The sequence below is a fragment of the Pseudomonas sp. p50(2008) genome (genome assembly GCF_015351605.1).
Classification (GTDB): Bacteria; Pseudomonadota; Gammaproteobacteria; order Pseudomonadales; family Pseudomonadaceae; genus Aquipseudomonas.
Genome location: NZ_JACMYF010000001.1, coordinates 973,561 through 1,088,903, shown reverse-complemented (window position 1 = coordinate 1,088,903; position 115,343 = coordinate 973,561). Strand labels below are relative to the sequence as shown.

The following is a 115,343-nucleotide window of genomic DNA, read 5'->3' as shown; positions in this document are numbered from 1 at the left end:
GCACTGGCCTGTTCCGGTGGCGACGCCGGACTGATTGCCGACTATGCCGAACGCAACGACCTGATGTTGCCCAAGCTCGATGAAGGTCAGCGCGAAGAGCTTGCCCAGGTGCTACCGAGCTACGCCAACCTGGTCAATCCGCTGGATTTCACCACGGCGATCTGGGGTGACGGCGAAGCGCTGAACCGCATGCTCGACAGCGCCCTGCGCACCGAGGCTGATGCGGCCATGCTGGTGCTCGATTACCCGACGGAGTCCACCGGCGAACGCAAGGAATGCGACCTGCTGCTGGAGCTTTACTGCGCCGCGCTGGTCCGTCACGGCAAGACCGGTTTTGTCACCTCGGCCTTCCCTGAATTGCTGCCGGCCAGCGCGCGTGAATTGCTGCATGCCCGAGGCGTCGCTGCGCTGCAAGGTGTGGAAGACGGCTTGACCGCCTGGGGACTGATCGCCGGTTATCAGCGCAACCGTGAGGCGCTGCTCGCGCTGGGCGAATCGGCACTCGTGCCGCTGTGCCCCCAGGCACTGGAAGACGAGGGTCGCCTGCTCAACGAGTGGGATTCCAAGCAGGCGCTGCGTGCCTTCGGACTGCCGACCCCCAACGGTGTACTGAGCACACCGGCGAAGGCACTCACCGACGCCAACGCGTTGGGTTACCCGCTGGTGCTCAAAGCCGTCAGCGCGCAGTTGCCGCACAAAACCGAAGCCGGTGCCGTCGCGCTTAATTTGAAGGATGGCGCGGCCCTGACCGCCGCGCTGGAAACGATGCGCGCGAGCATCGCCGATTACGCGCCGCAGGTGCCCTTTGATCAGGTGTTGCTGGAACCCATGGCTTCAGCACCACTGGCTGAATTGATCGTCGGCATCAAACGCGAAAATGACTTCGGCCTGGCCCTCGTGTTCGGCGCTGGCGGCATTCTGGTGGAGCTGCTCAAGGACAGTCGCAGCCTGCTGCTGCCGACCACCGATGGCGCTATTCGCGCTGCGTTGCTGAGCCTGCGCAGTGCCGCATTGCTGCAGGGTTTTCGCGGTCGTGAAGCGGCTGACCTGGAGGCGCTGGTCGCGGCCATTCGCTCGGTGGCCGATTACGCCTGTGAGAACGCCGATCAATTGCTGGAACTCGATGTGAACCCATTGTTGGTCGGTGCCCATGGCACGACTGCGGTCGACGCGTTGATTCGCCTTGGCCACGAGTGAGGATATGAACATGCAAACCACGACATTGACCGGCGGCCAGGCCCTGGTCCGTCTGCTGGCCAACTACGGCGTTGACACCGTGTTCGGCATTCCCGGCGTGCACACGCTGGAACTGTATCGCGGCCTGCCGGGCAGCGGCATTCGCCACGTCCTGACCCGCCATGAACAAGGCGCCAGTTTCATGGCCGATGGGTATGCCCGCGTCAGTGGCAAACCGGGGGTGTGCTTCATCATCACCGGGCCGGGCGTGACCAACGCTGCGACCGGTATCGGCCAGGCGTACGCCGACTCGATTCCGATGCTGGTGATCTCCAGCGTCAACCACACGGCCAGCCTCGGAAAAGGCTGGGGGTGCCTGCATGAAACTCAGGATCAGCGCGCCATGACCGCGCCGATCACGGCGTTCTCGGCGGTAGCGTTAAGCGCCGAGGACCTGCCCGAACTGATCGCCCGCGCCTACGCCGTATTCGACAGCGAACGCCCGCGTCCGGTGCACATCTCGGTGCCGCTGGACGTGCTGTCGGCACAAGTGGCCCGCGACTGGAGTAACGACGTCGTACGCCGTCCGGGTCGTGGCCCGGCGTCGACCCGCGCATTGGACGAAGCCGTCGCCACGCTGCAAAACGCCAAACGGCCGATGATCATTGCCGGTGGTGGCGCACTTAATGCGGCGCAGGAACTGCAGGCACTGAGCACCCAATTGGCCGCGCCATTATTCACCAGCGTTGCAGGCAAAGGCCTGCTGCCACCGGACGCGCCGCTCAATGCCGGCTCGTCCCTGTGCGTGGAACCTGGCTGGAACCTGATCGCCGAAGCCGATGTGGTGTTGGCAGTCGGTACTGAAATGGCCGATACCGATTTCTGGCGCGAGCGCCTGCCGCTCAACGCCCAACTGCTGCGCGTGGACATCGACCCGCGCAAGTTCAACGACTTCTACCCCTGCGCGGTGGCGCTGCAAGGCGATGCGCAGCAGACCCTCGCGGGCTTGCTCGAGCGCCTGCCATCCGCCCCTCGTGATGCCACGGCGGCGATTGATGCGGTCACCCAACTGCGTGAAGCCGTCAAAAACGGCCACGGTCCTTTGCAGTCGATTCACCAGGCCATTCTCGAGCGCATCGCTGCCGAGTTGCCGGTCAATGCCTTCATCAGCACCGACATGACCCAGCTGGCCTACACCGGCAATTACGCCTTCGACAGCCTGGCACCCCGCAGCTGGTTACACCCGACCGGCTACGGCACCTTGGGTTATGGCCTGCCCGCCGGTATCGGCGCCAAGTTCGGTGCGCCAACGCGACCTGGCCTGGTACTGGTCGGCGACGGCGGTTTTCTCTACACCGCGCAGGAACTGGCGACGGCGGTCGAGGAACTGGACAGCCCATTGGTGGTGCTGCTGTGGAACAACGACGCCCTGGGGCAGATTCGCGACGACATGCTGGGCCTGGACATCGAGCCGATCGGCGTGCTGCCACGCAACCCGGACTTTGCCGCCCTGGGTCGCGCGTTCGGTTGCACCGTGACCCAGCCGCAAAGCCTGGCCGAACTGCAAACCGATTTGCGCCATGGCTTCAAGCGTAACGGCGTCACGCTGATCGAACTCAAGCATGCCTGTGCGCATTGATTCCCATTTTTCGGCGCTTTTCAAAAGGAGCAGGCCATGCGCTTTTCCGATCTGACACAACGAATCTCCGGTGACGGTGCTGCCGCGTGGGACATTCATTACCGCGCCCTGGCGCTGCAGGAGCAGGGCGAAGACATCCTGCTGCTGTCGGTGGGCGATCCGGATTTCGACACCCCGGTGCCGATCGTTCAGGCCGCCATCGACAGCTTGTTGAACGGCAACACTCACTACGCCGATGTCCGTGGCAAACGCGCCCTTCGTGAAAGCATCGCCCGGCGTCATCAGCAGCGCAGCGGTCAGGCCGTATCGGCCGATGAAGTCACGGTGTTGGCCGGTGCCCAATGTGCACTGTTTTGCGTCGCCCAGTGCGTGCTCAACCCCGGGGATGAAGTGATCGTCGCCGAGCCGATGTACGTGACTTATGAAGCGGTGTTCGGGGCGTGCGGGGCGGTGGTGATTCCGGTGCCGGTGCGTCCGGAAAATGGCTTTCGGGTGCTGCCCGAAGACGTCGCGGCGCGCATCACCCCGCGCACCCGCGCCCTGGCGCTGAACAGCCCGCACAACCCGTCGGGTGCCAGCCTCCCGCGAAGCACTTGGCAGGCCCTGGCCGAACTGTGCATCGCCCACGACCTGTGGCTGATTTCCGATGAGGTCTATAGCGAATTGTTGTTCGAGGGTGAGCACGTCAGTCCGGCCAGTTTGCCGGGCATGGCTGAACGCACCGCGACGCTCAACAGCTTGTCGAAATCCCACGCCATGACCGGTTGGCGCGTGGGTTGGGTGGTCGCGCCGCCAGCGCTTTCCACGCACCTGGAAAACCTCGCGCTGTGCATGTTGTACGGCTCACCCGACTTCATCCAGGACGCCGCTATCGTGGCGCTGGACAGCCAGCTTCCAGAACTCGACGCCATGCGTGAAGCCTATCGCCAGCGCCGCGACCTGGTCTGCGAAAGCCTCGCCGATTGCCCGGGGCTGCGGGCCTTGAAACCTGATGGCGGGATGTTCGTGATGGTCGACATTCGTGACACCGGGCTTAGCGCACAGGCCTTCGCCAATCGCCTGCTCGACCGGCATGGCGTCTCGGTGCTGGCCGGTGAAGCGTTCGGCCCCAGTGCTGCCGGGCATATTCGCTTGGGGCTGGTGGTCAACGCGCAAGCCTTGAGTGATGCCTGCCAGCGCATCGCACGTTGTGCCAGTGAACTGATGGAGACGCCGATTTATGCATGACTACACCACGCTGTTTATCGATGGCCGCTGGCAGACACCGTCGGGGCAAGGTATCGCCGAGGTCATCAACCCGGCCACCGAAGCCGTCGCAGGGTCGGTGCCGCTGGGCGATGAACGTGATGTCGACCACGCGGTTGCCGCCGCCCGTCGCGCCTTTGCTTCATGGTCGCGCACGCCTTCGAGCGTGCGTGCCGGCTACATTCGCGCCCTCGCCGAACAGCTGCGCGAGCGAGCTGACGAGATGGCCTCGGTGATCACCGCCGAGCTGGGGATGCCGGTGCAATGGTGCCGTTCGGTTCAGGTCGACGGGCCGATCGAAGGGCTTGAGCAATACATCGAACTCGCCGGCCTGATGGACGACGTTCGCGAGGTCGGCAACTCGTTGGTGATTCGCGAAGCGGTGGGCGTGTGCGCGTTCATCAACCCGTGGAATTACCCGCTGCACCAGTTGATCGGCAAACTCGCCCCGGCACTCGCCGCCGGTTGCACCGTGGTGGTCAAACCCAGTCAGGAAACCCCGTTGCACGCGTTCTTGCTGGCGCAGATGATTGAAGCGATCGGCTTGCCGGCGGGCGTGTTCAACCTGGTCAGCGGGCCCGGTTCGAAGGTCGGTGAAGCCCTGGCCAAACACCCGGACGTGGACATGGTGTCGTTCACCGGCTCCACCGGCGCGGGCGTACGGGTGGCGCAAGCCGCGGCACCTTCGGTCAAGCGCGTGTGCCTGGAACTGGGTGGCAAGTCGGCGCTGCTGATTGCCGAGGACGCCGACCTGGCCGCCGCCGTGCGCTACGGCGTGCAGGACGTGATGATCAACTCCGGGCAGACCTGCACCGCGTTGACCCGCATGTTGCTGCCGGCCAGTCGCTATGCCGAGGCCGTGGAACTGGCAATTGCCGAAGCCCAAAGCCTGCGCATGGGTGATCCGCTGGACCCGCAAAGCTTCCTCGGGCCGATGTGTTCGGCGGCCCAACGGCGCACGGTACTCGACTACATCCAGACCGGTTTGCAGGAGGGCGCGCGATTAGTGTGCGGTGGCGAAGCGTCGCAGGAATTCGAGCGCGGTTTCTATGTCAGCCCGACCGTGTTCGCGGATGTCGACAACCGCATGCGCATCGCCCAGGAAGAAATCTTCGGCCCGGTGCTGTGCCTGATTCCCTACGACGACGAAGCGCAGGCCATCCAGATCGCCAACGATTCACCGTTCGGCCTGTCCAGCGGGGTCTGGGCCGGCAGTCATGAACGGGCCTTGAGCCTGGGGCGGCAACTGCGCGCGGGACAGTGCTTTCTCAATGGCGCGGCGTTCAATTATCAAGCGCCGTTCGGTGGCTACAAACAATCGGGCAATGGCCGTGAATGGGGGGAGGAAGGGCTCAACGAATTCGTCGAAGTGAAGGCGATTCAGGTGTGAGTCCTGATGAGGTAAACGATTGACGCACCGGGCCATGGCCCGGTGCTTTGCGTGGTTTCGAACCGATATTTCATTACTTTTGGCAGCGTTTGATCAGGGGCAATGCAATGAGCGATAACAACAACAAAATTACTCAAGCGAACCAGACTTTCAGTTTTCCTCGCAGAGACTTCTTGAGGTACAGCGCCACCGCAGTAGCAGTCGCCGGGGCGTTTTCCATGGGCTTGCCAATGGGCGCCTTCGCCGCAGAAGCCACACCAAAACCGGGCGGCGTCTTGCGCCTTGGCCTGGCCGGTGGCAGCACCACCGACTCCCGGGATCCCGGCACCTGGGTCGATACCTTCACCTTCGTCGGCTTCTCCGCGATCTATAACACCCTCACCGAAATCGCCGTGGACGGCACGGCAATCCCGGAACTGGCCGAGAGCTGGACCTCGACACCGGACGCTCGCATCTGGACCTTCAAGTTGCGTCCGGGCGTGACCTTCCACAACGGCAAAACGCTGACGGCCGAGGATGTCGTTGCCTCGATCCAGCATCACCTCGGTGAAAAATCCACGTCCGCCGCCAAGACCGTGTTGGGCGACGTCGCCAAGGTCAGCGCCCAAGGCGCCGACAGCGTGGTGTTCGAACTGCATTCGGGCAACGCGGACTTCTCGTACGTGGTCGCCGATTACCATCTGGTGATCATGCCGAGCAAAGACGGTGTGCCGGATTGGCAGGCCGGCATCGGAACCGGTGGCTATCGCCTCAAGGATTTCGAACCGGGTGTGCGCATGGGCCTGGAGCGCAGCCCCGACTACTGGAAACCCGGCCGCGCGCATTTCGCCAGTGCCGAGCTGCTGGCGATTGCCGACGGCGCCGCACGCATCAATGCGCTGGTGACCGGGCAGGTCGACGTGATCAACAAGGTCGACTTGAAAACCGTGGCATTGCTCAAGCGCAATCCCAACCTGGTGATCGAAGAAACCAAAGGCGCCCAGCACTACACCTTCCCGATGTTGTGCGATGCCCAGCAGTTCAAGGACAACAATATTCGCATGGCCATGAAACACGCCGTCAACCGCGAAACGCTGCTGGCATCGGTGTTGTATGGCTATGGCCTGGTGGGTAACGATCACCCGATCCAGCCCGGCAGCCGTTTCATCAACACGGCGCTGGAGCAGCGGACTTACGACCCGGACAAGTCGCGTTTCTACTTGCGCCAGGCCGGGGTCGATTCTTTGAAAGTTCGCTTGCAGGCCTCCGACGCCGCCTACTCCGGCGCGGTGGATGCATCGGTCCTGTTCAAGGAGCAGGCGCGCCAGGCAGGGATCGATATCGATGTGGTTCGCGAACCCGTCGATGGCTACTTCTCCAACGTCTGGATGAAACAGCCCTTCACCACCTCGTTCTGGTACAGCAGCCTGACGGCCGACCGCATGTTCAGCATCGGTTACGCCAAGGGTGCCGCCTGGAACGAAACGCACTGGGACAACCCGCGTTTCAACCAATTGCTAAACGCTGCTCGGGGCGAATTGAACGACCCGCTGCGTCGCGAGATGTACAACGAAATGCAGTCGTTGTGCCGGGATGACGGCGGGGCGATCGTGCCGTTGTTCGCCAGTTCGGTGGCGGCGCGCTCCAACCGCGTCGCCCACGGCAGCCAGACCGCGCCGTACGGCGAACTGGACGGCTTGCGCGTCATCGAGCGCTGGTGGCAGGCGTAAAGCTGTCGCTATTGCGGTAATTCCGAGCGGCTACCGCAGGTGGAATTACCGCAAGTCTCATGTAGCAGCTGGCGAAGCCTGCGTTCGGCTGCTAAGCAGTCGTGAAATCAGGGCACGCGGTGTTTCAGGTCAATCGAGCAAGCAGGTATTACGCCTGCTTCGCAGCCGGACGCAGGCTTCGCCAGCTGCTACAGGTTTGCGCAAGGCGTAAATGCCTGCTTGCTCCAACGAGGAACTGTGCAGTGAACAGTATTTTCAAGTTGCTATTACAACGTCTGGCACTCGGCCTGCTATCGCTGTTCGCGGTATCGGTCATCATCTTCCTGGCCGTCGGCATGCTCCCGGGTGACATCGCCCAGGCCATGCTCGGCCAGTCCGCCACGCCGGAAACCGTCGCGGCCTATCGCACTCAACTGGGGCTGGACCTCCCGCCGCTCACCCGCTTCGGGCACTGGATCTGGAACGTGGTGCAAGGTGACCTCGGCGTCTCCCTGGCCAATCAACGGCCCATCGCCGATCTCGTCGCTTCGCGCCTGGGCAACACCTTCAGCCTGGCCCTGTTGGCCGCGCTGGTTTCAGTGCCGCTGGCTTTGTTGCTGGGCATGCTCGCAGCGCTCTATCGCAACAGCTGGTTCGACCGCGTGCTCAACACCTCGGCCCTGAGCGCGGTGTCGTTTCCCGAGTTCTTCGTTGCCTATCTGCTGATCCTGGTGTTCGCGGTGAAGCTCAACTGGTTTCCGAGCATCTCCAACCTCGCACCCGACGCCTCACTGGGCACGATACTGGAGCGCTCGGTATTGCCGGTCGCCACCCTGAGCCTGGTGGTGATTGCGCAGATGATGCGCATGACGCGCGCCTCGTTGATCAACCTGTTGGCGAGCCCCTACATCGAGATGGCGCGGCTCAAAGGCATCAGCCAGTCCCGCATCATCTTCCGTCACGCTTTACCCAACGCCCTGGCGCCCATCGTCAACGTGGTAGCGCTGAACCTCGCGTACCTGGTGGTCGGCGTGGTGGTGGTCGAAGTGGTGTTCGTCTATCCGGGCCTCGGCCAACTGCTGGTGGACTCGGTGGCCAAGCGCGACATCCCGGTGGTTCAGGCGTGCAGCCTGATTTTCGCCGCGACCTACATCCTGCTCAACACCTCTGCCGATGTGCTGTCCATCGCCAGCAACCCACGCCTGATGCATCCGAAGGGGTAGTACATGAGCCTGCTCAAACAGATATTCCGGGCGCCTGTGAGTGCCAAGTTCGGCCTGCTGGTCATCGTCCTGTACATCCTCGTCGCGCTGTTCGCGCCGGTACTGGCGCCCTATGGCGAAACCCAGGTGGTGGGCGAAGGTTTTGCGCCCTGGAGCAGCCAGTTCCTGCTGGGCACCGACAACCTCGGTCGCGACATGTTGAGCCGCCTGCTCTACGGTGCGCGCAACACCCTGGGCATCGCCTTCCTGACCACGACGCTGGCGTTCCTGCTCGGCGGCTTGAGCGGGTTGATCGCAGCGATCAAGGGCGGTTGGGTGGATCAGGGATTGTCGCGGGTGGTGGACATCCTGATGGCGATTCCGCAGTTGATCTTCGCCTTGCTGATCCTCAGCGTGGTTGGCACTACCGCCACGTCGCTGGTGCTGGTGATCGCCCTGCTGGACGCCACTCGGGTGTTCCGCCTGTCACGGGCAGTGGCGATGAATGTGGTGGTGCAGGACTTCGTCGAAGCCGCGCGCCTGCGGGGTGAAGGCCTGTGGTGGCTGGTGACGCGCGAAGTGTTGCCCAATGCCGCCGCCCCCTTGATTGCCGAATTCGGCCTGCGATTCTGCTTTGTGTTCTTGTTCATCAGTGCGCTGTCCTTTCTCGGCCTGGGTATTCAACCACCGACCGCCGATTGGGGCAGCATGGTGCGCGACAACGCGGTGCTGATCACCTTCGGCGACATCAGTCCATTGCTGCCAGCCCTGGCGGTGGCGTTGATCACGGTCAGCGTGAACTTCGTCGTTGACTGGATGCTGCATAAATCCAGCGGCCTCAAGGAGTGCTGAACATGACCACGCTCAACAATGAAAAGCCGCTGCTGGAAATACGAGATCTGCACATCGAAGGTCATTACGAAGATGCGTGGCATCCGCTGATCAAAGGCATCGACCTGACCCTGCAACGAGGTGAAGTGCTGGGGCTGATCGGCGAGTCGGGTGCCGGCAAGTCGACCCTCGGTCTGGCCTCCATGGGCTACACCCGGGACGGTTGCAGGATCACCGGCGGCTCGGTGCATTTCGATGGCATCAACCTGCTGCAAGCCAAACCTGAAGCCCTGCGCAAATTGCGTGGCTTGCGCATCGCTTACGTGGCGCAAAGCGCGGCGGCGTCGTTCAACCCGGCCCATCGACTCATCGACCAGCACGTCGAAACGGCAGTCAAGAACGGCGGCATGAGCCGGGCACAGGCCATGGCGGAAGCGGTGGAGCTGTATCGGGTACTGCGTTTGCCCAACCCCGAACAGATCGGCCAGCGGTATCCGCACCAGGTCTCCGGCGGGCAGTTGCAGCGGGTGATGACGGCTATGGCGATGGCGTGCCATCCGGACCTGATCATCTTCGACGAGCCGACCACTGCCCTCGACGTCACCACGCAGATTGAAGTGCTGGCGGCCATTCGCGATGCCGTGGCGACCTTCGGCAGCGCGGCGATCTACATCAGCCACGACCTGGCGGTAGTAGCGCAAATGGCCGACCGCATCATGGTCCTGCGTCACGGCAAGCTGGTCGAAGAAGCCGAAACGCGCACCATGCTCGCCGATCCTCAAGAGGACTACACCAAATCGCTGTGGGCAGTGCGCAGTTTCCACACCGAACCCAAGCCATGCCCGCAGCAGGAAAAACCGCTGCTGGAATTGCGCAAGAGCTGCGCCAGTTACGGCCATCAACCGGTGCTGCACGATGTCTCGTTGAGCCTGTATCGCGGCCAGACCCTGGCGGTCATCGGCGAGTCCGGCAGCGGCAAGAGTTCCACCGCACGGCTGATCACCGGCCTGCTGGCGCCGACTTCAGGCCAGGTGCTGTACGACGGCGAAGTGCTGCCGGCGGACTTTCGTCAGCGCAGCAAAGAGCAACTGCGCCGCATCCAGATGATCTACCAGATCCCCGATACGGCGTTGAATCCGCGTCAGCGCATCGTCGACATCATCGGCCGACCATTGACGTTTTACCTGGGCCTCAAAGGCAAGGCGATGCGCGCGCGGGTGGCCGAGTTGCTGGAAATGATCGAACTCGATCCGGCGACCTTCATGGAGCGCCAACCCCGGGAGTTGTCCGGCGGGCAGAAGCAACGGGTGTGCATCGCCCGCGCGTTGGCGGCCGATCCGCAGCTGATCATCTGCGACGAAGTGACGTCGGCGCTGGATCAACTGGTGGCCGAAGGCGTGCTCAAACTGCTCAACCGTATTCAACAGCAATTGGGCGTCTCCTACCTGTTCATCACCCATGACGTCGCCACCGTACGGGCGATCGCCGATGAGGTGCTGGTGATGCAGCGGGGCAGGGTGGTCGACCACGGTTCGCGCAGCGCGATTTTCACGCCGCCACACAAGGATTACACCGGGCTGCTGTTTTCTTCCGAACCGCAAATGGACCCCGACTGGCTTGACCGGTTACTGGCCTCGCGGGCGGAGCTCGCAACCCCCACACTCTCTTCCAACACCAAGCTTGAAAGCGTTTAAGGAACTGCCATGAAAGTACTGATCGTTCACGCTCATCCGGAGCCGAACTCCTTCACCGCCGCCCTGCGTGACCAGGCTGTCGCCACCCTCCAAGCCCAAGGGCATGAGGTCAAGGTCAGTGACCTGTACGCGATGAACTGGAACCCGGTAGCCAGCGCCGAGGACTTTTCCTCGCGGGAAAACCCGGACTACCTGGTCTATGCCCTGGAGCAACGTCTGGGCGTCAAGAGCCAGTCGTTGGCGCCGGACATCCAGCAGGAACTCGACAAGCTGCTGTGGGCTGACCTGCTGATCCTCAACTTCCCGATTTTCTGGTTCTCGACCCCGGCGATTCTCAAGGGCTGGATCGATCGCGTGCTGGTGTCCGGCGTTTGCTACGGCGGCAAGCGCTTCTACGATCAGGGCGGCTTGAGCGGCAAGAAAGCGCTGGTGACCGTTACCTTGGGCGGACGCGAGCATATGTTCGGCGACGACGCGATTCACGGTCCGCTGGAAGACATGCTGCGCCCGATCCTGCGCGGCACGCTGGCGTACGTCGGCTTCGACGTCCTGCAGCCGTTCGTGGCCTGGCATGTGCCGTACATCAGCGACGACGCCCGCAAAGGGTTCTTGCAGGATTACGCGCAGCGCCTGGAGCACTTGAGCGATGAACAACCGCTGACGTTCCCGCGTCTGTCGCAGTTCGATGAGGCGCTGTACCCGCTGCCTGTTTGAGTTGAGCACGCCCAGGCTGTCCAGTCCGCATGGACAGCCTGGGCGTTGATTCTGCCCGGTCAAGAGACGCTCTTCGGGTTACCGAACCCCCGGTAAATGGCCAAAACCCCTGCTGTTTCGCCCTTGCGTCACACTTTGTGCTCCTGCTTAATACGGGTCGGCTCCTGAAGGTCGAGACCCCGTCGACGGCCTTCGATTGAATAACAATCACAAAATGGGCAATCACTTGACCTATCAGCATGGAACGCACCTGGGCGAGCATCTGGAGCTGTCGCTTGTCATCCCGGTTTTCAATGAAGCCGCCACCGTCGATTTGTTCATTGCGCGAATCACTGACGTCTTCAAGGCGGAGGCGCTGGTGAGCCTGGAAATGGTGTTCGTCAATGACGGCAGCACCGACACCACCCTGGAACTGCTCTTGCAGCGCCAGAGCACGGACCCACGCATACGCATCGTCGACCTGAGCCGTAACTTCGGCAAGGAAGCGGCGTTGACGGCCGGTCTGGAGGCCGTCACCGGCCAGGTCGTGGTGCCCATCGACGTCGACCTGCAGGATCCTCCCGAAGTCATTCTCGAGATGATCGCCCGTTGGCGCGAAGGTTACGAAGTCGTGCTGGGCCATCGTGTGAGCCGTCGCAACGACTCCTGGGCCAAGCAGACGTCGGCCAACTGGTTCTACCGACTGCACAATAAAATCTCCGATCAGCCGCTTCCGGAAAACGTCGGTGACTTCCGGTTGATGGACCGTTGTGTGGTCGAGGCCTTGCAGACGTTGCCCGAATCCCGACGCTTCATGAAAGGCCTGTTTGCCTGGGTCGGGTTTCGCACCACCCATGTCGACTACGAGCGACCGGAACGAGTGGCGGGTGAGAGCAAATTCAACGGATGGCGCTTGTGGAACTTCGCCCTGGAAGGCATCACCAGTTTCAGCACTGATCCGCTCAAGGTCTGGACTTACCTCGGGATGTGCGTCTCGCTGGTGTCATTTTCGTTTGCCATTTTCATTGTGCTGCGCACGCTGTTTACCGGCGTCGATGTACCGGGCTACGCCTCGCTGATGGTGGCCGTCACCTTTCTCGGCGGCTTGCAATTGATCGGTATAGGCGTGCTGGGTGAGTACCTGGGCAGAACCTACATTGAATCTAAACGCCGCCCTGTTTATCTGGTGCGCCGCGTCTATGACGCCAAGGACTGACCATGGATCTCAAGGAAACCGACATCCTCGGTTCAAGCATCGACCAACACTGGTATTACTGTTCAAAAGCCCGAGCGACCCGCCAATGGTTGGGCAGCACGCCGGTCAGGAAAATTCTCGATGTGGGGGCCGGTTCCGGGTTTTTTACTCATCATTTGTTGACGCATACAGCGGCCATCGAAGCCTGGTGCGTGGACATCAGCTATGACACCGACTCAGACGCTATCACTGCCGGTAAACCGGTGCACTATCGCCGCTCGATTGACGCCGTCGATGCTGATCTGGTGCTGCTGATGGATGTTCTGGAGCACGTCGACGACGACGTCGGACTGCTCAAGGCCTATGTCGAGAAAGTCCCGTCGGGCAGTCGTTTTCTGATGACCGTGCCGGCGTTCCAGTTTCTATGGAGCGGGCACGATGATTTTCTCGAACATAAACGCCGCTACACCCTGACCCAGTTCGAGACGGTGGCCAGGGACGCCGGGTTGACCGTGAAGCAGGGCGCGTACTACTTCGGGTTGGTGTTTCCGCTGGCGGCGACGCTACGGTTGCTGTCCAAAGGCGCGCAACCTTCGACGCCTCGCTCTCAGCTCAGTCAGCACCATCCGCTGATCAATGGTGTGTTGAAGTCTCTGTGCTCGCTCGAACTGCCATTTATGAAGAGCAACCGTCTGGCGGGGTTGACGGTGTTCGTTCTGGCGCAAAAGCCGTGACAGCCGCCGAAAAATCCGCATTGATCCAGCGCGGTCTGCGCTTTGCCGTCACCGGATTGTTCGTGACCGCACTGCATGCACTGGTTGCCGTGCTGTTCATCAACTATGTGCTGGCTCAGCCGCCGCTGGCTAACGGCGTGGCGTTTGCCGTGGCGACCGTGGTGTCTTACCTGATCAACACCTCCTGGAGCTTTTCCGCCCGACTGCATGGCCGTTCATTGCTGCGCTTCATGACAGTCTCTGGAGCAGGATTCCTGCTGGCGATGTCGGTGGCTTGGGCCGCGCAGATGGCCGGGTTCAATTATTTGCTGGGGATCGGTGCAGTGGCGCTGACCATTCCGGCATTCACTTTTGTCATGCACAACTTCTGGACGTATCGATGAAGGATTCCGCTAAACGCTTGGCGACCACCCTATTGCCACTGTTGATAGGGGTCTTGGCCTTCTTCATTGTGATTGGCCCCAGAGCTTTGAATCCTCAAAACATTGCCTGGCTTGGAAACGGCGATCCCGCTACTCATTACCTGGGATGGTTGTTTTTCAGTCAGTCGCCCTGGTCCTTTCCCATAGGCCTCAATCCGACCTATGGGCTGGAATTGGGGAATGGCATCATTTTTTCTGATTCCAATCCGTTGCTGGCTTTTCTGTTCAAACCCTTCGCGTCGCTGTTGCCGGAGCCATTCCAGTATTTCGGCATCTGGTTCATGGCCTGTTTCGTCTTGCAGGCTTGGTTCGCATGGAAACTGGTGGGGTTGATTTCTCTGCACTCAGGCTTGCGCGCTGTCAGCACAGCGTTGTTTCTCTTTGCGCCTCCGATGATCATGCGCTTGCCGTTCCATTTGTCCCTGGGCGGGCATTTTCTGGTGCTGGCGTCGCTCTATCTGGCACTGCATCCGCAGCTGCGTCATCGACGTTTAGCCTGGAGTGCATTGCTGGCCTCGTGTGCCTTGATCCATGCGTACTTCCTGGCGATGGTCGCACTGATCTGGATTGCGGATCTGATAGCTGGATATCTCAAGAAAAAACTGACGTTACCAGCAGCAGTGACGGAGTTTTTCCTGCTGTTTGCGCTGGTCAGCCTTTGCTGCTGGCAGGCAGGCTATTTTTCGGTTGGCAGCGACGGGGCAATTTCCGAAGGTTTCGGAATGTATGCGTTGAACCTGCTTTCATTGATCGACCCAGGACAGTGGTCGTATCTGCTGAAGGACCTGCCCGGTGTTCAAGGATTCGGTGATGGAGAGGCGTTTGCTTTTCTGGGGCTCGGGATATTGACGCTGGGCATCTGTGCGCTGGTTGGTCTGCTGCAGGGGCATACCGGTTTTCTTCAGCGATTGGGGCGGTGGCCAGTTTTGCTGCTGGCTTTGGCGGGGTTGAGCCTGTTCTCGATTTCCAATCACGTTGCTCTGGGGGCGTTGGACTTTACCTTTCCATTACCGCCGGAACTCATCGCTGTCGCCAATATTTTCCGAGCCTCGGGACGAATGTTCTGGCCGGTCTACTACGCGATTATCTTCGCCATTATTTTTCTGGTGATCAGAGCCAATACACCGCGTACGGCCTTCATCTTACTGTCACTGGCGTTGCTGATTCAGGTTCTGGACACCCATGCAGGTTGGGTAAACGTTCGCAAACAGCTGATGGTCAAGCCTGCTTCGACCTGGGTATCGCCAATGGTCGATCCCTTCTGGAAAAGTGCCGCGGACCATTACCAGAAAATTCGCTGGATTGTTCCGCAGAACCTCTCCCCACACTGGATGGCAGTGACGGCATTTGCCGGCGCCCATGGTCTGGCAACGAACGCTGTTTATCTGGGCCGGATGGATACTGCCAATTGGAAGAAAACCGAGCAGGAGACGGCTCGTGCAATGGCGACGGGAAAGTATGACGCTGACTCGCTGTACCTGCTCGATGATCGCGCGCTACTCCAGGCGGCGATAAACGTTGACACCTCAAAGGACCTCTTAACCAGGATTGACGGGTTCACAGTCCTGGCTCCGGGGTGGAAGCAATGCAGTGCCTGCCTGAAAGAGACCCCTCAAATAAACCCGGTCGAGTTGCTTCCAATCCTTGAGCCTGAACAAAAAACGTCATTCGCGTGGGGCAGTGAAGGAAGAGTGTTTCTGTCCAGGGGCTGGTATGACTCCGAAACCTGGGGTGCCTGGTCCGAAGGAAGCGAATCTGAAGTGATGTTCCGGGTAACAAAGCCCGTGACGTCCTTGCGTCTGGAGACGACAGCATTCCTGCCTCCCGGGCATTCCAGTCAGCGTGTGGTCATCAGCGTGAATGGCATGCCGGCCTTGACGACCCAGCTTACGCAGTCCGATAACAACATTATCGATGTGCCCCTTCCACCCGAAGTACAAGAACGGGTGTCAAAACAGGGATTCTTGAAAATGAACATGCAGTTTGCCGATGTGGCCAGCCCTGAACAGTTCGGATTGGGGGCGGATGCGCGCGAATTGGCGATCGGGCTGAAGACCTTGACGATCTATTGATGGTGGGTCCACGTAGACGCCCTCGGCGCGCCTTTCTACACTGCCGGAATGATTTGGGGACGGGGGCAATGGATGAATCGCAATGAGCTACGCAAGGCCGACATCAATCTGATGGTGGTGTTCGAGACATTGATGCTCGAGCGCAACGTCACCCGGGTCGCCGAGAAGCTGTTTCTCGGCCAGCCGACCATCAGTTCGGCACTCAACCGTCTGCGGGCCATGTTCAACGACCCGTTGTTCATCCGCGTCGGTCACCGCATGGAGCCCACGGCGCGTGCCGAAGAGTTGATCAAGTACCTTTCGCCGGCCCTGGATTCGCTGTCGATCGCCCTGAGCCTGACCCACGATTTCGACCCGGCCATCAGCACCATGACCTTCCGCATCGGCTTGTCCGATGACGTTGAGTTCGGCCTGTTGCCACCGCTGTTGCGAGCCTTGCGCCAGGAAGCACCGAAGGTGGTGTTCGTGGTTCAGCATGTCGATTACTGGCGCATTCCCGACCTGCTGGCGTCTGGTGACATCACCGTCGGTATCAGCCAGACCCGCGGCCTCCCGGCCAATGCCAAGCGCAAATTGTTGCGGCACATCCAGCCCAGCATCTTGCGCGCCGATGCCTCCGACACACCGCTGACCCTCGATGAATATTGCTCACGCCCTCATGTGCTGGTGTCCCACACCGCCAACGTCAGTGGCTACGCCGATGAATGGCTGGCAGAGATCGGGCGTACCCGTCAGGTCGTGCTGTCCGTGCCGCAATACAGCGCGCTCCCGGCCTTGCTGGCCGGCACCGACCTGATCGCGAGTTTGCCGGACTACACCGCCGAAGCCATGGCGGCATCCGGACTCTTGTTCAAAGAGCCTTTCCCGTTCAAGACACCCACCCTGGACCTGTCGATGGTGTGGCTCAGCCACGTCGACACCGACCCCGCCGAACGCTGGCTGCGCAAGCGTCTGGAAACCTTCATGAGCGATCGGGACCTGATACCTACCCCGCCTTGAGTCGGACAACTCTGTGATATACGTAGGACCTTTCCGCCACCCTTCAGGAGCACCGTCATGCCCCACCTGCACATGGAATACACCGCCAACCTGCCAGGCCTGAACGCCGATGTGGCCCTGATCCGGCTCAACAACGCGCTGGTGGGGTCCGGTCAGTTTGCCTCTGAATTCGACATCAAAAGCCGCGCGGTGAAGGTCGAGACGTTCAAGGTGGGCACGGCAATGGGTGAGCGAGCGTTCGTGCACGTGAAGCTCGCGCTGCTCAGCGGACGTTCGCCGCAGATCAAGCTGCAATTGTCCGAGAGCCTGCTGGCGGTGGTGCAGGATCTGTGTGAATGGCCGGCGGGGGTGGAAGTGCAGGTGTGTGTGGAGATTCTGGATATTGATCGGGAGTCGTATACCAAGACGGCTATCACCCTCTAAGCCTGTTGTTCAGCGCATGCCCGGACGATTTGCTCGCGTAGCCAGCGATTGGCGTTGTCCTGATCAACACGCTGACACCACTGCATATCAAGGCTGAACCCCGGTAACCCTGACGGGGTTTCGCAGACAGCAAATCCCGACTCACTCGCCAGCAATTGCTGTATGCGCCGGGGCAACGTCACGACGAAGTCAGTCCCGGTGATCATCTTCAACGCCGCGCCATAGCTGTTTGCGCGCGCAACAATCTGCCGTTTCTGCCCTTGTTGCGCCAACCAGCCATCGATCATGTTGGTGGTGGACGTCCACGGCGTAGGAAACACATGCCGGCGTTCGACGAACTCGTCCAGGCTCAAGCGCGATTGGTTGCGTGCAGAGCGACTATCAACGACACACACCAGATCATCTTCCAGCAAGGTCTCGGATCTGAAGTCGCCGTGGCTGCGATGAAAGTCCGGGCCGAAGCACGTCACCAGGTCGAGGCTGCCGTTACGCAGGGCTTCAACCGGAATGTCGCTGTCGAACTTGTGCATGTTGACCATCACCGGCCAATCCGCGGAAGCAAAACGCTTCAACAGCCGAGGCAGGATCAACTGCTCGAAGTATTCCGGTGCGCAAAGGTTGAACGTGACGGGTTGCGATGTCGGGTCGAAGGTGGCGTCGCCGGCGTGGCACAGGTTGATGTGTTCCAGGATCTTCAGCACGTGCGGGTACATGCGGTCGGCTTTGTAGGTGGGGTGCATGCCCGTGCGGGTGTTGACGAACAACTCGTCATCGAAACTGACCCGCAGTTTTTTCAGGCAGTAACTCACTGTCGACTGGCTGACGCAGAGGGTTTCGGACACGCCGGTGACGTGGTTCTGCTCATACAGGGCGACGAACACCATGAAGTCCTGCGTGTCGAGCTTTCTAAGCGCGTTACTGTTGAGCATCCATTGCCTCTCGCTGCGTGTCCTGCACTGGCGGGCGCATGACTGTGCGAAAGATCCTAACGGAACGATGGAGTCAGGTGAACGCTTTGTCCGAATTCAGCTGTGAGCGGCGGCTGGACAGCAACAACGCCAACATGCCAGCGGCTACCAGCACTGCACCGACGATTTCCTGGGGCAGCGGCGACTGACGCAGCCACAACCAATGGAAGAGCGTGATGAACAGTGTGCTCAGGTAAATGTAGGAAATGACCGAGGAGGGCGCGATGACGCCGATGGCCCGGTGCAACAGCCAGAAGGTGGCGAGGGTGGCGAACAGCGCCAGGTAAATGAGCCAGTAAAGGTCGTTGAAGGTCAGCAATGTCGCCGTACGCCAGCCACCGCTGAAACCGCAAAATGCCAATAAAAATACGGCGCCGAACAGCATGTTCCAGAAGGTCATGGCCACCGGCCCGCGCCCCTTCAGATTGTTGGCCTTGAGCCGTTGACTCAGGGGTGAGTAGAGCGCCATCGCCAGGCACCCCACGCCATACACCAGCATCGCGTAGAGCGACGGCCATTCGCCGGGACCGGACCCCTTGAGCACCAGCAACACCGCGCCGCCGGCCGCTATCAGCATCGGCAGTACTTGGCGTTTCTGGCGCTCGTCGGGCATCAATACGGCTTCAAACAGCAGGGTCAGCAAAGGCACCAGGGTGTACATCGTTCCGGTATTCACCGCCGAGGTGTAGCGCAGCGCTTCGAACAGCGAACCGAAATACACCGCCAGCAACAAGCCGAGCGCGGCATGGCTGATCAGTCCTCGGACGGTCATGGCGGTGTCGCCCTTGAACAGCAACAGCGGCAGGAACACCACGGCGCAGAGCAGCAGGCGCAGGGCGGTGAGCAGGATCGGGTCGATGGCCTGACTGACCTGCGCCGCCGCGGAAAACGAGCCTGCGATCAGCAGCGCCCAGAGCAGCATGCCGAGGTGGGCGCTGGCGAAAGGATGTTTCATGCAGGTGCTCCCCGGTCAGTGAATGTGGCGGGCGTAATGCCGCGGATCGAAACGTAGGACCATCAGAATCATCAACGCCATGACCCCCGTCAGCGACCACCAGGCCCATTCGAAACTGCCGAGCTGATCGCGGATCAGTCCGGCGATCAGCGGTGACAGGCCGGCGATCAGGTAGCCGATGCCTTGTACGAACGCGGTCAGGCCACCAGCGCGCTGGGGGCTGTCCAGGTGATCCATCGACACGATCAGGCTCATCGGGAACAGCCCGCCGATACCCAGCCCCAGTAGGCAGGGCCACAGCAGGCTCAGGTGTTGCGGGCTGAGGATCAGTCCACAGAAACCGGCCATGATCAGCACCAGCAACACCACCAGCACCAGGCGTCGGTCACGACTGCGGTTGGCAATGGCGGGCGTCACCAGGCCGGATATCACTTCCATGGCGGTGAGGAATCCCAGCAGCAATCCGGCGTTTTGTTCGCTCCAGCCTTTTTCCACGTAATACGGCGCCAGCCAGGCCAGCACACAGGTGTAGGAAGCCGTGCCGAGGCCGAAAAAGATGGCGAGTAACCAGGCGCGGGAATTGCCGAAAAAGGGGGCATTGCTGGAGGGTTTCGATTCCAGCGGAGGACTCTGCGCGGGCTGTGCAATCCAGAACAGCAATGCCACCAGCGCCAGTACGGCCCAGATCGCCAGGCCCATGCGCCAGCTGCCAGTGCGCGCCATCACCAAGGGTGCAAAGGAGGCGGCGATGGCGGCGCCGCCCATGATCGAGGTGACGTAGAGGCCCATGCACAGGGCAACGTTATCGCGGAAACGGGATTTGATCAGCGCCGGCATCAGCGCCTGGATCAAGGCGATACCGACGCCTGCAATCACGGCACTGAGGATCAGTTGCGCCGCAGAATCGAGGAACAGGCGTGACGCGGTGGCCAGGCCGATGATCAATAACGACAGCACCACCGTGCGCTGCTCGCCCAGTCGCTGGCTGACTTTGATGCCGAAGAACATGGCCAGCCCCATCGCCATCACCGGCAGCATGGTGAGTAATGACGCCAGGCTGAAACTCAAGTCGATGTCGCCGCGAATGGCTGACAGCAGAGGACCGATGGCGGCCATGGAAGGGCGCAGATTAAGGGCGACGAGGACAATGCCCAACATCAGCAAGACAGCGGGGCGGGTGATTGCGCGAACGTGTTCCATCAATCGGACCTTGAGTGAAAGGAAACGATTAGGCGCGCGAGGGCCGAAACGCCGCAAATCAGAAAGTCCGCACCACTATTTAAAAACTAAATACCCCGTGTGAAAACACCACCGCCCATGAAAAAAACACCGTCTATCAAAACACCACCGCCCATGAAAACAACACCGTACCTGTAGCAGCTGCCGAGCCTGCGAGGCTGCGTCCGGCTGCGAAGCAGTCGCAACCCAGGTGACGCGATCCACCTGAATGACGCATCGTCTGATTTCACGACTGCTTCGCAGCCGGACGCAGCCTCGCAGGCTCGGCAGCTGCTACACAAAGCCACGACGCCCCAAAGCCAAAACGTCATAACGCCAAAACGCCATAACGCAGGCTCGGCAGCGGCTACAGGGCGCAGTGGCTTTTGATTGTTTAGCCAATCCGCACCCGAAGTTCTTCAAATGCCGATTGAACGACGCAACCACCCGTGTGACGCTGCGGGTTATCTGTTCTCTGCGGTCTCTTCTATGGACGGTTGCGCCGTCACACTTCCATCCGATCTAGCCTTCTGGGCGCTGTGGCACTGCCGTCACGCGCGCCCACCGGATTCCTGCGTTTGCCGTTGATTTTTCCTACAGGTCTTGAGCTTTTCCTCGAGATCTACCGGGCCTAGCCTGCGCGCTCGCCTGAAACGCAAACAAAGAGAATGTCCATGAGCAGTGCCACGACTCCCTTCGCCACGAAACAAGAAGCCCTGACCTTTCTGGAGCAGAACCCGGATATCGAGATGTTCGAGCTGTTCATCCTCGACAACAACGGCGTCCCGCGGGGCAAGTTGCTCCATCGCGATGAACTGCTGGCGGTGTACGACAGCGGGCGGCCGTTGCCGAGCACCATTCTGGGACTGACCATTAATGGCGATGACGTTGAAAACTCTGGCCTGGTGTGGGACGTGGGCGACATCGATTGTCGGGCATACCCGGTCAGTGGCAGTTTGACGCGCATGCCGTGGCGGTTAATCCCGACGGCGGCGGTGCAGGTCAGCATGCACCCGACAGAGGGGATGCCGGCGACCATTGCCGATCCACGTCATTTACTGGCGAAGGTCATCGAAGGCCTGCAGGCCGACGGTTACTACCCGGTCATGGCCGCGGAACTCGAGTTCTATTTGCTGGATCAGCAGCGCGACAGCAACGGTCGTCCGCAACCTGCGCGAGATGTCGATGGTGGTCGCCCGCGCAGCACTCAGGTGTATGGCCTGCGTGAACTGGAGCAGATCGAGCCGTTCCTGGCCGACCTCTACAGTGCCTGCAAACTCCAGGGCATTCCCGCCCGCACGGCAATCTCCGAGTACGCGCCGGGGCAAGTGGAAATTACCCTCGAACACCGCACCGACGCGTTACAGGCGATGGACGAAGCGGTGCGTTACAAACGACTGGTCAAGGGTGTCGCGCACAAGCACGGGATGACAGCGTGCTTCATGGCCAAACCCTTCGATGACCTTGCTGGCACTGGCATGCACATGCACGTCAGTCTAGCGGACAAGGACGGGAACAACCTGTTCGCCAGCGAAGCCCCCGACGGCACACCGCTGCTTAAACACGCGGTTGGCGGGATGCTCAGTACCTTGCTCGACTCGCTGCTGTTGTTTTGCCCGAACGCCAACTCTTATCGCCGTTTCCAGACCAACAGCTATGCGCCGCTGGCGGCCACCTGGGGCGTGGACAACCGCACCGTCAGTTTGCGCGTGCCCGGCGGACCGGCGTTCTCACGCCACATCGAGCACCGCATCTGTGGCGCCGACGCCAACCCTTACCTGGCCGCTGCAGCGATTCTGGCCGGTATTCATCGTGGCATTCGTGAACAACTCGACCCTGGTGCGCCGGTGGAGGGCAACGGTTACGCCCAGGCGACGGAACTGCTGCCGACCGATTGGCTGACCACCTTGCGGGCACTCGAAGGTTCGACGTGGGCCCGTGAAGCCTTCGGCGGCGAGTTCCTCGGTGTTTACCTGGCGGTGAAACGTGCCGAGTATCGGCAGTTCATGGGCGAGGTAGGGGAGCAGGATTGGCGTTGGTACTTGCACCAGGCCTGAACAGAAGCTGAACAATTCTCAAATAAGTTAAAAGTTTTGGCCTAGTGCCATCAGCCAACTAATTGTTGGCTTCTTTTTCACAAAAAATTGATGGTTGGCTGCCTAAAGTTGGTGCTGTCGCGATAAATGAAATTTTCACATTTACCGCAGGCACTTCTTTCAGGAACAGCCAACCATCATGTTGAAGTTAAAAGCCGTTCGCCCCGAGTGGGTGACTCTGATTGCCAGCGCGTTTTTGTTAACGGCTTGCAATGTCGTGCTCTGGCAGCACCTGCTCGATATCACCACCTCAGACGGTAAGGGCATCGTCATGCGCGTGGCGTTCGGGGTGATGATCCTGGCGGCTTTCAACATCGTATTGACCCTGCTGGCCTTTAGGCCGGTATTGAAGCCCGTGTTGACGCTGATTTTTATGTGCAGTGCCGGCGTGGCTTATTTCATGAACCAATATGGCGTACTGATGGACATCGGTATGCTGCGTAACTTTGCACAAACCAACGCCACGGAAGTGCGAGACTTACTGTCAATAAAGTTGCTGGTTTATATATTCTTACTCGGTGTTTTACCGTCCTGGTTGTTATGGAAAGTTCCGGTTGATTACCGTCGTTGGCACCGTGAGTTAGTCAGCAAAGTGCTGGTCAGCGTTGCGTCGATTGCCGTCATCGGCGGTATCGCTCTGATTAACTACCAAGGCCTGTCCTCACTGTTTCGCAATCACCATGAACTGCGCCTGATGGTCGTCCCGAGTAACTACATCGGTGCGTCAGTAGGCTTTCTGCGCGAGCAAGTCGTGTCGGCACGCCAGCCCTTCGTCAAGATCGGCGAAGACGCCCAGCGCAACCCGGCCTGGGAAACCCACGGGCGCAAATCCCTGACCGTGCTGGTGGTGGGTGAAAGTGCTCGTGCGGAAAACTTCGGCATCCTGGGTTACGACCGCGATACCACACCAAAACTGGATAAAGAGCCAGGTCTGATTGCTTTCACCGATGTGCATTCCTGCGGTACGGAAACAGCCGTTTCGGTGCCCTGCATGTTTTCCAATATGGGTCGCAAGGGCTACAACGCCGGCAAGGCGAAAAACGAGGAAGGCCTGCTGGACGTGCTCAAACGGGCGGGCCTTGACGTGATCTGGCGTGACAATCAATCCGGCTGCAAGGGTACGTGCGACCGCGTCACCCTTGACGATGTGAGCAAACTGAAAGACCCGGTGCTGTGCGCCAATAGCGAGTGTCGCGACGAGATTCTGCTGCAGGGTCTGCAGCATTTCATCGACAACCTGGACAAGGACACCGTGCTGGTCCTTCACCAGATGGGCAGTCACGGTCCGGAATACTTCAAGCGCTATCCGAAAGAGTACGAACGCTTCACACCGGTTTGTGAAAGCAATGCGCTGAACAATTGCAGTCGCGAAAGTATCGTGAACGGGTACGACAACACGCTGGTCTATACCGACCATGTGCTGTCGTCACTGATTGATGTGCTGCGTAGCAACCAGGACAAAGTGGACACCGCCATGCTCTACCTGTCGGACCACGGAGAATCCCTGGGCGAGTACAACCTGTTCCTTCACGGCACGCCTTACATGCTGGCGCCGGAACAACAGAAGCGCGTGGCCATGCTGGCCTGGTTCTCCGACAGTTATCAAAAGTCGTTCTCGGTAGATACCCATTGCCTGCAACTGAGTCGGGAAAAACCCTTGAGCCAGGACAACCTGTTTCATTCGATGCTCGGGTTACTGGAGGTCAGCAGCAAGGTCTACAACCAGGACCTGGATATGTTCGCCGGTTGCCGCGGCGCCGTGATCGATGGCGTGCTGGCCAAAGAGTAAGTGCTCGACCTTTTTTCACGCGACGGCCGCTAATCGGCGGCCGGTACTTATTTCCCGAAGAGTCATGCACATGTCCGCGTTGCCACCCTCTGCTGTCGAGCTTGAGTTCGCCCGGCGCTACGACCAGGAACATGCCCGCGTCTGCCGCCAGGCGCAACCGCGTGGTCTGGCGGAGCGTTTGACGTTCTGGCGCTCGAAGCAACTGGTGCGTCACGCGTTGAAAGTGGCGGGCGAACCGGGGTTGATCCTGGATGTGGCCTGCGGTGCGGGGCGGTTCTGGCCAGTGTTGGCCGAACATGCCAACCGGGTGATTCTTGCCTGCGATCCGTCCCAGGACATGCTCAATCACGCCCAGACCCACCATCCGCACGACGTGCTCAAACGGATCAAGACGTTTCAGAGTTCTGCGTTTTCGATCGGCTTGTCAGCGAACGCGGTCGACAGCATTTTTTGCATGCAACTGTTTCAGCACATCGACGGTGCCGAGTATCGGCTGGCCATGCTCAAGGAGTTTCATCGGGTCGGTCGCGATACGGTCATTGTCGCGGTGCGGGTCGAAGCCCTATTCAAGGGGCTGCGGTCCCGCTCGCAAGTCTCACCCGCACAAGGATCGGTCAGTCGGGCCGAGGTAGAAGCCCAGTTCAAGGAAGCCGGTTTGCGCATCCTCAGTCATCAGGACTATCTGCCCGGTTGCATGGGGATGCGGGTCTACGTCCTTCGTAAGGCTAGTTAACGCCCGCCTGTCAGACATTTCTTGCTGCCAGGTGCGTCTTTTCGCTAAAGCTCTTGTTCAGTGGATGCGCGGAAATCGCCGGTCGCGATATATACTGCGCGCCATTCTTCAAGGGAGAGCCGTGTGGCCATCGATATTCACTGGATTCGCGACAACGATAGCCTCGGTCAGTTTTGCGCCGAGTGGCAGAAACTGCCATTCGTTGCCCTCGACACCGAATTCATGCGGGTCGACACCTTTTATCCGATTGCAGGCCTGCTGCAGATCGGTGATGGCGTACGCGCTTACCTGATTGACCCGCTGACCATCGACAACTGGCAGCCGCTGGCCGCGTTGCTGGAAAACCCGGCCGTGGTCAAAGTCGTTCACGCGTGCAGTGAAGACCTCGAAGTGTTACTGCGCCTGACCGGCAGTCTGCCGGCTCCGCTGTTCGACACCCAGCTGGCCGCCGCCTACCTGAACCTCGGGTTCTCCATGGGCTATTCGCGGTTGGTGCAGGAAGTGCTCGGCATCGACCTGCCCAAGGGCGAAACCCGTTCCGACTGGCTGCAACGCCCGCTTTCCGACACGCAGATCAGCTACGCCGCCGAAGATGCCCTGCACTTGGCGGAAGTTTTCGTACGCATGCGTCCGAAGCTGTCTGACGACAAGTACAACTGGGTGCTGGAAGACGGCGCTGAACTGGTCGCCAACCTGCGCCGCGAGGTGGACCCGTACGAGCTCTATCGCGAAGCGAAGCTGGCCTGGAAGCTGTCCCGCGCCCAACTCGCGGTATTGCGTGAACTGTGCGCCTGGCGTGAGCGCGAAGCCCGCGCCCGCGATCTGCCGCGCAACCGTATCGTCCGCGAGCATTCCCTGTGGCCATTGGCGCGTACCCAGCCGGATAGCCTCGGTGCCCTGGGGAAAATCGAAGACATGCACCCGCGTACCGTGCGTCAGGATGGCGAGTTTCTGCTTGATCTGATCAAGCGCTCTGGCAGTGTGTCGCCTGATCAATGGCCGCCCGCCGTGCCTGAGCCGTTGCCGGTGGATGCTGCTGCGCTGATCAAGCAGCTGCGCGCGATCGGTCAGGCTGAAGCCGAGCGGCTGAACATCGCGCCGGAATTGATGCTGCGCAAGAAAACCCTGGAAGCGCTGCTCAAGAGCGGCTACCCCAATGGTCCTTACCAATTGCCTGATTCGCTGCGTGGCTGGCGCCGCGAATTGATGGGCCAAGCGCTGCTCGACAGCCTGGCCACCCCCGGAGAACAGCCTTGAAACGTATTTGCTCCATCTACCGAAGCCTGAAGAAAAACGAGATGTACCTCTATGTGCTCAAAAGCGATGCACTGGAGCGTGTCCCGGAATCGCTGATGGCCGCCTTCGGCAAACCCCATCATGCGTTCGACCTGGTGCTGACCCCCGAGCGCAAATTGTCGCGCGAGGACATCACCGTGGTCCTGGAGAATCTCGAGAAGCAGGGTTACCACCTGCAGATGCCGCCGGCCGAAGACGAGTACATCGAACACCTGCCGGAAGAGTTGCTGCGACGCAACGATCCGATGTGATCGGCTGGGGCGCTTCACATCACCTGTGACGCGCCCTCTCTTGAAAGACTGGAACTGAATTCTTGCCGATGGCCGCGATGACGGAGCACGACTCCGCCGACGGTCGTCTGCGCTGCTTTTGAAAGGTTTGAACCATGCGCGTTCTGATTGCTGAACACGACCACCCCGTGTATGCCCAACTGTTGCGTCAGGCTGCGCCTGAGCTGGAAGTATTGACCAGCGGCGATTCTGCCGAACTGGCCAGCCTGGCGGCGGATTGCCCGATCTGGCTCGGACAGCCGGATCTGCTGGCCACCCTGTTGCGTCAGGGGCATGAGCCTCAATGGCTGCAATCGACCTGGGCGGGCATCACGCCGTTGCTGGCCGACGGTTTGCCACGCCACTATCGCCTGACTCGCGCGGTAGGGATTTTTGGTCAGGTCATGGCCGAATACGTCCTCACCTACATGCTCGGCCACGAGCGTGAAGTGCTGCCGCGGCTGGTCAGCCAGGTCGAGCGCAAGTGGGATAACCGCCAGGGCCAGAGCCTGGCAGGTCGCAAGGTATTGATCGTCGGTACGGGCGACATCGGCCAGACGGTGGCGCAATTTCTGCAGCCGTTTGGTGTGGAGCTCTACGGCATCGCCAGCGAAGCTCGCGAGCAGGCCCCGTTCAAGCACGTGGGCGTGCTGGCGGACTTGCCGCGCCTGGTCGGTGAAGTGGATTACGTGATCAACCTGCTGCCAAACACCCCCAATACCCACGACCTGTACGACGCTGCGCTGTTCAAGCTGTTCAAGCCGACCGGTTTGTTCATCAACGTTGGACGCGGCGTGGCGGTGGTCGATGCAGACCTGGTGGAAGCGTTGAAAGAAGGGCATCTGGCCGGCGCCGTGATCGATGTCTGCCGTCAGGAACCGCTGCCGCAACGTCATCCGTTCTGGACGGCGTGGGGGTTGTTGCTGACCGGGCACAGCTCGGCACCGACTTCGCCTTCGATGATGGTGAATCTGTTTGTCGAAAACCTGCGGGCGTACCAGGCGGGCGAAGCGTTGCGCGGGGAAGTGGATTTCGATCGAGGATATTGAATCCTCACGGAACCCTGTGGGAGCGAGCCTGCTCGCGATTGCGGTCGAACAGGCAACTTAAATGTTGAATGTGCTGGCCTCATCGCGAGCAGGCTCACTCCCACCTTTCATTTTGCGGTGTGCTTACAGGCTGAAATCACCCTCGGCAACCAGCTCGCTCAACGGACGACGCGGGCTCGGTACTTCACGCGCTTGCAGGTAGTCCGCCAGGGTCGACTTGTCCCCCAGTTTGCCCACCGCCACCGCCGCATGCAGCGCATATCCCTCGGGAATGTTCAGCTCCTTGCGGGTCAGCTCCTGATCAAACCCGGCCATGCCGTGGGTGTGCCAGCCGCTGATGCTCGCCTGCAGCGCCAGATGGCCCCAGGCCGAACCGGTGTCGAAGGTGTGCCACAAGGCTGGCGTTTCTTCGGTAGCGCCGGGGGCGGTAAAGGTGGTTTTCGAGATGACAATCACCAGTGCCGACGCATGTTGCGCCCAACCCCGGTTGAATTCGTTCAGCAGACCCAGGTAACGCCCCCAGTTTGGCGTGTCGCGACGGGCGTACAGAAACCGCCACGGCTGAGAGTTGTAAGCCGACGGCGCCCAGCGAGCGGCTTCGAAGAAGCTCAGCAGGGTTTCTTCAGGAATGGCTTCGCCGGTAAAGGCACGGGGCGACCAGCGATCAGTGAACTGTGGGTGGATGACGTAATCGGCAACGCGAGGGTTGTTACTCATGCAGAGATTCCTTGCTACGTGTGAGTCAGAAAATCGAATGAAAACCGGCGGGCGCAGTTGGGCTGGGCGATGAGGTTTTTCGTGAGCCTGGCACTTCATCTGAATGCAACGCGGTCGGGCGTTGATGGCACGCAGATCTGGCTCGATGCGATTGGCAAAACTACTGGGCGGCGCCCTGGCTGACAAGTCCCGATCTACCGGCAGTCGCCAATGCTTGGCCCGAGGGGCTGCGCGCACTAGACTGGCGGCCTTTTCACCACCTGATGTCGATGCTCGAACCCATGGCCACCCCCGTCGAACCGTTCTGGAAACACAAAACCCTCGATCAACTCGATCAGCAGGAATGGGAATCGCTGTGCGACGGTTGTGGCCTGTGCTGCCTGCAAAAGCTCGAAGACGAAGACGACAACAGCGTTTATTACACCCGAATCGCCTGCAAACTGCTGGATCTGAAAACCTGCCAGTGCAGCGATTACCCCAATCGCCGTGAGTCGGTGCCGGACTGCATCCAGCTCACACCGGGCAAGGCCGACGAGTTCAAATGGCTACCGCCCACTTGCGGTTATCGCCTGGTCAGTGAAGGCAAGGACTTGCCATTCTGGCATCACCTGGTGAGCGGTGATCGCGATGCGGTGCACCACGAACGAATTTCACAATCGGGACGCATGCTCGCCGAAGGCAGCGTGGCCGAGGATGATTGGGAAGACCATCTGATTTTTCGCGCAGGGTAAGGTCAAGCGCCGGACGTTTTAACCTTTCACGACGGAGTGTGTATGGCTGTGGGATTGCGGCTGGCGTTGGCGGTTGGGCTACTGGCCCTGAGTTCGTCCGTGTGGGCGGCGAAGAAGGTCGATCTGGATTATCACGTACGCCTGTTGTCGCAAAGTGATCAGGCGGAGGTGCGGTTGACCCTGGCCCAAGGCTCGGCGGTTCGCAGTCTGGATTTCGATCTCGGTGATGGCAGCCATTACAGCGATTTCAAGGCCGACGGCCAGTGGCAGCTCAGCCCAGGCAAGCACACGCGTGGCGTCTGGCGCCCCATTGCGGAAAAGGCCAGCCTGACCTACCGCGTGCGCATCAGCCACGGGCGCAAGAGTGGCAGCTTCGACACACGCATGACGCCGACCTGGGCACTGATGCGCGGCGATGATCTGGTACCCGCCGCGAAGCTCGATCAGCAGGACGGTATCGAACTGGTTTCACGCCTTGAATTCGAATTACCCAACGGCTGGAAAAGTGTAGAAACCTCCTGGCCGAGGATTGGCAAAAACAAATTCCGCATCGATAACGTCTCCCGGCTGTTTGACCGACCCACGGGCTGGATGCTCGCCGGCCACCTCGGCACGCGCCGCACACGACTGGGGGAAACCGAAGTGACGGTTGCTTCGCCTCAGGGGCAGGGCATGCGGCGTATGGATGTGCTGACGTTGCTGACGTTTGTCTGGCCGCAGGTACAGGCTGTATTTCCCCGTCATCCCACCAAACTGCTGATCGTCGGCGCGAACGACCCGATGTGGCGCGGCAGCCTTGCCGCGCGGGAGTCGATCTACCTGAACACGCGTTTGCCGCTGGTCAGCGAAAATGGCTCGAGTGTGCTGGTGCGCGAGTTGGCTCAGGTGTTCGGACGCATCAACGACAAGCAGCGCAGCGACTGGATCAGCGAAGGGTTTGCCGAGTATTACGCCATCGAACTGGTGCGGCGTGCCGGGGGCATGAGTGATGAACGGTATGCGAGCTTGCAGCAGAAATTGGCCAGGGATGGCCAGAAAGTCTCGACCTTGCGGGGTGAACAGATTAATTCGGCTCAGGTTGGCAAAGCGGTGTTGTTGCTGAGTGAGCTGGATCAGGAGATCCGAATCAAGACGCGTAACAAGCGGTCGCTGGATGACGTGCTGCGCGGGGCGATGCGTCTGGAGAGTGTCGACACCAGGGAATTTGTGCAACTTGCTGAAAGCGTCATCGGCGAACCTTCCAAAGTCCTCGATAGCGAGTTGCTTGAGTAAAAACCAAAAGATCGCAGCCTGCGGCAGCGCCTACAGGGTGTACTCGAGACCTCTGTAGGCGCTGCCGCAGGCTGCGATCTTTTGATCTTAAAAAATCAAACCCCGGTTTTAGGGGATTTCAACGAATCATTCCCGGTCACCGTCGCGGTGTTGGTCGCTGCCTCGGCATTCGCCTTCAATCGGCTCAACTCTTCCCCGGCCCGCTCAATCTTCGCCCGCACGTTGTTCATGTCCTGACGGCTTTTTTCCAGCAGGCTCTTGGCCGAACTGTGCCCGGTAATGCCACGTGCCAGCGCCACACCGCCAATCGCCACTTGAATCAAACCGAAAATACCGCCACGGCGCAGGCCTTTGCCCATCATCACGACACCACCGGCGAGGGAACCGATGCGCTCCCAGCCATGGACGTTCTGGTCCGGGTAGGTCTGGAACGGGGTGGATTCGATGCGTTCTACGCGTTTGAGTTCGCTCATGATCTGTCTCCTGGCGGAAATGGCTGCTTCAAGAATAGATAATTAAGCTGACTGCCGAAGCGGCCGGCTTGTTCCATTGGATGTGCGGCGATTCAGCGGAATTTCGGCCCCGAGCGGGTATTCAGGCCCTTGGCCATGCGGTCGTAGAGCACGACGTTGACCGTGGCGGCGAGGTTCATGCAGCCGGTAGTCGGGATGTACACCACGTCTTCGCACCAGTCGCGAATCTCTTTATCCAGCGAGCCGTCTTCCGGGCCGAAGATGTACAGCGCACGGTCCGGGTGCGTGTACTCGGGCAGCGGACGGGCGCCTTCAACCAGTTCCACGGCGACCGGTACGCAATTGAGCGGCAGGATTTTCTTCAGGTCATCGATGCCGATCAGGGGGATGTCGTAGTGCACGCGCTTGGTGTCGGTCACGAAGTCGGCGGCGCGTTCATAACGTTTGCCGGTGTAGAACACTGAGGCCACGCCATAGCAGCCGGCGGCGCGCATGACCGAACCGACGTTTTCCGGTGATTTGGGGTTATACAAACCAATGCAGCTGTACCGTTTGTCTGCCACGAGCGGGGTGCCTTCGGGGAAAAAACGGCGATTATACGGGGATTGGGGGAGGGGTGTTTGGTTTGAGATTGGCGGTGTATGGAAGACCGTTATCGTCGGAACGCCTCCCGGAGCAGGCTCACTCCCACAGGTTCAACTATCGAGCACAGAGTTTGTGTACGACATCAATACATGTAGGAGCGAGCCTGCTCGCGATAGTGCCCGCCGAGGCACTGGAGATATTAATCTTCCTTCTTCATCAACCCGGCCAAAGCAGCAAACGGGTTATGCGTCGCTTTGGCAATCTTCGGCGAACCCAACGACCCCTCGCTGAAATACTGCTGGTCGGTGTAGCGCGAGTGCTCGTTATCGTGGCAATACAGGCACAGCAACTCCCAGTTCGAACCATCCTGCGGGTTGTTGTCATGGTTATGGTCGCGGTGATGCACGGTCAGTTCGCTCAGGCGCTTGCCGGAAAACTCACGGGCGCAGCGGCCGCACACGTGCGGGTACATCTTCAGAGCCTTGTCGCGGTAACCCATTTCCTTGTCGCGCTGGTTATCGGCAAGGATGCGGTCCAACTTCGACGTGTTGGTTGGAGGCGTTGACGAACTCATGGGTTCACCTTTGTAAAAGACTAATGACGGTTATAGAGGGAGTTTAGCTCAGCCCTTGAGCTTCTCGGCAATCCAGATGGTATGGCGGGTACCTTTGTTTCCGTGGGCAAAGACCTGCACTTCCTCGGCCTTGAAACCGGCTTTTTTCAGTTTGTCGGAAAACTGCCGATCGGCGCTCGCCGACCAGACGGCCAGTACGCCTTTAGGGCGCAGTGCTTTGGCGCACGCGCTCAGTCCACCCGCGGAATACAGCCAGCTGTTGGCTTTTTGAGTCAGGCCTTCAGGGCCGTTGTCGACGTCGAGCATGATCGCGTCGAAGCTCTGGGGTTCGGCTTGCAGGACCTTGGCCACGTCTTCCATGCGGATGACGGTACGCGGGTCGAGCAGCGGGTTGCCGGCCTTTTCGCCGAGCGGTCCGCGGTTCCATTCAACGACGCCGGGCACCAGTTCGGCCACGACCACTTGCGCGGTTTTGCCCAGGTGCTTGAGGGCCGAGGCGAGGGTGAAGCCCATGCCCAGGCCACCGATCAATACCCGCGAGTCCGGCCGGCCGGCAACCTTGCGGCAAGGAATCTCCGCCAGGGCATCTTCAGAACCATGCATGCGGGTATTCATCAGCTGCCCGCCATCGCCGCCCTGGATCTTGATGACGAAATCCTCACCGTATTCGAACAGGCACAGGGCACCGCCATTTTCAGGAATCGGAGTGGTGTCGAGCAGTACGAAACGTTTCATGAGGCTCTCTTGAGAAGATTGGGTATTGGGGAGGGCAAACACGCGCAGTTGGGAGTAGCCTGCAAATAGACAACAAGGCTAACGGAGCCATTGATGAAGCGCACCATTCTAACGGTCATTGCCTTGGCCGCGCTCTCGATTCCTGCAGTGCAGGCCCAGGAACTGCAAGTCATTCCCACCAGTCCCGCGCCGATGTCCGGTTCACCCGGCACCGCGACACCGACACCGTACCCGCAGATTACCCCGACCAGTGTGCCGAGGGCCGGTCCTGGCAGTGGCAGCGCGCCCTTGTTGCCGCGGATTGAAATGCCCAATCCGCCCAAGGACCAGACCTTGCCGGGCCTTGAGCAGAACAACACCAGGATTAAATCCCCTGGCGGTTAAATTTGCTGGGACAGCAGTTGTCCATCCGCCATGCGCAGGCGTTTGGAAAGCGAAACGGCAAGGGCGCGGATGATCTTGGCGGCGATTTTTGGCGAATCGTTGAGCATCTTCTCCAGCGAATCCTTGCCCAGGTTGAGCAACTGGCAGTTGCTCGCCGCCACGCAACTGGCCGAGCGGCGTTCGCCATCCAGCACGGCCATTTCGCCGAACGCCCGGCCGCTGCGCAGGGTGGCCATGGTCACGGCTTGCCCGTCACTGTTGGTCTTCTGCACGGCCACCTGGCCGCTGTGGATGATGCACATGAAGCTGCCGGCATCGCCCTCGTGGAAAATCACTTCGCCCTCGGAGACGGTGCTAATGCTGAAGTAGCCGGACGCCGCCGCGAAGTCCGCTGGCAGCAAGTGATCGAAGAGGCCGCAATCCATCAGCCAATAGCGGATTTCGTTGTTCAACTGAGTGTTTTCTGACATGTCGTTGCGTCTTTATCGGGTTTTATTGCGGGTTCAGGCCTGGCCGACACCGATGATGCTGAATACCACAACCCTGTAGCAGCTGGCGAAGCCTGCGAACCTGTGGCGAGGGGATTTATCCCCGCTGGGTCGCGCAGCGGCCCCAAAATCTATACGACTGCTGCGCAGCCGAACGGGGATAAATCCCCTCGCCACAGGGACGCAGGCTGCGCCAGCTGCTACAGGGGTACGTCCGGCAGGGCCTGCTACTCAGGCAATCCCCAACACCTTGAAGACAAATGCGTATTCCAGCGCGACGTCACGCAGTCCCTGATAACGACCGCTCATCCCGCCATGCCCGGCGCCCAGTTCGGTCTTGAGCAACAGCGGATTCGTGTCGGTTTTGATCGCTCGCAGCTTGGCTACCCATTTGGCCGCTTCCCAATACTGCACGCGGCTGTCGTTGTAGCCGGCGATCACCAGTGTCGCCGGGTAGGCTTGGGCGGTGACGTTTTCATACGGAGCGTAAGCCTTGATTCGCTCGTACACCTCCGGCTCTTCGGGATTGCCCCACTCGTCGTATTCGGTGACGGTCAGCGGCAGGTCCGGGTCGAGCATGGTGTTCAGCACGTCGACGAACGGCACTTCAGCAATCGCCGCGCCGAACAGATCCGGACGCTGATTGAGCACCGCACCGATCAACAAACCACCCGCGCTGCCGCCACTGATCGCCAGTTGCGGGGCGGTGGTGTAGCCGTTGGCGATCAAGTGTTCGGCACACGCGATGAAGTCGCTGAAGGTGTTGTGCTTGTGTTCCTGCTTGCCTGCGCGATACCAGGCTTCACCCAGTTCGCCGCCGCCGCGCACATGCGCAATCGCAAACGCCACGCCGCGATCCAGCAGGCTCAGGCGTGCGTGGGAGAACCAAGGGTCGAGACTTTCGCCGTAAGCACCATAGCCATAGAGATAGAGCGGTGTCGGTTTGCCCAGCGCGTCGCGTTTGACCACCAGGCTGATGGGCACTTGCGTCCCGTCCGGCGCGGTCGCCCATAGGCGCTGACTGACGTAGGCATCGGCATCGAACGGACCCAGTACCGGGGTTTGCTTGAGGACTTTCTGCTCGCCATTTGCCAATTCCAGCTGGCGGATTTGCGCCGGCCGGTTCAACGCTTCATAGCGCAGGCGGATGCGCTCGCTGACGAACTCCAGGCTGTTCTGTACATGCAGGCTGTAGGCCGCATCCGGCAGATTGACGCGGTAGCTTGGCAGGTCTTGCGGGTGCACCTCGATGATGGGCAAACCGCCTTCGCGCAGGCTCAGGGTCAAGGCTCCCGCGTTGAGGCTCATGCCGTCGATCATCGTGGTATCGCTGTGCGGGATCAGTTTCTGCCAATCGGCCTCGGTCGGCGCAACGCCGGTATCGACGGCGCGATACAGCGCGAAGTTGATCCCGTCGCGGTTGGTGCGAATGAACCAGGTCCATTCACCGTCGAGCGCGCCGTGATCGACATCGTATTCATGATCTTCCACGCGCGGTGCAACACAGGTGAACGCTTGCTGGGGCTGCGCGGCGTCGAGGACCCACACTTCACTGGTGGTCTTGCTGCCCAATGCCAGCAGCAATTGCAGCTCGGAACTCGAGCGGTAGCAATGGAGGAAGAATCGACCGTCCGTCTCATGGAACACTTCTTCGGCCGCAGTGCCATCCAGTCGATAGCGGAACAGCTTGTGCGGGCGATGGGTGTCGTCCAGTTCGCCGAAAAACAGCGTCAGGCTGTCGTTGGCCCAGGTCATGCTGCCATCGCAGTCCTGGAACTCCAGTTCACTGACCCGGCCGCTGGACAGTTCCTTCACGAACAGCGTGTACACCTCATCACCCGTGGAATCGATGCTGTAGGCCAGGCGCTGGTGGTCCGGGCTGATGCTGAACGCCCCAAGAGAGAAGAAACCGCCGTTGGCCAGTTCGTTCGGGTCCAGCAGCAGCTGTTCCTGGCTTTCATCCAGCTGCAGGCCTTCATCGGCCGGGCGCGGGCAGCGGTAATGGCGCGCGTACTCGTCGCCGGCAGTGGTGCGGGTGTAATACAGATACGGGCCCCACGGGGAGGGCAGGGACAGGTCGGTCTCGAGGATCCGGCCCTTGATTTCTTCGAACAGGGTTTCACGCAGCCCGGCCTGATCGGCGGTCTGCGCTTCCTGATAGCGGTTCTCGGCCTTCAAGTAGTCGAGCACCGCGTCGGTGTCCCGCTCCTGCAACCAGGCATACGGGTCGGAACCTTCAGCCCTGTGGGCTAGGGGTGCATCGGAAATGTTGGCGGATAGGGGCATGAAGGGCTCTCGAACGAAGTACGGAATAGGTTTCTGCAGGAAGGTCTGCTGCCCTGCAGCGCTGGCATCCACAGTCGATGTCGACTGGACCGGCGCCATCGCGAGCAAGCTGTGCTCCTACATGGACAAGCCTGATGGGTGAAAAGTCGTTACTATAAGCGCCTCTTTGCCTCCCTTGCCATGGACACCATGACCGAGAACGACTATCTGATCGCTTGGGGCCTCTACGCCTTCGCCGCTATAGGCTGCCTGTTGGTGTGGTTGCGCCTGACCCGCTGGATGTGGCGCTGGCTACGCGAGCCGCTGCGGCTGCTGGTGGCCGTGTTGCTGTTCAGCCCGACCATTATTGATCCCGTGAAGGAAAAAGTTGCACCGGCGATCGCCATTACCGCCCTCGACCTGATGTTCAAAGTCGGTAATAACGCCTGGCGGGCGATTTCCGACCTGTTCATGTACGGGATGATCGCCTTCGCCCTCTACCTCATCTTCGTGGCTATCCGCTTCCCTATTGAGCGCGCCGCCAACGCTCGCAAGGAACAGGCCGCCGCTGCCCGGGAAGCTGCCCGGGCGGAAGAACCTGAAGACGAGCATCTGTTCGGCGGTGCCGGGGATGATCGATACGGCCGTCCACCGGTACCGAGCAACCCTCAGCGTATGCGGGTCGAACCGCGTTTGTAACACTGGCCCCAGCTTTTCATCGAGAGACCGAGCATGTGTGAGTTATTGGGCATGAGCGCCAATGTCCCGACCGATATCGTGTTCAGCTTCACCGGGCTGATGCAGCGCGGCGGGCGTACCGGTCCGCACCGTGACGGTTGGGGTATCGCATTCTATGAAGGTCGCGGATTGCGCTTGTTTCAGGATCCGGCAGCGAGCTGCGAGTCTGAAGTGGCGAATCTGGTGCAACGCTATCCGATCAAGAGCGAAGTGGTCATCGGGCACATCCGCCAGGCCAACGTCGGCAAGGTCTGCCTGTCCAATACTCACCCGTTCGTCCGCGAGCTGTGGGGACGCAACTGGTGTTTCGCCCACAACGGCCAACTGGCGGATTTTCAACCGATCACCAGCTTTTACCGTCCCGTGGGCGATACCGACAGCGAAGCGGCGTTCTGTGACTTGCTTAACCGCGTGCGCGCCGCCTTTCCTGAACCGGTCGACGTCGAAGCACTGTTGCCCGACCTGGTCGCCGCCTGCGCCGAGTACCGCAATAAAGGCGTCTTCAACTGCCTGCTCAGTGATGGCGACTGGCTGTTTTGTTACTGCTCGACCAAACTTGCCCAGATTACCCGCCGCGCACCGTTTGGCCCGGCGCGCTTGAAAGATGTCGATGTGATCGTCGACTTCCAGGCCGAAACCACGCCCAACGACGTGGTGACCGTGATTGCCACCGAACCCTTGACCGAAAACGAAACCTGGACCCGTTACGAACCGGGCCAATGGAGCCTGTGGCGACGCGGTGAATGCGTCAGCCAGGGCAAGACCGAATAAGGACCGTCCCGATGTTGCTCAGTTATGTACGACTGGTGTTGTTCGCGGCGGGCCTGTTGATCGGCGTGCAAGTGCCGGGTTTTATCAGCGATTACGCCAAGCGGGTCGAAGCCCATCTGATTGAGGCGCAGACCGGCTTGAGCGGTTTTCAAGGCACCGCCAATCAGTTCTTCAAAGGCGACATGCAGGCACTGGTCGCGCATTACCGCGCTAGCGAAGACCCGATTTTTCGCAGCGACGCCGACAGCCTGAGCACCTTGCTCACCCGCCAGATCGCCCTCGATAAACAGTTTCAGGCCATGCAGGGCCCGTGGTACATCCGCGTCCTGCAAGTGGCCCTGGCCGCCGACCCGGATATCCGCAAGGAAACCTGGAATGGCTACAGCTACCAGATTCTGCTGACCCCGGAAGCGATGATCTGGGGCATGAGCGGCGCCTTGCTGCTGTCGTTCGGAATCGAATGCCTGTTCCGCCTGATCGACTGGGTGGTGTTGGGCGGCAAGCGTCTGCGCCAGAGCCGGCCGATTGAAGATCGGGATGTGCGGGGGTTGTAACTAGACTGCACCAGATACACCCAAATCCCTGTAGCAGCTGGCGCAGCCTGCGTCCGCTCCGGGGTCGCGCTCGACCGAAGCAGTCGCTGTCCAGGCACCGTGATACCGGTTTGAAAATCAGGTCCGCTTCGCGCCCCAACGCAGGCTTCGCCAGCTGCTACAGGTTGTCGTGAGGCTTGACTGATCGGCATGCCTGCTTAACTTTCACCAATCTACCGAATAACTCACGCTCAGCGTCCGGCCTTGAGCGTTCGCGTAAGGCGCTCGCGCGTTGGCTTGAGCAAACAGATTTTTGTACGTGCGGTCAGTCAGGTTGTACACCCCGCCTTCAAGACGCCCGACCGGCAAGTGCACCGAACCGAGTAGATCCACCAGCGTATAGCCATTGATATCTCGCCCGTTGTTGTCCTTGGCGGCGGCATCGTAGTTGGCCAGGCGCATGCCTTGCAGACGCAGGGCGTAATCATCCCTGGCGTAGCCGGCAAACAACGTAGTTTTAGCGGGTGAAATACGGGTGGCCGGCAGGTCGATCCATTTGCCGTTCTGTTCGGTTTCCCCTTTGGCCCAGGCGTAGGTGCCGCCGAGCGACCAGTCATCGGTGACACGATACGTCAGGCTGCTTTCGATACCTCGAACCCGCTCTTTCTGATTGATCAGACGCAACACGCGATCATTGGCATCGTAGAACTGGGTCACATCCGACGTGTTTTCATACGCCGTGACATCGGCTTGCCACTGGCTCCAGTTGCCACGCCAGCCCAGCTCGTAACTGTCGACCTTGATAGCCTGCGCATTGAGGCTCTGGATGTTGAAAGTGCTCCTGACATCACGCATGAAACGCTGGATGTCCGGCAGCGAAAAACCCTGGCTGTAGTTGACGAAAATGTCCTGGTTTTCGCTCAGGTGGTAGACCGCACCCAGGTTATACAGCGTGGCGCTGTACTGGAGGGTGTCGCCCGGCAACGTCGCGCGTACACCGGTTTGAACGATTTCACCGTAAGCAATACTGTCGGCGACCTCGCTTTTGATCCATTCACGGCGAATACCGCCACGCAACGTCCAATCACCGATTTCCCATGACATCTGCCCGAAAAGCGCTTTGGTGGTGGTTTCGATGTCAGGTCCCATTTCGTAGGTCGTGCCGGTTTTTGTGTAGGTCAAACCATTAAGGGTGTATTGGTCGCCACGCTGTCGGGAGCGTTCGTGATCGTAGTCGGCGCCCCACACCAGATTACCCGTGGCATTGCCAATGGCTGGAAGCGCCGAATCAATGGCTGCACGCAGGCCGTAGACATCCTGCACGCTGTTGTTGTCGGCGATGCCGGCCTTGCCCCGCGACAGGTCCGGAAAAAACAGCGCGTCGGCCTTGCGCCAGTAGCTTTCCAGTTGCAGACCCTGGCTGTAGAAGTCCTTGTCGGTGTAATTGAGGTTGACTGCCTGATTATGGGTGTAAGGCTGGTCGCCCAGTTTCAACCCTTTGACCGCCACGGCTTGCTGCCGGTTTTTCGGATCCTTGGTGTAGTCGGTGTCTTGTTGGTCCTTGTAGTTCTGCAGCGACAGGCTGAGTTTCTTGTCAGCATCCAGCTCATACCCGAATCGACCTTGCAGGTCATAGGTTTCGGTGTCCATGTTGCTGCCCTGGGACGTGTCCTGAGGGATACGCTTGCCGCTGCCGTCGTATTGGTCGTTGCGCTGGGTCAGGTCGGCGGACACGTACCAGTCCAGCGCATCCCTGCGCCCGGTCGCGCTCTGGAAAACTTCATAGGCCAAGCCTTTTGCATTGAAGTGGTTGCCGCTGGTCAGGCCCAACTTGCTGCTATAGGCGATGTCCTGACCCTGATTACGCTTGGTGATGATGTTGATGATGCCGCCTGAGGCACCGGCACCGTAGACGCTGCTGGCGCCGGAGATCACTTCGATGCGTTCGATGCTCGCCGGCGCAATGCTGTTGAGCTGACGAAAATTATCGCGCGTGGCGTTCTGTGAAACGCCATCGATCAACACCAGCATGTTGCGCCCGCGCAGGGTCTGCCCAAAGTTACTCATTCCGCCGCTGGAAGGTGCAAGGCCGGGAACCAGTTGCCCGAGAATGTCGGAGACCCGACGACCTGCGCCGCTCTGCTCGCGGACCTGCTGTTCATCGATGACCTGAACGGAGCCAGGAATCGAGGCGATGCTCACTTCGTTGCGTGTAGCAGAGACGACGGTGGCCTGGAGGTCCAGGGTGCCGGGCGGCGGCTCGATCTCCTCGGCGAGGCTGGAGGGGCTGAAAGCGCCGAGCAGGGGAATGAGGTACGACAGTCTGGATTGGGTCATGTTGTGGTCTTTTTTTATGATTGAAGTGGTAGAAAGCGTTTTGATACCGGGTGCTGAGGCGAGCTAACGAATCCAGCGAATCCCGAAAGCAGCCAGTGCGTAAGCCACCGCCACCAGCCAGAAACTGTGAGCCAGACCGATCACACCCATGCCGACGCCGCCGACAACAACGCCTAGCAAGGCACCGGCTTTTGCCGCGCTGTTGCCAAGGCCCAAGGCGAAACCGAGTTGATTTGGGGTGACGGTGCAGGCGATCAATGCATAAGCGACGGGAAGCAGGGCGCCTTGCCAGATGCCCCAGATGAGCCGACTGACGAGAAAACCCATCCATTCGTTAGCCAGTGCTGTCGCGGCGAGCGTCAGGGCGCACAGCCAAGCCACACCTTCGATAACGCGCAAGGTTTGAGCCGGCGCCCAACGATCGAACAAGCGCCCCCACATCGGTGCGGACAGTGCAAGGGTCGCGGCGCTTGCCGCGTAAGTGGCCCCGATCAGCCAATTGGGTGCTTGTAAAATGTCGGCGACATACAGGGCGTAAAACGGCTGAGGAATCGTCTTCGCGGCCTGGATCAGTACGATCACCAGCAGCATTGAGACGAGCCAGCCTTTGGGCAGAGGCATTGGGGCAACGGGTTTTTCACGCGCCCTGCGAGTCGTGTCGGCAGGCAGGAGAAGGCTGCCCGCGACGCAAACGAGGCATACCACTGTCGCGCCATAACAGAGAAGGGCAAACCCCGAGACGTCCATCAACCATCCGCCTGCAACGGGGCCCATTAACGAACCGACAGCCGTTGCTGACTGCAAGCGGGCAAGGGTGTGGCCGCGTCTGCACCCGTCGCAGAATGCCAGCGCGTAGGCTTGCGCGGCGGCGAGAAAACCGGCCAGCGCGCCTTGCACCACGCGTAGGCCTACAAGCCACCATGGATCGACGATAACGGCCGCCAGGCCTTGGCATAGCGCGAGTGCCAGCAGTGCGCGGATGATCATCGCCTTGTGCCCGGTACGATCTCCCAATCGGCCCCACACGGGCGTCATCACCATGGCTGCGAGCATCGGGCCGGCGTAGACCAGTGTTGATAACAACGAGGTGTAGCCGACATCCTATGGCCCGAGTAGGTGCTGGATCTGCAAGGGCCAGAACGGGCCGCTCATTTCCATGGCGCCCATGGAAAAGAACTGGATGCTGATCAGCAGTGGCAGCGCCCGCCCGTCAGCGCGCATGTGCGCTTGATCGCAATGGATTGTTCAAGCGCCCGACGATATCGGTGTGACAGTCGAGCAAACGCATGCGCATAAACGATTTGGCTGGCCAATCCTGTTCCAGCAAGGCGAGGCGCTCGGTTTCCCAACGCTGAGGTTCAATGTGCTCGCGCAAGGTATCGAAGCAATGGGTAACGTGAGTGGCCATCCGCTCCCAAAGCAGCCGTTCAGGCACGTTCCAGTGTCGGGCGCACAGCAACGCCAGCTCGCCCAGGTGGCACATGAAGGTGGTGTGCAGAAGTTTGTCGCGGACAAAACCGGGGTCGTCGTAGAGGGTCATTTTCGGGTCATGCAACAGCAGGTCGAGACCCTTTGCGTGCAGCGTCTGGCGATGGATACGAACATCGCCAAAGTCGCGCAGCAGCAGTCGATTCAACTGCCCGTCAGCGCCCATCAGCATGAAGCTGTTTTGCTGGTGCGCTTCGAACGCTATGCCGTACAGGAGGTACATACCCAGCAAACCCGGTACGGCAATCGACACGTAGTCATTGAAGAACGCAAGCATTGCCTCGCTGTCGTCACTGCCCTGAGCCAGTTGGACCCAGTCACGCAACAGCGGTCGTTCGAACTCATCGATGGCGAACAGACTACCGACCGGTACCGCCAATTCACCGTTTTGAATCAAGGTATGCGGGTTGTCGCGGTACACCACGGCCAGATGCCGGGAACGTTCGTCATCGGCTGGCTGAGGTGAGTAATGAACACCGATTCGCTCCGGGACGATGTTCAGCTTGCGGCGTATATCTGGCTCCAGATCCAGAATGTGCAGAAGCAATTGACTGATGCGTGGGCCCATCCTGGCCGAACGCGCAGAGACGGTGCGCTGCACGCTGGTCAGGCGTAATGACACCGGTAATTTGACCATCGGCGCTGTTTGGCTCGCCTCCGGTAATACCGTGCGAAAGGACATGGTCGGGTGGGCAATGAACGCAACGATGTCGGTGATTACCAACAGGTTATCGGCGAGTGCCTCCGCGAAGGTGTGGGGCAGTTCCTCTTGCGCCTGCCAGGGATGAGCGGGCAAGGGGAGGTAGTCCTCGGACTTGAGCCCCATTTGCTCCAGATGTTGATGGAGTTGCTCGCAGGCCTGGTGGAAGTGAGCGTGCCACCACTCCCGATAATCGGGAGTACCGTCCAGTGCTTCGACATGGGCGGAGCCCCGGTGTAACGCGCAAAGGACAATCGCAACACTCGCGTCGAATTCCGGGGACAGTGCAATGACTTGCGTGGCGCTCAAGCCCAGCTTGGTTTTGTAGTTCGGATGCCAGGGATGACCAAGCGTGCCCCATTGCTCGAGCAGTAACGTCGGAATCTCTGAAGCTAGGCCGGCTTTAAGCCAGCCCAAAAGATTGCCGTCGTGTTCGGTGTCAATTTCCTCTCTTAAACGCTCAGTCCATTTGTGGTGAAACGCCAGGCAAAGGGTGTCATTGCGCAGGCTGTCCTCCAGTGCCGTGGACAGACGTTCGAGTACGTTGGCGCAGGGGGCGGGGGAGAAGTGAATACTGAGCTGAGCGAGCAGTTCGCCGGGCGTCAGAATTTTGTGGGGCAAATGACCGGCAGGGAAAAGGGTGACACTGCCGCGCAGGTCCCAGCTGTCCATTCCTGCACCGGTCAAATGATCAAAGCAAAGGTGCGCGTCATCTCCAATGGGCAACCAGCAACGACCGACATCGTCGTAAGTGCAAATATCAGGGTTGATCAGTTTCTCTCGAAACAGCGCCTGCATCAGGCGCTGAAAGCTCCGTTGAGTGGCGGGTTCCAGCGCTTTGATCAGATGATCGAGCGTAATGCGATGGCCCTGAAACGCTTCTGTTTCGAGGGCCTCGCTCCAGTGCGTGAGCAATTGCTGCTGTAGTTGCGTGTAGGCGCGCATTGAGTTCGACTCCTTGTCGACAGTCGTTAGCTGAAAGCGCGCAAAGAGTATTATTTTCGAAAACAATGGTAATGAAGACGATTCCTATTATCGTGTAGGAGGCTTCCTGTTCATACGTTTGGTAACGGTTTGCTCAAGCTGACATACCCTTCACCCACTTTCTGCGCGTACTCCACCAGCACCTGCTGACACAACGCCACAATCTCCTCGACCCATTCCACGCCCACCCGCCACGACACCACCACCTGCAAGTTCGGTGGCCGTTGATCAATGTTCAACAGCGTCAGTTCACCCCGCGCCAATTCCTCGGCGACCAGCACCGGCGGCAATGCACCGATACCAAATCCATCCCGCAGCAAGCGGGTGATGGCGGACACCGAATTCACGCAATTCAGCCGCGGTGCCATCACTCCATTCGCTTGCATCAGGCTCAAAATGTCTTGATGTGGATGGGAGTTTTTCGAGTAGGTGATGATCCGTTCTCGCGCGAGGTCGGTGATGCCCGAGTACTCCCGGTTGTAGAGGGAGTTGCTGGCCGCGATCCAGCCAATGGGATGACTGGCCAGCTCCAGGCTGCGCACGCTTTCCTGGCGCAGCAGGTCGGTTTGCAGGATCACGTCGAGAAAGCCTTTTTGCAGCTGATCGCAGAGGTTGAGCGAGGTATCGGCCACCAACTCGATTTCCACCAGCGGATAGTGGTCAGTCATCTGCGCCACCAACGGGCTGAGCCAGGTGTGAATCACCGTGTCCATCACGCCGATGCGGATCCGTCCGACTTTGCAGGAGCGGGTCTCGATCGAGTGCTTGAGCGCCTGCATGGTGTCCATCATCTGCTCGGCGTATTCGAGCACTTTCAGGCCTTCGGGCGTCAGGCTGACGCCGCGGGAATCGCGCAGGAACAGTTTCACGCCAAGCTCGGTTTCGAGCACCGCGATCCGGCTGGAAATCGATGCTTGAGTGGTGAACAGCTTGTCTGCCGTCAGGCGGAAACTCTTGAGTCGGGCAACCCAGACAAAGGTCTCAAGAAACTTCAAGTTCATGGAATCAACTCGCAGGCTTAAACCGGGGGGATAAATTTTTCTTATGCCTAAGGCGGGTTTTTATTAGTTGGACGCAGTAGGGGCGGGCGTCCAAAAATCGACGCATCCGGTTCCCACGATAGGCGTCGTCGGGGCTCAGAACAATACCAATAAAATTTGCGCGGAGATTCGCCATGAGTGCGCCCGACACGCTCGATACCCCCAAGGCCACGGCTCGCCCGGGACCCTTCGACTGGTATCACAACATCAATCAGCAGGAACGTCGCACCTTCTGGAGTTGCAAGATCGGCTATGGCCTGGACGGCATGGACACCCAGATGCTCAGCTTCGTGGTGCCCACCCTGATTGCCATGTGGGGCATTACCACCGGTGAAGCCGGGCTGATTCACACCAGTACCTTGATCGCTTCGGCCATTGGCGGCTGGGTGGCGGGGATCCTGTCCGATCGCATCGGTCGCGTTCGCACCTTGCAGCTGACGGTGCTGTGGTTCGCCTTCTTCACCTTCCTCTGCGGCTTCGCGCAAAACTACGAACAACTGCTGATCAGCCGCACGTTGATGGGCTTCGGTTTCGGCGGCGAATGGACCGCTGGCGCGGTGTTGATGGGCGAAGTGATTCGCGCCAAGGACCGCGGCAAAGCGGTGGGCATGGTGCAATCGGGATGGGCGCTGGGTTGGGGGCTGACGGCGATTCTGTATGCGCTGCTGTTCTCGGTGTTGCCGCCGGAAGATGCCTGGCGCGCGTTGTTTATCCTGGGGATTGTGCCGGCGATCTTCGTGATTTTCGTCCGGCGGCTGGTCAAGGACCCGGAAATCTACCGCGAAGCCAAGGCTAAACAGGTGCCGGGCAATCAGGCGAAGTTCTACGAGATCTTCGCTCCGGGCATCCTGTTCACCACGATTCGCGCTTCGGTGCTGACCACGGGCGCACTCGGCGGTTACTACGCCATCACCTCCTGGCTGCCGACTTTTCTGAAGAATGAGCGAGGGTTGAGCGTGCTGGGTACGGGCGGTTATCTGGCGATGGTGATCGTCGGCTCCTACGTCGGCTATGTCATCAGCGCGTATTTGACTGACATCCTCGGCCGCAAGAAAAACTTCATTCTGTTTGCCGTCGGCTCTTTCACCATTGTGCTGCTCTACACCCAGTTGCCCGTCAGTAATGGCGTGATGCTCTGGCTGGGCTTCCCGCTGGGCTTTTTTGCCTCGGGGATTTTCAGCGGCATGGGGGCGTTTCTCACGGAGCTGTTTCCGACACGGATTCGCGGTTCAGGCCAGGGCTTTTGCTACAACATCGGCCGGGCGCTGGCGGCATTGTTTCCGCTGTTGATCGGCTTGCTTAGCCAGAAGGTGCCGTTGAGCGTAGGCATCGGGGCATTTGCGGCGGTGTCCTACGGGGTGGTCATACTCGCGGCATTGAGTCTGCCGGAAACACGTGGCAAGCAATTGGATGCGCAGTAATCTGCCTGCATCTGAAAAGAATAAAGCCTACAGGAGTGTTCACCGTGAGCCGCCTGCTATTGAACTGCGACATCGGCGAGAGCTTCGGCAACTGGACCATGGGTCTGGACGCCGAGGTCATGCCCTTCATTGATTGCGCCAACATTGCCTGCGGCTTTCACGCCGGCGACCCGAGCATCATGCGCAAGACCGTCAGCCTCGCCGTGAGCAATGGCGTGCTGATCGGTGCGCATCCGGCTTATCAGGACCTGGTGGGATTTGGTCGGCGTTCCATGGCTTACACCGCCGAGGAACTGCAAGACATTTTGCTTTACCAGATCGGTGCACTGGATGGCATTTGTCGTGCTCAGGGCGGGCGGGTGAGCTACGTCAAACCCCACGGCGCGATGTACAACGACATGATGGCCAACCCCGCGCAATTGCGAGCGGTGCTGCAGGCGGTAGCGGCGTATGACCGGACGTTGCCGCTGATGCTGATGGCGACACGTGACAACAGCGTCGCGCAGCAGCTTGGCAATGAATACGGCATCACGCTGTGGTTCGAAGCGTTCGCCGATCGCGCCTACGACAGCGCCGGCAGGCTTGTTTCGCGTCAACAGCCAGGCGCCGTGCACCATGATCCGGAAAAAATCATCGAACAGGCGCTGACCATTGCCCGGGGCGGCGACCTCACTGCCAGCGATGGCAGTGCCTTGCATTTGCAGGCCAACACCCTTTGCGTTCATGGCGACAACAGCAGTTCAGTCGCTGCCGTGCGACGTATCCGCGAAGCCCTCGATCAGCAGCGTGCGTCATGAAGCTGCGGGTGGAAGTGGTGGCGCTGGATTGCCTGATGGTCCGCCTGTTCGATGAGATCGCAGAGGCCAACATGCCCTGGATGCTCGCGGCCAGTGAAAGCCTGCGGACGGCGTTCGCCGGGCATCTGATCGACCTGGTGCCGTCCTACACAACCTTGATGGTGCATTACGACCTCAGCGCATTGAATCCGTCCCAGGCTCGGGAGTTGATCAGTGCCGCGTTGATCGATCTGTCGCCCAACGCGCGCACCCGCGGCACCTGTCATGTATTGCCGGTCTGGTACGACCTGAGCGTCGGCCCGGAGTTGAACCTGTTATCGCAACGCAGCGGGTTGGCGGTGGCTGACGTAATCCGATGTCACAGCGAGCATGAATATCAAGTGTTCGCCCTGGGCTTCGCGCCGGGATTTGCCTTCATGGGGCTGGTCGAGGAAGTGCTGGCGGCGCCGCGTCTGGATACGCCACGCAAAAAAGTCGCGGCCGGCAGCGTGGGTATCGCCGAGCGGCAGACCGCGGCTTACCCGGTCGTATCGCCCGGTGGCTGGAACCTGATCGGCCGAACCCCGGCCAAATTGTTCGACCGTGAACGCGATGGCTACAGCCTGATGCAACCAGGCGATACGGTACGCTTCGAGGCGGTCAGTCACGCCGAGTTCCTCAACCTGGGTGGCGATGACACGCCACTGGAGGCACAGGCATGAGCCGTCTAACGATAGAAGCGAGCACACCGTTGTGCCTGTTGCAGGATGCGGGTCGGTTCGGCGTGCGGCATCTGGGTGTGACACAGGGCGGGGCGCTGGATTGGCGTTCAATGTCGTGGGCGAACTGGCTGCTGGGCAATGAGCTGGATGCCCCGGTGATTGAAATCACCCTCGGCGGGTTTACCGTGGTCGCGCAAGAGGATTGCGTGCTGGCGCTGGCTGGCGCGGACCTCGGCGCCCACGTGGATGGCGAGGCGCTGGCACCATGGCGCAGTTTCAGGCTGAACAAAGGTCAGCGCTTGCAACTGACTCAGCCGCTGCTTGGGGCTCGGGCTTACTTGGCGGCACCGGGTGGGTTTGATGCGCCGAAGGTATTGGGCAGCAGTTCAACTGTGGTTCGAGAGGCGCTGGGTGGGCCGGACGCAATGGGTCGGGCGCTGGCCAAGGACGCGCAGTTGAGTTATCGGGGGAGCTCGCTGTTACTGCTGCGGGAATTGCCTTTGACACATCGACCGGACTTCCACGACAACAGGCCGTTGGACCTGGTGCTGGGTGCACAGATCGGCGCATTCAGTGGGCAGAGTTCGTTCGACGCGTTCAACAATGTCTGGACCCTGGACAGCCGTGCGGACCGGATGGGCATTCGCTTGCTGGGAACGGCGCTGGAGTATCAGGGCAAGCCAATGATCTCCGAAGGCATCCCGCTCGGTGCCGTTCAGGTGCCGCCGGATGGTCAGCCGATTGTGCTGCTCAATGATCGGCAGACCATTGGCGGGTATCCACGACTGGGCGCGTTGACGCCGTTGGCGTTGGCGCATTTGGCGCAGTGTTTGCCGGGGGCGAAGGTGCGGCTGCGGCCGGTGGTGCAGGACGTGGCGCATCGAGAACAGATCCAATACCTGCATCGATTTCTGAATAGCTAACAGCATCGCGGGCAAGCCCGGCTCCCACAGGTTTCAAGGTGGTTCACCTATTTTGTGAACGACATCAATTCCTTTGGGAGCCGGGCTTGCCCGCGATGGGGGCCGAACGGACGGCAAAGATTATTTGGACAGGTACCGCATCCCTTCCTCCAACCCCCGCAACGTCAGCGGGTACATCTGATCATCAATCAAGTCCCTCACGATGTTGGTCGATGAGGTATAGCCCCACGTATCTTTCGGGTAAGGATTGATCCAGATGACTTTCTTGTACTTCTCCATGAACCGCTGCATCCACACGTAACCGGCTTCTTCGTTCCAGTGTTCGACGCTGCCGCCGGCCTGAGTGATTTCATACGGCGCCATGGCGGCATCACCGATGAAGATCACTTTGTAGTCGGCGCCGTACTTGTGCAGCAAGTCCTGGGTCGACGTGCGCTCGGAAGTGCGGCGCATGTTGTTCTTCCACACCGACTCATAAATGAAGTTGTGGAAGTAGAAGTACTCCAGGTGTTTGAACTCGGTCTTGCAAGCCGAGAACAACTCCTCGCAGATTTTCACATGGGCGTCCATCGAGCCGCCGATGTCGAACAGCAACAACAGCTTCACGGTGTTGCGCCGCTCCGGACGCATCTGGATGTTCAGCAGGCCCGCATCACGCGCGGTGTGGTCGATGGTGCCATCGATGTCCAGTTCCTCCGCCGCACCCTGGCGGGCGAATTTGCGCAGGCGCCGCAGCGCGACCTTGATGTTGCGCGTGCCCAGTTCGACCGAGTCATCAAGGTTTTTGTACTCGCGCTGATCCCAGACCTTGACCGCCTTGCCCTGACGTTTACCGGCATCGCCTACCCGAATGCCTTCCGGGTTGAAGCCACCGGAACCGAACGGGCTGGTACCGCCAGTGCCGATCCACTTGTTGCCACCGGCATGGCGTTCCTTCTGTTCTTCCAGGCGCTTCTTGAATTCTTCGATGAGTTTGTCCAGACCGCCCAGGGACTGGATCGCGGCCCGCTCTTCGTCGGTCAGGGAGCGCTCGAATTCCTTGCGCAACCAGTCTTCAGGAATTAACGCCTGAAGGTGGTCATCGAGCTTTTCCAGGCCATTGAAATAAGCACCGAACGCTCGGTCAAACTTGTCGAAATGCTTTTCGTCCTTCACCAGAATCGCCCGGGACAGGTAATAGAACTCGTCCATATCGGCGAAGGTCACGCGCTGTTTCAGCGCGTTGATCAGGTCCAGCAGCTCACGCACCGAGACCGGAACCTTGGCAGCACGCATTTCATTGAACAGGTTGAGCAGCATGGCGTGGGCCCTTATCGAGTGCCGCGACGGCTCATGAACGCCAGGCGCTCAAGCAATTGCACGTCCTGTTCGTTCTTCACCAAAGCGCCGGCCAGGGGCGGAATGGCCTTGGTCGGATCTCGTTCACGCAGCACCGCTTCGCCAATGTTGTCGGCCATCAGCAGTTTCAGCCAATCCACCAGTTCGGAGGTCGATGGCTTCTTTTTCAGACCCGGCACTTTGCGCACGTCGAAGAACACGTCCAGCGCTTCGCTGACCAGGTCTTTCTTGATGTCCGGGTAGTGCACGTCGACGATTTTCTGCAGCGTAGTGCGGTCCGGGAAGGCGATGTAATGGAAGAAGCAACGGCGCAGGAAAGCGTCCGGCAGCTCTTTCTCGTTGTTGGAAGTAATGATGATGATCGGGCGTTTCTTGGCCTTGATGGTCTCGTCGATTTCGTAAACGTAGAACTCCATCTTGTCGAGTTCTTGCAGCAGGTCGTTCGGGAACTCGATATCGGCCTTGTCGATTTCATCGATCAGCAGGATCACCCGCTCGTCGGACTCGAACGCCTCCCACAGCTTGCCCTTTTTCAGGTAATTGCGAACGTCGTGGACCTTGTCCGTGCCCAGTTGCGAGTCGCGCAAGCGGCTGACCGCGTCATACTCGTACAGGCCCTGATGGGCCTTGGTGGTGGACTTGATGTGCCAGGTGATCAGCTTGGCGCCAAAGGATTCGGCCAGTTGCTCGGCGAGCATGGTCTTGCCGGTGCCTGGCTCGCCCTTGACCAGCAGTGGCCGCTCCAGGGTGATGGCAGCGTTGACCGCCAGCTTCAGGTCATCGGTGGCGACATAGGCCTGGGTGCCTTCGAACTTCATCGGGTAATCCTCGAACGGTGACGCCGACCTGGACGATGCAGGGCGGGGCGGGCTAATTCATTGTGATGCCCGACTATAACTCGCAGGCCAGTCGACTGTGAACGCAGACGGCTTATTCAGTCTCTGAATGGCGCGTCACTTCTTGACTTGTTGCGAGGCGGGGCAACAACTACCGTCACGCGTAAACCTCAACCCGCCTCAGGCTTCGGCCGCTCGTACCGGGCATTGAACGCCTGAACGAATCCGTTGCGCAAAATCTGCAAAAACGCCTGAAACGCGCTGATGTCCTGGCGATGCACGTTGCCGCTGAGCTCCACGCGTGTGGCGAACTGGTTCTTGACCTGGTTCTTCAGCACCGTTTCGGAGCCGCCGACGATGGCTTCCCAGATTGAGCGGAAGATCCCTTTGTCCTTGTTCTCCACATCCTGCTGCCAGTTGAAAACGTCGACGTCCTTTAACAACGGCTTGATATAGCCCTTGAGTTGCCCCTTATTGGCCTCGGCTTCAATCACCACATCGCCATGGCCGGCATTGAAGTCGAACTTGCCATAAGCCGATGCGAAATCATTCATGCGCTTGAGTTCGATGTCCCTGGCCCGCAGGCGAAATTCGAAATCCTCGAAATTGCTTAACGGGTCGAACGTGGCGGTGGTTTCCAGCGGTGCATGCCCGAGCAACAGTGCTTTGCCTTCAAAGCGGGCATCACGTTTGCCTTCTTTATCAACCACGTTGGTCAGGTTGTAGATGCTGGCATTCACCTGGGTCGCGTTCATGTTCACCGGCGGCTTGGAGTTGAAGTTGCGAAAACTGATCTTGCCGTCGTGGATCCGGACTTCGTCCAGGGTAATGGGCAACAGTTTGCTCAACTGAGCGCGCCAGTCAGTGCCCTGACCGGTCTGGGAGTTCTGTTTGTTGGCACCGCCGTCGACGAAGTTCACTTCGGGATTGAAGAACTGCGCCTGGGCCACCACCGCATGGTCGTACCAGAGCGAGTGCCAGCTGACGGATAAGTCGATCAGCGGCGCATTGACGAACGGTACCGGGACTTTGCCGTCAACCTTGACGATCTTAAGCCCGTTGATTTTGTAGGCGCCGCGCCACCACGCCAGGTCAACGTCGGTGATCTGGCCGCGGTAGTCGCCCATGTCCGCCAGCTTGTCGTTCAGGTAGTCGCGCACCAGATAGGGCAGGGCGATATGCAGCGCTATCAGCAGTACGACGAGGCCTGCAAAGGACCACAAGGGCCAACTGTAACGACGTTTCATGATGACAAATCTCCGGCGATGTAAAGCCATTGACTGTTCTTGTTACAGGACGTTCGACCTGACTGGACGACCACGAGCAACAGGCTTACCTTTGAGCGCTATTTCAATGCTGTACAAGGACCCAGCCATGAGCCGTATCTACGCTGACAACGCCCATTCCATTGGCAATACACCGCTGGTGCAGATCAACCGGATCGCTCCGCGCGGCGTGACCATCCTGGCCAAGATCGAAGGGCGCAACCCGGGTTATTCGGTTAAATGCCGGATCGGTGCCAACATGATCTGGGACGCGGAAAGCTCCGGGAAACTCAAGCCCGGCATGACCATCGTCGAACCCACCTCCGGCAATACCGGCATCGGCCTGGCCTTCGTGGCGGCCGCACGGGGTTACAAGCTGATGCTGACCATGCCGGCGTCCATGAGTATCGAGCGCCGCAAGGTGCTCAAGGCTTTGGGTGCCGAGCTGGTGTTGACCGAACCGGCCAAGGGCATGAAAGGCGCCATTGAAAAGGCCGCCGAAATCGTGGCGAGCAATCCCTCCACTTACTTCATGCCGGCGCAGTTCGAGAACCCGGCCAACCCGGCCATCCATGAAAAAACCACCGGGCCAGAGATCTGGAACGACACTGACGGTGCCGTCGATGTGCTGGTGGCTGGCGTTGGAACCGGTGGAACTATTACCGGCGTTTCGCGGTATATCAAGAATACCCAGGGTAAACCCATTATCTCGGTAGCCGTGGAGCCGGTCGTGTCCCCGGTGATCACGCAAGCGCTGGCTGGTGAGGAAATCAAGCCGAGCCCGCACAAGATTCAGGGTATCGGTGCTGGTTTTGTGCCAAAAAACCTGGATTTGTCGATTGTCGACAGGGTGGAGCTGGTGACGGATGACGAGTCCAAAGCCATGGCGCTGCGCCTGATGCAGGAAGAAGGGATCTTGTGCGGTATCTCCTGCGGTGCTGCCATGGCGGTGGCAGTGAGACTGGCTGAGACGCCGGAAATGCAGGGCAAGACGATCGTGGTGATTTTGCCGGACTCTGGCGAGCGCTACCTGTCGAGCATGTTGTTCAGTGATCTGTTTACCGATCAGGAAAATCAGGCATAGGAGCAAATGCCTTCGCTGGTGTAACGCGTTCTCTGTAGCAGCTGGCGCAGCCTGCGTTCGACTGCGAAGCACTCGTAAAATCAGGCAACGCGGTGTTTCAGTAAGTCCGCGCGCTCGGATTTTACGACGGCTTCGCAGTCGAACGCAGGCTGCGCCAGCTGCTACAGATCGTCTGCCGGCATTGAGGGTAGCAAGGTGCTGACTCAGGTCAGCCCCCGTTCAGTAATCCCGTGTTATGAAGTGCTTTGTTACGCAATCTTCAATACTGAATGTTGAATAAAGTGGGTTTTTCCCGAGGCCGGTAGTGATTATCATGGCCGGCTGCCACGTCGGGTAAATGGCGTAGCGCAGAGTTGCCTATTCTCAAGGAGTTGTTGATGACCTTTTCCTTTGCCGCGAAGGCGTCGCTGTTATTGTTGTTTTTGGGCAGCACCCTCTATGTGCATTTGCGCGGCAAGGCGCGATTGCCTGTCCTGCGACAGTTCGTCAACCACTCAGCGCTTTTCGCGCCCTACAACGCCTTGATGTATGTGTTCTCCGCCGTGCCGTCCAGGCCTTACCTGGACCGCAGTAAATTCCCGGAGCTGGACGTACTCAAGGACAATTGGGAAGACATCCGTGACGAAGCGATGCACCTGTTTGACGAGGGTTATATTCGCGCCGCGGAAAAGAATAACGACGCCGGTTTCGGCTCTTTCTTCAAGAAGGGCTGGAAGCGTTTCTACCTCAAGTGGTACGACAAACCGCTGCCTTCTGCCGAAGCCCTGTGCCCGAAAACCGTGGCACTGGTCAGCAGCATCCCCAACGTCAAGGGCGCGATGTTCGCGTTGCTCCCTGGGGGCAGTCACCTGAACCCGCACCGTGATCCGTTCGCGGGCTCCCTGCGGTATCACCTGGGACTGTCGACGCCTAATTCCAACAGCTGCCGGATCTTCGTCGATGGTCAGGAATACGCCTGGCGCGATGGCGAAGACGTGATGTTCGATGAGACCTATGTTCACTGGGTCAAGAATGAAACCGAAAAGACTCGAGTGATCCTGTTCTGTGACATCGAGCGACCGCTCAGCAATCGGTTCATGACCCGTATCAACCGCTACATCAGTGGCTGGCTCGGCCGCGCCACGGCGCCGCAGAACCTGGATGATGAACGTGTTGGCGGGATTAATCAGGTGTACGCCTGGAGCAAGAACTCCAGCGACCGGTTCAGTGGCGTGATCAAACAGTGGAAGCGTCGTCATCCCAAGGCTTACCGAGTGCTGCGGCCAGTATTGGCGGTGGTGGTGCTGGTGGCGTTGGGGTATTGGCTGTTTGGATAAAAACACGCTTTTTGTAGCAGCTGGCGCAGCCTGCGTCCGGCTGCGAAACAGTCGCAAGAGTTTAAAGTGAGGTTTTTCTGAAGCACCGTGTCGCCTGATGCACGACTGCTTCGCAGTCGGACGCAGGCTGCGCCAGCTGCTACAGGTTGTATTACGTTCGATACTCGTCCATTGCAATCCATATCACCCACTGGTTATAGTCGCCGCTCGGTGTTCTCCAACCCGCCGTCCACTCATCAAAAAAGATCAGCCCATGCCAGCTTCCTTCCTCAACGCGGTAGTCGATTCAGCGGTCAACGCTGGCGTCGTGCCGTGCGGGAATCAGCAGCCTGTGCAGATCAGTCATTACCCCCCACCTGTTCGTAGCACGCCGGTGTACGCAGTCGTATCACCGCCGGGCGTCGGCGTTTCGGGCTGATCAGCTTCGTCTTGCTGTTCCCCGCGCCCGCCTGAAAAAACCTACTGAACTTCAGCTCCGGCTGGATTGGCTTTTTGCCTGACTACAGGTGGTATTCATGTTTGTCCTTTCGAAAAAAACCGCGCTCGCGGCGGCGTCCACGAGCCTGTTCGTTCTGCTGTGGAGCAGCGGAGCGATCTTCTCCAAATGGGGGCTGGCCCACGCGTCACCCTTTGCCTTTCTGCTCATTCGCTTCGCCATTGCCTTCTGTGGATTGGCGCTGCTGACGCCGTTGCTCAAGCTGAAACTGCCCAAGGGCGGCAAGCCGATGTTGTATGCGATGGCCGCGGGCGTGGTGCTGTTGGGGGCCTATCAGATTTTTTATCTGCTGGCCCTGGACCTCAAAGTCACGCCTGGCGTCATGGCGACGATCATGGGCGTGCAGCCGATCCTGACCGTGGTGATCATGGAGCGGCAGCGATCGATCAGCCGGATGTTCGGGCTGGCGCTGGGGCTGGCCGGATTGATCATGGTGGTTTACCAAGGCATCGGTCTGGCCGGGATGTCGCTGGCCGGGATGGTCTTCGGTCTGTTGGCGCTGGCGAGCATGACGTTCGGTTCGATCATGCAAAAGCGCATCACTGAAAATCCCCTCGGCACGCTGCCTGTGCAATACCTCGCCGGCCTGTTGCTGTGCGGGATTTTCGTGCCGTTCCAGCCATTTCACTTCGAGCACAGCAGCGGTTTCATCGTGCCGGTGTTATGGATGGGCTTGGTAGTTTCGGTGCTGGCGACGCTGCTGCTGTACCGGTTGATCGCTCGGGGCAATCTGGTGAATGTCACCAGTCTGTTTTACCTGGTGCCCGCGGTGACGGCGGTGATGGATTACCTGTTTTTCGGTAATCGGTTGGCGACGCTGAGCATGCTCGGCATGTTGCTCATCATCGTCGGGCTGGTGTTTGTGTTCCGCAAACCGGCATAAGAGAGCGCGAAGAAACCAGAAGGCCCGGAGTACTGCTCCGGGCCTTTTTTATTTGGTCAACGCGTGCTCCGCCCGCACCGAATTCATGAACGCCTGCATGGCCGATGATTGAATGCGATGCCGCCGGGTGATCAGCCCAAAAGGCGGCAGCCGTGCTTCGAACTTGATCGGCAACACCGCCAGCAAGTCTCGACCGGCATAATCCTCGACCACCGACACCGGCGTGACACCGAGCATGTCGGTCTGCTGAATCAACGACAGCAAGGTCATGATCGATGTGGTTTCGACAATGCTGCTGGGGATATCGACCCGCGCATTGTGGAACACCTGATTGATGATCGCGCGCATCGGGCTTGGCTGCTGCTGCAGCACCCAGGTCATGTTCTGCAATTCGGCCCAGCTCAGTTGTGTCGCTTTTGCCAACGGATTATGCGCGCCAGCGATGACGCACAACGCCTCTTCGCCGAGGCTGTCGAACAGCAATTCTTCGGCCCGGGCACCCGCCGGAATCCGCCCCAGTACGATGTCCAGTTGATCCTGCAGTAACGCCTGCACCAGCACGTCGCTGGTGTCGACCTGGATGCTCATGGACAACCGGGGATGGCTTTGTTTCAAGGTCGCGATGGTTCGGGTTAACAGCCCCGAGGCCAGCGCGGGGATCGCGCCGACGGCAACCCGACCCAGGTTGCCGGACTGCAGCGCCACCAGTTCTTCGCGCATGCCGCTGAGTTCGGCGAACACCATACGGGCGTAATAGGTGACGGTTTCCCCGAACGGGGTAGCGCGCATGCCCCGAGGCAGACGTTCGAAGAGCTCGACGCCCAGCAGGTCCTCGGCTTCATGGAGCATCTTGGTTGCGGCGGGTTGGGTCATGCCGATGTGGTCAGCGGCCCGGCGCAACGAACCGAATTCCTCCAACGCGAGCATCAGCCGCAATTGGCGCAGACGCAGTCGACTGTGGATCACATTGGCTTCTGGAATTCGGGTCATGGGCTCGACTCGCAAAAAAGACTGCGGCAAGCCTGACAACAAATGTCAGGCGTTGCCAGCATTGCTGTGTCACAGCACCGATTTTGGTTTGGCGACAGCGGGTTTGCGCAAGCCCATCAGGGTTTGCAACGCCTTGGAAATCAGTGGCCAGAACAGCATCAGCAGCGCCGCCGTCGTCAGGCAACCCACCAACGGGTTGGACCAGAAAATCCCAAGTTGTCCGTCTGAGAACAGCATCGACTGACGGAACGCATCTTCAGCCTTGTCCCCCAGAACAGCGGCCAGTACCAGTGGCGCAATCGGGTAACCGAGCTTCTTGAACAGGTACCCCAGCGCACCAAAGCCCAGCATCAGCACCACGTCGAAGAACGAGTTGTGCACCGAGTACGCGCCAATGGTGCAGACCATGATGATGATCGGCGCAATGATGGAAAACGGGATACGCAGGATCGAAGCGAACAATGGCACCGTGGCCAACACCACGATCAGGCTCACGACGTTACCCAGGTACATGCTGGCAATCAGTCCCCAGACGAAATCATGCTGCTCGACGAACAGCGTCGGCCCAGGGTGCAGGCCCCAGATCATCAACCCGCCAAGCATCACTGCCGCCGTGGCAGAACCGGGAATGCCCAGGGTCAGCATCGGCAGCAGGGCACTGGTGCCCGCCGCATGGTCAGCGGTCTCCGGAGCAATCACCCCTTCAAGTTCACCCTTGCCGAAGTTGTCGCGGTTCTTCGAGAAACGTCGCGCCAGGCTGTAGCTCATGAACGATGCCGCCGTCGGACCGCCAGGCGTAATGCCCATCCAGCAACCCACCAGCGTGCTGCGCAAAATGGTCCACCAGTAACGCGGCAACTTGGCCCAGGTGCGCAAGATCACCATCGGTGTAATGCGTGCGTGCTCGCCGCGAAACACCAGGCCTTCCTCGACGGTGCAGAGAATTTCACCGATACCGAACAGGCCGATTACCGCCACTTCGAAACTGATGCCGGTCATGAGGGCCGGTTGATCGAAAGTCAGGCGCAGGTTGCCTGACACCGTGTCCATGCCAACTGCGGCCATGGCGAAACCGATCATCATGGCGACCACGGTTTTCAGCGGCGGATTTTTGCTCATGCCAATGAATGTGCAGAACGCCAACAGGTACACCGCGAAGAACTCCGGCGAACTGAAGGACATGGCGAATTCGGCAATGCGCGTCGACAAAAAGGTCAGCAGCAACACGCCAGCCAGCGCGCCAATCAGTGCCGAGCTGAACGCTGCGGTGAGGGCTTCGGCGGCGCGACCTTCACGGGCCATCGGGTAGCCGTCGAAGGTGGTCGCCACCGATGAGGGCTCACCGGGAATGTTGAACAGGATCGAGGTAATCGAGCCGCCAAACAGCGCGCCCCAATACATGCACGACAACAGGATGATCGCCGAGACCGGCGACATGGTGAACGTCAGCGGCAACAGCAGCGCCACGCCATTAGGGGCACCGAGACCGGGCAACACACCGACCAGAATGCCCAGCAGCACGCCGATCACCATCAGGCCGATATGGCCCGGGGTCAGGATCAGGTTCATGCCTTGCAGCAGGGAATCGAACTCGCTCATTTGAAAGATCTCCCGACCTGGGCAATCCAGTCGCCCATCGGGCCGGCATCCAGCGGGACCTTGAACCACAGTGCGAAAATCAGATAGCTGGCAAGCACGGCACCGAGGGACACGGTGGCGATCATCAACTTGCTGTAGGGCTGGGTACGGACCTTGTCACGCCACATGAACCAGGCGATGAAACAGGCTGAGGCGACATAAATGCCCGTCAACGGCATGGCCGCCACGAACAGCGCAATCGGGATAAACACCGATATCACTTGCTTGAACGCGCTACGGCTGACGAATGAAATGCTCAGGGCTTGCCAGCGCACCAGGGTCAATACGCCGTTGCCCACACTGGCCGCGCTCAACATCAGGCCGATGTAGAAGGGAAAATAACCCGGCTCGGGGCCGGAATCGCCCCAGCCGATACCTTGTTCGATACTGCCAAACATCACCACCGCGCCGATCAGCGTGGTGAACAATGTCAGGCCGAGTTCGACCCAGCGGGTGCCGACCAGCGCGGGTGAATCCGAAGAATGAGACATGAAAGCACCTCCAGAAGGTGACGGCCGTGCGCAGGCGGACGGCCGTGGGCAACTCAGTTTTTCAGCCAGCCGGCTTCCTTGAACACCGGGGTCACGCGAGCGGTGTCTTTTTCAATGTAGGCGGTCAGCGGCTCGCCCTCGAGGAAGGTCGGCACCAGAGCGTTCTGTTTGACGTAGGCCTTGAACTCAGGCGTCTCGGTGACTTTGCGCATCAACTCGACATAGAACGCGCGCTGTTCGGCGGTGACTTCGCCAGGCATGAACACGGTGCGCGGGAAGCGGTACTGATCGACCCCCAGGCCTTCTTCATGGCACGTCGGGACATCGGCCCACGACTTGTCGCCAGCGACTTTCTCGGTGTAGGCCATGCGCTCTTTACTGAACACGCAGAGCGGCTCGACCTGATCACCACGCCATTGACTGATGCTTTCGCTGGGATTGTTGACGTTGGCGGCGATGTGTTTGCCGGCCAGTTGAGTGGCTGCTTCACTGCCGCTTTTGAACGGGATGTACACCAGTTTGCTGTTGGTGGTCTGGTTCAGCAGGAGGGTGAGGGTCTGGTCGACATCCTTGGACTGACTGCCGCCCATGCGCAGGTTCGACGGGTCAGCCTTGACGGCTTCATAGAATCCTTTGGCGTTCTTCCAGGGCGCGCCTTTGTAACTCCAGAGGATGAAGTCGTCCTCAGCCACTGCGGCCACGGGTGTCAGTTCCTGCCATTGATAACCGAGCTTGGACACCAGGGGCAGCAGGTAGATGTTGTTGGTACCGATCACCAGTTTGTCGGGATCGCCTTTGTTCATTTTCAGGTCGAGAAAGGCTTCGGCGCCATTGCCGCCACCCTTGTTGAGGACGATGGTATTAACGTCGAGCAGTTTGTGAGTGGTGATGATCGACTGGATCAGACGGCCGAGCTGGTCGGTGCCGCCACCAGGACCGCCGGCGACGACGATTTCGACGTTCTTGTCCGGTTGCCAGGCCGCATGAGCGAGTGCAGGAAGGGCGCCGGCGGCGACCAGTGTGCAGCCAAGAAACAGACGGGACGTACGACGGACGAATGCATTTCGCATGGAAGGGCCTCGTTTTTGTAGTTGTTATGAGTGACTTGTCTGCGCTCGAAAGCCGCAAGCCTGGTCCGAGTGTGGGAAGGTGTTTGCCTCGCGTCTAGTCAAAACAATACATACACCGATAGCCTGGGGTTATAGGTACCAACATCAAAAATGACAGTTTTCCCCTAGCGCTTTGTGCCAGAGCGTTTCGCGATGAAAAGCTCTTCAGACGCGAGGCAGTGAAAGCCCGGTGAAAGCAGGGTATGCAATAACCCAAGGCTATCGCCTGATTTCAAGTATTGATTAGACGGTTATCACCGAGCCTTCGATAGTGCTCACCAGACGCCGTATAAACGGTGTCGTTGCATCCACAAAAATAATAAACAGAGGTACGCACCATGGCTCGTCCCAGTGCTTCCCTGCATCTGCCTGGTGCAGATGTTCAGTCAGCGGCAGTGACTGCGGCAACACCGCAGGCGACCACTCGCACCGCCAGCAATGTGCGCTGGAAAATCTTCGCGATTGTTTTCGCCTTGACCATGGTCAACCTGATCGACCGGGTGTCGTTGTCCATCGCGATGCCGACCATCGCCCATGAATTTTCCCTGTCACCGAGTATGCAAGGGCTGATTCTCAGCAGTTTCTTCTGGGCGTATGCCTTGCTGCAGATTCCTGGCGGCTGGCTGATCGATCGCTTCGGTCCGCACCGGGTCATCAGCTGGTCCACCGGGTTATGGGGCACCTTTCAGGTGATCGCGGCATTCGCTACGGGAGGGCTGTCATTGTTGTTCGCCCGGGTTGCCCTGGGCGCCGCAGAAGCACCGTTGTTTCCCTCCGGCGGCAAGCTCATCTCCTTGTGGCTGGCCCCGAGCGAGCGCAGCCGTGGCGCGGTGCTGATGGACAGTGGCAGCCCATTGGGTGTGGCGGTTGGCGGGTTGATCATTGCCTACCTGATCGCTTCGCTGGACTCCTGGCGCCTGGCCTTTGTGATTGCCGGCATCGCGACACTGGTGCTGGCCTGGGTGGCGCAACGTTACCTGCGCGATGACCCGGCCACGCACCCGCAGGTGAACGCCGAAGAGCTTGAGAAGATCAACGCCGGCCGCGCCACCCCAGCCGCTGAAGCCGCGCGCATTCCGGTCAAAGGCCTGGGCATTGCCGCGCGTTCCCTGAGCGGATTGCTGATCGGTCGCGCCAGCTGGGCGATGGTGTATTTCGGGCTGCTGACCTGGGGGCCAAGCTACCTGGCACAGGCCCGCGGGTTCGATATCAAAGGCATCGGCGCCGCCACTTTCGTGATCTTTGTGTGCGGCGCTCTGGGGTCGTTGACCGGCGGTTTTCTCTGCGACGGCCTGATCCGCAAGGGCGTCAGCCGAGGGGTTGCGGTCAAGAGCCTGCTGGCGTTTTCCGGTCTGGTGGCCCTGGGTGCGTTCCTGTTGCTGCCGACCCTGAGTGATCCTTTTGCGGCCGTGGCGTTGTTGGCCATGACCGCCTTTTTTCTTATGTGGGGCAGCCTCTACTGGAGCTTTCCGGCGTTGTTGGCCGCGCCGGCACGGGTCGGTTTGATTGGCGGCGTGATGAACATGGCGGGCAGCACCGGCGGCATCGCGGTGCCGATTCTGGTGGGCGTGATCCTGCAGATGTCGGGTGGTTTTGCGCCGGTCCTGGGTTTCTTTGCGGTGTGCTCGGCGATCTTCGTGCTGGCTACGCTGTTCATCAGTCTTGATGAGGTGCGTCATGGGTGAGTTGTGGAATGGCCCGATCATCGATGCCCATCATCATTTCTGGGACCCTGCGATCAACGACCATCCCTGGCTCGCCCCGGAGGCCAATATTGCGTTTCGCTACGGCGACTACAGTGCGATCAAGCGTCGTTATTTTCCCGACGATTACTTCGCTGATGCCGGTCCTCATCACGTCGTGCAAACGGTGTACATCGAGACCGAGTGGAACCCGCAGGACCCGATTGGCGAAACCCGTTTCATCGAGGGCCTGGCCGCTCGTTATGGCGTACCCAATGCGATCGTGGCGCAAGCCTGGCTCGATCATCCGGACGCCATCGCGGTCCTGACCGAACAGGCCGCATTCAAGTGCGTACGCAGCGTGCGTCACAAGCCTGGCGGACCGACGACGCCAGAGCAGGTGGGGCATGTGCGCAGCTTGATGAGTGATGAGCGCTGGCGTCGCGGTTATGCCGCGCTGGAAGGTCTGGGACTGCATTTTGATTTGCAGTCACCCTGGTGGAACCTGCACGAGGCCGAACGCCTGGCCCGGGATTTTCCTCGCACCACGCTGATTCTCAACCACGCCGGGTTGCCCAATGACCGTAGCGCCGAAGGCTTGGCGGGGTGGCGTCTGGCGATGTCGCGACTGGCCCAGTGGCCCAACGTGCAGGTGAAGGTTTCCGGCCTCGGCCAGGCCGGCCAGCCTTGGCGCGCCAAGGACAACGCCTGGATCGTGCGCGAAGTCATTGCCATGTTCGGTACCGATCGAGTGATGTTCGCCAGCAACTTTCCGGTGGACAGCCTGTGCGGTTCGTTCGATGACATTTACAGCGGATTCAAATCCATCGTGGCTGATCTGCCGAGCGCCGATCAGCAACGACTTTTCTACAGTAACGCGCAGCGGGTTTATCGCTGCGAGCCTTGCGCCATTGAGCGGACATGGCCAGAACCCTTGAGGAGTGAAGCATGAACAAGACAACCATCGCCATGGTCCTGGGTGACCCGGCGGGCATCGGCCCGGAACTGATCGCACGCCTGCTCGCGGAGCCTGCCGTACGCAGCCAGGCGAATGTGATTTTGATTGCTGACGAGGCGGAAATGCAGCGCGGCATGCGCATTGCCGGCGTGGAGTTTCCCTACCGTCGTGTGGCGTCGCTGGAGCAGTTGTCGTTCACCGATGACACGCCGTTGTTCTACGATTTCCGCGGCGACACCTTGGGAGCGTTTCCCCGCAGTGAAGCCAGCGTCATTGGTGGTCGCTACAGCCTCGATACCCTGGAAAAAGCGCTGCGCCTGACCGAGGCCGGGACCACCGATGCCGTGCTGTTCGGGCCACTGAACAAGACCTCGCTGCACATGGCTGGCATGGCGCATAACGACGAGTTGCACTGGTTCGCCGAGCTGCTGGATTTCCACGGGCCGTTCTGCGAATTCAATGTGCTCGATAACCTCTGGACGTCGCGGGTCACGTCCCATGTGGCCTTGTCCGAAGTCCCGGGCATGTTGACTCAAGCGCGCGTAGTGGAGGCGATCCAGCTGATTGACACCGCGCTCAAACGCAACGGCCTGGAAAAACCACGCATCGGCGTCTGCGGCTTGAACCCGCACAACGGAGACAACGGTTCGTTCGGTCGCGAGGAACTGGACATCATCGGCCCGGCGGTGCGTTCGGCGCAGGCACTTGGAATAGCGGCAGAAGGACCTTATCCGGGCGATACGATTTTCCTCAAGGTGCAGGGCGATGCCAGTGCCTTCGACGCGGTCGTGACCATGTACCACGACCAGGGCCAGATCGCGATCAAGTTGATGGGATTCTCCCGCGGCGTGACCGTGCAGGGCGGCCTGCCGATCCCGATTACCACCCCGGCCCACGGCACCGCGTTCGACATCGCCGGCCAGGGCAAGGCCAACGTCGGTGCAATCCGCCAGGCGTTCGAGATTGCCTGCCGGATGGGGACCAACAGCTACTGATTTTGCGATAACCGAACAACGCATCACTCTGTGGGAGCGGGCTTGCCCGCGATGACGGCAGTGCAGACACCTTGTTGGTGTCTGTCAGACCGCTATCGCGGGCAAGCCCGCTCCCACAGTGGTTTGTGTATGCCCGATAACCTCATCTAACTGATAACCCGTTGTTGCGATCACCCCAGGTTATCGTCGGATACGCATAAGTGATTATCCGCCACCCCCTGGCGCTGGCTACAGTCGGTCCATCGAATGCCTGGAGCCTGCGATCCAAGCGGCTTTGCGCACACGACCCAACAATGACAAGAATCCGGCAGCGCAAGGAAACTGTATTCATGAAAATCAAAGCGATCCGTACCCGCGTTTTCGAGTGGAAAGGCAAAGTCGTTCCCCCTCAAGCGCACTTCTGCACCAACGCCAGCGACATCCTGTTCGAGCGTGGCGATGCCATGGGCTCGTTCCGTTTTCATGGTTGGCTGGTGGTGGAAGTCGAGACCGATACCGGTCTTGTCGGCATCGGTAACTGCGCCCTGGCCCCGCGTGTCGCCAAGGAAATCATCGACACTTACCTGGCCCCGATCGCCATTGGCGAGGACCCGTTCGACAACGAATACATCTGGCAGAAAATGTACCGCCAGAGCCACGCCTGGGGCCGCAAAGGCATCGGCATGGCGGCCATCTCGGCGATCGACATCGCCATCTGGGACATCATGGGCAAAGCCGTGAACAAGCCGGTGTTCAAGCTGCTCGGTGGACGCACCAAAGAAAAGATCTGGACCTACGCTTCCAAGCTCTACGCCAACGACAACCTTGACCTGTTCCTCGAAGAAGCCCAGGGCTATCTGAACCAGGGTTTCACCGCGCTGAAAATGCGTTTCGGGTACGGCCCGAAAGACGGCCCGGCGGGCATGCGCAAGAACATCGAGCAAGTCCGCGCGCTGCGTGAACTGGCCGGTCCTGACGTCGATATCATGCTCGAATGCTACATGGGCTGGACCCTGGAATATGCCCGCCGGATGTTGCCAAAGCTGGCCGAATTTGAGCCGCGCTGGCTCGAAGAACCGGTGATCGCCGATGACATCGAAGGCTACATTGAACTGAAAAAAATGGGGATCATGCCGATCTCGGGCGGTGAGCATGAATTCACCTCCTACGGCTTCAAGGATCTGCTGGAACGCCGCGCCATCGACGTGATCCAGTACGACACCAACCGCGTCGGCGGCATCACCGCTGCGCGCAAGATCAACGCCATGGCTGAAGCCTGGTCGGTGCCGGTGATTCCTCACGCCGGGCAGATGCACAACTACCACCTGACCATGTCCACCACCGCGTCGCCGATGGCCGAGTTCTTCCCGGTATTCGACGTCGAAGTCGGCAACGAACTTTTCTACTACGTGTTCAAAGGCGAGCCGCAGCCGGTCAACGGTTACATCCAGCTCGACGACAACACGCCGGGCCTGGGCCTGGAAATTTCCGATGAATATTTGAGCGACTTCAACATCATCGAATGACCGTGTAGTGGGGAACTCCTGTGGTGAGGGGATTCATCCCCGTTGGGCTGCGAAGCGGCCCCAGCGCCCGCTCAAAGGGCTGGGTTGAGCCGACTCACGACTGCTTCGCAGCCGAACGGGGCGGTGCGACGTTCGCTAAATCCCCTCGCCACAATTATGACTTTTTGGAGGGCCGACATGCGCCTGATTCAATTTGAAAACTCAGCCGGCGAACGCCAGGTCGGCCTCGTCGATGGGGCACAGGTCCAGGTGCTGCTGAACACGCGCAGCACCCGTGAACTGGCACTCGCGGCGATCCGCGCCAATCGCAGCCTGCAAGAAGAAGCCGCAACCCGTGGCACCGTGCCGGGCCCGGATTACGCGCAACTGCTGCAGCAGGGCAACGTCCTGCCGCCGCTGGATCACGAAGACCCGGCCCATTGCCTGATCAGTGGCACCGGCCTGACCCATCTGGGCAGTGCATCGGCGCGGGACAAGATGCACCAGCAAGAAGGTGCGGTTGAAGCCGGCATGACCGACACCATGCGCATTTTCAAATGGGGTCTGGAAGGTGGGAAGCCTGAAGCCGGCCAGGTCGGGGCGCAACCGGAATGGTTCTACAAGGGCGACGGCAGCATCGTCGTGCGACCCGGTGCGGACTTCCCGGTGCCGCCGTTCGCCGAAGACGCCGGCGAGGAGCCGGAACTGACCGGCCTCTATGTCATCGGCGACGATGGCCTGCCGTACCGTGTCGGTTATGCCTTGGGTAACGAGTTCTCCGACCATGTGATGGAGCGGCGCAATTACCTGTACCTCGCGCACTCGAAGCTGCGCTTTTGCGCCTACGGCCCGGAACTGCGCGTCGGTGAGTTGCCCCGGCATCTGGCCGGCACCAGCCGCATCAAACGCAACGGTGAAGTGATCTGGGAAAAGGAATTTCTCAGCGGCGAAGACAACATGTGCCACAGCCTCGCCAACCTTGAATTCCATCACTTCAAATACGCCCAGTTTCTGCGTCCGGGGGATGTCCACGTGCATTACTTCGGCACCGCCACGCTGTCGTTCGCCGACGGGGTCAAAACCCAGCCGGGTGACCGGTTCCAGATCAGCCTCGACGCGTTCGGTGCGCCCCTGGAAAACGGCATTGGCGAGAGCTCCCAACCGTTAGACATCGGCCAGGTGCGTGCGCTTTAAGTCTTCAATTGCCGGTGTTTTGGCCCGGTCAAGGAACCTCCCATGAACACGTTATCAGGACACAACTACATCGCTGGCCGTCGCAGCGCCAACGGGACTGTACAGCTGCAAAGCCTCGATGCAACCACTGGCGAGCCGCTGCCCGGTACCTTCTATCAAGCCAGCGAAGCGGAAGTGGACGCCGCCGCCAAGGCTGCAGCCGCTGCTTATCCGATCTATCGCAACGTCAGCGCTGAAAAGCGTGCGTTGTTCCTGGAGGCGGTCGCCGATGAAATCGATGCCTTGGGTGATGACTTCGTCGCGACTGTTTGCCGTGAAACGGCATTGCCGGCGGGGCGCATTCAGGGTGAGCGCGGCCGTACCAGTGGCCAGATGCGCCTGTTCGCCAAGGTCCTGCGACGCGGCGATTTCTATGGCGCGCGCATCGACCAGGCATTGCCCGAGCGCCAGCCATTGCCGCGTCCGGATCTGCGCCAGTACCGCATCGCGTTAGGTCCGGTGGCCGTGTTCGGTGCCAGTAACTTCCCGCTGGCTTTTTCCACGGCCGGTGGCGATACCGCTTCGGCGCTCGCCGCCGGCTGCCCGGTGGTGTTCAAGGCGCACAGCGGGCACATGGCAACCGCCGAATGGGTGGCGGATGCGATCATCCGCGCGGCCGAACGTACCGAGATGCCTGCGGGCGTGTTCAACATGATCTTTGGCGGTGGCGTCGGTGAGTGGCTGGTCAAGCATCCGGCGATCCAGGCGGTGGGCTTCACCGGCTCGCTCAAGGGCGGTAATGCATTGAGCCACATGGCGGCGACCCGACCACAGCCGATCCCGGTGTTTGCCGAGATGTCGAGCATCAACCCGGTGTTCCTGCTACCTGAAGCACTCAAGGTGCGTGGCGAACAGATTGCTGCGCAGCTCGCCGGTTCGGTGACCTTGGGCTGTGGTCAGTTCTGCACCAATCCTGGCCTGGTCATCGGCCTGCGTTCGCCGCAGTTCAGCCTGTTTCTGGAATCGTTTTGCGCGAGCATGAACCAGCAGCCGGCACAAACCATGCTCAATGCCGGCGCGTTGGGCAGCTACAGCCAAGGCCTTGCCGAATTGCACGAGCATCCGGGCGTGACGCATCTTGCAGGCAAACCGCAACAGGGAAATCAGGCGCAACCGCAAGTGTTCCAGGCGGATGTCGGCCTGCTGCTCAGGGGCGATGAGTTGCTTCAGGAAGAAGTGTTCGGACCCACCACCATCGTTATTGAAGTAGAGGATCAGGCGCAGATGGCCGCGGCCTTGCAGGGCTTGCGCGGGCAGCTGACGGCGACGCTGATCGGCGAGTCTGACGAGTTGCTGGAGTACCGTTGGCTGGCCGAATCGCTGCAGGAAAAAGTGGGGCGGATCCTGCTTAACGGCTATCCGACCGGGGTCGAGGTGTGCGAGGCCATGGTGCACGGCGGGCCGTACCCGGCAACGTCCGATTCGCGCGGGACGTCGGTCGGCTCGCTGGCCATTGACCGATTCTTGCGGCCGGTGTGCTTCCAGAATTACCCGGACGCCTTGCTCCCCAAGGCGCTGCAGAATGCCAACCCGCTAGGGATTCGGCGGTTGGTGGATGGTGAGGTGAGTCAGTCGGCTTTGTAGTGCCTGCACTGACGCCATCGTCGGAACACCGCCCGGGGCAAGCCCGGCTCCCACATTGATTGGTGTCGCACACATATTCTGTGCTCCACCTCAAAACCCTGTGGGAGCCGGGCTTGCCCCGGGCGGTGTTCCGACGATGGCGTCATCAGCAGCACTGCATATTTACTTGGCAGCCACCTCGATAGGCTTCACCGCCGGCTTCAACACCAGCCACAACGCCACCGCAATCAACACCCCGCCATAAATGTGTGCCATCGACAAAGGCTCATCCAGCAACATCGCCCCCCACAACACCCCGAACGGCGGAATCATGAAGGTCACGGTCATCGATTTCACCGGACCGATGGACGTGAGCAGGCGGAAGTAAACAATGTACGCGAACGCCGTGCATCCCAAGCCTAGCCCCAGCAACGACAACCAGACATTCCAGCCACCCCAGCTCGCCGGCGGCTCGCTGATCACGCTGTAGCCGAACAGCGGCAGCAGGAACAACGTCGCCCCCAGCATGCTGCCCAGCGCCGAAAGACGGCTGTCGAGGCCGCCGGCCTGATCCAGCCAGCGACGGGCGAGGAACCCGGCGAAGCCGTAGCAGGTGGTAGCCAGCAGGCAGGCGAGGGCGCCCATCAGCAGTTGCAGGTCAAACGCCACCGGACCGGCACGGGTCAGAATGCCGACGCCAAACAGGCCCAGGAATACGCCACCCAGCTTGGCGCCGGTGAGTTTTTCACTGAAGAACAGCCCGCCAATCAACACCCCCATCAAGGGTGTCGTGGCATTGAAAATCGCCGAGTACCCGGCAGGCAGCACTTGCGCCGCCACGGAGTACAGCGTCGCCGGAATCCCGGAATTGATCACCCCGAGCAACATCACGGTCTTGAGTTTGCCTTTGAAATCCCAGCTGATACGCATCAGTCCCAGGATCACCAGCAGGCCGACGGCCGCGATCGATACACGGAAAAATGCGGTCGGAACCGTGCCAATCACCGGGGCGATGATGCGCATGAACAGAAAGCTCGCGCCCCAGATGGCGGCCAGCGACAGCAAACGGAAAATATCGACGGGGTTCACGGGGCATTCCTTCCTTGATGGGGACGGGAGTGTTGCTGAGTGAGTGGTCTGTCGCAACCGAAAAACGGGCAATTAATTAAGCGGGGGGTGTGAGCCGATCACTGATCGCCAGGACCCACCTCGGAGTCGCGTCGCAAGACGAAGCGGCCTTAAACTGTATCACCGCAAAATTGCGCTTCTCCTGCACCCGGTTAACTGGCTAAGCTCAGGGTTCCGAATTCCCGCAGAGGTCTCACCATGGCGCAGCAATGGCCAGCCGCCGACATTGCCCGAATGATCCTCGAGGGCTTTGACGATTACCGCGAGCATTTCCGCCAGATCACCGACGGCGCCCGGGCTCGATTCGAGCAGGCCCAGTGGCAGGAGACGCAATCGGCCTCGGCCGCGCGGATCAATCTGTACGAAGAAAAAGTCAGCGAAACCGTAGAGCGCCTGCGTATCGCCTTCGACAGCGACACGCTGGACGTCAGCTGCTGGCCGCTGGTCAAGAGTGCCTACATCAAGCTGATCGACCTGCGCTTCGACGATGAACTGTCCGAGACCTGGTACAACTCGATCTTCTGCGGGCTGTTCAGCCATGACCTGATCAGTGATGGCTGCATGTTCATCCACACCACCCGGCCGAGCCTGCGTAGGGCCCGGGCAGCACAAACCCGCACCTACAAACCTCAAGGGCAGCTCTCCGGCATGCTGGAGAGCATTTTTGCCGACTACCGTTTCAGCGAGGATTACGCCGATCTGGCCAGCGACCTGCGCCGCCTCGAAGCGCAATTGCGTGAGAACCTGCCGGACTGGGTGTGCAAGGACCCGGACCTGAGCGTCGAATTGTTTTCCTCGGTGCTTTATCGCAACAAAGGCGCCTACCTGGTGGGGCGCATCTACACCCAGGACGAGCAATGGCCGTTGGTGATTCCATTGCTGCACCGCGAAGGTCGCGGCATCCAGATCGATGCGCTGATCACCGATGAAGCCGATGTGTCGATCATCTTCTCGTTCACCCGGTCGTATTTCATGGTGGATGTACCGGTGCCAGCGGAGTTTATCGGGTTCCTCAAGCGCATCCTGCCGGGCAAGCACATCGCCGAGCTGTACACCTCGATCGGTTTCTACAAGCACGGCAAGTCCGAGTTCTATCGAGCGCTGATCAACCACCTGGCGAGCACCGACGATCAATTCATCATGGCCCCCGGCGTGCGCGGCATGGTGATGAGCGTGTTCACCCTGCCGGGTTTCAATACCGTATTCAAAATCATCAAGGACCGTTTCTCGCCGTCGAAAAACGTCGACCGTGCGACGGTGATCGAGAAGTATCGCCTGGTGAAAAGTGTCGACCGGGTCGGGCGCATGGCCGATACCCAGGAATTCGCCGATTTCCGTTTTCCCTTGAGCAAGTTCGATCCGGCGTGCCTGGAAGAATTGCTGGAAGTGGCCGCGTCCACGGTGTCGGTGGAAGACGACACGGTGCTGATTCGCCACTGCTGGACCGAACGACGGATGACGCCGCTCAACCTGTACCTGGAAAACGCCAACGACGATCAGGTACGCGAGGCGCTGGAAGATTACGGCCTGGCGATCAAGCAACTGGCGGCGGCGAATATTTTTCCCGGCGACATGCTGCTGAAGAACTTCGGCGTTACGCGTCACGGCCGGGTGGTGTTTTATGACTACGACGAAATCTGCTTCCTGACGGAAGCCAACTTTCGCCACATTCCGCAGCCGCGCACGCCGGAGGATGAGATGGCGTCCGAGCCGTGGTACTCGATCGGTCCGCTGGATGTGTTTCCCGAAGAGTTTCCACCGTTCCTGTTTGCCGATTCCGGCCAGCGCAGGCTGTTCGATCAGTTGCATGGCGAGCTGTATAACGCCGATTACTGGAAAAGCCTTCAGGAAGCCATTCGCGCCGGCAAGGTGATCGATGTGTTCCCGTATCGACGTAAGGGCTTCGACAGCGAGTAGCGCGCCAGAGTGAATCCTGTGGGTTGGGGGTTATCTGTGGTGCAAGGCTTTATCTGTGCGGAGAGGATTAATCTGTGCTGAGAGGATTAATCTGTGGGAAGGGATTTATCTGTGGCGAGGGGATTTATCCCCGTTCGGCTGCGAAGCAGACGCAAAACCATTCGATGCGGTCTATCTTAAGATTCCCGCTGTTTGTATTTGGGACCGCTTCGCGGTCCAACGGGGATAAATCCCCTCGCCACAGATAAGTCCTCTTAGCACAGATAAATCCCTTCACCACAGATAAATCCCCCTCTACAAAAGCGCATCACAGTCGTGTTAAGTGGCGCAAATCTGCGACAATCCGCCCACTGCGCCACTAGCCGACTGAATTGCGTACCTGATGACCGACGAATCGCCCTCCATCGACAAACTGCTGAAAAATCTCGATCACGCCATGCTCGCCGACCGCCATCGGCTGCGGCGGCAGTTGCTTGAGCTGCGCAAGAAACCTGATGAAGCCAAGCTGGCTCAGTGGGTGGCGCGCATGCAGGCGTCCTGTGATCAGGTGCTGGCGCGGCGTGCCAGCCTGCCGGTGGTGCGTTATGACGACAGCCTGCCGATTGCCGCCAAGCGCGACGAAATCAAAGAGGCGCTGCTCAAGCATCAGGTGCTGATCATTGCCGGCGAAACCGGTTCGGGTAAAACCACGCAGTTGCCGAAAATCTGCCTGGAAATCGGTCGCGGCCAGTACGGCCTCATTGGTCACACACAGCCCCGTCGAATCGCTGCACGCAGTGTGGCGAGCCGCGTCGCGGAAGAACTCGGTACACCGTTGGGGGCGCTGGTCGGCTACCAGGTGCGGTTCGAGGATCAGAGCGATTCCAACACCCTGATCAAACTGATGACCGACGGCATCCTGCTGGCGGAAACCCAGAACGACCGCTACCTCGAACGCTACGACACGATCATCGTCGACGAAGCCCACGAACGCAGCCTGAACATCGACTTCCTGCTCGGCTACCTGAAAACCCTGCTGCCCCGTCGCCCGGACCTGAAAGTCATCATCACGTCGGCGACCATCGATCTGGAGCGTTTCTCCAGGCATTTCGATGATGCGCCAATTGTCGAAGTCTCTGGCCGCACCTTCCCGGTAGAGACCTGGTATCGCCCGCTGACCCTGGAACAGGACGAGGAGGGCAACCGCGTCGAGGACGACCTGACCGTGGATCAGGCAATCCTCGCGACGCTGGACGAAATCGCTGCGTTCGAACGCAGCGAACGAAAGAGCCCAGGTGATGTGCTGGTGTTTTTGCCCGGCGAGCGCGAGATTCGCGACGCCGCTGACATGTTGCGCAAGGCGCAGCTCAAGCACACCGAAATCCTGCCCTTGTACGCGCGGTTGTCCCCGGCGGAACAGCAGCGGATTTTCCAGTCGCACCCCGGTCGTCGCGTGGTCCTGGCGACCAACGTCGCGGAAACGTCGTTGACCGTGCCGGGCATTCGTTACGTGATCGACAGCGGTACGGCGCGCATCAGCCGTTACAGCTACCGCGCCAAGGTCCAGCGCCTGCCCATCGAAGCCATTTCCCAGGCCAGCGCCAACCAGCGTAAAGGCCGTTGCGGACGGGTCGAACCGGGCATTTGCATCCGCCTGTATGGCGAAGAAGATTTCCTGGGCCGCCCGGAATTTACCGACCCGGAAATCCTGCGGACCAACCTCGCCGCCGTGATCCTGCAGATGCTGCATCTGCGCCTTGGCGAGATCACTGATTTCCCGTTTATCGAACCACCGGATGGCAAGGCCATCAGCGACGGTTTCAACCTGCTGCAAGAACTCTCGGCGGTGGACCGCAACAGCCAGCTGACCCCGCTCGGTCGTCAATTGGCGCGGCTGCCGGTGGACCCGCGCATGGGCCGCATGTTGTTGGAAGCGGCCAAGCTCGGCAGCTTGCAGGAAGTGCTGATCGTTGCCAGCGCCATGTCGATCCAGGACCCGCGCGAGCGTCCGCCGGAGCGTCAACAGGCCGCGGATCAGGCCCACGCGCAATGGAAAGACGTCGATTCGGACTTCGCCGGGCTGGTCAATTTGTGGCGTGGTTTCGAGGAACAGCGCCAGGCGCTGACGGCGAGTCCGCTGCGTAACTGGTGTCGCAAGAACTTCCTCAACTACCTGCGTCTGCGCGAGTGGCGCGACTCCCATCGCCAGTTGAGCCTGATCTGCCGCGACATGCAGCTAAGCCTCAACAAGGAGCCGGCGGATTATCCGAAGCTGCACAAAGCCGTGCTTTCGGGTTTGCTCAGTCAGATCGGCCAGAAAACCGAAGACGGTGATTACCTCGGAGCCCGTCAGCGGCGCTTCTGGATTCACCCCTCGTCGGGCCTCGGCAAGAAGCGTCCGCAATGGTTGATGGCCGCCGAGCTGGTGGAAACGACCAAGCTGTATGCGCGCATGGTCGCCAAGATCGACGCCGACTGGATCGAACCGCTGGCCGGGCACCTGATCAAGAAAAACCACTTCGAACCCCATTGGGAGAAGAAGCGCGGACAAGTCGTGGCGTTCGAGCAGATCACATTGTTCGGGCTGATCGTGGTCGGTCGCCGGCCGGTGCATTACGGCCCGATTGACCCGGTGGTGTCCCGTGAGTTTTTCATTCGCGAAGGCCTGGTGCGGGGCGAGATTCAATCGAAGGCCAAATGCCTGAGCGCCAACCAGAAACTCCTTGAACAGCTCGACGAACTGGAAGCCAAGGCCCGTCGTCGCGACATTCTGGCCGACGAAGAAACCCTGTTCGCGTTCTACGATGCGCGGCTGCCGGCGGAGATTTACCAGACCGCGACTTTTGACAGCTGGTATCGCGTCAACAGCCAGAAAGACCCGCAGCTGCTGATCATGCGCGAGGAAGACGTACTGGCTCGCGAAGCCAGCGAAGTCACCGCGCAGCATTACCCGGACACCTTGCACATTGGCGATCTGGAACTGGCACTGAGTTACCACTTCGAACCCAACCATCCCCGCGACGGGGTGACCCTGCGGGTGCCGGCGCCTTTGTTGCCGATGCTGCCTCCTGAACGGCTGGAGTGGCTGGTGCCGGGTGTGATCGAGGCCAAATGCATCGCGCTGGTACGCAACCTGCCCAAGGCCCTGCGCAAAAACTTCGTTCCGGTACCGGATTTCGTCAAAGCGGCGTTGCAGCGCATGACTTTTGCGGAAGGCTCATTGCCCCAGGCGCTGGGACGTGAACTGCTGCGCATGACCGGTGCGCGGGTCAGTGATGAAGCCTGGGCCGAAGCGGCGCAACAGGTCGACAGTCATTTGCGCATGAACCTGGAAATCGTCGATGGCCAGGGCAAGTTCCTCGGCGAAGGGCGTGATCTGGCGGAGCTGACGGCACGTTTCGCCGAAGCCAGTCAGGCCGCACTGGCGGTGCCGCAAACCGCGAAAAGCCAGCAGCCGGTGGAGGCGAAAGTCTTCGCCGCGGTGGCGGAGAAAACCCAGCAGAAGATCGCCGGGCTGTCGATGACGGTCTATCCCGCGCTGGTGGAAGAGAACGGAACGGTCAAGGAAGGGCGGTTCTCCACGCCGGCCGAAGCCGAGTTCCAGCATCGCCGCGCGTTGCAGCGGTTGCTGATGCAGCAGTTGGCGGAACCGGCGAAGTTCCTGCGTGGCAAGTTGCCGGGACTGACCGAGCTGGGCCTGATGTACCGCGACATGGGGCGCATCGACAGCCTGGTGGAAGACATTCTGTTGGCCAGCCTCGACAGCTGCATTCTTGAGGGTGAAGACCCGTTGCCCCGTGACGGCGCTGGATTGGCCGCGTTGGCCGAGCGTAAGCGTGGCGGCTGGACCGAGCATGCCGAACGCCTGGCGAAGTTGACGCTGGAGATTCTCAAGCTCTGGCATGGCCTGCAGAAACGCTTCAAGGGCAAGATTGATCTGGCGCAAGCTGTGGCGCTCAACGATATCAAGCAGCAACTGAGTCATCTGGTGTATCCGGGGTTCGTCCGCGAAACGCCGATGCAATGGCTCAAGGAGTTGCCGCGTTACCTGAAAGCGGTCGAGCAACGTTTCGAGAAAATTGGCGCGCAAGTGCAGCGGGATCGAGTCTGGAGCGGTGAGTTGTCGGGGCTGTGGGCTCAATACCAGGCCCGCGCCAGCAAACACGCCCAGGAGGGCAAGCGCGATCCACAGCTTGAGCTGTATCGCTGGTGGCTGGAGGAGTACCGGGTTTCCCTGTTTGCCCAGCAACTGGGGACCAAGGTGCCGATCTCGGACAAGCGCCTGAACAAGCAGTGGAGCCAAGTCGAACCCTGACCCCTGTGGGCGCCGGCTTTGTGGCGAGGGGATTTATCCCCGTTGGGTGGCGAAGCCGCCCCAAAAACATTGCGATCAAATGCCTAAGGTGCACCGAGGGTGACGGTTTTGCGCCTGCTTTGCAGCCGAACGGGGATAAATCCCCTCGCCACAAAGGTGCAACACAGGTGGCCCCAAGGATTGCTGTTGCTTTTGCAAATGGCGCCAAAACCCCACGTTTATGGCAAACTTCGCGCCTATAAACGCCGGCCCCGCAGTTTTGAGCCTTCACGGCTGCGGGCGGGTCGGAATAAAGCGATGCCAGGTTTGCGTCCCCCGGATGGGAATAGACCCTTTGTGCGTTGGTACGTCGGTACCAATGCTTTCTGCCTGAACAGATTAGAGAAACGACCATGCATAACGTCGTCATCAGCGGCACCGGCCTGTATACCCCGGCCAACAGCATTTCCAATGAAGAGCTGGTGCAGTCTTTCAACGCTTACGTTGCGCAGTTCAACGCCGACAACGCCGAAGCGATCGCCCGCGGTGAAGTCGAAGCCTTGACCGAATCCAGTGCCGCGTTTATCGAAAAAGCCTCTGGCATCAAAAGCCGTTTTGTCATGGACAAGGACGGCATCCTCGATCCGCAACGCATGGCGCCACGCCTGCCGGAACGCTCGAATGACGAGTGGTCGGTGTTGTGCCAGATGGCCATCGGTGCCGCCGAGCAAGCCTTGCAGCGCGCGGGCAAAACCGCGGCGGACATCGACGGCGTGATCGTCGCCTGTTCCAACCTGCAGCGCGCCTATCCGGCCATCGCCATCGAAGTCCAGGAAGCGCTGGGCATCCAGGGTTTCGGTTTTGACATGAACGTGGCGTGCTCCTCGGCGACCTTTGGGATCCAGGCCGCCGCCAACAGCGTGCAACTGGGCCAGGCCCGGGCGATCCTGATGGTCAACCCGGAAGTCTGCACCGGTCACCTGAACTTCCGTGACCGCGACAGCCATTTCATATTTGGCGATGCGGCGACTGCCGTGATCATCGAGCGCGCCGATCTGGCAACGTCCGAATATCAGTTCGATGTGGTCAGCACCAAACTGCTCACCAAGTTCTCCAATAACATCCGCAATAACTTTGGCTTCCTCAACCGCGCGGCGGAAGAGGGCATTGGCGCCAAGGACAAGCTGTTCGTGCAGGAAGGCCGCAAGGTATTCCGCGATGTATGCCCGATGGTGGCGGAGCTGATCGCTACGCACCTGGAAGAGAATTCGCTGAACATTGCTGACGTGAAACGCTTCTGGCTGCACCAGGCCAACCTCAGCATGAACCACCTGATCGTGAAGAAACTGCTGGGCCGCGAAGCCACCGAAGAAGAAGCGCCGGTGATTCTCGACACCTACGCCAACACCAGCTCCGCCGGCTCGGTGATCGCGTTTCACAAAAACCAGGATGACCTGGCGGCAGGTTCGCTGGCCGTGCTCAGTTCGTTCGGGGCGGGTTATTCGATTGGTAGTGTGATTCTGCGTAAGCGCTGAGTTCGGCTTAAAAGATCGCAGCCTGCGGCAGCTCCTACACGGGATCGGGTTTCAACGCGATATCGCGGTTGGAATGCGGTCGGTGTAGGAGCTGCCGCAGGCTGCGATCTTTTTTTGGGCCAAAAAAACTCGCGCTGCCGTATCGGACGGATGATGGGGACCGATACCACAACGCGAGTTTGGAAAAACACCTCGGGCTTCCTTGCCCGAGTGATGTAGCGGGATTATCAGAACTTGGCTTCAGCATCCAGCTGCAGGGTGTTGATGTCCGAATCTCTCAGGCCGGCGCTGGCGTTGGTGTAGTCGGAGTTAGCCATGAAGTACGTCGCACCCAGGGCGAAGTTCTTGTCGATTTCGTAGCTCACTTTCAACTTGCTGCCGCGGGAACCGGTGAAGCCGTTGGCGAAGTCGGAGTCGGTGAAGGCGCCAACCACGGCGTTGCGCTGCACATCGCGGTAGTTGTAGTCCACTGCGAAGCCGTAGAGCTTGGTCTTCACACCCGCCAGCCAGCCCATGTCCTGATCGTTGCTGGCGTCGTCGTTGTTGACGATCTGACCATACAGCGACAGCGGCATTGGCAGCCCGCCGATATCCAGCTGACCAAAGCCTTCGTACAGTTTGAATTGCTCGCCCGGACTGTTGCCGTTGACGGCCAGTGCGCACGGAGCGGTGACGGCGCCAGTCGTCGGGCAAGCACTGCTGTCATCGTTGTCGTAGGCGTACAGGCTGCCGCCCAAGGTCATTTTGAGGTTGTCGGTGATCGCGAAACGCGCGCCCAATTGGCCAGCGTACAGTCGCAGGTCGTGTTTGAACTGCACGCCTTCGCCGTCGACGTTGTCCTTGAGGGTGTAGTGACCGGCGCTACCGAACAGTTCGGTGCTGCCGCCCAGTGGGTACTTGTAGGTCACTGCCAGACCTTCCGGGCTGATGTCGCTATCCCAGATGATGTCGCCCATGCTCACCCACTGTTGCGGCATCTTGCCGGCAACGAGGTGCAGGTTTTTGATCGCGTCGGGGTGGTAGTCGACGTAACCCTGGTCCAGCCAGATCGACTTCTTGTCGAAATAGTTGTTCAGGTCCTGGTTGGTGGAACGCGCGTCGTCGCTGCTGCCGGTGGCGATGCGGATACCGGTGTCGACCTGCGGGTTAATCTCGGTGTACGCACCCAGACGGGCACGAATGCGCTGGCGGTCCGAGTCTCTGTTGTTGGAAACGCCATCGTTCTTGATGGTTTCCTGGCGGAAACGCACGTCGCCCTTGAACTGGGTCTTGGCGGCCCACGCCAGTTTCTGGTCGAAGGCGCTCAGTGTGTCGGTTTTCTTCGCGGTGGCTGCGATCTGCTCGTTGGTCTCTTGCTGAGCCTGACGGGCGATCTGCTGGTCTTTCTGATCCCTGGCCAACTCGGCTTGCAGCTCGCCGTACTGCGCGTTGGTAATCGAGCCGTTTGCCTTGAGCATGTCGAGCAGTTTGGCGTCGACTGCGGCGCTGGCCGGAACACTCATGGCCAGCAGCAGTCCGCCACACAGGGCTGCCGCAGTTTTCGTGGAAGCAAGACGCATATCAATCTCCGAAGATGAGAGTGGATGACTGAGCCATCCAGGGCACAACCGACCATTGATGGACGGAAAACAGTGGCCGGGTTAGAACCCGACGCTCTAAAAACAGGCGCCAGTATCGCGATGGTTTATGACAGTGCAGTGGCGAAGTGATGGCATTGCGATGACGATACGAAGTCGTCTGAAAACCCTTTTCCAGAGCACTGCGGTCGGATAGGTCGTGTAGGTTGCTGCGCGATAAGCGATACTCGCCAAGCTTTCACGCATTAGGTGAAGAGGAATTTATGCCGCTGCAACGACTGGAAAACCTGTCCGACATTTCACCGCGCAACTGGGATGCCCTGGTGCCGGACGCTCAGCCGTTTCTGCGTCACGCCTTCCTCAGTGCCCTGGAGGACAGCGGCAGCGTTGGCCCTCATACCGGCTGGCAACCCGAGCATTTGTTGCACATCGAGGGCGATCGGCTGATCGCTGCGTTGCCCGCTTATCGCAAGTGGCACTCCTACGGCGAGTACGTCTTCGATCACGCCTGGGCGGATGCCTGCGAGCGTGCCGGCATCGACTATTACCCCAAGTTGTTGACTGCGGTGCCGTTCAGCCCGGTCAGTGGTCCGCGGCTGTTGGCGGCCAAGGTGGAAGACGGCTTCGAACTGCTCAAGAGCCTGCCGGGATACCTTGAGATCGAAGGGCTTTCCAGCGCCCACATCAACTTCACCGATCCGTTCACCGACGCCGCATTGGCCGAGCAACCGGGCTGGCTGCAGCGGATTGGCTGTCAGTATCACTGGCAGAATCGCGGGTACCGGGATTTTCAGGATTTCCTCGACGTCCTCAGTTCGCGCAAGCGCAAGCAGATGCGCAAGGAGCGCGAGCAGGTGGCGGGGCAGGGGATTGATTTCGAATGGCTCGAGGGGCCGCAATTGACTGAGGTGCAGTGGGATTTTGTCTATGCCTGCTACGCCAATACCTACGCGGTGCGTCGGCAAGCGCCGTACCTGACGCGGGAGTTTTTCAGTCTGCTGGCCGAGCGCATGCCGCAAGCCATACGTGTGGTGTTGGCCAAACAAGGCTCACGGCCGGTGGCAATGGCCTTCAGCCTGGTGGGCGGTGGCAGTTTTTACGGACGTTACTGGGGCTGTCTGGCGGAGTTCGACCGCTTGCACTTCGAGACGTGTTTCTACCAGGGCATGGATTACGCGATTGCCAATGGCTTTCAGCGCTTCGACGCAGGGGCGCAAGGCGAGCACAAATTGATACGTGGCTTTGAACCGGTGATCACCCATTCCTGGCACTACTTGCGGCATCCAGGCCTGAAGGCGGCGGTCAAAGACTTCCTGCACCAGGAGCGTTTGGGGGTGTTGGCCTATGCCGAAGAAGCGAGGACCGCGCTGCCTTATCGGCAAGCGTGATCCTCGCTCCGGGGGCTAAGTGCCTTCCTTGCCCAGCCAGCGGTATGTCACGCCGCCAACCACGGCGCCGAGCAGCGGCGCCACCCAGAACATCCACAACTGCGCCAAGGCCCAGCCGCCAACGATCAGTGCCGGGCCGGTACTGCGGGCCGGGTTGACCGAGGTGTTGGTCACGGGGATCGAGATCAAGTGGATTAGCGTCAGCGCCAGGCCGATGGCGATGGGCGCCAGCCCTGGCGGTGCTCGCTTGTCGGTGGCACCGAGGATGATCAGCACGAACATTGCCGTCATCACCAGTTCGCAGACAAAACCTGCGGCCATCGAGTACTTGCCGGGTGAGTGTTCGCCGTAGCCGTTGGAGGCCAGGCCCGCTGACAGATCGAACCCTTCTTTGCCGCTGGCGATGTAGTAGAGCAGCGCGGCGGCAATGACCCCGCCGATCACCTGGGCAATGATGTAGGCCGGCAATTCCTTGGCGGGGAATCGACCGCCGACGAACAAACCAACGGAAACGGCGGGGTTGAGGTGGCATCCGGAAATATGGCCAATGGCGAACGCCATGGTCAGCACCGTGAGGCCAAACGCCAGGGCCACACCCAGCACCCCGATTCCAAGCGGAGAAGACGCGGCCAGAACCGCACTGCCGCAACCCCCCAACACCAGCCAGAACGTACCTAACAACTCAGTGACTGAACGTTTGAACAGAGACATGAGAGCGTCCTTGATAGGCTTCCTATCGAGACTGCATCGAGTTATGCATCCTGCAAACTTACGACAGGCTCATCTCCAGAACCTTGGCTGAGTACAGCAGGGTTTTTACGGAATGCCAGTCGTAGAAAAACCGCCAGAGCCCGTGATGAAAGGCGTGTGGCGGTTTTCATGATCGGCCGGGCTCTATGTAGCAGCTGGCGAAGCCTGCGTTCGAGTGCGCAGCAGTCGTCAGTTCAGACCTCGCGGTATTGCAGGACGAACCTCGCGACTGCTGCGCACTCGAACGCAGGCTGCGCCAGCTGCTACAAGGGATCGCGTCGGCCATTGCGATATCGCAAGGGATCGCGTCGTTAAGGGTCATCGCGTTATTTCAAGGGATTGCGGCTAATCAATCCCTACAAACCCACCCGTCTGATGCAGCCACAACCGCGCATACAGACCGCCATGGGCCAGCAGTTCCGCGTGGCTGCCGGTTTCGGCGATCTTGCCGTTCTCCAGCACCACCAGCCGGTCCATCCGGGCGATGGTCGAGAGCCGGTGGGCGATGGCGATCACGGTTTTACCCTGCATCAAGGTTTCCAGGCTCTCCTGAATGGCGGCTTCGACTTCCGAGTCCAGTGCCGAGGTCGCTTCGTCCATGATCAGGATCGGCGCGTCCTTGAGCAGCACACGGGCAATGGCGATCCGTTGCCGTTGTCCGCCCGAGAGTTTCACCCCGCGCTCACCGACATGCGCGTCAAAACCGGTTCGACCCTCGGCGTCCGACAGCAGCGGAATGAACTCGTCGGCACGGGCTTTGTGCACCGCTTCCCAGAGTTCGGCGTCAGTGGCGTCGGGCTTGCCGTACAGCAAGTTGTCGCGGATCGAGCGGTGCAGCAGCGAGGTGTCCTGGGTGATCATGCCGATGCGCTCGCGCAGGCTTTCCTGGCCAACGTCGGCGATGTTCTGACCGTCGATGAGTATCCGCCCGCCCTCGACGTCGTAGAGACGCAGCAGCAGGTTCACCAAGGTGGATTTACCGGCACCAGACGGACCGATCAGGCCAATTTTCTCGCCGGGTTTTATCGTCAGATCGAGATCGCCGATGATTCCGCGTTTCTTGCCGTAATGGAAATCGACGTGTTCGAACCGCACTTCACCACGGGGCACGGTCAGCGGTTTGGCCTGATCGCGGTCGGTGACGCTGACCGGTTGCGCGATGGTCTGCAAACCGTCTTGAACCATGCCGATGTTTTCGAAGATGCCGTTGACCACCCACATGATCCAGCCGGACATGTTGACGATGCGAATCACCAGGCCCGTCGCCAGGGCAATCGCCCCGACCGAGATCAGTGATTGCGTCCACAACCACAGCGCCAGGCCGGTGGTGCCGACGATCAGCAAGCCGTTCATGCTCGTGATCACCACGTCCATGCTGGTGACGACGCGGCCGGCGAGCTGGGCTTTGACGGTCTGTTCTTCGATGGCTTCCTTGGCGTATTGCTGCTCGAAGTTGGTGTGGGCGAACAGCTTCAGCGTGGTGATGTTGGTATAGCCATCAACAATGCGACCCATGAGTTTGGAGCGCGCATCGGAGGACACCACCGAGCGCTCCTTGACCCGAGGGACGAAGTAGCAGAGCGCGCCAATGTAGGCGGCGATCCAGGTCAGCAACGGGATCATCAGGCGCCAGTCCGCCTCGGCGAACAGCACCAGTGAACTGACCGCATAGATCAGCACATGCCAGAGCGCGTCCACCGCTTGCACGGCCGAATCGCGCAGCGAGTTACCCGTCTGCATGATGCGTTGGGCGATGCGGCCGGCGAAGTCGTTCTGGAAGAAATTGAGGCTCTGTTTGAGCACGTAACTGTGGTTCTGCCAGCGAATCAGGCTGGTCATGCCGGGGCTCAGCGTTTGATGAACCAGCAGGTCATGGAGGCCGACGAATATCGGCCGAAAAACCAGGGCAACCACCGCCATCCAGGCCAGCTCGATGCCGTGTTCCTGGAAGAAATTGACGTTGGGCGTGCCTTGGGTCAGGTCGATGATGCGGCTCAGGTAGCTGAACAGTGCCACTTCGATCAGTGCACCGATCAAGCCGACGACCAACAGGGCGGCGAAACTCGGCCAGACCTGCTTGAGGTAATAGGTATAGAAGGGGAGAACCCGGTCCGGCGGAGCCGCCGTCGGTGCGTCGCGGAAAATGTCGATCAGTTGTTCGAAACGGCGATAAAGCATCGGATCTCCGCCCGCGCTCGGGCTTTTCCTTGAACAGTGTGAGCGACGCCGCCATACGGTCGCCGCTCATACATCAGGTGAAGCTTAGTCGATGACCTTGGCCGACTTGATGAACACCGGATCGGCTGGCACGTCTTTCATACCGCCGCGGCTGGTGGTCGGCGAATTGACGATGATGTCCACAATGTCCATGCCTTTGACGACCTTGCCGAAGACTGCGTAGCCATCACCCTGGTCGAGGAAATCGTTGTCCTTGACGTTGATGAAGAACTGGCTCGTGGCCGAATCCGGCGCCGAGGTACGGGCCATGGACAAGGTGCCACGAACGTTGACCAGGCCATTCTTGTGCTCGTTCTTGATCGGCGCCTTGGTTTCTTTCTGTTGCATCTGTTGAGTGAAACCGCCGCCCTGGACCATGAAGCCCGGGATCACGCGGTGGAAAATCGTGTTGTTGTAGAAGCCGCTGTTCACGTAATCAACGAAGTTCTTGGTACTGATCGGTGCCTTGACCGGGTCCAGTTCGATTTCGATCTGGCCATTGGTGGTTTCCAGCAGCACATGGGGAGCCTTGGCAGGCGTCGCGGCCATCAGGTTGGCGGCGAACAGAACGGTGCCAGCGGCGAGGGCGATTTTTTTCAGCATGGGTCAGTGATCCTGAGTGGGGTGGTGTCGACTTCGGTGAGAAACTCGAGCAGGGTTTGATTGAAGTGTTCCGGCTGATCAAGCGGCGTGGCGTGGCGTGAATCGGCGATCACCACCAGTCGCGCATTGGGCAGCAGTTTTACGTAATTCTCTTTTAGCGCGACCGGTGTGTAGTCACGGTCGGCGCTGACGATGAGGGTTGGACAGGACACCTTCGAAAGTCGTTCCTGAACACCCCAACCGACAATGGCATCGAAGCTGGCGAGATAAGCATGTTTGTCGTTTTTTGCCCAGCGCTCGGCCATTTTTTGACGAAGAGCGGCCTGTTCCGGCTTGGGAAACAGCTTGCCACCCAGCGCCTTGCCGATGGTCTCCAGGCTGAGGACTCGCATCAGGCTCCAGCGTTTGAACCACTGCCAGTAATCGTCGCGGCTGCGTAATTTGACCTGGGGCCCGCTATTGACGATGCACAGGCTTTTTAACAGTCGCGGCTGATCAACTGCCAGCTGGAAGCCGATCATCCCGCCCATGGACAGTCCCACGTAATGTACGGGGCCCAGGTTCAAGTGCTCGATGAGTGCCACCAGATCCGCGCTGAACCCGGCGATGCTGTAGCGCTCGCGCGGCTTGTCGGAGCGTCCGTGGCCGCGCACATCGGGAACGATCACCCGGTAGCGGGCTGACAGCGTCGGGATCTGCATCTCCCAGTCCAGGGTGCTGGAGCCGAGACCATGGACCAGCAGCAAAGGGGTGCCGTGGCCGTATTCCTCGTAGTGCAGGTTGCAACCTTCGTGTTCGAAATAGGCCATGCAGTCACTCCATGTCAGGCTTGTTCAGGGGCGGCAAACGGCGCATCCAGTGGCGCGGTGTCAAAGGTACGCAGCAGGTCGATGAGAATTTGCGTTGCCGGGCCCAGGGGTTTGTCCTTGTTCGAATACAGATAGAAGCTTGGATTACGACTTCCACCCTGATCCAACGGTAGCAGCTTGAGCGAACCTTCCTTGAGTTCCCGTTCGATCATATGCCGAGGCAGCCAGGCGAAACCCAACCCGCTGCTGACAAATGTAGCCGCCGTGGCCAGGCTGCCCACGGTCCAGCGCTGTTCGGCACCGAGCCAGCCGACGTCCCGTGGCTGTTGGCGACCGGAGTCGCGGATCACCACTTGCATCTGGCTTTCCAGGTCCTGGAAGTTCAGTTCGCGGTTAAGCCGATGCAAGGGATGATCGGGATGAGCGACGGCGACAAATTCGACGTCGCTCAACTCCGCGCCCAGATATCCGGGAATACTGAAACCGGTGATGGCCAGGTCGGCCACGCCTTCGAGCAACACTTCTTCCACACCCGACAAAACTTCTTCGCGCAGCCGCACCCGGCAGCCACGGCTTTGCGGCATGAACGCGGTCAGGGCGCGCACGAGGCGGGCGCTTGGGTAAGCGGCGTCGACCACCAGCCGCACCTCCGCTTCCCAGCCTTGCTCCATGTGGTGGGCCAGGTCTTCCAGCTGACTGGCCTGCTTGACCAGCTGCCGGGAGCGGCGCAGCAATACGCCGCCCGCTTCGGTCAACACGGCCTTGCGGCCATCGATACGCAACAGCGGTACGCCGAGCTGGTCCTGCATGCGCGCCACGGTATAGCTGACCGACGATTGCGAACGGTGCAGCGCTTCGGCGGCCTGGGCGAAACCTCCGTGATCGACCACGGCCTGTAGCGTTCGCCATTGATCAAGGGTCACGCGGGGCGCTTTCATGTTGAGCTCCTCTTGTCCTAAGCTGGCGGTCCTTACTGGAGACTGCCGAATGAAAAAACTTTGTTGTGTCGTGTCAGGTTGCGTACTGCTGGCGATGCTGCCGCTGACGGCTTTTGCTTATCCGATCGATGTGCAGAAACAGTTGAATGGTTTGAGCATCGACTACAACGCCTACGACACGGATAACGACATCGCGTCCATTCAGGTCAACAACTACGGCACCACCGATGCGACCTGCAAGGTGGTTTTCAGCAATGGCCCCGAAGCGCCCCGCACCCGCAAGATCGATGTGCCGGCTGGCAAACACAAAAATGCGACTGCCAAGTTCACCCGCACCATCATCAAAATGCGCATCGACCTGACCTGCACGCCGAAATAGCACCGAATCCGGAGGCCGAGGAAGATTTTGTGGGAGTGAGCCTGCTCGCGATAACGGTGTGTCAGGTGCAGAGATGTTCATGACACACCGCTATCGCGAGCAGGCTCACTCCTACAGGATCTATGCCCAACCTCATCGGTGTGCTCTGCTTATAAACGAATTTATTGATGGGTTATAGCAGTTATTTGCGCTTTTTCATCGATATGGTTCTGTTTAACCTTCACTCCATCGCCTTACAGCATTCTCAGATGGAGCCTACATCCCATGTCACGCGTTCTGATCATCGAAAGCAGCGCCCGTCAGCAAGACTCGGTTTCCCGTCAACTGACCCAGACCTTCATCAGCCAATGGAAAGCCGCGCACCCGGCTGACCAGATCACCGTACGTGACCTGGCCGTCAACCCGGTGCCGCACCTGGACATCAACCTGTTGGGTGGCTGGATGAAGCCTGCCGAGCAACGCAACGACATCGAACAGGCGTCGCTGGAACGCTCCAACCAGCTGACTGACGAACTGCTCGCCGCCGACGTGTTGGTCATGGCCGCGCCGATGTACAACTTCGCGATTCCGAGCACCCTCAAAGCCTGGCTCGACCATGTGCTGCGTGCCGGCGTGACCTTCAAGTACACCGACACCGGCCCTCAGGGTTTGCTCTCTGGCAAGCGTGCTTATGTCCTGACTGCACGCGGCGGTATCTACGCTGGCGGCCCGGCGGATCATCAGGAACCGTACCTGCGTCAGGTTATGGCGTTCATCGGGATTCACGACGTGACCTTTATTCACGCTGAAGGCATGAACCTGGGTGGCGACTTCCAGGAGAAGGGCCTCAACCAGGCCAACGCCAAGCTTTCGCAAGTCGCCTGACCGTTTAATCGCCAGATAATCGCTGGATGTTCTAGTGACCTGGCGCAACCCTTCAAGCCTGTACGCGCATCGACCTCCCTTTGCACTTGTTGCTCCTGAGTGCTGCAGCCCGATTGAACGCTTTAGCGAGATCGGGCTTTTTTTTGCCTGCAATTTAGTGAAACGGCACAGATCCCACAGGGTTTAGGGGTTCTCGCGATAACGGGCAAAACCCGCTATCGTCGCCGCCATTCAAAATGAGGCGCACATGGGCTATCTACTTTTTGTCACGCTGATTCAGGCGTTTTCCTTCAGCCTGATCGGCGAATACCTGGCCGGGCATGTCGACAGTTACTTCGCAGTGCTGGTGCGTGTGGTGCTGGCGGGACTGGTGTTCATTCCCCTGACCCGCTGGCGGTCGGTGGAACCTGCGTTCATGCGCGGCATGTTGCTGATCGGTGCGCTGCAGTTCGGCGTGACGTACGTCTGCCTGTACCTGAGCTTCCGCGTGTTGACGGTGCCGGAAGTGTTGCTGTTCACCATCCTCACGCCGTTGCACGTGACTTTGATCGAGGACGCGCTGAACCGGCGCTTCAATCCGTGGGCGCTGGTGGCGGCGTTGGTGGCGGTGCTCGGCGCCGCGGTGATTCGCTACGACCAGATCAATCCGGACTTCCTCATGGGCTTTGTGCTGCTGCAACTGGCCAACTTCACCTACGCCGCCGGGCAGGTGCTATATAAACATCTGGTGGCGCGTCACCCGAGCGATCTGCCCCATTACCGGCGTTTTGGTTACTTCTACCTGGGTGCACTGGCGGTGGCGTTGCCGGCATTTCTGCTGTTCGGCAAACAAAATTTCCTGCCCGAAGCGCCTCTGCAGTGGAGCGTGCTGGTGTTCCTGGGCCTGGTCTCCACCGCGCTCGGGTTGTACTGGTGGAACAAGGGCGCCTGTATGGTCAACGGCGGCACGCTGGCCGTGATGAACAACCTGCATGTGCCGGTGGGGTTGCTGATCAACTTGCTGATCTGGAATCAGCATGAGGAATTGGGGCGGTTATTCTTCGGCGGGATGGTGATTCTGGCGGCGGTGTGGATCAGCCGGCTGGGTATCAAACCACACGTTCAACCCGTGTAGGAGCTGGCGTAGCCTGCGATCTTTTGATCTTGAAAATCAAAAGATCGCAGGCTACGCCAGCTCCTACAGGGTTTTTCAGCGGTCACATGATGTGTTTTTCTTGTTCGGGGATGTGGCTTGCGCCGAGCATTGCCGGAAGTAAACCGGCCCTGAGGTCTCCACCGCTGGGCTGCTGATAAAGGCTCAAGCCGAACTCCGGAAGCACCGCCAGCAGGTAATCGAAAATATCCCCCTGGATCCGCTCGTAATCAGCCCACGCCGTGGTGCCAGTGAAGCAGTAAATCTCCAGCGGTATGCCCTGCGCCGTGGTCTGCATCTGGCGGACCATGCAGGTCATGTTCGGCTGAATCTCCGGGTGGCTCTTCAAATACGCCAGCGCGTACGCGCGGAAAGTGCCGAGGTTGGTCATCCGCCGGCGGTTGGCCGACATTGCCGCGACATTGCCCTGTGCTGCGTTCCAGGCCTTCAGTTCGGCCTGCTTGCGGCCGATGTAGTCCGTCAGCAGGTGCACCTGAGACAGGCGCTGCTCCTCGTCATCACGCAGAAAGCGCACGCCGCTGGCGTCGATGAACAGACTGCGCTTGATCCGGCGGCCACCGGACTGCTGCATGCCGCGCCAGTTCTTGAACGACTCGGACATCAGGCGCCAGGTCGGGATCGACACGATCGTCTTATCGAAATTCTGTACTTTCACCGTGTGCAAGGTGATGTCCACCACATCGCCGTCGGCGCCGACTTGCGGCATCTCGATCCAGTCGCCGACCCGCAGCATGTCGTTGCTGGTCAGCTGCACGCTGGCGACGAACGACAGCAGGGTGTCCTTGTAGACCAACAGAATCACCGCCGACATGGCGCCCAGACCGGACAGCAGCAACAACGGTGAACGATCGATCAGCGTGGCAACGATGATGATCGCGCCAAACACATACAAGACCATTTTTGTCAGTTGTATGTAGCCTTTGATCGAACGCGTGCGGGCGTGTTCGGTGCGTGCGTAGATGTCCAGCAGCGCGCTGAGCAGGGCGCTGAAGGCCAGCAGCAGGAACAGAATGGTGAATGCCAGCGCGACGTTGCCGAGGAAGATCAGGCTGGTCTTGCTCAGCTCCGGCACCAGATGCAGGCCGAACTGAATCACCAGCGACGGCGTCATTTGCGCCAGTCGATGGAAAACCTTGTTGTGGCGCAGGTCGTTCAGCCAATGCAGGGCCGGTTGGCGGCCGAGCAACTTGGCTGCGTGTAAAATCAGGTAACGCGCCACTCGTCCGAGGACCAGCGCAATCACCAGCAAAACTATCAGTGCCAGGCTTGAATGCAGGAGCGGGTGCTGATCAAGCGCCCCCCAAAGGTCTTGGACGTTGAGCCAGAGCTGTTTGATATCCATAAGCAAAAACGGTTCTTCTGTAGGACGCGACAGGGCGATTAGAGCATCTAAGACGCTTTGTATTACGTTTGGAGACAAATCAGGCAACAAAAAAACCACTGATTAGCGCCGTTTGTATAAAGAAACTCGGCCTCGGCGCTCGAAACCGTTACCCTATGCAGCTGTTTTTTTGTATTTCTTCGAGGTAGCACCCGTGTTTTCCCAATTCGCCCTGCACGAACGCCTGCTCAAAGCCGTGGCCGAGCTTAAATTTGTCGAGCCAACGCCTGTGCAAGCAGCGGCTATTCCGCTGGCGCTCCAAGGGCGTGACCTGCGGGTGACAGCGCAAACCGGTAGCGGCAAAACCGCTGCTTTCGTTTTGCCGATCCTCAACCGTCTGATCGGTCCGGCCAAGGTTCGCGTCAGCATCAAGACCCTGATCCTTCTGCCGACCCGCGAGCTGGCCCAGCAGACCATCAAGGAAGTCGAGCGTTTTGCGCAGTTCACGTTCATCAAGTCCGGCCTGATCACCGGCGGTGAAGACTTCAAGGTCCAGGCCGCCATGCTGCGCAAGGTGCCGGACATCCTGATCGGTACGCCGGGCCGGATGATCGAGCAACTGAACGCCGGCAACCTCGACCTGAAAGAAGTCGAAGTACTGGTGCTCGATGAAGCCGACCGCATGCTCGACATGGGCTTTGCCGAAGACGTCCAGCGTCTGGTCGAAGAGTGCACCAACCGCCAGCAGACCATGCTGTTCTCGGCCACTACCGGTGGCTCGGGCCTGCGCGAAATGGTTGCCAAGGTGCTGAACAATCCAGAGCACCTGCAACTCAATAACGTCAGTGACCTGAATGCGACGACCCGTCAGCAGATCATCACGGCTGACCACAACCAGCATAAAGAACAAATCGTGAACTGGCTGCTGGCCAACGAGACCTATAAGAAGGCCATCGTGTTCACCAACACCCGTGCCATGGCAGACCGCATCTACGGTCGCCTGGTGGCTCAGGACTACAAAGCGTTTGTCCTGCACGGCGACAAGGACCAGAAAGACCGCAAACTGGCGATTGACCGTCTGAAACAGGGCGGCGTGAAGATCCTGGTTGCCACCGACGTTGCTGCTCGCGGCCTCGACGTGGAAGGTCTGGACCTGGTCATCAACTTCGACATGCCACGCAGCGGCGACGAATACGTTCACCGTATCGGTCGTACTGGCCGTGCCGGCAACGATGGCCTGGCCATTTCGTTGATCTGCCATGGCGACTGGAACCTGATGTCGAGTGTCGAGCGCTACCTCAAGCAGAGCTTCGAGCGCCGCACCATCAAGGAAGTCAAAGGCACCTACGGCGGGCCGAAGAAGGTCAAGGCTTCGGGCAAGGCTGTTGGCGTGAAGAAGAAAAAGGTCGACGCCAAGGGCGACAAGAAGAAAACCGGCGCCAAGGCGCCCACCAAGCGCAAGATCGCCAATCGGCCGAAGACCGACGCCTTGTCGCTGGTCAGCAAGGACGGCATGGCGCCGCTCAAGCGCCGCAAGCCAGAAGCGCCGGCGGCTGAATAAGCACGTGTAGCGCCCCATAAAAAAACCCGGACCGATGTCCGGGTTTTTTTACGTCAAAAGATCGCAGGCTGCGCCAGCTACTGCAGGGAATTGCAATCTCATGTAGGAGCTGGCGCAGCCTGCGATCTTTTGATTTTGCCTTTAGCCTTCAGCCTTCTTCTCAGCTGAACCCAATTCCTTCAGCCGCTGATCAATCAACTGACATTTGTCCGGCAAATCTGCGCTGGCCGTTCCCAGGTCCATCTTCTGCAATTCGGCATTGATCTCCTTGGCTTTGGCGGGATTCTGCTCGGTCAGCTTGGTGACTTCCTTGGCCAGCTGTTCGCGTTTGGCGGTAGCTTCCTCGGGCGTGCAAGCCCAAGCGGGTAGGGCGCAGGCGAGGGTGGCGGCGAGGGTGAGTTTCAGCAGGGTTTTCATGGGCAGGCCTCAGTTCCGGTTAAGGCGGGATATCTGGTTGAGGGTCCGAACGCGCAAAAAGTTCATCAGCACACGCACCGCTCGCTCCTTACTGCTAACTGTGACAGCAGCTTGAAGATGCCTTTTCGTCATAGCGGTCGTGATGACGCACCCATTCCATGATTTCCTCCTCATTGCGCCCCTTCGGCGTCAGATCCAGGTAGTTGTAGGCGCCGACCAGCATGTCCAGGCCGCGGGCATAGGTGGAATACGTGTGGAAGATCTCGCCCGCATCGTTGCGATAAAAGACGCTGAGGCCGGGAAGTTCTTCTTCCGCGCCGTCGGATTTTTCGTAGTTGTAGGTGGACGTGCCAGCGGCGACTTCGTCTGCGCGGGCGGAGACGCCAAAGTCATAGTTGAAATCGCAACCGGCTGACGATACCCAGTCGAATCTCCAGCCCATACGCCGTTTAAAGTCCTGAAATTCGGCAAACGGCGCATGAGAAACCGCGACCACGGCAACGTCATGATGCGCCAGGTGCTGATTGGCGCCATCAATGTGGTCGGACAGGAAAGAGCAGCCGGAGCAACCCTCTTTCCAGCCCTCACCAAACATGAAGTGATAGATGACCAATTGACTGCGCCCACCGAACAGGTCGGCGAGTTTCAATTCGCCATTGGGCCCCTGAAAGCGGTAATCCTTGTCGATCTTCACCCAGGGCAGGGCGCGGCGTTCAGCGCTGAGTTTGTCCCGTTCCCTGGTAAAGGCTTTTTCGTGAGCCAGGTGTTGTCGGCGGGCGGCGAGCCATTCTTCTCGGGACACGACCGGATGATTCTGAAGGTTCATGAGAGATTCTCCTGCGAGCAGCGGGGAGGTGACTTACACAGACTAGTCGTTGCTCCCTGGCGTGATTCGACATGCCGCCGGTCGGTGTGGTTGAAAACCTCGGCTGAACGGCTGCCCAACGCGCAGGTCACACGTTATGAAGGCCATCTCACTCTCTGGCTTGGAGGTTGAATCAGGATGACGACTTATAACTGGGATCTAATCGAGCGCCTGCTGCACGAAGTGCAAAACGGCGCGAGCAGCTTTACGCCGCGACCCTACGCCGAGCAATACGCCGCGGAAAAAGCCTCGGAAGGCGAACAAACTGAAAACCTCGATCACCTGAAAGCGGTGGCAGGCGAGTATGAAAAGTTACTGCTGGAGCGCGGATATATTGAGCCTCGGCCTGAAGAACAGGGCGGTACAGGCTCTAATTACATTTTGACACCCCGTGGCTCAAGCCTGTTGAGCCTGATCGACAGCAGCATTCCGGGCAATGATCATCCACGGCAGGTGCTGGATGAGCAGGAAGATGCGCTGGATGAGCTGACATTTGATGAAGTAGCGTCCAAGGCACAGATCGCCTGAACGCATCTCTCAATGTAGGAGTGAGCCTGCTCGCGATAGCGGTCGGTCAGTCAACGTCGTTGTCGGCTGTGAAACCGCTATCGCGAGCAGGCTCACTCCTACATGGGGTTGCCGAGCATTTAACTTTTTTGTGCTGCTTTCAGACACTTCAGATCGTTGAAATCCTTCCTCACCCCCTCAATCTTTTTCAGCAAACGCTGACGTTGCATCGGCGTGCTCTCTGCCATCAAATCAACGAACAATCCCCGCGCCTGGGCTTCTGTCTTGGCATAGGCTTCGCGGTAGGCCGGCGTCCACAAACTCTCGCGATTCACCAGAAGCGTCTCGATTCTTTGTGGGAATTCGGGACTTTGCCGTTGCGCAACGGCGGCGCTGAATTGCTTCTGCCAATGAACGCGGTTGGCGATCCATTGAGTGTTCTGGTCACCCAGGGCTGTTGACCAGGCGATGACACGTTGCCGTTGGGTTTCACTCAAGGGGCCGAGCCAGTCGTCCAGACGCTTTTCCATCCGCTGCGCACGTTCTTTGATCTGCTGATCGAGAGACGGCTTGAGGTATTCCTCCTGGCGTTTGCGCTGATCCTTGGCGAACGCGTCGTTCATCTCCGCGACTTGTTTGTCGTCCAGTCCTTTCAATAACTCAATGGCCGACGGGGTGATTTCACGAGCGGTCTGGGCGATGGCCGCTTTGGCTTCCTGGGTGCGGGCTTGCAGGGCGGCATCGGTCACCTGATTGGTTTCCACCATCCCCTGTAACCGGTCCAGCCAATCCAGGTAGCCGGGCAACTGCGTGGTGCAATGCCAGCTCAGGTGCTCCTTGAGGCGTTCGTTGAACCAGCCTTTCTGCTCGCCGTTCATGTCCAGGTAGTCGCTGAGCGTCCACGGAATGATCACATCGAGGTTGCGATAGGCCAGCCCCACGCGACTGCAGGCGCCGAGAGCAAGGCTGAGGGTGATAACGACGGCGAGATATTTTAACCAGCGCGACATGGGCGAGTCCTTGCGAAAGCCTGGCTTCTTGAGGGGATGCTCATGTGAACGCAGGATGAGCCTCGCAGTTCAGCCTATCAATAAAAGGCGCGTTCAGCCTTGAGGGTCACCAGGCCGTCGCACTGGCTGTTGTGCCCGGAATAGGCGGAGCAGTCGTTGCCGCTGAGGTTGGAATCGCTGTAGATCAGGTCCAGGTCAATGCCCATGAACGGGCGGGACAGTTGCACCGACCAATCGGTGAAGCTCCCTATGTAGCCGCCATCGACGGAGACGGGCGCGTTGAGCTGATGGGTGGTGTATTTCATGCTGATCCCGATGCCAAAGGGCTGGTTGCCGCCGAGATCGGCGAAGACGGTGCTGTTCTGTTTGTCCGGGTCGTTACTGAAGGCCGCGCCGAAACGACTGCCCAGAAACGTCAGGCCGCCGAAAAGCTCCTGGCTGTCGAGCGTGTCCACTTTCGGATAGCTGTAATGGATCATGCCGACTTCGTAGCCGAGGGTTTGGTCGAAGGGTTGTTTAAAACCTACGTAGGAATCGACCTCGAGGTTCTTTCCCGGACTCAGTCCCATGCTCGGCGCCCATTGGCCTACATAGAATCCGCTGTCGTGACTCAGGTCCAGGCCTCCGTGGAAGGAGCCGGTGCTGGCGGGTTTGACCAGCCCTTGAGCCATGCTGCGGCTTGGGGTCGTACCCAGTTTCAGTTCGAAGTCGCCCATTTCACGCTGAAAAATTTGCGCATTGGCGACCGAGCACGACAGCAAGGTGCCGAGCAATATGAGGGGGGGCTTGAGCATGCGTCACTCCATGAACAGCGAGGAGCAGGAACCAAAAACCTACGCAAACGCTTGATCTAGACGTGTGCAAGCATACCGGCGAATGCTCGGCTTCGAAGGCCGTTCGTCGATTTTTGAAATATTGGTTTATTGAGGAGGGTGTTGCGGGGAGGTTCCAGTCCAGGCGCTTTGAAGCTCAAAGCACCCAGGGACCAGTTGCAGCGGATGTTACTTTTTGCCCAGCGTGATCTGCTTGGACGGGCCGAACGTCTGGCCGCTGACGCCTTTGGCAATTTGCTGGATTTCGCCGCCAGACTTGAGGAACGCAGCGATCTGGTTGTTGATCGATTCGCTGGTTTCAACGGCTGGAGCAGGCTTTGCTTTGCTGTTGGATGCTTTTACACGCATGGCGGCCATTAACCTGTAGAAAATTAACTTGGCCATGCATCGTACAGGAAATACTTGACAATTGCTTGGCAAATATCCCCCTGAAACTCCAGTGCCGGGCTGAAGTGTCGTCGGGAAACTGTCTTCGTATTATCACCCTAAGCTGCTGTTTTAACTAAAAACGTGCCTCTGAAAAAAGCAATTTATAGCGGCGATGCCAGAACATTATTCATCGGCATAGTCAGACGAGTGGCCGCTCTGTGCCTGAAATCCGAAAAAACCAGTCCTTTGACCAGATTTTCTGTCGCCGCTGGACCGGCCGGTGAGCGCGGCCAGCAAAACCGGGTAGAATGCAGCCCACGCAATGAGGGTATTGGACATGGCTTTAGTCGGGCGTTACAACAGTTTGCAAGTGGTTAAACACACTAACTTCGGTTTATATCTGGACGGTGGCGCGGACGGCGAAATCCTTCTGCCTAATCGTTATATTCCCAAAGATATTCCCAGCGAAGATGAAGACTGGCTCAACGTTTTTATTTACCTGGACAGCGATGACAAACTCATCGCAACGACTGAAAAGCCGAAAGTTCAAGTCGGTGACTTCGCCAGTTTGAAAGTAGTTGAAGTCAACAGCATTGGCGTCTTCCTGGATTGGGGTTTGCCCAAGGATCTGCTGCTGCCGTATTCGGAAGAAAAACGTCAGATGACGGCCGGCGAGTATGTCGTGGTGCACGTTTATCTCGATAAACACACCCGCCGCATCACCGCGACGGCACGTCTGGATCGTTACCTGGACAAGACCCCGGCCAACTACACGCCGGGCCAGGAAGTGAATTTGCTGGTAGCCGAAGCGACCGATATGGGCTTCAAGGCGATCATCAACAACAAGCACTGGGGCTTGATTCACAAGAACGAAATCTTCAAGTTCATGCGTGCCGGTAAAGAAGAGAAGGGTTTCATCAAGGAAGTCCGTCCCGACGGCAAGATCAGCTTGAGCCTGCAACCGGTTGGCGAAGAAGCCGCCACCAGCCTCAACTCGAAGATCCTCGCCAAGTTGCGTGAAAACAACGGCAGCCTGCCGGTCAGCGACAAAAGCGATCCGACCGTGATCAGCAGCCTGTTTGGCGTCAGCAAAGGCAACTTCAAGAAAGCCATCGGTGCGTTGTACAAGAACGGCCAGATCGTGATTCATGCGGATCGCATTGAACTAAGCTGACCTCGACACGGCCTCTTGTAGGCGCTGTCCGTAGCAGTGCCTACATTGGCTTTGGGGTCGCAAATCATGAAAAGAATGTTGTTTGCCTACGCAGGCACCTTGCTGGCGTTTCTCGTGCTCGACGGCCTCTGGCTGGGCGTGCTGATGGCGCGCACGTACCGGTCTTTGCTCGGTTCGCTGATGCTCGACCGGCCGCTGCTGGCCCCGGCTGCGGTTTTCTACCTTCTCTATGTGCTCGGTTGCGTGGTGTTCGTCGTGCTACCGGCGACGAGCTGGCAACGTGCGGCGGGTATGGGCGCGTTGTTGGGGTTGGTCGCGTACGGCACCTATGACCTGACCAACTGGGCGACCCTGAAGGGATGGTCTGCGCAACTGGCCTTGATGGACATGGCGTGGGGCGCGCTGCTGACCTGTGTTGCGTGCACCGTTGGCTATTGGGCAATGCGCAAAGCCGGCTGATGACGCAACCAGAGATTCAAATGTCTCTTGCAGACGCTATTTCCTGCCCGATTGGTTAATAATCGAACGTATAATTTTTCGCCCCGACGCCATTGCTCAATGGATGGTCGGGGCTTTGCGTTGACTGACGAGTTTCTGCCATGGATTGTGTTGTCGAGGTGTTCCGGTGAGCGCCACCCGGCGTAGCGCCGATGGGTTTGCCCTGCAAGTCATGCTCGGTTTGTGCCTGATCTGGGGTGTCCAGCAGGTCATGATCAAATGGGCGGCGCCGGATATTGCCCCGGTCATGCAGGCAGCAGGGCGGTCAGGCATTTCCGCCGTGCTCGTAGGCTTGTTGATCTGCTGGAAAGGCGGCTGGGATCAGGTAAGTGCCACCTGGCGCGGCGGTTTGCTGGCCGGTGCGCTGTTCGGGCTGGAGTTTTTCTTCATCTCCGAAGGCCTGCAACTGACGACAGCGGCCCACATGTCCGTCTTTCTGTACACCGCCCCCATTTTTACGGCGCTGGGCGTGAACTGGCTATTGCCCAGCGAACGTCTGAGGCCGGTGCAATGGCTGGGCATTTTTCTGTCCTTCATTGGCATCGCCGTCGCGTTCGCCGGTGGCGTTTCCTGGGACAACCTCGATCGACGCATGTTGATGGGGGATGCCTTGGGCGTACTGGCTGGCGCTGCGTGGGGCGCGACAACCGTGGTCGTGCGCGCTTCGCGTCTGTCTGAAGCACCGGTAACCCTGACGTTGTTTTATCAATTGATGGTGGGCTTCGTCGGTCTGTTGCTGATCGCGATCATCAGCGGCCAGGTGACCCATGTCAGCCTGACCACCGTTGCGGTGGCCAGCGTGCTGTTTCAGGGGCTGATCGTCTCGTTCTTCAGTTACCTGACATGGTTCTGGCTGCTGCGCCGCTACATGGCGGCAAACCTGGCTGTGTTTTCGTTCATGACGCCGTTATTCGGTGTCACCTTCGGCGTTGTGCTGTTGGGCGAAGAATTGAGTCTGAACTTCGTCATTGGCGCGGTGCTGGTATTGCTTGGCATCACGTTTGTCAGCGCTGAACAGTGGGTACGCCGTCGTTTGCGCAAAGCCCTCGGGCAGTCGTGACCCCACTGATCGACAGTACGCCCGCGATCAGCAGGCCACTGCCGGCGAAGATCAATGCGGCTTGCAGGCCGCCACTGAAATGGCTGCTTAGCGCGGCCAGCAACGGGCCGGCGAGCTGACCCACGGCAAAGCAGGCGGTCAGCAATCCGGCGTTGCGCTGCGTGGCGTGTGGCGCCAGCTCCCGGGAGCGTTGCATCACCAATTGCATGCAGGCCAGGAACGGTGTGCCACACAAGATGACGCCCAGCGCCAGGCCCAGGCCGCTGCCCAGTAAGCAAGCGAAAACCCCGGCCGCTTGCAGCCACAATGTCGCCATCAACCAATGCCGCGTTGCGTCCGGATTGTGTCGGCGCAAACTCACCACGACCACGCCCGTCGCTGCCGCCAGTCCAAAGCAGGGCCAGAACAGGTCGGCCTGCCATTGCCCATGAAATTGCGCGTTGGCCATTTGCGACAGGAATGTGGCCGGGATGATGTAGCCCAAGCCATACAAGCCATAGATCACGCCCAAGCGGCCGATGCCCGGGTTGCCTGTGCCGGCATCATTCATAGGTGCGGCGACGTTCGCGACCTGTTGCGGTAAGAAGGGCAGGATCGCCAACAACATCACCAGCCCGACCGCGGCATACACCAGCCACAGCGTGGCGGACGTCTGGCCCAGCAGGTTCGAGCCCAGCGCCAACAGTCCTGTCAGAAAAATACCCAGGCCGGGTCCGGCAAATACCAGCGCACCCAGTCGTGGGCGACCGGCTGCCGCAGCCAATGGCTGGCTCAATGCGGTGATCATGACCAAGACCCAGGCGCTGGCGACGCCCGTGCCAAAGCGCAATAGCAGATGGGACCAGAAACCACTGGCCCAGAAAGACGCCAGGGTCAGCAGCACACACAGCCACAATCCGCCCAAAAGGCGCCGGCGAACCTGATCAGGGCGTCGGGAAAACATGGCGTCCACGGCACCGACGAAATAGCCCAGGTAGTTCGCGGCAGCAATCAGGCCCGCGGCGGTCAGGTCTATCTGACCTTCGCTGATCAAATGTGGCAGTTGCGGGGTGAGGGCGAAACGGCCGATACCCATCGCCATCATGAGCGCGATGAAACAGGCGAGTAAGCGAATCAGAGGAGACATGGTCTGAGTTCCGGCAGAGGATCAATGACCGTCAGGCTAGGACTGATTGACTTTCTTTAAAAATGAATAATAGTGAGTAACTTGTTCTTATTTGGAGAATGGTGTGGAATTCAGTCAATTGCGGATCTTTCAGGCCGTCGCCGAAGAAGGCTCGATCACCCGAGCGGCTGAGCGCCTGCACCGCGTACCGTCTAACCTGTCGACCCGGCTCAAGCAGCTGGAAGAGCAGCTCGGTGTCGAACTTTTCGTTCGCGAGCGACAGCGTTTGCAACTGTCCCCTGCAGGAAAAGTCCTGTTGGACTACACCGCCAGGCTGTTCAGCCTGCACGACGAAGCACAGGCCGCCGTGCAGGGCGGGGAGCCGGCTGGCGACTTCGTGCTGGGCACGATGTACAGCACCGCCGCCATCCACCTTCCAGCGTTGCTGGCGCGCTATCACCGCAGCTACCCGGCGGTAAACCTGCAGGTGCAGTCGGGACCCAGCGGAGAATTACTTGAAGGCTTGCTGACCGGTCGGCTCGATGCGGCTCTGGTGGACGGTCCGCTGGAACTGGCCGGGCTCGACGGCGTGCCATTATGCGACGAGCGGTTGGTGCTGATCAGCGAGGCTGATCATCCACCCGTGCGCAGTGCCCTGGATGTGGAGGGGCGCTCGGTGTTCACGTTCCGCCAGGGTTGCTCATACCGCATGCGACTGGAAGCCTGGTTCGCCCATGACCGCGCGGCCATGGGACGGGCGATGGAGATTGAGTCTTACCCGGGGATGCTGGCGTGTGTGATCTCAGGCTCTGGAGTGGCGCTCATGTCAGAGTCAATACTGGCCAGCTTGCCGGGGCGCGAAAGCGTGGCGGTGCACCCATTGGCCGAGCCGTTCGCGAGCGCGACCACCTGGTTGATGTGGCGCAAAGGCATGGTGGGTGCCAATCTGAATGCGTGGATCGAACAGCAACAAACGGTCTATCCGTCGGCCACACATCCGGTTCAGGCGATTGCTTGAACTATCACTGAATGATTTGGATCAATTCAGTAACAGATCATTGCGACTTTTGCCGAGCATTGCGTAGGACTTCGGACTATTATCAGTGCGAAGCGGCTACAGAATTCCGGCCGCTCGGCACTACCCTGAAGGGGGCACCATGAAAGAGAAAATCCAAAACTGGCTGCACGACCTGGGTATCGCACTCGGTTTGATCGAACCGCCTCTGCAACCTGTGCCAATCCGTACCGACGACGAGCAGCGTCGACGCCAGCCACGCCGCCGGTAAAGCTGAGTCAGGTTCGGTAGTACTGCAGACCTGGTTTCGTCAGAGGGATAGATGACCTATCCCTCAATGCCTACCTACCTCTATTAAAAAACGGCTCAAGTCATTGGCCGTTTTTGCGTTTCTGAGCATTTGATCTTCCTCGCCCGTAAACGCGGTCAATCCCAGCTCATCCTCCAAATGGAAGATCAGCTCTTCAATTTCCTGTTTATCCAGTCCCAACGCTTCCAGGCTCGCGTTGTCGTCGAAGTCATCCTGAGATTCCAGTAAGCGGCTGATAAAGCGATGCACGGCGGCACGAATGGCGGCTCTTTTCATGGTCGTTCTTCGAGGGCGTTATTATTGTTTTCCCGTTCTTGAGTACAGCAGGCTTGCGCAACGCCAGCCCTGCCACTCGTCTGTGCAGCACCTTTCTGCAGGCGAAAAAAACGGGTGTGGCAACCGACGCCACACCCGTCGAAGAAAACGTTAAGGCATTCTTTTCAGATCAGAGTGCGCTCGCCACCATCGTCGGGCGACGGGACATCAGGCTGACCAGCACGAAACTCACCAAGCCGACGCCCAGGCTGTAGTAGATCGGGGTGTTGGCGTCCAGACCATCCTTGAACATGAACACCAGCGCAGTGGCAAAGCCCATGCCCATACTGGCGATGGCCCCCGCGGTGGTTGCACGTTTCCAGAAGATCGCACCCATCAGCGGAATCAGCATGCCGCCCACCAACAGGTTGTAGGCCAGCGTCAGTGCGCTGATCACGTCGTTGACGACCAGTGCGATGCCGAGCACCACGAGGCCGGTCAGCAGGGTGAATATACGGTTGATGCCCAGGCTCGACTGTTTACCGCCACGCAGTTTCGGCAGCAGGTCTTCGGTCAGGGTGGTGGAGGCGGCCAGCAGGCCGGCGCTGGCGGTGGACATCATGGCTGCCAGGGCCGCAGCGATCACCAGGCCACGGATGCCGTCCGGCAAGGACAGTTTGACGATGGCGGCGAAGGCGTTGTTGACGTTGTCCAGGTCCGGAATCAACACGTGAGCGGCCATACCGATCAGGGCGCACACCAGACCGTAGATGATGCAGTAGATGCCCGCAGTGGTGCCGGCGTACCTGGCGACTTTTTCACTGCGTGCAGTGAACACCCGTTGCCAGATGTCCTGGCCGATCAGGATCCCGAAAAAGTAGATCATGAAGTAGGTGATGATGGTATCCCAGCCAATGGCCGTGAAGCTGAAGCTGGTAGCCGGCAATTGCGCTACCAGTTGATCCCAGCCACCCACGCGGTACAGGCAGATCGGCAATAGCAGGAACATCAGGCCGACGGTCTGGATCCCGAACTGGACAATGTCGGTCAGGGTCAGCGACCACATGCCGCCGATGGTCGAGTAGATCACAACGACACCGCCGCCCAGCAGCAAGGATATCCAGAATGGCAGACCGAACAGCACTTGTAGCACGGTGCCGATTGCCAGGATCGAGGTCACGCCGATCATCAGGGCATAGGCCAGCATGATGGTGGCGCTGGCGGTACGGGCCATTGGGTTGTAGCGTTTTTCCAGCACCTGGGTGACGGTGAACACTTTAAGTTTGAGCAGGGGTTTGGCGAGAAACAGGTTCAGCGCGACGATCCCGCAACCCAGTGCGGCGCAGAGCCAGAAACCGGAGATGCCATGGACGTAGCCCAGGCGCACAGTGCCGACGGTGGACGCGCCACCCAGCACAGTCGCGGCCATCGTGCCCATGTAGAGGCTCGGGCCGAGGTTACGACCGGCGACCAGGTAGTCTTCGTGGGTCTTGGCCTTGCGCATGCCGAAGTAGCCGAGAACCAGCATCGCGGCGGCGTAGATGAGTACGACGAATAAATCCAAAGCCATGATGGCGTGTCTCCGATTGTCTTTTTTATGGTGAGGCTGAAATCAGTTCCCGGGGAAACATCAATCCCTGTGGGAGCGTGGCTTGCCCGCGATTGATGCACCGCGTTCTGCCAGGCAAACCGCGTCATCTTTCTTCGCGGGCAAGCCACGCTCCCACAGGTCATGCGTTGGCCACAGGTAAAGCGTTTAATCAGGCGACTGGCCGCATCGCCGGTTTAACGAGCGAATCCGTGCCCTTGCTACGTGAATCATTTGGCCCGAACACAGCAGTCGATTCCGGGAACAGGCTCAGCAGTGCCAAATACACCACTGACGCCAGGCCCAGCGTGACCGGCAGGCTGATGTCGATGCCGTCGGCGAGATTGCCCAAAGGTCCGACAAACTGGCCCGGCAGGTTCACAAAGCACAAACCCACCAGCGCACTCGGGATCCAGGCACCCAGGCCACGCCAGTTCCAGCCGTGGGTGAACCAGTAGCGGCCACCTTTCTCGCCGCGAGTAAACACCTGCAGGTCATCCGGGCAGTAGAAGCCGCGACGCACCAGCAGACCGATGATCATGATCACCATCCAAGGGGTGGTGCAGGTGATGATCAGCACGGCGAAGGTCGACACGCTCTGGACCAGGTTGGCCGCAAAGCGTCCGATGAAGATGAAGGCGATCGACATCACACCGATCAGCAAGGTCGCCTTGACCCGCGACAACACGCGCGGAAACACGCTGGACATGTCCAGCCCGGTGCCATAGAGGGAAGTGGTGCCCGTGGACATGCCGCCGATCACGGCGATCAGGCATACCGGCAGGAAGAACCAGCTCGGGGAAACCGCCAGCAGCCCGCCCACATAGTTGTTGGCCGCGATGTAGTCCGGCGCCTTGATTGCAACGATCGTGGCGGTGGCGAGGCCAAACAGGAAGGGGATAAGGGTGGCGATCTGTGCGCCGACCACGGCAAGCATGATTCGACCTTTCGGGGTCTCCCGCGGAATGTACCGCGACCAGTCACCGAGGAACGCCCCAAAGGAAATCGGGTTGCTCATGGCGACCAGTGCCGCGCCGATGAAGGCGGCCCAGAAACCGGCCTGACCCATAGCGACAGTGCCGGCGAAATGGCTGTCGAACGTCGGGGCGAACGCGAAGATGCCGAGCAGGAACAGCGCGCTGGCAGCCCACACTGCAATGCGGTTGACCCACAACATGAAGCGGAAACCGTAGATGCACACGGTCAACACCAGGATCGCGAACAGACCGTAGGCCAGGCCCAATGTCAGGTCGGTTTCCGGGAGGCCGATCAAGCGTTTGGCGCCACCAATCAACGCATCGCCCGAACTCCAGACCGACAGTGAGAAGAAGGCGATGGCGGTCAACAGCGACAAGAACGAACCGACGATCCGCCCGTGCACGCCAAAATGCGCACCGGAAGACACGGCGTTGTTGGTGCCATTGATCGGGCCGAACAAGCCCATCGGTGCAAGGATCAGCGCGCCCAGCAATACGCCCAGCACAATCGCCCAGACACCGGCCTGAAACGACAGTCCGAACAACACCGGGAAACTGCCAAGCACTGCGGTAGCAAAGGTATTGGCGCCGCCGAAGATCAAGCGAAACAGGTCGCTGGGTCGGGCGTCACGCTCATGATCCGGAATCTGTTCGACCCCGTTTGTTTCAATGCTGCTAAGGCTTTTTTCTTTGTTGTTGTTATTCATGATCTGCTCCGATCATAAAGGCGCGCTCATCGTGCGTGAGCGTCACCTGTTTGGCTAAGGGGGTGGCAGCCCTTCCGGCATGGCGGACAAATGTTCGTGACAGGCCAGCCATAGGCCTTGTTGTTCTCGGCCAGACGCTTTTTTCTTGAAAACAATCGTCTCGCGCTCCTGGCTGAAGTGTTGCTCCCCTTGCATGCGCAGCTCGGTGGCCACGTCATGGATGAAAATCGCCACATCACCTTGCAGGCTGATAAAGGCGTTGCTTGAAGTGCACGACAGCACTTCGAAGCCATCCTCCGAGCGCCAGGTGTCCCACAATGCCTGGTAGGCATCGCGCGACAGCAGGGGTTGCTCGAGGGTGTAGAACACGAAGCTGGCATCGGCGCTGAAGGCGCCGAAGTAGGCTTCGCGATCGTTACGGGCAAAGGCCGACACCAGATCGGCGGCGGCTTTCAGTACCTGATCGCGTTCGTTCATGACCGATTCTCAGCGGTGGACCACGCCTGGCAGTACGCAGAGCATTTCGTACAGCAGGTTGGCGGCCAGCAGTGAGGTGTTGCCGGTTGTGTCGTAAGCGGGCGAGACTTCTACCAGATCGCAACCCACCAGGTCGAGGCCTTGGCAACCCCGCACGATCTCGATTGCCTGAATGGTCGTCAGACCACCGATTTCCGGAGTGCCGGTACCCGGTGCCCAGGCCGGGTCGATGCCGTCGATATCGAAACTCAGATACACCGGACCACCGCCAACTTTCTCGCGAACTTCAGCCATCAGGGGGGCCAGGGATTTGTGCCAGCATTCTTCGGCCTGCACCACGCGGAAACCCTGTTTACGGCTCCAGTTGAAATCGTCAGCGGTGTAGCCCTGGGCGCGCAGACCAATCTGGACCACGCGATCCGGGTCCAGCAGGCCTTCTTCAACGGCGCGACGGAAGGTGGTGCCGTGGGCGATTTTCTCGCCGAACATGTGATCGTTCACATCGGCGTGGGCGTCGATGTGCACCAGGCCGACCTTGCCGTGCTTCTTGTGAATGGCACGCAGGATCGGCAGGGTGATGGTGTGGTCGCCGCCCAGAGTCAACGGGATCACATCGTGTTCGAGGATGTTGTCGTAGGATTCTTCGATGATCCGCACGGCATCCAGCAAGTTGAAGGTGTTGATCGCGACGTCACCGATGTCGGCCACCGACAGGGAGTCGAACGGCGCAGCACCGGTCGCCATGTTGTAAGGACGGATCATCACCGATTCAGCGCGTATTTCGCGAGGCCCGAAACGGGTGCCAGGGCGCAGCGAGGTGCCGATGTCCAGCGGGACGCCAACAAAGGCAGCATCCAGGCCAGCAGCGGTAGGCAAATGGGGGAGTCGCATCATGGTGGCGATGCCGCCGAAGCGCGGCATTTCGTTGCCGCCCAGTGGTTGGTGAAGAATCTTGTCCACGGGTAGGGCCTCATCGTCGTTGTTTTATTTATGTCGGTTACGCCGTTCATGGAAGCACGGGTACCGCTGTGGGCCGATTCTGCGAAATGTAGTGCCCGGGAAGAATCGCTACGGGCAAATACTTAGTTCATATTTTTCTAAACTAATGGAGGTGGCGGAGATAGACTTGTAGCAGCTGCCGAGCCTGCGAGGCTGCGTTCGGCGGCGAAGCCGTCGTGAATTCAGGCGACGCGGTGTTTCTGGAAAACCTCACGTTCAGGTTTTACGACGGCTTCGCCGCCGAACGCAGCCTCGCAGCCTCGCAGCCTCGCAGCCTCGCAGCCTCGCAGGCTCGGCAGCTGCTACATGCCTAATCGTCTACCTGTGTGTTTGCTGGAGCCCCCCATGGCCAACGCTTTACCCGACCTGAAACTATTGCGCATCTTCGTCAGCGTGGTCCGTCATCAGGGGTTCGCCACTGCCCAGCATGAGCTCAACCTTTCCACGTCGGCGATCAGCACCTACATGAGCCAGCTCGAAGCTGCGCTTGGCCTGGTGCTCTGCCATCGCGGTCGAGGTGGTTTCAGCCTGACCAGCAAGGGCGAACTGTTTCATCAGGAAACCTTGCGCCTGTTGGCCGAGCTCGAAGGTTTCGAGCAATACGCCGCGGCCCTCAAAGGCGAGCTGCGTGGCACGCTGAACCTGGGGGTGATCGACTCTACCGTCAGCGACAAGGCCTTGCCCTTTGCGGAAGCCATCGGTGCTTACAGCCAGGAACACCCGGCGGTGCATTTGCACCTGTCGGTCATGAGCCCTTATGAGCTGCAACTCGGCGTGCAGGACAATCGCCTCGACCTGGCCATCGGTGCTTTCTCGACGCGCATGAGCGGTCTGGTCTACATGCCGCTGTACCGTGAACAGCACTGGTTGTATTGCAGCAGCCGCCATCCGCTGTTCACCGAACGACGTATCCCCGAGCAAGTCATCACTCAGCAGCGCATGGTGGGGCGCGGCTACTGGAGCCAGGCGGAACTGGCGCGTCATGGCTTCAAACACAGCGCGGCGACGGTGGAGAGTATGGAGGCGCAGCTGATTCTGGTGCTGTCGGGCGCCTACATCGGTTATTTGCCGGAGCATTACGCCCAGGCCTGGGCCGACAAAGGAGATTTGCGCGTGCTGTTGCCGGCGACGTTCGGCTATCAGGCGCCATTTTCGATGATCGTGCGCCGTGGCCGCAGCCGTGAACCGCTGATCCAGACCTTCCGCGATTTGCTCAAAGCACAGCTCAATCAGGCTGCTTAAAGGAAAAGCAAGCATGTCCAGACTCCAATGCCCACGCTGCCTGCGCCCGCAAACCCACTGCCTGTGCCCGCTGATCCCGCACCTCGATAGCCGCACCCGGGTGTTGCTGTTACAGCATCCCAGTGAGGTGAACCATGCGCTGAACACCGCGCGGTTGGCGGCATTGGGGCTGAAAAATGCCGAGCTGATCGTCGGCGAAGTGTTCGAGGATTTACCGGCGCTGTTGAATAGACCGGGCTATCAGGCGCGATTGCTGTTTCCTGCCGATGATGCGCAGACGTTGCAGGCGTACACCGAACACGAGGAACCGCTGTTGCTGGTCGTGCCGGACGGTACCTGGCGCAAGGCGCGCAAAATGCTGCACCTCAATCCGCTGCTGGCAGCGTTGCCCCGGGTGACCCTGGCTGAGGGCGGGGTGTCGCGATATCGATTGCGCAAGGCGCCGGGACCGGGTGCGTTGTCGACGGTTGAAGCGATCGTCCAGGCCTTGCAAACGCTGGAAGCGCCGAGCTCTTTCGAGCCGTTGCTGAAGCCGTTCGAGGCATTGATCGAGGGGCAGATTGCGGCGATGGGGGAGGATACCTTCCAGCGCAATCATGGGCCGAGATAGGTAGTGCTGGTTCTGGCCTCTTCGCGGGCAAGCCCGCTCTCACAGGATTCGAGTCGCACACAAATACTGTGAGTGCCATCAAACACTGTGGGAGCGGGCTTGCCCGCGAAGGCAATGGACCGATCACCACAACTCTCCGCACAATCTACCTCTCGCGCATCGCCTCGGTCCTGGCCTTGAGCACCGGTTTAAGCAGGTAATCCAACACACTTTTCTCCCCGGTAATGATATCCACCGTCGCCACCATCCCGGGAATGATCAGCAAAGGCTTCACGTCCCCACCCAGGTGATTCTTGTCGGTCCTTACCTGGATCAGATAAAAGCTGTTGCCCTTGTCGTCGGTAATGGTGTCCGCCCCGATCAACTCCAGCTTCGCACTCAGCCCGCCATAGATCGTGTAGTCGTAGGCGCTGAACTTGACCATGGCTTTCTGGCCGGGGTGCAGGAATGCCACGTCTTGCGGCCGGACCTTGGCTTCGATCAGCAGGTTGTCTTCCAGGGGCACGATTTCCACCATGTCACTGCCCGGCTGCACCACGCCGCCAATGGTGTTGACCTTCAGCACCTTGATAATCCCGTGCACCGGCGAGACCACCGTGGTGCGGGTGACGCGGTCGTCGATGGCAATGCTTGATGCCGTGATTTTCGACAGATCGGTGCGTTTCTCATTCAGCTCTTTGGCGGCGTCCGAGCGGAAAGACTGTTCCGACTCGTCAATCTTGCTTTTGATTTCGTTGATCGCCGATTCGGCGCGGGGAATCGCCAGCGTCGTGGCATTCAGCGAGCCGCGTATCTCCACGGCGCTGCGTTTGAGGCGCAGGATTTCCACCGGGGACACCGCCCCGGTTCCCACCAGGGGCGCGGACATGTTCATCTCTTGTTGCAGCAAAGCCAGGCTCGAACTGAACTGGCCCTGTTTGGAGCGAAATTCTGCCAGTTCCTGGGTTTTTTGCCGAAGTTGCTCACTCAACGTGCGCTGTTCGCTGGCCAGTCGACGCTGCCGTTGTTCGTACAGGGAGCGTTCGTCCTCGGCCACTTGCGGTGCCTTGGCAATCACTTCTGCCGACAGCTTGAAAGGTCGTCCTTCAGCCTCGGCAGATAACCGTTCGACCTGCGCCGTCAACGCATAACGGTCCGCCTCGCTTTCACCCTTGTTCGACAGAAACCGCGTGTCATCCAGGCGCAGCAATTTGTCGCCCTTGTTCACCATTTGCCCTTCGCGCACGAATATTTCAGTGACGATGCCGCCTTCCAGGTTCTGGATCACCTGCACCTTGCTCGACGGGATCGCCTTGCCTTCACCCGTGGTGACTTCCTGCAACACGGCAAACTTGGCCCAGACCACCGCGCTGATAAGCAGTCCGGCCGCCAGCCACACGGTGATCCGCGACCAGCGCGGCGAGTCCTGCAACGCGGCGCCGGCGGTTTCCGGCATGAATTCGCTTTCGGCACTTTTGCTGAAGCTGCCGAAGTAGCCGCGATCCTTTGAAGCGTCGGACGATGTACCAGACATGGGCTACTCCTAGACCGCCGCAGAGCCGACACGGCCCTTGCGCAGTGCATCGATGACCGCTTCTTTCGGACCGTCGGCGACGATCCGTCCGTTGTCGAGGACTACCAGACGATCCACGAGGCTGAGCATGGAGGTACGGTGGGTCACCAGCAGCAAGGTTTTGCCCTGGACCCAGCTGTGCAGTTTTTGTCGCAGGACGTCTTCGCTGCTGTTGTCCATGGCGCTGGTGGGTTCGTCGAGCAGCATGATCGGCGGGTCGAGCAGCAGGGCTCGGGCCAGCAACACAGCCTGACGCTGGCCACCGGAAAGCAGTTGACCGCGTTCACCCACGGGCCGGTCAAAACCCTGTGGATGCGAACGGGCGAGTTCGGTCACGCCGGTGAGCTCCGCCACTTCGAGCATTCTGGAGTCGCTGATGTAGCGGGCACCGAGGGTCAGGTTGTCGCGCAGGCTGCCGGCCAGCAGTGGCAGGTCATGGGCGACGTAGCCAATCTGCTGGCGCAAGTCGGCGACGTCGAGTTGCCGCAGGTCCAGACCGTCGAGCAGCAATTGGCCTTCTTCGGGTTCGTAGAAACCCATGACTAACCTAGCCAACGTGCTTTTGCCCGAGCCGCTGCGGCCGATGATGCCGATGCGCTCACCGGGTTTCATGCTGAAACTGACGTTGTGCAGCGCCGGGGCATTCTGCCCGTTGTAGTGGAAGGTCACGTTGCTGACGTCCAAAGCGCCTTGGAGTTGCGTGCGTTCCAGTGGCCGCTGTTTGCCGTCGCGTTCCTGCGGCAGCCCCATCAGCGCATCGGTGCTTTTCATCGTCAGTTGCGCTTGCTGGTAGCGCGTGATCAACCCGGCGATCTGCCCCAGTGGCGCGAGTACCCGACTGCCCAGCATGTAGGTCGCCACCAGTGCGCCGACGCTGAGGTTGCCGGCAATGATGCTGTAGACCCCGGCGACGATGGTTGCCATGCCCGAAAATTGTTGGATGAATAACGTGCCGTTGGTGGCCATCGCCGAGAGGTTGCGCGCATGGCTGTCGAGGCGGGTGAGGGCGCCGTGGGTGCTTTCCCATTTGTGCTGTCGCTCGCTTTCGGCGCTGCAGGCCTTGAGGGTTTCCAGCCCGCCGAGGGTTTCGATCAACAAGGCCTGGCGTTCGGCGCCCAGGCTGAGGCTTTTTTGCACGGTATCGCGCAGGCGGACCTGAATCACCATGGCGAAGATGATGGTGATCGGGAACGCCAGCATTGGAATCACCACCAGCCAGCCACCGAGCAAGCCGATCACCACCAGCATCAGTACGGCGAAGGGCAGGTCGATCAGGCTGGTAAGCGTGACCGCCGTGAGGAATTCGCGCAGGCCCTGGAAATCATGAATGCTTTGGGCAAACCCACCGATCGTGGCGGGTCGCGATTTCATCGACATGCCGGTAATGCGTTCGAACAGAGTGGCCGACAAAATCACGTCGGTTTTCTTGCCCGCCGTGTCCAGCAAATGCGCGCGGACCACGCGCAAGACCAGCTCGAAACCTGTGCCGATCAACAAACCGATGGACAGCACCCACAGCGTGGAGGTGGCCTGGTTTGGCACCACCCGGTCGTAGGTCTGCATCACGAACAGCGGCACCATCAAACCCAGCAGGTTGATCAGGAAGCTCGCCAGGATCGCATCGCTGTACAGCCATTTCGACAGTTTCAGCGTGTCGCGAAACCAGGCCTCGACGCGCGGCACCAGCGGTGAGCGCAAGTCTTCGAGTTCATGGCGCGGCCGGGCGAACAACGCCTGGCCACTGTAATTTTCAGCCAGCTCTTCACGGCTGACCCATTGTTCCCCGCCGTCGGCTTCACTGGGCAGGATCAGCAAGCGGCCGTCATCGCCGAAGCGCCGCAGAATCGCGGTACGACCGTTATTGAGGATCAGCATCACAGGGAGGTTGAGGGGGGAAATGTCGGCCAGCTCACGACGCAGCATGCGCGCCTGCAAACTTGCCCGGGCCGCTGCGCGAGGCAGCAGGTCCAGGCTCAGGCGCTGCTTGTTCAACGGCAGGCCGGCACTGAGACTGGCGCGACTGACCGTCGCACCGTGGAGTTTGCAGAGGATCAAGAGACCATCAAGAAGGGGGTCATCGAAGCTAAGACGCGGATCGACACCGATGTTGCCGGGTTCCATGCTGGTCACATTGATCGCTCCAGTTGAACTGTCACATCAATACAAATCCCTGAAGCAACTACCGTAGCCGGCGATCTTTTGATTTAGTTTTTTTCAGAATCACATCAAAAGATCGTCCGAACACGGCCCGAGCCTGTGGGTTATCTCAGTTCAGGCAAACGAGCTTCGCTTTTCACTTCAGACTGGGCGACCGCATCGGCAGGCAACACCACACGCTGCTTGCTCAACAACTGACCCATGTTCGCCAGCACGCGGTACATCGAGTATTCCTCGGTGTAGCGCACTTCGGTGTAGCGGCGGTTGGCGTTGTAGAGTTCGTTTTCACTGTCGAGCAGGTCGAGCAGGGTCCGCTGGCCGAGGCCGAACTGATCCTGGTAGGCCATACGTACACGCTTGGTCGTCTCGGCGTATTCGCGGGCAGTCGGCGTTTGCTTCTTCGCGTTGAGCATGGCGTTCCACGCCAGGTGGATGTTTTCGTTGAGCTGGCGCAGGGCGTTGTTGCGGATGTCCATGGCCTGGTTGATCTGGTGCGCATTGGACTGCAGGCGGGCCTTGTCGCTGCCGCCGCGGAACAGGTTGTAGTTCATCACCACACCGACGCGCCACTCGTTATCGTGACCTTCGTCGCCTTGCACGTTGTTGTTCGCGCCCACCGCTGCTTCGGCGTCGAAGCGTGGAAAGAACGGCGACTTGGAAACTTCGTACTGGCTTTCGGCGGATTGCACGTCGGCTTGGGCAGATTTCAGGTAAGGGTTGTTATCCACCATGCTCTGCTGGGCTTCAGTCAAGGTGGCAGGCAATTCGCCGCGCGTCGATGGCAGAGTTTCCAGCTCATCCGGCAGGCGCCCTACAACGCTGAAGAAATTCGATTCGGCATCGGCCAGATCCACTTCAGCGGTGTCGAGGTTGTTTTGCGCCAGTGCCCGACGAGCGGTGGACTGGTCGGAGTCGGCGGTGCTGCCAATACCGCGCTCGGTCCGCAGACCGATCTGGTCGTTGACCCGAAGGTGAGCTTGCAGGTTGTTTTTGGCCAGGGTCACCAGTTCGCGACGCTTGAGCACTTCGAGGTAGACCTCGATGGTGCGCAGTGCCAGGTCCTGGGCGGTGCCTTGCGCGTAATAGGCACGGGAGTTGACCACGCCTTTGGTGCGCTCGACTTCGTTGGCCGTGTTGAAACCATCGAACAGCATCTGCCGCAGACGCAGCTCGGATTGGGTGTAGGTCAGGATCTTGGTGTTGTGATTGCCCAGCGAACGTGTGTTGGTGTTATCGCTGTACCCGCGCCCGTATGCGGCGTTCAGGTCAACAGATGGATAAAAGCCCCCTTTGGCGACTTTGACTTCTTCGTCCGCGGACAGGCGCGAGTCCACGCGTGAAGCCAGTTCCGGGTGTGTGGCAATAGTGCTCTGAATCGCCTCGGTTAACGACATGGCGTTAGCCTGAGATGTGCAGGCCATTGCCAGCAGGATCGCGCTGCAGAGGGGGGTTAAAACGCGCATGGATGAATCTCCCTGAGTCCTAATGATGCTTATCAGTCGCCAAATATTTGACGGCATTTATAGTGAAAACCGTTTCAAGCTTGTAACAACACAGCTAAGAACATTCTAGCGCATAGCTAAGAAATATTTCTCATAAGCCTTATGCCAAAAAAAACTTATGCGCTCCGAAAAATCCAGCACATTGTTCTCTCGTGGAACCCTTGTATTACGAGCCCTAGGGAGCTTGCAAGGGCAAAATTTAAGTTCCATCCATTTATCGATAAGGGACGAAGAGGTGCTGGAGGGGAGGGAGGCGGGGCAGTTGAGGGGGTGACATTTTTTTGTCACTTTGCTGGTTCAGGACTGTTACGCATCGCTCGGAGGTGATCATTTCTGCCAAACGGGATCCCAAAGTCGTTGATTACATTGGGTTTGTCCGATTCCGGCGCAGGTCATCGATGAGCGACAGGTTTGGCGAGAGTGTCGCCAGGGCAGCGGCTTACGTAACGTAAATCAAACTGTCCGGCAGGTGTTTTCGCAAAGCGGCTCGCTTCAGACATGGGCACTTTCTTCGCAAAAAAATTTGGTTGCCGGCACTGGTTGGCAGCAGAGGAGATGCACATGGCTACGCTCATCGGTACCGTCTCGAAGGTCATTGGTCAGGTGTTCGCGGTCGCGGGTGATGGCACCCGACGCGCACTGGTTGAAGGTGATCGGCTGTTTGCCGGCGATCAACTGGTCACCGGCGCGGAAGGGGCGGTGGCGGTGCATTTGAAAAACGGCCAGGAATTGACTCTGGGGCGTGACAGCAGCCTGCAGATGACCTCCCAGCTGCTCGCTAATCAGGTGCCCCATGTGGATTCGCCTGAGATCGTTACGCCAAGCGAAGCGCAGCTGACCGATGTTGAACAACTGCAAAAAGCCATTGCGGCCGGCGAAGACCCGACCCAGACCGGTGAAGCCACTGCGGCTGGACCGTCTGGTGCTAATGGGTCCGGTGCACTGGGCGGTGGTCACAGTTTTGTGCTGCTGGAAGAAGTGGCCGGTCGAGTCGATCCGACCATCGGTTTCCCGACAGCGGGTTTCAATGGCATTCCGGAGTTTCCGCTGGAGCGTCATTTCGCCGATCTCAATGACAACGTCAGCGACGACACACCTCCCGTCATCGTCCCGCCGCCACCGGTGAACAATCCGGTCACCCTCGGCGGTCTCAATTCGGCCGGTGGCGAACTGACCCTCAATGAAGCCAATCTGCCTGACGGCTCGGCCAGCAACCCGGCGGCGCTGATCCAGAATGGCACCTTCACCGTGAACGCTGCCGACGGCCTGCTGAACCTCAGCATTGGCGGCATCAGCGTGTTAAGCGGCGGCGTGGCTTCAGGCTTTCCGCAATCGATCACGACCCAGTTGGGCAACACCCTGACCATCAACGGTTACAACCCGGCAACGGGCGTGGTCAGTTACAGCTACACCCTCAATGGCAACGACACCCATTCGGCCGGCGATGGCGCCAACACTCTCAGCGAACAATTCACCGTGGTCGCCAGCGACACCAATGGCGATACCGCCACCGGCACCCTGGACATCAACATCACCGACGATGCGCCCAAGGCGGTCGATGACAATAACGCCAACACAGCGTCGGAAACCCTGGTGACCCTGACCGGCAGCGTGCTGCCCAACGACACCCAGGGCGCCGACCGTATTCCAACCGGACCCAACAGCGGGCCAGTGATCGGTGGCACCTTCACCGGCACGTACGGCACCCTCGTGCTCAATCCCAACGGCACCTACACCTACACGCTGAACACCGATGACGCAGACTTCAAGGCGCTGCACGGCGGTGGCAGCGGGACGGAAAATTTCGTCTACACCCTGACCGACTCGGACGGCGACACCAGCACGGCGACGCTGGTGCTGAACATTCACAACAACGACGACCCCGTGACGATTGGCGGGCTAGGCGTGTTCGGTGGCGAGGTCACCGTCTACGAGAAAAACCTCGGCGACGGCAGTGCACCGGACTCCACCGCGCTGACTCAAAGCGGCACCTTCACCATCACCGCGCTGGATGGCGTGCAAACCCTCACCGTCGGCGGCATCAATGTGGTGGTCGGTGGCGTGAGCGCAGGCTTTCCGCAATCGGTTGTCACGCCATTGGGCAGCACGCTGACCGTGACCGGTTTCGATCCCGCCACCGGCGTGGTCAGTTACAGCTACACCCTGGCCGATAACGAAACCCATCCGAACGCCAATGGCACCAACAATCTGCCTGAGCAATTTGCCGTCACCGTGGTTGACGACAACGGCACCACGGCCAATGGCACGCTCGACGTCAACATCGTCGATGATGTGCCCAAAGCGGTGGACGACAGCAACGCCGGCACCGCATCGGAAACCTTGCTGAGCCTCAACGGCAACGTGCTGACCAATGACGTGCAAGGCGCCGACCGTGTCGTCACCGGCGAGAATGCCGGCCCGATCACCCCCGGCACCTTCACCGGTGTTTACGGCACCCTGGTGCTCAACGCCAACGGCACTTACACCTACACCCTGAACATCAGCGATGCCGATTTCAAAGCCCTGCACGGCGGTGGCGACGGGACGGAAACCTTCGCCTATACCATCACCGATTCGGACGGCGATACCAGCACCGCGAACCTCGTTCTGCAGATCCATAACAACGACGATCCGGTGACCATCGACGGCCTCAGCGTCAACGGCGGCGAGTTGACCGTCTACGAGAAAAACCTCGGCGACGGCAGTGCACCGGACTCCACGGCGCTGACTCAAAGCGGCACCTTCACCATCACCGCCCTTGATGGCGTACAGACCCTGAGCATTGGCGGCATCAATGTGGTGGTCGGCGGCGTGAGCGCTGGCTTCCCGCAATCGGTGGTCACGCCGTTGGGCAGCACGCTGACCGTGACCGGTTTCGATCCCGCCACTGGCGTGGTCAGCTACAGCTACACCCTGGCCGATAACGAATCCCATCCGAATGCCAACGGCACCAACAATCTGCCTGAGCAATTTGCCGTCACCGTGGTTGACGACAACGGCACCACGGCCAATGGCACGCTCGACGTCAACATCGTCGATGATGTGCCCAAAGGCGTGGACGACAGCAACGCCGGCACCGCCTCGGAAACCTTGCTGAGCCTCAACGGCAACGTGCTGACCAACGACGTGCAAGGCGCCGACCGTGTCGTCACTGGCGAGAATGCCGGCCCGATCACCCCAGGCACTTTCACCGGTGTTTACGGCACCCTGGTGCTCAACGCCAACGGCACTTACACCTACACCCTGAACATCAGCGATGCCGATTTCAAAGCCCTGCACGGCGGTGGCGACGGGACGGAAACCTTCGCCTACACGATCACTGACTCGGACGGCGATACCAGCACCGCGAACCTCGTTCTGCAGATCCATAACAACGACGATCCGGTGACCATCGACGGCCTCAGCGTCAACGGCGGCGAGTTGACCGTCTACGAAAAAAACCTCGGCGACGGCAGTGCACCGGACTCCACCGCGCTGACTCAAAGCGGCACCTTCACCATCACCGCCCTTGATGGCGTACAGACCCTAAGCATTGGCGGCATCAACGTGGTGGTCGGCGGCGTGAGCGCAGGCTTCCCGCAATCAGTTGTCACGCCGTTGGGCAGCACGCTGACCGTGACCGGTTTCGATCCCGCCACCGGCGTGGTCAGCTACAGCTACACCCTGGCCGATAACGAAACCCATCCGAACGCCAATGGCACCAACAATCTGCCTGAGCAATTTGCCGTCACCGTGGTCGACGACAACGGCACCACGGCCAATGGCACGCTCGACGTCAACATCGTCGATGACGTGCCCAAAGCGGTGGATGACAGCAACGCCGGCACCGCCTCGGAAACACTGCTGAGCCTCAACGGCAACGTGCTGACCAACGACGTGCAAGGCGCCGACCGTGTCGTCACCGGCG

Annotated in this window: 99 protein-coding genes and 2 pseudogenes (2 of these 101 only partly in view); 58 read left to right on the top strand and 43 right to left on the bottom strand. The window is 59.6% G+C overall.

All coding sequences use genetic code 11. The features are described 5' to 3' along the window. The 15 genes from H7698_RS04880 to H7698_RS04810 form a co-directional block, all read left to right on the top strand. Positions 1-1,197, top strand: the 3' portion of a protein-coding gene (locus tag H7698_RS04880; RefSeq protein ID WP_194690745.1) for an acetate--CoA ligase family protein. It extends 903 nt beyond the left edge of the window; only the last 1,197 of its 2,100 coding nucleotides appear in the window; the start codon falls outside the window, past its left edge; the stop codon is at positions 1,195-1,197. Positions 1,198-1,207: 10 nt separating this feature from the next. Next, positions 1,208-2,815 (top strand): 5-guanidino-2-oxopentanoate decarboxylase, encoded by a 1,608-nt coding sequence (locus tag H7698_RS04875; RefSeq protein ID WP_194690783.1) that lies wholly within the window; start codon positions 1,208-1,210, stop codon positions 2,813-2,815. A gap of 36 nt (positions 2,816-2,851) precedes the next feature. Then, the gene (locus tag H7698_RS04870) at positions 2,852-4,042 is read left to right on the top strand and encodes a pyridoxal phosphate-dependent aminotransferase (protein ID WP_162441120.1); all 1,191 of its coding nucleotides are present in this window, start codon (positions 2,852-2,854) and stop codon (positions 4,040-4,042) included. Continuing rightward, the gene (locus tag H7698_RS04865; protein WP_194690744.1) at positions 4,035-5,450 is read left to right on the top strand and encodes an aldehyde dehydrogenase family protein; all 1,416 of its coding nucleotides are present in this window, start codon (positions 4,035-4,037) and stop codon (positions 5,448-5,450) included. The genes H7698_RS04870 and H7698_RS04865 overlap by 8 nt, the downstream gene beginning before the upstream one ends. 107 nt (positions 5,451-5,557) lie before the next feature. After that, on the top strand, positions 5,558-7,159 hold the full coding sequence (locus H7698_RS04860) for an ABC transporter substrate-binding protein (protein WP_194690743.1): 1,602 nt from the start codon (positions 5,558-5,560) through the stop codon (positions 7,157-7,159). Positions 7,160-7,401: 242 nt separating this feature from the next. Continuing rightward, entirely contained in the window at positions 7,402-8,361 is a 960-nt protein-coding gene (locus tag H7698_RS04855; RefSeq protein WP_194690742.1) for an ABC transporter permease, read from the top strand. 3 nt (positions 8,362-8,364) lie between these two features. After that, on the top strand, positions 8,365-9,192 hold the full coding sequence (locus H7698_RS04850; protein WP_162436948.1) for an ABC transporter permease: 828 nt from the start codon (positions 8,365-8,367) through the stop codon (positions 9,190-9,192). 2 nt (positions 9,193-9,194) lie between these two features. Further along, a complete protein-coding gene (locus tag H7698_RS04845; protein ID WP_194690741.1) occupies positions 9,195-10,865 on the top strand; it encodes an ABC transporter ATP-binding protein in 1,671 nt (556 codons plus the stop codon). 9 nt (positions 10,866-10,874) lie between these two features. Then, the gene (locus tag H7698_RS04840; RefSeq protein WP_194690740.1) at positions 10,875-11,579 is read left to right on the top strand and encodes an NAD(P)H-dependent oxidoreductase; all 705 of its coding nucleotides are present in this window, start codon (positions 10,875-10,877) and stop codon (positions 11,577-11,579) included. 214 nt (positions 11,580-11,793) lie between these two features. Next, positions 11,794-12,774 (top strand): glycosyltransferase family 2 protein, encoded by a 981-nt coding sequence (locus H7698_RS04835; protein WP_194690739.1) that lies wholly within the window; start codon positions 11,794-11,796, stop codon positions 12,772-12,774. Positions 12,775-12,776: 2 nt separating this feature from the next. Then, on the top strand, positions 12,777-13,487 hold the full coding sequence (locus H7698_RS04830; RefSeq protein ID WP_194690738.1) for a class I SAM-dependent methyltransferase: 711 nt from the start codon (positions 12,777-12,779) through the stop codon (positions 13,485-13,487). Continuing rightward, the gene (locus tag H7698_RS04825) at positions 13,484-13,870 is read left to right on the top strand and encodes a GtrA family protein (protein WP_162436944.1); all 387 of its coding nucleotides are present in this window, start codon (positions 13,484-13,486) and stop codon (positions 13,868-13,870) included. Before H7698_RS04830 ends, H7698_RS04825 begins: the two co-directional genes overlap by 4 nt. Next, positions 13,867-15,981, top strand: a complete 2,115-nt coding sequence (locus H7698_RS04820) for a DUF6311 domain-containing protein (protein ID WP_194690737.1) — start codon at positions 13,867-13,869, stop codon at positions 15,979-15,981. Before H7698_RS04825 ends, H7698_RS04820 begins: the two co-directional genes overlap by 4 nt. 72 nt (positions 15,982-16,053) lie before the next feature. After that, positions 16,054-16,980, top strand: a complete 927-nt coding sequence (locus H7698_RS04815) for a LysR substrate-binding domain-containing protein (RefSeq protein ID WP_194690736.1) — start codon at positions 16,054-16,056, stop codon at positions 16,978-16,980. 57 nt (positions 16,981-17,037) lie between these two features. Beyond that, complete coding sequence (locus tag H7698_RS04810; protein WP_194690735.1) at positions 17,038-17,403, top strand: 5-carboxymethyl-2-hydroxymuconate Delta-isomerase; 366 nt, start codon at positions 17,038-17,040, stop codon at positions 17,401-17,403. On the opposite strand, the gene H7698_RS04805 is transcribed toward H7698_RS04810, so the two are convergent. The 3 genes from H7698_RS04805 to H7698_RS04795 all read right to left on the bottom strand — a co-directional run bounded on the left by H7698_RS04805 (position 17,400) and on the right by H7698_RS04795 (position 20,526). Next, a complete protein-coding gene (locus H7698_RS04805) occupies positions 17,400-18,332 on the bottom strand; it encodes a LysR family transcriptional regulator (RefSeq protein WP_194690734.1) in 933 nt (310 codons plus the stop codon). The genes H7698_RS04810 and H7698_RS04805 overlap by 4 nt on opposite strands. Positions 18,333-18,405: 73 nt before the next feature. Beyond that, complete coding sequence (locus H7698_RS04800) at positions 18,406-19,326, bottom strand: DMT family transporter (RefSeq protein WP_194690733.1); 921 nt, start codon at positions 19,324-19,326, stop codon at positions 18,406-18,408. A gap of 15 nt (positions 19,327-19,341) precedes the next feature. Continuing rightward, entirely contained in the window at positions 19,342-20,526 is a 1,185-nt protein-coding gene (locus tag H7698_RS04795; protein WP_194690732.1) for a cyanate transporter, read from the bottom strand. A gap of 692 nt (positions 20,527-21,218) precedes the next feature. Between H7698_RS04795 and H7698_RS04790 the strand changes: the two genes are divergently transcribed. From H7698_RS04790 to H7698_RS04765, 6 genes are all read left to right on the top strand, one after another. Then, entirely contained in the window at positions 21,219-22,601 is a 1,383-nt protein-coding gene (locus tag H7698_RS04790; protein WP_194690731.1) for a glutamine synthetase family protein, read from the top strand. Between the two features lie 178 nt (positions 22,602-22,779). After that, positions 22,780-24,429 (top strand): phosphoethanolamine transferase, encoded by a 1,650-nt coding sequence (locus H7698_RS04785; RefSeq protein WP_194690730.1) that lies wholly within the window; start codon positions 22,780-22,782, stop codon positions 24,427-24,429. Positions 24,430-24,499: 70 nt separating this feature from the next. Next, positions 24,500-25,162: a class I SAM-dependent methyltransferase gene (locus tag H7698_RS04780; RefSeq protein WP_194690729.1), complete on the top strand. Its 663-nt coding sequence runs from the start codon at positions 24,500-24,502 to the stop codon at positions 25,160-25,162. 123 nt (positions 25,163-25,285) lie between these two features. Continuing rightward, a complete protein-coding gene (rnd, locus tag H7698_RS04775; RefSeq protein WP_162436934.1) occupies positions 25,286-26,419 on the top strand; it encodes a ribonuclease D in 1,134 nt (377 codons plus the stop codon). Next, the gene (locus H7698_RS04770; RefSeq protein ID WP_007898694.1) at positions 26,416-26,709 is read left to right on the top strand and encodes a YcgL domain-containing protein; all 294 of its coding nucleotides are present in this window, start codon (positions 26,416-26,418) and stop codon (positions 26,707-26,709) included. Before rnd ends, H7698_RS04770 begins: the two co-directional genes overlap by 4 nt. 134 nt (positions 26,710-26,843) lie before the next feature. Beyond that, entirely contained in the window at positions 26,844-27,776 is a 933-nt protein-coding gene (locus H7698_RS04765) for a D-2-hydroxyacid dehydrogenase (protein WP_194690728.1), read from the top strand. A 123-nt stretch (positions 27,777-27,899) separates the two neighbouring features. On the opposite strand, the gene H7698_RS04760 is transcribed toward H7698_RS04765, so the two are convergent. Beyond that, positions 27,900-28,493, bottom strand: a complete 594-nt coding sequence (locus tag H7698_RS04760; RefSeq protein WP_194690727.1) for a nitroreductase family protein — start codon at positions 28,491-28,493, stop codon at positions 27,900-27,902. 281 nt (positions 28,494-28,774) lie between these two features. Here H7698_RS04760 and H7698_RS04755 point away from each other — a divergent pair, with 281 nt between their 5' ends. Together H7698_RS04755 and H7698_RS04750 are read left to right on the top strand one after the other, a co-directional pair. After that, the gene (locus H7698_RS04755; RefSeq protein WP_162436931.1) at positions 28,775-29,224 is read left to right on the top strand and encodes a YcgN family cysteine cluster protein; all 450 of its coding nucleotides are present in this window, start codon (positions 28,775-28,777) and stop codon (positions 29,222-29,224) included. A 42-nt stretch (positions 29,225-29,266) separates the two neighbouring features. Then, positions 29,267-30,496: a hypothetical protein gene (locus H7698_RS04750; protein WP_194690726.1), complete on the top strand. Its 1,230-nt coding sequence runs from the start codon at positions 29,267-29,269 to the stop codon at positions 30,494-30,496. Positions 30,497-30,591: 95 nt separating this feature from the next. Here the strand turns inward: H7698_RS04750 and H7698_RS04745 are convergent, their stop codons facing one another. From H7698_RS04745 to H7698_RS04730, 4 genes are all read right to left on the bottom strand, one after another. Beyond that, the gene (locus H7698_RS04745) at positions 30,592-30,969 is read right to left on the bottom strand and encodes a YgaP family membrane protein (RefSeq protein WP_162436929.1); all 378 of its coding nucleotides are present in this window, start codon (positions 30,967-30,969) and stop codon (positions 30,592-30,594) included. Positions 30,970-31,061: 92 nt separating this feature from the next. Beyond that, positions 31,062-31,532 carry an RNA methyltransferase gene (locus H7698_RS04740; RefSeq protein ID WP_007911337.1) on the bottom strand — a complete coding sequence of 157 codons (471 nt, stop codon included), beginning with the start codon at positions 31,530-31,532 and terminating at the stop codon, positions 31,062-31,064. 221 nt (positions 31,533-31,753) lie between these two features. After that, positions 31,754-32,128: a YajD family HNH nuclease gene (locus H7698_RS04735; protein WP_162436928.1), complete on the bottom strand. Its 375-nt coding sequence runs from the start codon at positions 32,126-32,128 to the stop codon at positions 31,754-31,756. 48 nt (positions 32,129-32,176) lie between these two features. Further along, a complete protein-coding gene (locus H7698_RS04730) occupies positions 32,177-32,863 on the bottom strand; it encodes a spermidine synthase (RefSeq protein WP_194690725.1) in 687 nt (228 codons plus the stop codon). A 93-nt stretch (positions 32,864-32,956) separates the two neighbouring features. Here H7698_RS04730 and H7698_RS04725 point away from each other — a divergent pair, with 93 nt between their 5' ends. Beyond that, positions 32,957-33,247, top strand: coding sequence for a hypothetical protein (locus H7698_RS04725; RefSeq protein ID WP_162436926.1), 291 nt, complete (start codon positions 32,957-32,959; stop codon positions 33,245-33,247). Here the strand turns inward: H7698_RS04725 and H7698_RS04720 are convergent. Then, positions 33,244-33,717: a Crp/Fnr family transcriptional regulator gene (locus H7698_RS04720; protein WP_194690724.1), complete on the bottom strand. Its 474-nt coding sequence runs from the start codon at positions 33,715-33,717 to the stop codon at positions 33,244-33,246. The two genes, H7698_RS04725 and H7698_RS04720, sit on opposite strands and share 4 nt — an antisense overlap. Before the next feature lie 249 nt (positions 33,718-33,966). Further along, entirely contained in the window at positions 33,967-36,021 is a 2,055-nt protein-coding gene (locus H7698_RS04715; protein ID WP_194690782.1) for a S9 family peptidase, read from the bottom strand. Positions 36,022-36,201: 180 nt separating this feature from the next. Here H7698_RS04715 and H7698_RS04710 point away from each other — a divergent pair, with 180 nt between their 5' ends. Genes H7698_RS04710 through H7698_RS04700 form a run of 3 tightly spaced genes read left to right on the top strand, consistent with a single transcriptional unit; the run spans position 36,202 to position 38,063 of the window. Then, positions 36,202-36,699 (top strand): MFS transporter, encoded by a 498-nt coding sequence (locus H7698_RS04710; protein ID WP_162436953.1) that lies wholly within the window; start codon positions 36,202-36,204, stop codon positions 36,697-36,699. 33 nt (positions 36,700-36,732) lie between these two features. Further along, positions 36,733-37,509 carry a class II glutamine amidotransferase gene (locus H7698_RS04705; RefSeq protein ID WP_162436923.1) on the top strand — a complete coding sequence of 259 codons (777 nt, stop codon included), beginning with the start codon at positions 36,733-36,735 and terminating at the stop codon, positions 37,507-37,509. Positions 37,510-37,520: 11 nt separating this feature from the next. Beyond that, positions 37,521-38,063 (top strand): DUF2937 family protein, encoded by a 543-nt coding sequence (locus tag H7698_RS04700; RefSeq protein WP_162436922.1) that lies wholly within the window; start codon positions 37,521-37,523, stop codon positions 38,061-38,063. Between the two features lie 204 nt (positions 38,064-38,267). Here the strand turns inward: H7698_RS04700 and H7698_RS04695 are convergent, their stop codons facing one another. The 4 genes and pseudogenes from H7698_RS04695 to H7698_RS04680 all read right to left on the bottom strand — a co-directional run bounded on the left by H7698_RS04695 (position 38,268) and on the right by H7698_RS04680 (position 44,552). Continuing rightward, on the bottom strand, positions 38,268-40,379 hold the full coding sequence (locus tag H7698_RS04695) for a TonB-dependent receptor (protein WP_194690723.1): 2,112 nt from the start codon (positions 40,377-40,379) through the stop codon (positions 38,268-38,270). Between the two features lie 63 nt (positions 40,380-40,442). Beyond that, a pseudogene (locus tag H7698_RS04690) lies at positions 40,443-41,600 on the bottom strand (MFS transporter). Continuing rightward, positions 41,590-43,512, bottom strand: coding sequence for an IucA/IucC family protein (locus H7698_RS04685; protein WP_194690722.1), 1,923 nt, complete (start codon positions 43,510-43,512; stop codon positions 41,590-41,592). The pseudogene H7698_RS04690 and the gene H7698_RS04685 overlap by 11 nt, the downstream one beginning before the upstream one ends. Positions 43,513-43,622: 110 nt before the next feature. After that, positions 43,623-44,552: a LysR family transcriptional regulator gene (locus H7698_RS04680; protein ID WP_162436918.1), complete on the bottom strand. Its 930-nt coding sequence runs from the start codon at positions 44,550-44,552 to the stop codon at positions 43,623-43,625. 173 nt (positions 44,553-44,725) lie between these two features. Between H7698_RS04680 and H7698_RS04675 the strand changes: the two genes are divergently transcribed. Genes H7698_RS04675 through H7698_RS04660 form a run of 4 tightly spaced genes read left to right on the top strand, consistent with a single transcriptional unit; the run spans position 44,726 to position 48,433 of the window. Further along, positions 44,726-46,012, top strand: coding sequence for an MFS transporter (locus H7698_RS04675; RefSeq protein ID WP_162436917.1), 1,287 nt, complete (start codon positions 44,726-44,728; stop codon positions 46,010-46,012). 44 nt (positions 46,013-46,056) lie between these two features. After that, positions 46,057-46,809 (top strand): 5-oxoprolinase subunit PxpA, encoded by a 753-nt coding sequence (locus tag H7698_RS04670; RefSeq protein WP_194690721.1) that lies wholly within the window; start codon positions 46,057-46,059, stop codon positions 46,807-46,809. Then, positions 46,806-47,510, top strand: coding sequence for a 5-oxoprolinase subunit B family protein (locus tag H7698_RS04665; RefSeq protein WP_194690720.1), 705 nt, complete (start codon positions 46,806-46,808; stop codon positions 47,508-47,510). Before H7698_RS04670 ends, H7698_RS04665 begins: the two co-directional genes overlap by 4 nt. Next, positions 47,507-48,433 carry a biotin-dependent carboxyltransferase family protein gene (locus tag H7698_RS04660; protein ID WP_194690719.1) on the top strand — a complete coding sequence of 309 codons (927 nt, stop codon included), beginning with the start codon at positions 47,507-47,509 and terminating at the stop codon, positions 48,431-48,433. The genes H7698_RS04665 and H7698_RS04660 overlap by 4 nt, the downstream gene beginning before the upstream one ends. Before the next feature lie 120 nt (positions 48,434-48,553). Here the strand turns inward: H7698_RS04660 and H7698_RS04655 are convergent, their stop codons facing one another. From H7698_RS04655 to H7698_RS04645, 3 genes are all read right to left on the bottom strand, one after another. Beyond that, on the bottom strand, positions 48,554-49,732 hold the full coding sequence (locus H7698_RS04655; protein WP_122837858.1) for a vWA domain-containing protein: 1,179 nt from the start codon (positions 49,730-49,732) through the stop codon (positions 48,554-48,556). 11 nt (positions 49,733-49,743) lie between these two features. Further along, positions 49,744-50,589: an AAA family ATPase gene (locus H7698_RS04650; protein WP_162436913.1), complete on the bottom strand. Its 846-nt coding sequence runs from the start codon at positions 50,587-50,589 to the stop codon at positions 49,744-49,746. Between the two features lie 188 nt (positions 50,590-50,777). Continuing rightward, positions 50,778-51,854: a DUF748 domain-containing protein gene (locus H7698_RS04645; protein WP_194690718.1), complete on the bottom strand. Its 1,077-nt coding sequence runs from the start codon at positions 51,852-51,854 to the stop codon at positions 50,778-50,780. Between the two features lie 127 nt (positions 51,855-51,981). Here H7698_RS04645 and cysK point away from each other — a divergent pair, with 127 nt between their 5' ends. From cysK to H7698_RS04625, 4 genes are all read left to right on the top strand, one after another. Then, entirely contained in the window at positions 51,982-52,956 is a 975-nt protein-coding gene (gene cysK / locus H7698_RS04640; protein WP_162436909.1) for a cysteine synthase A, read from the top strand. Positions 52,957-53,333: 377 nt separating this feature from the next. After that, positions 53,334-54,272, top strand: a complete 939-nt coding sequence (locus H7698_RS04635) for an aspartyl/asparaginyl beta-hydroxylase domain-containing protein (protein WP_194690717.1) — start codon at positions 53,334-53,336, stop codon at positions 54,270-54,272. Positions 54,273-54,525: 253 nt separating this feature from the next. Further along, positions 54,526-54,690, top strand: a complete 165-nt coding sequence (locus H7698_RS04630) for a hypothetical protein (RefSeq protein WP_194690716.1) — start codon at positions 54,526-54,528, stop codon at positions 54,688-54,690. Positions 54,691-54,787: 97 nt separating this feature from the next. Then, positions 54,788-55,651, top strand: a complete 864-nt coding sequence (locus tag H7698_RS04625; protein ID WP_194690715.1) for a DMT family transporter — start codon at positions 54,788-54,790, stop codon at positions 55,649-55,651. A gap of 48 nt (positions 55,652-55,699) precedes the next feature. Here the strand turns inward: H7698_RS04625 and H7698_RS04620 are convergent, their stop codons facing one another. The 4 genes from H7698_RS04620 to H7698_RS04605 form a co-directional block, all read right to left on the bottom strand. Continuing rightward, on the bottom strand, positions 55,700-56,641 hold the full coding sequence (locus tag H7698_RS04620; RefSeq protein ID WP_194690714.1) for a LysR family transcriptional regulator: 942 nt from the start codon (positions 56,639-56,641) through the stop codon (positions 55,700-55,702). A 69-nt stretch (positions 56,642-56,710) separates the two neighbouring features. Further along, entirely contained in the window at positions 56,711-58,240 is a 1,530-nt protein-coding gene (locus H7698_RS04615; protein ID WP_162436905.1) for a tripartite tricarboxylate transporter permease, read from the bottom strand. After that, on the bottom strand, positions 58,237-58,770 hold the full coding sequence (locus H7698_RS04610) for a tripartite tricarboxylate transporter TctB family protein (protein WP_162436904.1): 534 nt from the start codon (positions 58,768-58,770) through the stop codon (positions 58,237-58,239). Before H7698_RS04610 ends, H7698_RS04615 begins: the two co-directional genes overlap by 4 nt. Positions 58,771-58,823: 53 nt before the next feature. Further along, positions 58,824-59,840, bottom strand: a complete 1,017-nt coding sequence (locus H7698_RS04605) for a Bug family tripartite tricarboxylate transporter substrate binding protein (RefSeq protein ID WP_162436903.1) — start codon at positions 59,838-59,840, stop codon at positions 58,824-58,826. Positions 59,841-60,217: 377 nt separating this feature from the next. Between H7698_RS04605 and H7698_RS04600 the strand changes: the two genes are divergently transcribed. The 6 genes from H7698_RS04600 (at position 60,218) to H7698_RS04575 (ending at position 67,815) form a co-directional block, all read left to right on the top strand. Beyond that, positions 60,218-61,564 carry an MFS transporter gene (locus tag H7698_RS04600; protein ID WP_194690713.1) on the top strand — a complete coding sequence of 449 codons (1,347 nt, stop codon included), beginning with the start codon at positions 60,218-60,220 and terminating at the stop codon, positions 61,562-61,564. After that, positions 61,557-62,513: an amidohydrolase family protein gene (locus tag H7698_RS04595; RefSeq protein ID WP_194690712.1), complete on the top strand. Its 957-nt coding sequence runs from the start codon at positions 61,557-61,559 to the stop codon at positions 62,511-62,513. The genes H7698_RS04600 and H7698_RS04595 overlap by 8 nt, the downstream gene beginning before the upstream one ends. Continuing rightward, positions 62,510-63,514, top strand: a complete 1,005-nt coding sequence (locus H7698_RS04590; RefSeq protein ID WP_194690711.1) for a 4-hydroxythreonine-4-phosphate dehydrogenase PdxA — start codon at positions 62,510-62,512, stop codon at positions 63,512-63,514. Before H7698_RS04595 ends, H7698_RS04590 begins: the two co-directional genes overlap by 4 nt. Before the next feature lie 329 nt (positions 63,515-63,843). After that, the gene (locus tag H7698_RS04585) at positions 63,844-65,019 is read left to right on the top strand and encodes an L-rhamnonate dehydratase (RefSeq protein ID WP_122476260.1); all 1,176 of its coding nucleotides are present in this window, start codon (positions 63,844-63,846) and stop codon (positions 65,017-65,019) included. A 177-nt stretch (positions 65,020-65,196) separates the two neighbouring features. Beyond that, the gene (araD1, locus tag H7698_RS04580) at positions 65,197-66,192 is read left to right on the top strand and encodes an AraD1 family protein (protein ID WP_194690710.1); all 996 of its coding nucleotides are present in this window, start codon (positions 65,197-65,199) and stop codon (positions 66,190-66,192) included. Positions 66,193-66,234: 42 nt separating this feature from the next. Then, entirely contained in the window at positions 66,235-67,815 is a 1,581-nt protein-coding gene (locus tag H7698_RS04575) for an aldehyde dehydrogenase (NADP(+)) (RefSeq protein ID WP_194690709.1), read from the top strand. Between the two features lie 162 nt (positions 67,816-67,977). On the opposite strand, the gene H7698_RS04570 is transcribed toward H7698_RS04575, so the two are convergent. After that, on the bottom strand, positions 67,978-68,883 hold the full coding sequence (locus H7698_RS04570; protein WP_194690708.1) for a DMT family transporter: 906 nt from the start codon (positions 68,881-68,883) through the stop codon (positions 67,978-67,980). Positions 68,884-69,120: 237 nt separating this feature from the next. On the opposite strand from H7698_RS04570, the gene aceK reads away from it, so the two are divergent. The 3 genes from aceK (at position 69,121) to H7698_RS04555 (ending at position 76,647) form a co-directional block, all read left to right on the top strand. Next, a complete protein-coding gene (gene aceK, locus H7698_RS04565) occupies positions 69,121-70,839 on the top strand; it encodes a bifunctional isocitrate dehydrogenase kinase/phosphatase (protein ID WP_194690707.1) in 1,719 nt (572 codons plus the stop codon). A 382-nt stretch (positions 70,840-71,221) separates the two neighbouring features. Next, on the top strand, positions 71,222-75,133 hold the full coding sequence (gene hrpA / locus H7698_RS04560; RefSeq protein ID WP_194690706.1) for an ATP-dependent RNA helicase HrpA: 3,912 nt from the start codon (positions 71,222-71,224) through the stop codon (positions 75,131-75,133). 392 nt (positions 75,134-75,525) lie between these two features. Further along, the gene (locus tag H7698_RS04555) at positions 75,526-76,647 is read left to right on the top strand and encodes a beta-ketoacyl-ACP synthase III (RefSeq protein ID WP_162436894.1); all 1,122 of its coding nucleotides are present in this window, start codon (positions 75,526-75,528) and stop codon (positions 76,645-76,647) included. Positions 76,648-76,874: 227 nt separating this feature from the next. Here H7698_RS04555 and H7698_RS04550 read toward each other — a convergent pair whose 3' ends face one another. Continuing rightward, positions 76,875-78,206, bottom strand: a complete 1,332-nt coding sequence (locus H7698_RS04550; protein ID WP_162436893.1) for a putative porin — start codon at positions 78,204-78,206, stop codon at positions 76,875-76,877. A 281-nt stretch (positions 78,207-78,487) separates the two neighbouring features. Between H7698_RS04550 and H7698_RS04545 the strand changes: the two genes are divergently transcribed. Further along, complete coding sequence (locus H7698_RS04545) at positions 78,488-79,612, top strand: GNAT family N-acetyltransferase (RefSeq protein ID WP_194690705.1); 1,125 nt, start codon at positions 78,488-78,490, stop codon at positions 79,610-79,612. 15 nt (positions 79,613-79,627) lie between these two features. On the opposite strand, the gene aqpZ is transcribed toward H7698_RS04545, so the two are convergent. From aqpZ to H7698_RS04520, 5 genes and pseudogenes are all read right to left on the bottom strand, one after another. Continuing rightward, positions 79,628-80,323: an aquaporin Z gene (aqpZ, locus tag H7698_RS04540; protein ID WP_162436891.1), complete on the bottom strand. Its 696-nt coding sequence runs from the start codon at positions 80,321-80,323 to the stop codon at positions 79,628-79,630. A 384-nt stretch (positions 80,324-80,707) separates the two neighbouring features. Continuing rightward, the gene (locus tag H7698_RS04535) at positions 80,708-82,540 is read right to left on the bottom strand and encodes an ABC transporter ATP-binding protein (protein ID WP_194690704.1); all 1,833 of its coding nucleotides are present in this window, start codon (positions 82,538-82,540) and stop codon (positions 80,708-80,710) included. An 84-nt stretch (positions 82,541-82,624) separates the two neighbouring features. Then, entirely contained in the window at positions 82,625-83,182 is a 558-nt protein-coding gene (locus tag H7698_RS04530) for a peptidylprolyl isomerase (protein ID WP_162436889.1), read from the bottom strand. Positions 83,183-83,185: 3 nt separating this feature from the next. Further along, a pseudogene (locus H7698_RS04525) lies at positions 83,186-83,991 on the bottom strand (alpha/beta fold hydrolase). A 14-nt stretch (positions 83,992-84,005) separates the two neighbouring features. Beyond that, complete coding sequence (locus tag H7698_RS04520) at positions 84,006-84,929, bottom strand: LysR family transcriptional regulator (protein WP_162436887.1); 924 nt, start codon at positions 84,927-84,929, stop codon at positions 84,006-84,008. Between the two features lie 49 nt (positions 84,930-84,978). Here H7698_RS04520 and H7698_RS04515 point away from each other — a divergent pair, with 49 nt between their 5' ends. The 3 genes from H7698_RS04515 (at position 84,979) to H7698_RS04505 (ending at position 87,286) form a co-directional block, all read left to right on the top strand. Then, positions 84,979-85,308 carry a 3-phosphoglycerate kinase gene (locus H7698_RS04515; protein ID WP_162436886.1) on the top strand — a complete coding sequence of 110 codons (330 nt, stop codon included), beginning with the start codon at positions 84,979-84,981 and terminating at the stop codon, positions 85,306-85,308. 264 nt (positions 85,309-85,572) lie between these two features. Beyond that, positions 85,573-86,172: an FMN-dependent NADH-azoreductase gene (locus H7698_RS04510; RefSeq protein ID WP_162436885.1), complete on the top strand. Its 600-nt coding sequence runs from the start codon at positions 85,573-85,575 to the stop codon at positions 86,170-86,172. Between the two features lie 247 nt (positions 86,173-86,419). Next, the gene (locus H7698_RS04505; protein WP_194690702.1) at positions 86,420-87,286 is read left to right on the top strand and encodes a carboxylate/amino acid/amine transporter; all 867 of its coding nucleotides are present in this window, start codon (positions 86,420-86,422) and stop codon (positions 87,284-87,286) included. A gap of 82 nt (positions 87,287-87,368) precedes the next feature. Here the strand turns inward: H7698_RS04505 and H7698_RS04500 are convergent, their stop codons facing one another. Next, complete coding sequence (locus H7698_RS04500) at positions 87,369-88,667, bottom strand: mechanosensitive ion channel family protein (protein ID WP_162436883.1); 1,299 nt, start codon at positions 88,665-88,667, stop codon at positions 87,369-87,371. Positions 88,668-88,860: 193 nt separating this feature from the next. Between H7698_RS04500 and H7698_RS04495 the strand changes: the two genes are divergently transcribed. After that, positions 88,861-90,207, top strand: a complete 1,347-nt coding sequence (locus H7698_RS04495; RefSeq protein ID WP_194690701.1) for a DEAD/DEAH box helicase — start codon at positions 88,861-88,863, stop codon at positions 90,205-90,207. Between the two features lie 141 nt (positions 90,208-90,348). On the opposite strand, the gene H7698_RS04490 is transcribed toward H7698_RS04495, so the two are convergent. Then, complete coding sequence (locus H7698_RS04490; protein WP_194690700.1) at positions 90,349-90,624, bottom strand: hypothetical protein; 276 nt, start codon at positions 90,622-90,624, stop codon at positions 90,349-90,351. A 94-nt stretch (positions 90,625-90,718) separates the two neighbouring features. Further along, positions 90,719-91,450 carry a DUF899 domain-containing protein gene (locus H7698_RS04485; RefSeq protein ID WP_162436881.1) on the bottom strand — a complete coding sequence of 244 codons (732 nt, stop codon included), beginning with the start codon at positions 91,448-91,450 and terminating at the stop codon, positions 90,719-90,721. Between the two features lie 177 nt (positions 91,451-91,627). Between H7698_RS04485 and H7698_RS04480 the strand changes: the two genes are divergently transcribed. After that, on the top strand, positions 91,628-92,017 hold the full coding sequence (locus H7698_RS04480; RefSeq protein ID WP_162436880.1) for a transcriptional regulator: 390 nt from the start codon (positions 91,628-91,630) through the stop codon (positions 92,015-92,017). Between the two features lie 119 nt (positions 92,018-92,136). Here H7698_RS04480 and H7698_RS04475 read toward each other — a convergent pair whose 3' ends face one another. The 3 genes from H7698_RS04475 to H7698_RS04465 form a co-directional block, all read right to left on the bottom strand. Next, complete coding sequence (locus tag H7698_RS04475; protein WP_194690699.1) at positions 92,137-93,006, bottom strand: DUF6279 family lipoprotein; 870 nt, start codon at positions 93,004-93,006, stop codon at positions 92,137-92,139. A gap of 77 nt (positions 93,007-93,083) precedes the next feature. Continuing rightward, a complete protein-coding gene (locus H7698_RS04470; RefSeq protein ID WP_194690698.1) occupies positions 93,084-93,800 on the bottom strand; it encodes a TorF family putative porin in 717 nt (238 codons plus the stop codon). 207 nt (positions 93,801-94,007) lie between these two features. Continuing rightward, on the bottom strand, positions 94,008-94,196 hold the full coding sequence (locus tag H7698_RS04465; RefSeq protein ID WP_017337097.1) for a hypothetical protein: 189 nt from the start codon (positions 94,194-94,196) through the stop codon (positions 94,008-94,010). A 349-nt stretch (positions 94,197-94,545) separates the two neighbouring features. On the opposite strand from H7698_RS04465, the gene H7698_RS04460 reads away from it, so the two are divergent. From H7698_RS04460 to H7698_RS04450, 3 genes are all read left to right on the top strand, one after another. Beyond that, on the top strand, positions 94,546-95,382 hold the full coding sequence (locus tag H7698_RS04460) for a CvfB family protein (RefSeq protein WP_194690697.1): 837 nt from the start codon (positions 94,546-94,548) through the stop codon (positions 95,380-95,382). A 66-nt stretch (positions 95,383-95,448) separates the two neighbouring features. Beyond that, complete coding sequence (locus tag H7698_RS04455; protein ID WP_162436876.1) at positions 95,449-95,841, top strand: DUF2177 family protein; 393 nt, start codon at positions 95,449-95,451, stop codon at positions 95,839-95,841. 166 nt (positions 95,842-96,007) lie between these two features. Next, positions 96,008-96,940, top strand: coding sequence for a DMT family transporter (locus H7698_RS04450; protein WP_194690696.1), 933 nt, complete (start codon positions 96,008-96,010; stop codon positions 96,938-96,940). On the opposite strand, the gene H7698_RS04445 is transcribed toward H7698_RS04450, so the two are convergent. Next, positions 96,885-98,066 (bottom strand): MFS transporter, encoded by a 1,182-nt coding sequence (locus tag H7698_RS04445; protein ID WP_194690695.1) that lies wholly within the window; start codon positions 98,064-98,066, stop codon positions 96,885-96,887. The two genes, H7698_RS04450 and H7698_RS04445, sit on opposite strands and share 56 nt — an antisense overlap. 103 nt (positions 98,067-98,169) lie before the next feature. On the opposite strand from H7698_RS04445, the gene ptrR reads away from it, so the two are divergent. Both ptrR and H7698_RS31605 read left to right on the top strand, forming a co-directional pair. Further along, positions 98,170-99,063, top strand: a complete 894-nt coding sequence (ptrR, locus tag H7698_RS04440) for a putrescine utilization regulator PtrR (protein WP_194690694.1) — start codon at positions 98,170-98,172, stop codon at positions 99,061-99,063. 139 nt (positions 99,064-99,202) lie between these two features. After that, positions 99,203-99,331, top strand: coding sequence for a PA1414 family protein (locus tag H7698_RS31605; RefSeq protein ID WP_268932885.1), 129 nt, complete (start codon positions 99,203-99,205; stop codon positions 99,329-99,331). A gap of 63 nt (positions 99,332-99,394) precedes the next feature. On the opposite strand, the gene H7698_RS04435 is transcribed toward H7698_RS31605, so the two are convergent. The 5 genes from H7698_RS04435 to speB all read right to left on the bottom strand — a co-directional run bounded on the left by H7698_RS04435 (position 99,395) and on the right by speB (position 104,334). Next, on the bottom strand, positions 99,395-99,646 hold the full coding sequence (locus tag H7698_RS04435; RefSeq protein WP_162436872.1) for an acyl carrier protein: 252 nt from the start codon (positions 99,644-99,646) through the stop codon (positions 99,395-99,397). A 169-nt stretch (positions 99,647-99,815) separates the two neighbouring features. After that, a complete protein-coding gene (locus tag H7698_RS04430) occupies positions 99,816-101,195 on the bottom strand; it encodes a sodium:solute symporter (RefSeq protein WP_162436871.1) in 1,380 nt (459 codons plus the stop codon). A gap of 190 nt (positions 101,196-101,385) precedes the next feature. Then, complete coding sequence (locus H7698_RS04425) at positions 101,386-102,897, bottom strand: purine-cytosine permease family protein (protein ID WP_194690693.1); 1,512 nt, start codon at positions 102,895-102,897, stop codon at positions 101,386-101,388. 54 nt (positions 102,898-102,951) lie between these two features. Further along, positions 102,952-103,374, bottom strand: a complete 423-nt coding sequence (locus tag H7698_RS04420) for a YybH family protein (protein WP_194690692.1) — start codon at positions 103,372-103,374, stop codon at positions 102,952-102,954. A 9-nt stretch (positions 103,375-103,383) separates the two neighbouring features. Then, positions 103,384-104,334: an agmatinase gene (gene speB / locus H7698_RS04415; protein WP_162436868.1), complete on the bottom strand. Its 951-nt coding sequence runs from the start codon at positions 104,332-104,334 to the stop codon at positions 103,384-103,386. A 384-nt stretch (positions 104,335-104,718) separates the two neighbouring features. On the opposite strand from speB, the gene H7698_RS04410 reads away from it, so the two are divergent. Both H7698_RS04410 and H7698_RS04405 read left to right on the top strand, forming a co-directional pair. Further along, the gene (locus H7698_RS04410) at positions 104,719-105,615 is read left to right on the top strand and encodes a LysR family transcriptional regulator (RefSeq protein ID WP_162436867.1); all 897 of its coding nucleotides are present in this window, start codon (positions 104,719-104,721) and stop codon (positions 105,613-105,615) included. 13 nt (positions 105,616-105,628) lie between these two features. Next, positions 105,629-106,225 (top strand): tRNA-uridine aminocarboxypropyltransferase, encoded by a 597-nt coding sequence (locus tag H7698_RS04405; RefSeq protein ID WP_194690691.1) that lies wholly within the window; start codon positions 105,629-105,631, stop codon positions 106,223-106,225. A gap of 145 nt (positions 106,226-106,370) precedes the next feature. On the opposite strand, the gene H7698_RS04400 is transcribed toward H7698_RS04405, so the two are convergent. The 3 genes from H7698_RS04400 to H7698_RS04390 all read right to left on the bottom strand — a co-directional run bounded on the left by H7698_RS04400 (position 106,371) and on the right by H7698_RS04390 (position 111,397). Next, on the bottom strand, positions 106,371-107,738 hold the full coding sequence (locus H7698_RS04400) for an HlyD family type I secretion periplasmic adaptor subunit (protein ID WP_194690690.1): 1,368 nt from the start codon (positions 107,736-107,738) through the stop codon (positions 106,371-106,373). A 9-nt stretch (positions 107,739-107,747) separates the two neighbouring features. Beyond that, on the bottom strand, positions 107,748-109,907 hold the full coding sequence (locus tag H7698_RS04395) for a type I secretion system permease/ATPase (protein ID WP_162436864.1): 2,160 nt from the start codon (positions 109,905-109,907) through the stop codon (positions 107,748-107,750). A 131-nt stretch (positions 109,908-110,038) separates the two neighbouring features. Beyond that, positions 110,039-111,397, bottom strand: a complete 1,359-nt coding sequence (locus H7698_RS04390; protein WP_162436863.1) for a TolC family outer membrane protein — start codon at positions 111,395-111,397, stop codon at positions 110,039-110,041. Positions 111,398-111,997: 600 nt separating this feature from the next. Here H7698_RS04390 and H7698_RS04385 point away from each other — a divergent pair. After that, positions 111,998-115,343, top strand: partial view of a retention module-containing protein gene (locus H7698_RS04385; RefSeq protein ID WP_194690689.1) — the start only. 5,318 nt of this gene lie beyond the right edge of the window; only the first 3,346 of its 8,664 coding nucleotides appear in the window; its start codon is at positions 111,998-112,000; its stop codon lies beyond the right edge, outside the window.

Excerpts from the sequence above, each read along its gene's own strand:
- H7698_RS04875 (WP_194690783.1), top strand. The coding sequence starts at position 1,208 with ATGCAAACCACGACATTGACCGGCGGCCAGGCCCTGGTCCGTCTGCTG.
- H7698_RS04870 (WP_162441120.1), top strand. The coding sequence starts at position 2,852 with ATGCGCTTTTCCGATCTGACACAACGAATCTCCGGTGACGGTGCTGCC.
- H7698_RS04865 (WP_194690744.1), top strand. The coding sequence starts at position 4,035 with ATGCATGACTACACCACGCTGTTTATCGATGGCCGCTGGCAGACACCG.
- H7698_RS04860 (WP_194690743.1), top strand. The coding sequence starts at position 5,558 with ATGAGCGATAACAACAACAAAATTACTCAAGCGAACCAGACTTTCAGT.
- H7698_RS04850 (WP_162436948.1), top strand. The coding sequence starts at position 8,365 with ATGAGCCTGCTCAAACAGATATTCCGGGCGCCTGTGAGTGCCAAGTTC.
- H7698_RS04845 (WP_194690741.1), top strand. The coding sequence starts at position 9,195 with ATGACCACGCTCAACAATGAAAAGCCGCTGCTGGAAATACGAGATCTG.
- H7698_RS04840 (WP_194690740.1), top strand. The coding sequence starts at position 10,875 with ATGAAAGTACTGATCGTTCACGCTCATCCGGAGCCGAACTCCTTCACC.
- H7698_RS04835 (WP_194690739.1), top strand. The coding sequence starts at position 11,794 with ATGGGCAATCACTTGACCTATCAGCATGGAACGCACCTGGGCGAGCAT.
- H7698_RS04830 (WP_194690738.1), top strand. The coding sequence starts at position 12,777 with ATGGATCTCAAGGAAACCGACATCCTCGGTTCAAGCATCGACCAACAC.
- H7698_RS04820 (WP_194690737.1), top strand. The coding sequence starts at position 13,867 with ATGAAGGATTCCGCTAAACGCTTGGCGACCACCCTATTGCCACTGTTG.
- H7698_RS04815 (WP_194690736.1), top strand. The coding sequence starts at position 16,054 with ATGAATCGCAATGAGCTACGCAAGGCCGACATCAATCTGATGGTGGTG.
- H7698_RS04810 (WP_194690735.1), top strand. The coding sequence starts at position 17,038 with ATGCCCCACCTGCACATGGAATACACCGCCAACCTGCCAGGCCTGAAC.
- H7698_RS04805 (WP_194690734.1), bottom strand. The coding sequence starts at position 18,332 with ATGCTCAACAGTAACGCGCTTAGAAAGCTCGACACGCAGGACTTCATG.
- H7698_RS04800 (WP_194690733.1), bottom strand. The coding sequence starts at position 19,326 with ATGAAACATCCTTTCGCCAGCGCCCACCTCGGCATGCTGCTCTGGGCG.
- H7698_RS04795 (WP_194690732.1), bottom strand. The coding sequence starts at position 20,526 with ATGGAACACGTTCGCGCAATCACCCGCCCCGCTGTCTTGCTGATGTTG.
- H7698_RS04790 (WP_194690731.1), top strand. The coding sequence starts at position 21,219 with ATGAGCAGTGCCACGACTCCCTTCGCCACGAAACAAGAAGCCCTGACC.
- H7698_RS04785 (WP_194690730.1), top strand. The coding sequence starts at position 22,780 with ATGTTGAAGTTAAAAGCCGTTCGCCCCGAGTGGGTGACTCTGATTGCC.
- H7698_RS04780 (WP_194690729.1), top strand. The coding sequence starts at position 24,500 with ATGTCCGCGTTGCCACCCTCTGCTGTCGAGCTTGAGTTCGCCCGGCGC.
- H7698_RS04765 (WP_194690728.1), top strand. The coding sequence starts at position 26,844 with ATGCGCGTTCTGATTGCTGAACACGACCACCCCGTGTATGCCCAACTG.
- H7698_RS04760 (WP_194690727.1), bottom strand. The coding sequence starts at position 28,493 with ATGAGTAACAACCCTCGCGTTGCCGATTACGTCATCCACCCACAGTTC.
- H7698_RS04755 (WP_162436931.1), top strand. The coding sequence starts at position 28,775 with ATGGCCACCCCCGTCGAACCGTTCTGGAAACACAAAACCCTCGATCAA.
- H7698_RS04750 (WP_194690726.1), top strand. The coding sequence starts at position 29,267 with ATGGCTGTGGGATTGCGGCTGGCGTTGGCGGTTGGGCTACTGGCCCTG.
- H7698_RS04745 (WP_162436929.1), bottom strand. The coding sequence starts at position 30,969 with ATGAGCGAACTCAAACGCGTAGAACGCATCGAATCCACCCCGTTCCAG.
- H7698_RS04735 (WP_162436928.1), bottom strand. The coding sequence starts at position 32,128 with ATGAGTTCGTCAACGCCTCCAACCAACACGTCGAAGTTGGACCGCATC.
- H7698_RS04730 (WP_194690725.1), bottom strand. The coding sequence starts at position 32,863 with ATGAAACGTTTCGTACTGCTCGACACCACTCCGATTCCTGAAAATGGC.
- H7698_RS04725 (WP_162436926.1), top strand. The coding sequence starts at position 32,957 with ATGAAGCGCACCATTCTAACGGTCATTGCCTTGGCCGCGCTCTCGATT.
- H7698_RS04720 (WP_194690724.1), bottom strand. The coding sequence starts at position 33,717 with ATGTCAGAAAACACTCAGTTGAACAACGAAATCCGCTATTGGCTGATG.
- H7698_RS04715 (WP_194690782.1), bottom strand. The coding sequence starts at position 36,021 with ATGCCCCTATCCGCCAACATTTCCGATGCACCCCTAGCCCACAGGGCT.
- H7698_RS04710 (WP_162436953.1), top strand. The coding sequence starts at position 36,202 with ATGGACACCATGACCGAGAACGACTATCTGATCGCTTGGGGCCTCTAC.
- H7698_RS04705 (WP_162436923.1), top strand. The coding sequence starts at position 36,733 with ATGTGTGAGTTATTGGGCATGAGCGCCAATGTCCCGACCGATATCGTG.
- H7698_RS04700 (WP_162436922.1), top strand. The coding sequence starts at position 37,521 with ATGTTGCTCAGTTATGTACGACTGGTGTTGTTCGCGGCGGGCCTGTTG.
- H7698_RS04695 (WP_194690723.1), bottom strand. The coding sequence starts at position 40,379 with ATGACCCAATCCAGACTGTCGTACCTCATTCCCCTGCTCGGCGCTTTC.
- H7698_RS04685 (WP_194690722.1), bottom strand. The coding sequence starts at position 43,512 with ATGCGCGCCTACACGCAACTACAGCAGCAATTGCTCACGCACTGGAGC.
- H7698_RS04680 (WP_162436918.1), bottom strand. The coding sequence starts at position 44,552 with ATGAACTTGAAGTTTCTTGAGACCTTTGTCTGGGTTGCCCGACTCAAG.
- H7698_RS04675 (WP_162436917.1), top strand. The coding sequence starts at position 44,726 with ATGAGTGCGCCCGACACGCTCGATACCCCCAAGGCCACGGCTCGCCCG.
- H7698_RS04665 (WP_194690720.1), top strand. The coding sequence starts at position 46,806 with ATGAAGCTGCGGGTGGAAGTGGTGGCGCTGGATTGCCTGATGGTCCGC.
- H7698_RS04660 (WP_194690719.1), top strand. The coding sequence starts at position 47,507 with ATGAGCCGTCTAACGATAGAAGCGAGCACACCGTTGTGCCTGTTGCAG.
- H7698_RS04655 (WP_122837858.1), bottom strand. The coding sequence starts at position 49,732 with ATGCTGCTCAACCTGTTCAATGAAATGCGTGCTGCCAAGGTTCCGGTC.
- H7698_RS04650 (WP_162436913.1), bottom strand. The coding sequence starts at position 50,589 with ATGAAGTTCGAAGGCACCCAGGCCTATGTCGCCACCGATGACCTGAAG.
- H7698_RS04645 (WP_194690718.1), bottom strand. The coding sequence starts at position 51,854 with ATGAAACGTCGTTACAGTTGGCCCTTGTGGTCCTTTGCAGGCCTCGTC.
- cysK (WP_162436909.1), top strand. The coding sequence starts at position 51,982 with ATGAGCCGTATCTACGCTGACAACGCCCATTCCATTGGCAATACACCG.
- H7698_RS04635 (WP_194690717.1), top strand. The coding sequence starts at position 53,334 with ATGACCTTTTCCTTTGCCGCGAAGGCGTCGCTGTTATTGTTGTTTTTG.
- H7698_RS04630 (WP_194690716.1), top strand. The coding sequence starts at position 54,526 with ATGCCAGCTTCCTTCCTCAACGCGGTAGTCGATTCAGCGGTCAACGCT.
- H7698_RS04625 (WP_194690715.1), top strand. The coding sequence starts at position 54,788 with ATGTTTGTCCTTTCGAAAAAAACCGCGCTCGCGGCGGCGTCCACGAGC.
- H7698_RS04620 (WP_194690714.1), bottom strand. The coding sequence starts at position 56,641 with ATGACCCGAATTCCAGAAGCCAATGTGATCCACAGTCGACTGCGTCTG.
- H7698_RS04615 (WP_162436905.1), bottom strand. The coding sequence starts at position 58,240 with ATGAGCGAGTTCGATTCCCTGCTGCAAGGCATGAACCTGATCCTGACC.
- H7698_RS04610 (WP_162436904.1), bottom strand. The coding sequence starts at position 58,770 with ATGTCTCATTCTTCGGATTCACCCGCGCTGGTCGGCACCCGCTGGGTC.
- H7698_RS04605 (WP_162436903.1), bottom strand. The coding sequence starts at position 59,840 with ATGCGAAATGCATTCGTCCGTCGTACGTCCCGTCTGTTTCTTGGCTGC.
- H7698_RS04600 (WP_194690713.1), top strand. The coding sequence starts at position 60,218 with ATGGCTCGTCCCAGTGCTTCCCTGCATCTGCCTGGTGCAGATGTTCAG.
- H7698_RS04595 (WP_194690712.1), top strand. The coding sequence starts at position 61,557 with ATGGGTGAGTTGTGGAATGGCCCGATCATCGATGCCCATCATCATTTC.
- H7698_RS04590 (WP_194690711.1), top strand. The coding sequence starts at position 62,510 with ATGAACAAGACAACCATCGCCATGGTCCTGGGTGACCCGGCGGGCATC.
- H7698_RS04585 (WP_122476260.1), top strand. The coding sequence starts at position 63,844 with ATGAAAATCAAAGCGATCCGTACCCGCGTTTTCGAGTGGAAAGGCAAA.
- araD1 (WP_194690710.1), top strand. The coding sequence starts at position 65,197 with ATGCGCCTGATTCAATTTGAAAACTCAGCCGGCGAACGCCAGGTCGGC.
- H7698_RS04575 (WP_194690709.1), top strand. The coding sequence starts at position 66,235 with ATGAACACGTTATCAGGACACAACTACATCGCTGGCCGTCGCAGCGCC.
- aceK (WP_194690707.1), top strand. The coding sequence starts at position 69,121 with ATGGCGCAGCAATGGCCAGCCGCCGACATTGCCCGAATGATCCTCGAG.
- hrpA (WP_194690706.1), top strand. The coding sequence starts at position 71,222 with ATGACCGACGAATCGCCCTCCATCGACAAACTGCTGAAAAATCTCGAT.
- H7698_RS04555 (WP_162436894.1), top strand. The coding sequence starts at position 75,526 with ATGCATAACGTCGTCATCAGCGGCACCGGCCTGTATACCCCGGCCAAC.
- H7698_RS04550 (WP_162436893.1), bottom strand. The coding sequence starts at position 78,206 with ATGCGTCTTGCTTCCACGAAAACTGCGGCAGCCCTGTGTGGCGGACTG.
- H7698_RS04545 (WP_194690705.1), top strand. The coding sequence starts at position 78,488 with ATGCCGCTGCAACGACTGGAAAACCTGTCCGACATTTCACCGCGCAAC.
- aqpZ (WP_162436891.1), bottom strand. The coding sequence starts at position 80,323 with ATGTCTCTGTTCAAACGTTCAGTCACTGAGTTGTTAGGTACGTTCTGG.
- H7698_RS04535 (WP_194690704.1), bottom strand. The coding sequence starts at position 82,540 with ATGCTTTATCGCCGTTTCGAACAACTGATCGACATTTTCCGCGACGCA.
- H7698_RS04530 (WP_162436889.1), bottom strand. The coding sequence starts at position 83,182 with ATGCTGAAAAAAATCGCCCTCGCCGCTGGCACCGTTCTGTTCGCCGCC.
- H7698_RS04520 (WP_162436887.1), bottom strand. The coding sequence starts at position 84,929 with ATGAAAGCGCCCCGCGTGACCCTTGATCAATGGCGAACGCTACAGGCC.
- H7698_RS04515 (WP_162436886.1), top strand. The coding sequence starts at position 84,979 with ATGAAAAAACTTTGTTGTGTCGTGTCAGGTTGCGTACTGCTGGCGATG.
- H7698_RS04510 (WP_162436885.1), top strand. The coding sequence starts at position 85,573 with ATGTCACGCGTTCTGATCATCGAAAGCAGCGCCCGTCAGCAAGACTCG.
- H7698_RS04505 (WP_194690702.1), top strand. The coding sequence starts at position 86,420 with ATGGGCTATCTACTTTTTGTCACGCTGATTCAGGCGTTTTCCTTCAGC.
- H7698_RS04500 (WP_162436883.1), bottom strand. The coding sequence starts at position 88,667 with ATGGATATCAAACAGCTCTGGCTCAACGTCCAAGACCTTTGGGGGGCG.
- H7698_RS04490 (WP_194690700.1), bottom strand. The coding sequence starts at position 90,624 with ATGAAAACCCTGCTGAAACTCACCCTCGCCGCCACCCTCGCCTGCGCC.
- H7698_RS04485 (WP_162436881.1), bottom strand. The coding sequence starts at position 91,450 with ATGAACCTTCAGAATCATCCGGTCGTGTCCCGAGAAGAATGGCTCGCC.
- H7698_RS04480 (WP_162436880.1), top strand. The coding sequence starts at position 91,628 with ATGACGACTTATAACTGGGATCTAATCGAGCGCCTGCTGCACGAAGTG.
- H7698_RS04475 (WP_194690699.1), bottom strand. The coding sequence starts at position 93,006 with ATGTCGCGCTGGTTAAAATATCTCGCCGTCGTTATCACCCTCAGCCTT.
- H7698_RS04470 (WP_194690698.1), bottom strand. The coding sequence starts at position 93,800 with ATGCTCAAGCCCCCCCTCATATTGCTCGGCACCTTGCTGTCGTGCTCG.
- H7698_RS04465 (WP_017337097.1), bottom strand. The coding sequence starts at position 94,196 with ATGGCCGCCATGCGTGTAAAAGCATCCAACAGCAAAGCAAAGCCTGCT.
- H7698_RS04460 (WP_194690697.1), top strand. The coding sequence starts at position 94,546 with ATGGCTTTAGTCGGGCGTTACAACAGTTTGCAAGTGGTTAAACACACT.
- H7698_RS04455 (WP_162436876.1), top strand. The coding sequence starts at position 95,449 with ATGAAAAGAATGTTGTTTGCCTACGCAGGCACCTTGCTGGCGTTTCTC.
- H7698_RS04445 (WP_194690695.1), bottom strand. The coding sequence starts at position 98,066 with ATGTCTCCTCTGATTCGCTTACTCGCCTGTTTCATCGCGCTCATGATG.
- H7698_RS31605 (WP_268932885.1), top strand. The coding sequence starts at position 99,203 with ATGAAAGAGAAAATCCAAAACTGGCTGCACGACCTGGGTATCGCACTC.
- H7698_RS04435 (WP_162436872.1), bottom strand. The coding sequence starts at position 99,646 with ATGAAAAGAGCCGCCATTCGTGCCGCCGTGCATCGCTTTATCAGCCGC.
- H7698_RS04430 (WP_162436871.1), bottom strand. The coding sequence starts at position 101,195 with ATGGCTTTGGATTTATTCGTCGTACTCATCTACGCCGCCGCGATGCTG.
- H7698_RS04425 (WP_194690693.1), bottom strand. The coding sequence starts at position 102,897 with ATGAATAACAACAACAAAGAAAAAAGCCTTAGCAGCATTGAAACAAAC.
- H7698_RS04420 (WP_194690692.1), bottom strand. The coding sequence starts at position 103,374 with ATGAACGAACGCGATCAGGTACTGAAAGCCGCCGCCGATCTGGTGTCG.
- H7698_RS04410 (WP_162436867.1), top strand. The coding sequence starts at position 104,719 with ATGGCCAACGCTTTACCCGACCTGAAACTATTGCGCATCTTCGTCAGC.
- H7698_RS04405 (WP_194690691.1), top strand. The coding sequence starts at position 105,629 with ATGTCCAGACTCCAATGCCCACGCTGCCTGCGCCCGCAAACCCACTGC.
- H7698_RS04400 (WP_194690690.1), bottom strand. The coding sequence starts at position 107,738 with ATGTCTGGTACATCGTCCGACGCTTCAAAGGATCGCGGCTACTTCGGC.
- H7698_RS04390 (WP_162436863.1), bottom strand. The coding sequence starts at position 111,397 with ATGCGCGTTTTAACCCCCCTCTGCAGCGCGATCCTGCTGGCAATGGCC.